At 56.5% G+C, this 111,431-nt stretch carries 118 protein-coding genes, 2 tRNA genes and 1 pseudogene (1 of these 121 running past the window's edge); 62 read left to right on the top strand and 59 right to left on the bottom strand.

Annotated features, from left to right (window positions below; genetic code table 11):
* Together ubiB and ACILP4_RS03435 are read right to left on the bottom strand one after the other, a co-directional pair.
* Positions 1–122, bottom strand: partial view of a 2-polyprenylphenol 6-hydroxylase gene (gene ubiB / locus ACILP4_RS03440; protein ID WP_395619348.1) — the start only. Its footprint begins 1,429 nt before the window's first position; the window shows 122 of its 1,551 coding nt (coding positions 1–122); the start codon lies at positions 120–122; the stop codon falls past the left edge of the window.
* An 11-nt stretch (positions 123–133) separates the two neighbouring features.
* Positions 134–865 carry a class I SAM-dependent methyltransferase gene (locus ACILP4_RS03435; RefSeq protein WP_395619347.1) on the bottom strand — a complete coding sequence of 244 codons (732 nt, stop codon included), beginning with the start codon at positions 863–865 and terminating at the stop codon, positions 134–136.
* Positions 866–940: 75 nt separating this feature from the next.
* Here ACILP4_RS03435 and mutM point away from each other — a divergent pair, with 75 nt between their 5' ends.
* The 3 genes from mutM to dnaA all read left to right on the top strand — a co-directional run bounded on the left by mutM (position 941) and on the right by dnaA (position 4,000).
* Complete coding sequence (mutM, locus tag ACILP4_RS03430) at positions 941–1,753, top strand: bifunctional DNA-formamidopyrimidine glycosylase/DNA-(apurinic or apyrimidinic site) lyase (RefSeq protein WP_395619346.1); 813 nt, start codon at positions 941–943, stop codon at positions 1,751–1,753.
* A gap of 108 nt (positions 1,754–1,861) precedes the next feature.
* The gene (gene rpsT / locus ACILP4_RS03425) at positions 1,862–2,125 is read left to right on the top strand and encodes a 30S ribosomal protein S20 (protein ID WP_395619345.1); all 264 of its coding nucleotides are present in this window, start codon (positions 1,862–1,864) and stop codon (positions 2,123–2,125) included.
* A gap of 429 nt (positions 2,126–2,554) precedes the next feature.
* Positions 2,555–4,000 carry a chromosomal replication initiator protein DnaA gene (gene dnaA, locus ACILP4_RS03420; protein ID WP_395619344.1) on the top strand — a complete coding sequence of 482 codons (1,446 nt, stop codon included), beginning with the start codon at positions 2,555–2,557 and terminating at the stop codon, positions 3,998–4,000.
* Between the two features lie 70 nt (positions 4,001–4,070).
* On the opposite strand, the gene ACILP4_RS03415 is transcribed toward dnaA, so the two are convergent.
* Positions 4,071–4,289 (bottom strand): hypothetical protein, encoded by a 219-nt coding sequence (locus tag ACILP4_RS03415; RefSeq protein WP_395619343.1) that lies wholly within the window; start codon positions 4,287–4,289, stop codon positions 4,071–4,073.
* Between ACILP4_RS03415 and ACILP4_RS03410 the strand changes: the two genes are divergently transcribed.
* A complete protein-coding gene (locus ACILP4_RS03410; RefSeq protein ID WP_395619342.1) occupies positions 4,288–5,169 on the top strand; it encodes a hypothetical protein in 882 nt (293 codons plus the stop codon). The genes ACILP4_RS03415 and ACILP4_RS03410 overlap by 2 nt on opposite strands.
* Before the next feature lie 21 nt (positions 5,170–5,190).
* Here ACILP4_RS03410 and ACILP4_RS03405 read toward each other — a convergent pair whose 3' ends face one another.
* The 4 genes from ACILP4_RS03405 to secB all read right to left on the bottom strand — a co-directional run bounded on the left by ACILP4_RS03405 (position 5,191) and on the right by secB (position 9,088).
* Positions 5,191–5,844: a DUF4136 domain-containing protein gene (locus ACILP4_RS03405; RefSeq protein WP_395619341.1), complete on the bottom strand. Its 654-nt coding sequence runs from the start codon at positions 5,842–5,844 to the stop codon at positions 5,191–5,193.
* 102 nt (positions 5,845–5,946) lie between these two features.
* Positions 5,947–6,945 (bottom strand): tryptophan--tRNA ligase, encoded by a 999-nt coding sequence (gene trpS / locus ACILP4_RS03400; RefSeq protein WP_395619340.1) that lies wholly within the window; start codon positions 6,943–6,945, stop codon positions 5,947–5,949.
* A 5-nt stretch (positions 6,946–6,950) separates the two neighbouring features.
* Positions 6,951–8,555: a murein biosynthesis integral membrane protein MurJ gene (gene murJ, locus ACILP4_RS03395; RefSeq protein ID WP_395619339.1), complete on the bottom strand. Its 1,605-nt coding sequence runs from the start codon at positions 8,553–8,555 to the stop codon at positions 6,951–6,953.
* A 23-nt stretch (positions 8,556–8,578) separates the two neighbouring features.
* Positions 8,579–9,088 (bottom strand): protein-export chaperone SecB, encoded by a 510-nt coding sequence (gene secB, locus ACILP4_RS03390; protein WP_395619338.1) that lies wholly within the window; start codon positions 9,086–9,088, stop codon positions 8,579–8,581.
* Between the two features lie 238 nt (positions 9,089–9,326).
* Here secB and ACILP4_RS03385 point away from each other — a divergent pair, with 238 nt between their 5' ends.
* From ACILP4_RS03385 to ACILP4_RS03375, 3 genes are read left to right on the top strand one after another with little or no spacing between them, the layout of a single operon-like run.
* Positions 9,327–9,986 carry a Tim44/TimA family putative adaptor protein gene (locus ACILP4_RS03385; RefSeq protein WP_395619337.1) on the top strand — a complete coding sequence of 220 codons (660 nt, stop codon included), beginning with the start codon at positions 9,327–9,329 and terminating at the stop codon, positions 9,984–9,986.
* Positions 9,987–9,998: 12 nt separating this feature from the next.
* Entirely contained in the window at positions 9,999–11,207 is a 1,209-nt protein-coding gene (locus tag ACILP4_RS03380) for a murein transglycosylase A (protein ID WP_395619336.1), read from the top strand.
* Between the two features lie 7 nt (positions 11,208–11,214).
* Positions 11,215–11,769: a Smr/MutS family protein gene (locus tag ACILP4_RS03375; protein ID WP_395619335.1), complete on the top strand. Its 555-nt coding sequence runs from the start codon at positions 11,215–11,217 to the stop codon at positions 11,767–11,769.
* Between the two features lie 2 nt (positions 11,770–11,771).
* On the opposite strand, the gene dapE is transcribed toward ACILP4_RS03375, so the two are convergent.
* Positions 11,772–12,914 carry a succinyl-diaminopimelate desuccinylase gene (dapE, locus tag ACILP4_RS03370; protein ID WP_395619334.1) on the bottom strand — a complete coding sequence of 381 codons (1,143 nt, stop codon included), beginning with the start codon at positions 12,912–12,914 and terminating at the stop codon, positions 11,772–11,774.
* A gap of 79 nt (positions 12,915–12,993) precedes the next feature.
* Positions 12,994–14,460 carry a glycerol kinase gene (locus ACILP4_RS03365; RefSeq protein WP_395619333.1) on the bottom strand — a complete coding sequence of 489 codons (1,467 nt, stop codon included), beginning with the start codon at positions 14,458–14,460 and terminating at the stop codon, positions 12,994–12,996.
* A gap of 309 nt (positions 14,461–14,769) precedes the next feature.
* Between ACILP4_RS03365 and ACILP4_RS03360 the strand changes: the two genes are divergently transcribed.
* Positions 14,770–15,780: a ligase-associated DNA damage response exonuclease gene (locus tag ACILP4_RS03360; RefSeq protein WP_395619362.1), complete on the top strand. Its 1,011-nt coding sequence runs from the start codon at positions 14,770–14,772 to the stop codon at positions 15,778–15,780.
* Positions 15,780–17,348 (top strand): cisplatin damage response ATP-dependent DNA ligase, encoded by a 1,569-nt coding sequence (locus ACILP4_RS03355; protein ID WP_395619332.1) that lies wholly within the window; start codon positions 15,780–15,782, stop codon positions 17,346–17,348. Before ACILP4_RS03360 ends, ACILP4_RS03355 begins: the two co-directional genes overlap by 1 nt.
* On the opposite strand, the gene ACILP4_RS03350 is transcribed toward ACILP4_RS03355, so the two are convergent.
* From ACILP4_RS03350 to ACILP4_RS03330, 5 genes are read right to left on the bottom strand one after another with little or no spacing between them, the layout of a single operon-like run.
* On the bottom strand, positions 17,345–18,214 hold the full coding sequence (locus tag ACILP4_RS03350; protein WP_395619331.1) for an alpha/beta fold hydrolase: 870 nt from the start codon (positions 18,212–18,214) through the stop codon (positions 17,345–17,347). The genes ACILP4_RS03355 and ACILP4_RS03350 overlap by 4 nt on opposite strands.
* Positions 18,211–21,624 (bottom strand): AAA family ATPase, encoded by a 3,414-nt coding sequence (locus ACILP4_RS03345; RefSeq protein ID WP_395619330.1) that lies wholly within the window; start codon positions 21,622–21,624, stop codon positions 18,211–18,213. The genes ACILP4_RS03350 and ACILP4_RS03345 overlap by 4 nt, the downstream gene beginning before the upstream one ends.
* 52 nt (positions 21,625–21,676) lie before the next feature.
* Positions 21,677–22,414, bottom strand: a complete 738-nt coding sequence (locus ACILP4_RS03340; RefSeq protein WP_395619329.1) for a DsbA family protein — start codon at positions 22,412–22,414, stop codon at positions 21,677–21,679.
* A gap of 40 nt (positions 22,415–22,454) precedes the next feature.
* Positions 22,455–23,138, bottom strand: a complete 684-nt coding sequence (locus ACILP4_RS03335; RefSeq protein WP_395619328.1) for a thioredoxin domain-containing protein — start codon at positions 23,136–23,138, stop codon at positions 22,455–22,457.
* Between the two features lie 44 nt (positions 23,139–23,182).
* Complete coding sequence (locus tag ACILP4_RS03330) at positions 23,183–23,746, bottom strand: DUF721 domain-containing protein (protein WP_395619327.1); 564 nt, start codon at positions 23,744–23,746, stop codon at positions 23,183–23,185.
* Here ACILP4_RS03330 and ACILP4_RS03325 point away from each other — a divergent pair.
* The 4 genes from ACILP4_RS03325 to ACILP4_RS03310 are packed head-to-tail and all read left to right on the top strand — an operon-like array spanning position 23,745 to position 27,663.
* Positions 23,745–24,833 carry an A/G-specific adenine glycosylase gene (locus ACILP4_RS03325; protein WP_395619326.1) on the top strand — a complete coding sequence of 363 codons (1,089 nt, stop codon included), beginning with the start codon at positions 23,745–23,747 and terminating at the stop codon, positions 24,831–24,833. The genes ACILP4_RS03330 and ACILP4_RS03325 overlap by 2 nt on opposite strands.
* A complete protein-coding gene (locus tag ACILP4_RS03320) occupies positions 24,817–26,118 on the top strand; it encodes a serine hydrolase domain-containing protein (protein ID WP_395619325.1) in 1,302 nt (433 codons plus the stop codon). Before ACILP4_RS03325 ends, ACILP4_RS03320 begins: the two co-directional genes overlap by 17 nt.
* A gap of 4 nt (positions 26,119–26,122) precedes the next feature.
* A complete protein-coding gene (gene nudC / locus ACILP4_RS03315; protein ID WP_395619324.1) occupies positions 26,123–26,992 on the top strand; it encodes an NAD(+) diphosphatase in 870 nt (289 codons plus the stop codon).
* The gene (locus ACILP4_RS03310) at positions 26,989–27,663 is read left to right on the top strand and encodes a DsbA family oxidoreductase (RefSeq protein ID WP_395619323.1); all 675 of its coding nucleotides are present in this window, start codon (positions 26,989–26,991) and stop codon (positions 27,661–27,663) included. The genes nudC and ACILP4_RS03310 overlap by 4 nt, the downstream gene beginning before the upstream one ends.
* Here ACILP4_RS03310 and ACILP4_RS03305 read toward each other — a convergent pair.
* The gene (locus ACILP4_RS03305) at positions 27,660–28,064 is read right to left on the bottom strand and encodes a DUF1489 family protein (RefSeq protein WP_395619322.1); all 405 of its coding nucleotides are present in this window, start codon (positions 28,062–28,064) and stop codon (positions 27,660–27,662) included. The genes ACILP4_RS03310 and ACILP4_RS03305 overlap by 4 nt on opposite strands.
* 24 nt (positions 28,065–28,088) lie before the next feature.
* A complete protein-coding gene (gene mgtE, locus ACILP4_RS03300) occupies positions 28,089–29,498 on the bottom strand; it encodes a magnesium transporter (RefSeq protein ID WP_395619321.1) in 1,410 nt (469 codons plus the stop codon).
* A gap of 156 nt (positions 29,499–29,654) precedes the next feature.
* Here mgtE and ACILP4_RS03295 point away from each other — a divergent pair, with 156 nt between their 5' ends.
* Positions 29,655–30,104 carry a peptidylprolyl isomerase gene (locus tag ACILP4_RS03295; RefSeq protein WP_395619320.1) on the top strand — a complete coding sequence of 150 codons (450 nt, stop codon included), beginning with the start codon at positions 29,655–29,657 and terminating at the stop codon, positions 30,102–30,104.
* A 78-nt stretch (positions 30,105–30,182) separates the two neighbouring features.
* Here ACILP4_RS03295 and ACILP4_RS03290 read toward each other — a convergent pair whose 3' ends face one another.
* The 4 genes from ACILP4_RS03290 to pdxH are packed head-to-tail and all read right to left on the bottom strand — an operon-like array spanning position 30,183 to position 32,859.
* Positions 30,183–30,473, bottom strand: a complete 291-nt coding sequence (locus ACILP4_RS03290) for a hypothetical protein (protein ID WP_395619319.1) — start codon at positions 30,471–30,473, stop codon at positions 30,183–30,185.
* Between the two features lie 35 nt (positions 30,474–30,508).
* The gene (locus ACILP4_RS03285; RefSeq protein ID WP_395619318.1) at positions 30,509–31,306 is read right to left on the bottom strand and encodes a PhzF family phenazine biosynthesis protein; all 798 of its coding nucleotides are present in this window, start codon (positions 31,304–31,306) and stop codon (positions 30,509–30,511) included.
* Entirely contained in the window at positions 31,299–32,252 is a 954-nt protein-coding gene (locus tag ACILP4_RS03280) for a cation diffusion facilitator family transporter (protein ID WP_395619317.1), read from the bottom strand. Before ACILP4_RS03280 ends, ACILP4_RS03285 begins: the two co-directional genes overlap by 8 nt.
* A 10-nt stretch (positions 32,253–32,262) precedes the next feature.
* On the bottom strand, positions 32,263–32,859 hold the full coding sequence (pdxH, locus tag ACILP4_RS03275; protein WP_395619316.1) for a pyridoxamine 5'-phosphate oxidase: 597 nt from the start codon (positions 32,857–32,859) through the stop codon (positions 32,263–32,265).
* Positions 32,860–33,084: 225 nt separating this feature from the next.
* Here pdxH and ACILP4_RS03270 point away from each other — a divergent pair, with 225 nt between their 5' ends.
* The 5 genes from ACILP4_RS03270 to aroC are packed head-to-tail and all read left to right on the top strand — an operon-like array spanning position 33,085 to position 37,187.
* Complete coding sequence (locus tag ACILP4_RS03270; protein WP_395619315.1) at positions 33,085–33,996, top strand: DnaJ C-terminal domain-containing protein; 912 nt, start codon at positions 33,085–33,087, stop codon at positions 33,994–33,996.
* Positions 33,989–34,951 (top strand): YihY/virulence factor BrkB family protein, encoded by a 963-nt coding sequence (locus ACILP4_RS03265; protein ID WP_395619314.1) that lies wholly within the window; start codon positions 33,989–33,991, stop codon positions 34,949–34,951. Before ACILP4_RS03270 ends, ACILP4_RS03265 begins: the two co-directional genes overlap by 8 nt.
* Positions 34,952–34,958: 7 nt before the next feature.
* Complete coding sequence (fabI, locus tag ACILP4_RS03260; RefSeq protein WP_395619313.1) at positions 34,959–35,786, top strand: enoyl-ACP reductase FabI; 828 nt, start codon at positions 34,959–34,961, stop codon at positions 35,784–35,786.
* Complete coding sequence (locus ACILP4_RS03255; protein WP_395619312.1) at positions 35,786–36,121, top strand: hypothetical protein; 336 nt, start codon at positions 35,786–35,788, stop codon at positions 36,119–36,121. The genes fabI and ACILP4_RS03255 overlap by 1 nt, the downstream gene beginning before the upstream one ends.
* Complete coding sequence (gene aroC, locus ACILP4_RS03250) at positions 36,111–37,187, top strand: chorismate synthase (protein ID WP_395619311.1); 1,077 nt, start codon at positions 36,111–36,113, stop codon at positions 37,185–37,187. Before ACILP4_RS03255 ends, aroC begins: the two co-directional genes overlap by 11 nt.
* A gap of 183 nt (positions 37,188–37,370) precedes the next feature.
* On the opposite strand, the gene ACILP4_RS03245 is transcribed toward aroC, so the two are convergent.
* The 7 genes from ACILP4_RS03245 to ACILP4_RS03215 form a co-directional block, all read right to left on the bottom strand.
* Positions 37,371–38,033: a glutathione S-transferase family protein gene (locus ACILP4_RS03245; RefSeq protein WP_395619310.1), complete on the bottom strand. Its 663-nt coding sequence runs from the start codon at positions 38,031–38,033 to the stop codon at positions 37,371–37,373.
* 72 nt (positions 38,034–38,105) lie between these two features.
* Positions 38,106–38,726 (bottom strand): ribosome biogenesis GTP-binding protein YihA/YsxC, encoded by a 621-nt coding sequence (yihA, locus tag ACILP4_RS03240; protein ID WP_395619309.1) that lies wholly within the window; start codon positions 38,724–38,726, stop codon positions 38,106–38,108.
* Entirely contained in the window at positions 38,723–40,492 is a 1,770-nt protein-coding gene (yidC, locus tag ACILP4_RS03235; RefSeq protein WP_395619308.1) for a membrane protein insertase YidC, read from the bottom strand. The genes yihA and yidC overlap by 4 nt, the downstream gene beginning before the upstream one ends.
* 34 nt (positions 40,493–40,526) lie before the next feature.
* On the bottom strand, positions 40,527–40,739 hold the full coding sequence (gene yidD / locus ACILP4_RS03230; protein WP_395619307.1) for a membrane protein insertion efficiency factor YidD: 213 nt from the start codon (positions 40,737–40,739) through the stop codon (positions 40,527–40,529).
* Positions 40,740–40,788: 49 nt separating this feature from the next.
* Positions 40,789–41,124, bottom strand: coding sequence for a ribonuclease P protein component (gene rnpA, locus ACILP4_RS03225; protein ID WP_395619306.1), 336 nt, complete (start codon positions 41,122–41,124; stop codon positions 40,789–40,791).
* Positions 41,125–41,147: 23 nt separating this feature from the next.
* The gene (gene rpmH, locus ACILP4_RS03220) at positions 41,148–41,282 is read right to left on the bottom strand and encodes a 50S ribosomal protein L34 (RefSeq protein ID WP_125230634.1); all 135 of its coding nucleotides are present in this window, start codon (positions 41,280–41,282) and stop codon (positions 41,148–41,150) included.
* Positions 41,283–41,397: 115 nt separating this feature from the next.
* Positions 41,398–41,739 (bottom strand): PGPGW domain-containing protein, encoded by a 342-nt coding sequence (locus ACILP4_RS03215; RefSeq protein ID WP_395619305.1) that lies wholly within the window; start codon positions 41,737–41,739, stop codon positions 41,398–41,400.
* A gap of 168 nt (positions 41,740–41,907) precedes the next feature.
* Here ACILP4_RS03215 and ACILP4_RS03210 point away from each other — a divergent pair, with 168 nt between their 5' ends.
* Positions 41,908–42,309, top strand: coding sequence for an acyl-CoA thioesterase (locus ACILP4_RS03210; protein WP_395619361.1), 402 nt, complete (start codon positions 41,908–41,910; stop codon positions 42,307–42,309).
* Between the two features lie 52 nt (positions 42,310–42,361).
* Here ACILP4_RS03210 and ACILP4_RS03205 read toward each other — a convergent pair whose 3' ends face one another.
* The 6 genes from ACILP4_RS03205 to ACILP4_RS03180 all read right to left on the bottom strand — a co-directional run bounded on the left by ACILP4_RS03205 (position 42,362) and on the right by ACILP4_RS03180 (position 47,709).
* A complete protein-coding gene (locus ACILP4_RS03205) occupies positions 42,362–43,132 on the bottom strand; it encodes a phosphoadenylyl-sulfate reductase (RefSeq protein WP_395619304.1) in 771 nt (256 codons plus the stop codon).
* Positions 43,125–43,547: a DUF934 domain-containing protein gene (locus ACILP4_RS03200; protein WP_395619303.1), complete on the bottom strand. Its 423-nt coding sequence runs from the start codon at positions 43,545–43,547 to the stop codon at positions 43,125–43,127. Before ACILP4_RS03200 ends, ACILP4_RS03205 begins: the two co-directional genes overlap by 8 nt.
* Positions 43,540–45,168, bottom strand: coding sequence for a nitrite/sulfite reductase (locus tag ACILP4_RS03195; RefSeq protein ID WP_395619302.1), 1,629 nt, complete (start codon positions 45,166–45,168; stop codon positions 43,540–43,542). The genes ACILP4_RS03200 and ACILP4_RS03195 overlap by 8 nt, the downstream gene beginning before the upstream one ends.
* Position 45,169: 1 nt before the next feature.
* On the bottom strand, positions 45,170–45,466 hold the full coding sequence (locus ACILP4_RS03190) for a DUF2849 domain-containing protein (protein ID WP_395619301.1): 297 nt from the start codon (positions 45,464–45,466) through the stop codon (positions 45,170–45,172).
* Positions 45,463–46,230, bottom strand: coding sequence for a uroporphyrinogen-III C-methyltransferase (gene cobA, locus ACILP4_RS03185; RefSeq protein ID WP_395619300.1), 768 nt, complete (start codon positions 46,228–46,230; stop codon positions 45,463–45,465). The genes ACILP4_RS03190 and cobA overlap by 4 nt, the downstream gene beginning before the upstream one ends.
* Positions 46,231–46,320: 90 nt before the next feature.
* Positions 46,321–47,709: a protein adenylyltransferase SelO family protein gene (locus tag ACILP4_RS03180; protein WP_395619299.1), complete on the bottom strand. Its 1,389-nt coding sequence runs from the start codon at positions 47,707–47,709 to the stop codon at positions 46,321–46,323.
* A 302-nt stretch (positions 47,710–48,011) separates the two neighbouring features.
* Between ACILP4_RS03180 and ACILP4_RS03175 the strand changes: the two genes are divergently transcribed.
* Together ACILP4_RS03175 and ACILP4_RS03170 are read left to right on the top strand one after the other, a co-directional pair.
* On the top strand, positions 48,012–49,160 hold the full coding sequence (locus ACILP4_RS03175; RefSeq protein ID WP_395619298.1) for a glycosyltransferase: 1,149 nt from the start codon (positions 48,012–48,014) through the stop codon (positions 49,158–49,160).
* Positions 49,161–49,233: 73 nt separating this feature from the next.
* The gene (locus ACILP4_RS03170; RefSeq protein ID WP_395619360.1) at positions 49,234–50,637 is read left to right on the top strand and encodes an NAD(P)H-dependent flavin oxidoreductase; all 1,404 of its coding nucleotides are present in this window, start codon (positions 49,234–49,236) and stop codon (positions 50,635–50,637) included.
* 84 nt (positions 50,638–50,721) lie between these two features.
* On the opposite strand, the gene ACILP4_RS03165 is transcribed toward ACILP4_RS03170, so the two are convergent.
* The gene (locus ACILP4_RS03165; protein ID WP_395619297.1) at positions 50,722–51,720 is read right to left on the bottom strand and encodes a 2-hydroxyacid dehydrogenase; all 999 of its coding nucleotides are present in this window, start codon (positions 51,718–51,720) and stop codon (positions 50,722–50,724) included.
* A 95-nt stretch (positions 51,721–51,815) separates the two neighbouring features.
* Between ACILP4_RS03165 and ACILP4_RS03160 the strand changes: the two genes are divergently transcribed.
* Positions 51,816–52,301, top strand: a complete 486-nt coding sequence (locus ACILP4_RS03160; RefSeq protein ID WP_395619296.1) for an SH3 domain-containing protein — start codon at positions 51,816–51,818, stop codon at positions 52,299–52,301.
* 24 nt (positions 52,302–52,325) lie between these two features.
* On the opposite strand, the gene ACILP4_RS03155 is transcribed toward ACILP4_RS03160, so the two are convergent.
* The 5 genes from ACILP4_RS03155 to ACILP4_RS03135 form a co-directional block, all read right to left on the bottom strand.
* On the bottom strand, positions 52,326–52,586 hold the full coding sequence (locus ACILP4_RS03155) for an ATP synthase F1 subunit epsilon (RefSeq protein WP_395619295.1): 261 nt from the start codon (positions 52,584–52,586) through the stop codon (positions 52,326–52,328).
* A gap of 6 nt (positions 52,587–52,592) precedes the next feature.
* Positions 52,593–54,149, bottom strand: coding sequence for a F0F1 ATP synthase subunit beta (gene atpD / locus ACILP4_RS03150; RefSeq protein WP_395619294.1), 1,557 nt, complete (start codon positions 54,147–54,149; stop codon positions 52,593–52,595).
* 27 nt (positions 54,150–54,176) lie between these two features.
* The gene (locus ACILP4_RS03145; RefSeq protein ID WP_395619293.1) at positions 54,177–55,058 is read right to left on the bottom strand and encodes a F0F1 ATP synthase subunit gamma; all 882 of its coding nucleotides are present in this window, start codon (positions 55,056–55,058) and stop codon (positions 54,177–54,179) included.
* 104 nt (positions 55,059–55,162) lie between these two features.
* Positions 55,163–56,692, bottom strand: coding sequence for a F0F1 ATP synthase subunit alpha (gene atpA, locus ACILP4_RS03140; protein WP_395619292.1), 1,530 nt, complete (start codon positions 56,690–56,692; stop codon positions 55,163–55,165).
* Between the two features lie 8 nt (positions 56,693–56,700).
* Positions 56,701–57,267 (bottom strand): F0F1 ATP synthase subunit delta, encoded by a 567-nt coding sequence (locus tag ACILP4_RS03135; protein WP_395619291.1) that lies wholly within the window; start codon positions 57,265–57,267, stop codon positions 56,701–56,703.
* 221 nt (positions 57,268–57,488) lie between these two features.
* On the opposite strand from ACILP4_RS03135, the gene ACILP4_RS03130 reads away from it, so the two are divergent.
* Together ACILP4_RS03130 and ACILP4_RS03125 are read left to right on the top strand one after the other, a co-directional pair.
* Positions 57,489–58,166 (top strand): dienelactone hydrolase family protein, encoded by a 678-nt coding sequence (locus ACILP4_RS03130; protein WP_395619290.1) that lies wholly within the window; start codon positions 57,489–57,491, stop codon positions 58,164–58,166.
* A gap of 8 nt (positions 58,167–58,174) precedes the next feature.
* A pseudogene (locus tag ACILP4_RS03125) lies at positions 58,175–58,714 on the top strand (methylated-DNA--[protein]-cysteine S-methyltransferase); the annotation flags it as partial.
* Between the two features lie 15 nt (positions 58,715–58,729).
* On the opposite strand, the gene truA reads toward ACILP4_RS03125, so the two are convergent.
* Complete coding sequence (gene truA, locus ACILP4_RS03120) at positions 58,730–59,470, bottom strand: tRNA pseudouridine(38-40) synthase TruA (protein ID WP_395619289.1); 741 nt, start codon at positions 59,468–59,470, stop codon at positions 58,730–58,732.
* A complete protein-coding gene (gene fmt, locus ACILP4_RS03115) occupies positions 59,467–60,372 on the bottom strand; it encodes a methionyl-tRNA formyltransferase (protein WP_395619288.1) in 906 nt (301 codons plus the stop codon). Before fmt ends, truA begins: the two co-directional genes overlap by 4 nt.
* A 42-nt stretch (positions 60,373–60,414) precedes the next feature.
* On the opposite strand from fmt, the gene recR reads away from it, so the two are divergent.
* Positions 60,415–61,011, top strand: a complete 597-nt coding sequence (gene recR / locus ACILP4_RS03110; RefSeq protein ID WP_395619287.1) for a recombination mediator RecR — start codon at positions 60,415–60,417, stop codon at positions 61,009–61,011.
* A gap of 31 nt (positions 61,012–61,042) precedes the next feature.
* The gene (def, locus tag ACILP4_RS03105; RefSeq protein ID WP_395619286.1) at positions 61,043–61,600 is read left to right on the top strand and encodes a peptide deformylase; all 558 of its coding nucleotides are present in this window, start codon (positions 61,043–61,045) and stop codon (positions 61,598–61,600) included.
* Positions 61,601–61,648: 48 nt separating this feature from the next.
* Here the strand turns inward: def and ACILP4_RS03100 are convergent, their stop codons facing one another.
* Positions 61,649–62,806 (bottom strand): penicillin-binding protein activator, encoded by a 1,158-nt coding sequence (locus ACILP4_RS03100; RefSeq protein ID WP_395619285.1) that lies wholly within the window; start codon positions 62,804–62,806, stop codon positions 61,649–61,651.
* A gap of 33 nt (positions 62,807–62,839) precedes the next feature.
* Here ACILP4_RS03100 and rsmI point away from each other — a divergent pair, with 33 nt between their 5' ends.
* From rsmI to ACILP4_RS03080, 4 genes are read left to right on the top strand one after another with little or no spacing between them, the layout of a single operon-like run.
* Positions 62,840–63,670 (top strand): 16S rRNA (cytidine(1402)-2'-O)-methyltransferase, encoded by an 831-nt coding sequence (gene rsmI, locus ACILP4_RS03095; protein WP_395619284.1) that lies wholly within the window; start codon positions 62,840–62,842, stop codon positions 63,668–63,670.
* On the top strand, positions 63,667–64,017 hold the full coding sequence (locus tag ACILP4_RS03090) for a YraN family protein (RefSeq protein ID WP_395619283.1): 351 nt from the start codon (positions 63,667–63,669) through the stop codon (positions 64,015–64,017). Before rsmI ends, ACILP4_RS03090 begins: the two co-directional genes overlap by 4 nt.
* Before the next feature lie 11 nt (positions 64,018–64,028).
* Complete coding sequence (gene gshB, locus ACILP4_RS03085) at positions 64,029–64,991, top strand: glutathione synthase (protein WP_395619282.1); 963 nt, start codon at positions 64,029–64,031, stop codon at positions 64,989–64,991.
* Positions 64,991–65,590: a DedA family protein gene (locus ACILP4_RS03080; RefSeq protein ID WP_395619281.1), complete on the top strand. Its 600-nt coding sequence runs from the start codon at positions 64,991–64,993 to the stop codon at positions 65,588–65,590. The genes gshB and ACILP4_RS03080 overlap by 1 nt, the downstream gene beginning before the upstream one ends.
* Here ACILP4_RS03080 and ACILP4_RS03075 read toward each other — a convergent pair.
* The 4 genes from ACILP4_RS03075 to rph form a co-directional block, all read right to left on the bottom strand.
* Complete coding sequence (locus ACILP4_RS03075) at positions 65,587–66,474, bottom strand: tyrosine recombinase XerC (protein ID WP_395619280.1); 888 nt, start codon at positions 66,472–66,474, stop codon at positions 65,587–65,589. The genes ACILP4_RS03080 and ACILP4_RS03075 overlap by 4 nt on opposite strands.
* Before the next feature lie 13 nt (positions 66,475–66,487).
* Complete coding sequence (gene hemW, locus ACILP4_RS03070; protein WP_395619279.1) at positions 66,488–67,648, bottom strand: radical SAM family heme chaperone HemW; 1,161 nt, start codon at positions 67,646–67,648, stop codon at positions 66,488–66,490.
* A 14-nt stretch (positions 67,649–67,662) separates the two neighbouring features.
* Positions 67,663–68,292 carry an RdgB/HAM1 family non-canonical purine NTP pyrophosphatase gene (gene rdgB / locus ACILP4_RS03065; RefSeq protein ID WP_395619278.1) on the bottom strand — a complete coding sequence of 210 codons (630 nt, stop codon included), beginning with the start codon at positions 68,290–68,292 and terminating at the stop codon, positions 67,663–67,665.
* A 236-nt stretch (positions 68,293–68,528) separates the two neighbouring features.
* Positions 68,529–69,242, bottom strand: coding sequence for a ribonuclease PH (rph, locus tag ACILP4_RS03060; RefSeq protein WP_395619277.1), 714 nt, complete (start codon positions 69,240–69,242; stop codon positions 68,529–68,531).
* Positions 69,243–69,324: 82 nt separating this feature from the next.
* Between rph and hrcA the strand changes: the two genes are divergently transcribed.
* The 3 genes from hrcA (at position 69,325) to ACILP4_RS03045 (ending at position 72,511) form a co-directional block, all read left to right on the top strand.
* Positions 69,325–70,374 (top strand): heat-inducible transcriptional repressor HrcA, encoded by a 1,050-nt coding sequence (gene hrcA / locus ACILP4_RS03055; protein ID WP_395619359.1) that lies wholly within the window; start codon positions 69,325–69,327, stop codon positions 70,372–70,374.
* Between the two features lie 93 nt (positions 70,375–70,467).
* The gene (gene grpE / locus ACILP4_RS03050; protein ID WP_395619276.1) at positions 70,468–71,043 is read left to right on the top strand and encodes a nucleotide exchange factor GrpE; all 576 of its coding nucleotides are present in this window, start codon (positions 70,468–70,470) and stop codon (positions 71,041–71,043) included.
* A gap of 70 nt (positions 71,044–71,113) precedes the next feature.
* Complete coding sequence (locus tag ACILP4_RS03045) at positions 71,114–72,511, top strand: MATE family efflux transporter (protein ID WP_395619275.1); 1,398 nt, start codon at positions 71,114–71,116, stop codon at positions 72,509–72,511.
* Positions 72,512–72,695: 184 nt separating this feature from the next.
* On the opposite strand, the gene ACILP4_RS03040 is transcribed toward ACILP4_RS03045, so the two are convergent.
* The gene (locus tag ACILP4_RS03040; RefSeq protein ID WP_395619274.1) at positions 72,696–73,169 is read right to left on the bottom strand and encodes a copper chaperone PCu(A)C; all 474 of its coding nucleotides are present in this window, start codon (positions 73,167–73,169) and stop codon (positions 72,696–72,698) included.
* 225 nt (positions 73,170–73,394) lie between these two features.
* On the opposite strand from ACILP4_RS03040, the gene dnaK reads away from it, so the two are divergent.
* Positions 73,395–75,302, top strand: coding sequence for a molecular chaperone DnaK (gene dnaK, locus ACILP4_RS03035; protein ID WP_395619273.1), 1,908 nt, complete (start codon positions 73,395–73,397; stop codon positions 75,300–75,302).
* Positions 75,303–75,521: 219 nt separating this feature from the next.
* Positions 75,522–76,649 (top strand): molecular chaperone DnaJ, encoded by a 1,128-nt coding sequence (dnaJ, locus tag ACILP4_RS03030; protein ID WP_395619272.1) that lies wholly within the window; start codon positions 75,522–75,524, stop codon positions 76,647–76,649.
* A 19-nt stretch (positions 76,650–76,668) separates the two neighbouring features.
* On the opposite strand, the gene ACILP4_RS03025 is transcribed toward dnaJ, so the two are convergent.
* Complete coding sequence (locus tag ACILP4_RS03025) at positions 76,669–79,005, bottom strand: patatin-like protein (RefSeq protein ID WP_395619271.1); 2,337 nt, start codon at positions 79,003–79,005, stop codon at positions 76,669–76,671.
* 93 nt (positions 79,006–79,098) lie between these two features.
* Between ACILP4_RS03025 and radA the strand changes: the two genes are divergently transcribed.
* The 4 genes from radA to ACILP4_RS03005 all read left to right on the top strand — a co-directional run bounded on the left by radA (position 79,099) and on the right by ACILP4_RS03005 (position 83,297).
* Positions 79,099–80,463 carry a DNA repair protein RadA gene (gene radA, locus ACILP4_RS03020; protein ID WP_395619270.1) on the top strand — a complete coding sequence of 455 codons (1,365 nt, stop codon included), beginning with the start codon at positions 79,099–79,101 and terminating at the stop codon, positions 80,461–80,463.
* Positions 80,464–80,554: 91 nt separating this feature from the next.
* On the top strand, positions 80,555–81,079 hold the full coding sequence (locus ACILP4_RS03015) for a CvpA family protein (protein WP_395619269.1): 525 nt from the start codon (positions 80,555–80,557) through the stop codon (positions 81,077–81,079).
* On the top strand, positions 81,079–81,510 hold the full coding sequence (locus tag ACILP4_RS03010; protein WP_395619268.1) for an iron-sulfur cluster assembly scaffold protein: 432 nt from the start codon (positions 81,079–81,081) through the stop codon (positions 81,508–81,510). The genes ACILP4_RS03015 and ACILP4_RS03010 overlap by 1 nt, the downstream gene beginning before the upstream one ends.
* Positions 81,510–83,297 (top strand): monovalent cation:proton antiporter-2 (CPA2) family protein, encoded by a 1,788-nt coding sequence (locus ACILP4_RS03005; RefSeq protein ID WP_395619267.1) that lies wholly within the window; start codon positions 81,510–81,512, stop codon positions 83,295–83,297. Before ACILP4_RS03010 ends, ACILP4_RS03005 begins: the two co-directional genes overlap by 1 nt.
* Before the next feature lie 9 nt (positions 83,298–83,306).
* Here ACILP4_RS03005 and aroB read toward each other — a convergent pair whose 3' ends face one another.
* Both aroB and ACILP4_RS02995 read right to left on the bottom strand, forming a co-directional pair.
* Positions 83,307–84,407 (bottom strand): 3-dehydroquinate synthase, encoded by a 1,101-nt coding sequence (aroB, locus tag ACILP4_RS03000; RefSeq protein WP_395619266.1) that lies wholly within the window; start codon positions 84,405–84,407, stop codon positions 83,307–83,309.
* Positions 84,404–84,928 (bottom strand): shikimate kinase, encoded by a 525-nt coding sequence (locus tag ACILP4_RS02995; protein ID WP_395619358.1) that lies wholly within the window; start codon positions 84,926–84,928, stop codon positions 84,404–84,406. Before ACILP4_RS02995 ends, aroB begins: the two co-directional genes overlap by 4 nt.
* A gap of 291 nt (positions 84,929–85,219) precedes the next feature.
* Between ACILP4_RS02995 and ACILP4_RS02990 the strand changes: the two genes are divergently transcribed.
* The 5 genes from ACILP4_RS02990 to ACILP4_RS02970 all read left to right on the top strand — a co-directional run bounded on the left by ACILP4_RS02990 (position 85,220) and on the right by ACILP4_RS02970 (position 90,992).
* Positions 85,220–87,001 carry a hypothetical protein gene (locus ACILP4_RS02990; RefSeq protein ID WP_395619265.1) on the top strand — a complete coding sequence of 594 codons (1,782 nt, stop codon included), beginning with the start codon at positions 85,220–85,222 and terminating at the stop codon, positions 86,999–87,001.
* A gap of 30 nt (positions 87,002–87,031) precedes the next feature.
* The gene (locus ACILP4_RS02985; protein WP_395619264.1) at positions 87,032–87,937 is read left to right on the top strand and encodes a tyrosine recombinase; all 906 of its coding nucleotides are present in this window, start codon (positions 87,032–87,034) and stop codon (positions 87,935–87,937) included.
* A 17-nt stretch (positions 87,938–87,954) separates the two neighbouring features.
* On the top strand, positions 87,955–88,899 hold the full coding sequence (locus tag ACILP4_RS02980; RefSeq protein ID WP_395619263.1) for an acetyl-CoA carboxylase carboxyltransferase subunit alpha: 945 nt from the start codon (positions 87,955–87,957) through the stop codon (positions 88,897–88,899).
* Between the two features lie 95 nt (positions 88,900–88,994).
* A complete protein-coding gene (locus ACILP4_RS02975; protein ID WP_395619262.1) occupies positions 88,995–90,494 on the top strand; it encodes a M48 family metalloprotease in 1,500 nt (499 codons plus the stop codon).
* A 90-nt stretch (positions 90,495–90,584) separates the two neighbouring features.
* The gene (locus ACILP4_RS02970) at positions 90,585–90,992 is read left to right on the top strand and encodes a (deoxy)nucleoside triphosphate pyrophosphohydrolase (RefSeq protein ID WP_395619261.1); all 408 of its coding nucleotides are present in this window, start codon (positions 90,585–90,587) and stop codon (positions 90,990–90,992) included.
* On the opposite strand, the gene ACILP4_RS02965 is transcribed toward ACILP4_RS02970, so the two are convergent.
* Positions 90,989–91,861 carry a class I SAM-dependent methyltransferase gene (locus ACILP4_RS02965; RefSeq protein WP_395619260.1) on the bottom strand — a complete coding sequence of 291 codons (873 nt, stop codon included), beginning with the start codon at positions 91,859–91,861 and terminating at the stop codon, positions 90,989–90,991. The two genes, ACILP4_RS02970 and ACILP4_RS02965, sit on opposite strands and share 4 nt — an antisense overlap.
* A gap of 43 nt (positions 91,862–91,904) precedes the next feature.
* On the opposite strand from ACILP4_RS02965, the gene ACILP4_RS02960 reads away from it, so the two are divergent.
* The 5 genes from ACILP4_RS02960 to ACILP4_RS02940 all read left to right on the top strand — a co-directional run bounded on the left by ACILP4_RS02960 (position 91,905) and on the right by ACILP4_RS02940 (position 94,867).
* Positions 91,905–92,672, top strand: a complete 768-nt coding sequence (locus ACILP4_RS02960) for a ComF family protein (protein WP_395619259.1) — start codon at positions 91,905–91,907, stop codon at positions 92,670–92,672.
* Positions 92,673–92,703: 31 nt separating this feature from the next.
* Entirely contained in the window at positions 92,704–92,976 is a 273-nt protein-coding gene (gene grxC / locus ACILP4_RS02955; protein WP_395619258.1) for a glutaredoxin 3, read from the top strand.
* Positions 92,973–93,461 carry a DUF1178 family protein gene (locus ACILP4_RS02950; protein WP_395619257.1) on the top strand — a complete coding sequence of 163 codons (489 nt, stop codon included), beginning with the start codon at positions 92,973–92,975 and terminating at the stop codon, positions 93,459–93,461. The genes grxC and ACILP4_RS02950 overlap by 4 nt, the downstream gene beginning before the upstream one ends.
* A gap of 35 nt (positions 93,462–93,496) precedes the next feature.
* Positions 93,497–93,573: transfer RNA gene (locus ACILP4_RS02945), tRNA-Arg, on the top strand.
* Between the two features lie 301 nt (positions 93,574–93,874).
* Complete coding sequence (locus ACILP4_RS02940) at positions 93,875–94,867, top strand: LysM peptidoglycan-binding domain-containing protein (RefSeq protein ID WP_395619357.1); 993 nt, start codon at positions 93,875–93,877, stop codon at positions 94,865–94,867.
* Between the two features lie 204 nt (positions 94,868–95,071).
* On the opposite strand, the gene ACILP4_RS02935 is transcribed toward ACILP4_RS02940, so the two are convergent.
* The 4 genes from ACILP4_RS02935 to ACILP4_RS02920 form a co-directional block, all read right to left on the bottom strand.
* Complete coding sequence (locus ACILP4_RS02935) at positions 95,072–95,335, bottom strand: hypothetical protein (protein ID WP_395619256.1); 264 nt, start codon at positions 95,333–95,335, stop codon at positions 95,072–95,074.
* 71 nt (positions 95,336–95,406) lie between these two features.
* On the bottom strand, positions 95,407–95,820 hold the full coding sequence (locus ACILP4_RS02930) for a holin family protein (protein WP_395619255.1): 414 nt from the start codon (positions 95,818–95,820) through the stop codon (positions 95,407–95,409).
* Positions 95,821–95,839: 19 nt separating this feature from the next.
* On the bottom strand, positions 95,840–96,385 hold the full coding sequence (locus ACILP4_RS02925) for a glycoside hydrolase family 108 protein (protein ID WP_395619254.1): 546 nt from the start codon (positions 96,383–96,385) through the stop codon (positions 95,840–95,842).
* A gap of 125 nt (positions 96,386–96,510) precedes the next feature.
* Positions 96,511–96,587, bottom strand: a tRNA-Pro gene (locus ACILP4_RS02920).
* A 180-nt stretch (positions 96,588–96,767) separates the two neighbouring features.
* On the opposite strand from ACILP4_RS02920, the gene yajC reads away from it, so the two are divergent.
* From yajC to secF, 3 genes are all read left to right on the top strand, one after another.
* Positions 96,768–97,094 carry a preprotein translocase subunit YajC gene (gene yajC, locus ACILP4_RS02915; RefSeq protein WP_395619253.1) on the top strand — a complete coding sequence of 109 codons (327 nt, stop codon included), beginning with the start codon at positions 96,768–96,770 and terminating at the stop codon, positions 97,092–97,094.
* A 68-nt stretch (positions 97,095–97,162) separates the two neighbouring features.
* Positions 97,163–98,761 (top strand): protein translocase subunit SecD, encoded by a 1,599-nt coding sequence (gene secD / locus ACILP4_RS02910; protein ID WP_395619252.1) that lies wholly within the window; start codon positions 97,163–97,165, stop codon positions 98,759–98,761.
* Positions 98,762–98,771: 10 nt separating this feature from the next.
* Positions 98,772–99,761 carry a protein translocase subunit SecF gene (secF, locus tag ACILP4_RS02905; RefSeq protein ID WP_395619251.1) on the top strand — a complete coding sequence of 330 codons (990 nt, stop codon included), beginning with the start codon at positions 98,772–98,774 and terminating at the stop codon, positions 99,759–99,761.
* 3 nt (positions 99,762–99,764) lie between these two features.
* On the opposite strand, the gene ACILP4_RS02900 is transcribed toward secF, so the two are convergent.
* Entirely contained in the window at positions 99,765–100,328 is a 564-nt protein-coding gene (locus tag ACILP4_RS02900) for a helix-turn-helix domain-containing protein (protein WP_395619250.1), read from the bottom strand.
* 88 nt (positions 100,329–100,416) lie between these two features.
* Between ACILP4_RS02900 and ACILP4_RS02895 the strand changes: the two genes are divergently transcribed.
* Positions 100,417–100,914 (top strand): DUF6456 domain-containing protein, encoded by a 498-nt coding sequence (locus ACILP4_RS02895; RefSeq protein ID WP_395619249.1) that lies wholly within the window; start codon positions 100,417–100,419, stop codon positions 100,912–100,914.
* Here the strand turns inward: ACILP4_RS02895 and ACILP4_RS02890 are convergent.
* Positions 100,911–102,713: an ABC-F family ATP-binding cassette domain-containing protein gene (locus ACILP4_RS02890; RefSeq protein WP_395619356.1), complete on the bottom strand. Its 1,803-nt coding sequence runs from the start codon at positions 102,711–102,713 to the stop codon at positions 100,911–100,913. The genes ACILP4_RS02895 and ACILP4_RS02890 overlap by 4 nt on opposite strands.
* Positions 102,714–102,848: 135 nt before the next feature.
* Here ACILP4_RS02890 and ACILP4_RS02885 point away from each other — a divergent pair, with 135 nt between their 5' ends.
* The 5 genes from ACILP4_RS02885 to ACILP4_RS02865 all read left to right on the top strand — a co-directional run bounded on the left by ACILP4_RS02885 (position 102,849) and on the right by ACILP4_RS02865 (position 106,950).
* The gene (locus ACILP4_RS02885) at positions 102,849–103,697 is read left to right on the top strand and encodes a D-amino-acid transaminase (protein WP_395619248.1); all 849 of its coding nucleotides are present in this window, start codon (positions 102,849–102,851) and stop codon (positions 103,695–103,697) included.
* 27 nt (positions 103,698–103,724) lie between these two features.
* Positions 103,725–104,441 carry an SIMPL domain-containing protein gene (locus ACILP4_RS02880; RefSeq protein ID WP_395619247.1) on the top strand — a complete coding sequence of 239 codons (717 nt, stop codon included), beginning with the start codon at positions 103,725–103,727 and terminating at the stop codon, positions 104,439–104,441.
* A gap of 80 nt (positions 104,442–104,521) precedes the next feature.
* Positions 104,522–104,818, top strand: coding sequence for a hypothetical protein (locus ACILP4_RS02875; RefSeq protein WP_395619246.1), 297 nt, complete (start codon positions 104,522–104,524; stop codon positions 104,816–104,818).
* 72 nt (positions 104,819–104,890) lie between these two features.
* On the top strand, positions 104,891–105,556 hold the full coding sequence (locus ACILP4_RS02870) for a response regulator transcription factor (RefSeq protein ID WP_395619245.1): 666 nt from the start codon (positions 104,891–104,893) through the stop codon (positions 105,554–105,556).
* An 83-nt stretch (positions 105,557–105,639) separates the two neighbouring features.
* A complete protein-coding gene (locus ACILP4_RS02865) occupies positions 105,640–106,950 on the top strand; it encodes a sensor histidine kinase (RefSeq protein WP_395619355.1) in 1,311 nt (436 codons plus the stop codon).
* Here the strand turns inward: ACILP4_RS02865 and ACILP4_RS02860 are convergent, their stop codons facing one another.
* On the bottom strand, positions 106,951–107,238 hold the full coding sequence (locus ACILP4_RS02860) for a chorismate mutase (protein WP_395619244.1): 288 nt from the start codon (positions 107,236–107,238) through the stop codon (positions 106,951–106,953).
* Positions 107,239–107,334: 96 nt separating this feature from the next.
* On the opposite strand from ACILP4_RS02860, the gene ACILP4_RS02855 reads away from it, so the two are divergent.
* The 3 genes from ACILP4_RS02855 to ACILP4_RS02845 are packed head-to-tail and all read left to right on the top strand — an operon-like array spanning position 107,335 to position 111,163.
* Positions 107,335–108,348 carry a polyprenyl synthetase family protein gene (locus ACILP4_RS02855; RefSeq protein ID WP_395619243.1) on the top strand — a complete coding sequence of 338 codons (1,014 nt, stop codon included), beginning with the start codon at positions 107,335–107,337 and terminating at the stop codon, positions 108,346–108,348.
* Positions 108,348–110,831: an ATP-dependent helicase HrpB gene (gene hrpB / locus ACILP4_RS02850; protein WP_395619242.1), complete on the top strand. Its 2,484-nt coding sequence runs from the start codon at positions 108,348–108,350 to the stop codon at positions 110,829–110,831. The genes ACILP4_RS02855 and hrpB overlap by 1 nt, the downstream gene beginning before the upstream one ends.
* Positions 110,832–110,887: 56 nt before the next feature.
* Entirely contained in the window at positions 110,888–111,163 is a 276-nt protein-coding gene (locus ACILP4_RS02845) for an ETC complex I subunit (RefSeq protein WP_395619241.1), read from the top strand.
* On the opposite strand, the gene ACILP4_RS02840 is transcribed toward ACILP4_RS02845, so the two are convergent.
* A partial coding sequence (locus ACILP4_RS02840; protein ID WP_395619240.1) for an NUDIX hydrolase occupies positions 111,160–111,431 on the bottom strand: 272 nt, incomplete at its 5' end. The two genes, ACILP4_RS02845 and ACILP4_RS02840, sit on opposite strands and share 4 nt — an antisense overlap.

The following is a 111,431-nucleotide window of genomic DNA, read 5'->3' as shown; positions in this document are numbered from 1 at the left end:
CATAGGCGCTTGACTTGCGCCGGGGTATTACGATCTGCCTCAATAGCGCGAAGGGCCCCATGGCGCGCTAATATGCGGCCCCATTTGAGCAAACGAATGATGTGGGTAACAGGACGAGTCATGAGGTGGGGGGTTAAACCTTCCAGCCGCTGTGGATTGCGACCAGACCGCCCAATATGGGTTCGACCTTTGTTTGCACAAAGCCAGCCTCACCAATCATGCGTTTGAAATTTTGCATATCGGGGAACCGACGGATGGATTCGACCAGATAACGGTAGCTGTCTTCGTCGCCTGCAATAGCTTTACCCAGCTTTGGCACCAATTTGTCCGAGTAAATGTCATATATTTGCGCAAGACCAGGCCATTCGACTGTGGAAAATTCCAGGCAGAAAAAACGCCCACCATAACGCAGCACACGATGCGCCTCACGCAAGGCCTTAGGAATGTCTGTGACGTTGCGGATGCCAAAGGCGATTGTGTAGGCATCAAAATGCGCATCGGGAAAGGTCAGTGTCTCGGCATTTTGTGGAGACCAGATGAGGCTGTCGATACCGCGCTCCATGGCGCGCTCCATCCCGACATCCAACATGTCTTCGTTAATGTCGGAGACCGTGACCTGCGCGCCTGATTTTTCCATGCGGAACGCAATGTCGCCCGTGCCACCAGCCATGTCGAGAATATCTTCGCCCGCGCGCGGCTTTACGCGGCGCACAAAGCTGTCTTTCCATAAACGGTGCAGGCCGCCCGACATCGCATCGTTCATGATGTCATATTTGCGCGCGACGTTGGAAAAGACGTCGCCAACGCGCTGCGTCTTTTCTGCGGGGCTAACTTCCTCATAGCCAAAAGATACGGTGTCCTTCATCCTGCTGCCTCTAGCCGATTGTTGCGCCAGCCGCAAAGACTGTTAGGTGGGCCTGTCCCTTAGGTGCAAAATCATATGCCCGAATTACCCGAAGTCGAAACCACTGTCTCCGGCCTGCGGTCGGTTCTTGAAGGCGAGCTTATTGTGCGCGCTGAACCGCGCCGTGCGGACCTGCGCTGGCCGATTCCGCCGGATTTGCGCCAGCGGCTGACGGGTGCACTCATCGAAACGCTTGGGCGGCGGGCGAAATATGGATTGATCTACACCGACCGGCAAGACGTCATGATATTTCATTTAGGGATGTCCGGCCGCTGGCGCGTTGACCCTTTGGAGATTGAAAAGCACGACCATTTCATTCTGGAAACCGCAAGTGGACGCGTTGTTGCACTGAACGATCACCGTCGTTTCGGGTCGCTGGATATTATCGATTCGCAACAGATTGACGATTATCGATTCTTTGCCAAAATGGGTCCAGAGCCGCTGTCGGATGCGTTTGATGCGTCTGTTCTGCAAAAGGCACTGCACGGCCGTAAAGCGCCGATCAAGGCTATGCTGCTCAATCAGAATGTCGTGGCGGGCTTGGGGAATATCTATGTATGCGAGGCGCTGCACATGGCAGGCATTGATCCAGTGGCTGCCGCCGCAAGCATCAGCAAAGCGCGGCTGACCCGATTGGTCATCGCAATCAAAGAGGTGCTCACTGCCGCGATAGCCGCGGGCGGATCTACTTTGCGTGATTTTGCCGCACCCGATGGGGAACTTGGCTATTTTGCCAAAGACTGGCGTGTCTATGGCCGCGAGGGCGAAGCTTGCGTCTGCGGCATCGATATATTGCGGCGTGTTGATTCGGGACGTTCAACCTTCTACTGCCCGAAATGCCAGCGATGAGGCGGCATTATGCGGTTGACGAATCTGTTAGGCAGGGTTAAGGGCCGCTCCTTCAACAGGCGTACCGCATGGGCACGCCTCTTCAGATATTGAAATTCGAGGACAAAAATGGCCAATACGCCGCAAGCAAAAAAGCGTATCCGTCGCAACGCGCGTCGCACTGAAGTGAATGGCGCACGCGTCAGCCGCATCCGTACTTTCATCAAGAAGGTCGAATCGGCGATTGAACTTGGCGACAAGTCGGCGGCTTCCGCTGCACTAGCCGCAGCGCAGCCTGAACTGGCGCGTGGCGTATCCAAGGGCGTCCTTCACAAGAACACAGCTTCGCGCAAATTTGGTCGCCTCACAAAGGCGGTCGGCGGTCTCGCTTAAGCGATATTGATAACGCCGGACCTTCCGGTTTTAAACATTCAAAACCCGCCGCAAACACGGCGGGTTTTTCTTTTTCAATTGTCACAAATGTGAAGTGCAAGGATTTCCCGCGATTCGGGGTGCCTTCAATCCAATTCTTGATAAAAAACACATAATATCATATACTTATTAAATAGATAACGCATTTGCTTGGGTCCCGGCGAGTCAATGCCATTTATTTCATTTTTTTTGCAGCGCTGCTCTTGATAGACTCGTTTTTTGCTGTCTAAGAAATGCATTCCAGCAACGCATGACGACAGTCGGGCAATGCCTCACATGGAGAATGAATAGGTATCGTGGCTGCATTTGGTAACAAATGCATGGCCAGCCTCCGTTCGTCCCGTGTTCGGTAGATAGCGCGCGGTTTTGTAGTACTGGTTGGGGTGGAAAATGGGGGCAGGCACGTTGGCCGAAGTCAATTCAGTATCGCACAGCAAAATCGGTCTATCAGGCAGTGGACATGATGCGTCTACATCGCATGCCCGATTTGACGCTGATTGGCATAATATCTCCTCCGGCTTGCGTCGCGATTTGGGTGCGCAGGTTTATGGCCAATGGATTCGTTCCATCAGCCTTGGTGACTATTGCGACCTGACTGGCACGCTTGAGCTTTTGTTGCCCTCTGACTTTTCGGCAAGCTGGGTCTCCGATCATTACGCCGACCGCTTGCGCTTGGCATGGTCAAGCACCAATAGCAGCGTCAAGCAGTTAAAAATTCGCACACGCCCCGGTGCCCCACGTGTGGAATTGCTCCGCGCGTCCACCAATGCAGAACGCGCGGTTGCGCAAGAAGCCAGCGAGGCACAAGCCACGCGGTCGGCGCTTGACCCGCGGATGACATTCGCAAATTTCGTGAAGGGCCAAACCAACGTGTTGGCGCTGAGCGCTGCAGAGCGCGTTGCGTCTAAAGACAAGCCTTTGTTCAACCCGCTCTATCTGCAAGCCGCCACGGGCCAAGGCAAAACGCACCTGATGCATGCCATCGGCCATGCTTATGCCGAGGTAAATCCCGACGCCCAGATTTTGTACATGTCCGCCGAAAAATTCATGATGGAATTTGTAACCGCGATGCGGCGCAAGGAAGTCATGGAGTTCAAGGCACGGTTGCGTGCCGTTGACGTGCTGCTGATCGACGATATCCAGTTCATCATTGGCAAGGTGTCGACGCAGGAAGAGTTTCTGCACACCATCGATGCCATCATTGGCGCAGGCAAACGCTTAGTGGTTTCCGCTGACCGCGCACCGCAAGCGCTGGACGGTGTGGACCAGCGCATATTGTCGCGTCTGTCGATGGGTCTTGTTGCCGACATTCAGCCCGCCGATCTGGAATTGCGCCGTTTGATTCTAGAACAGCGCCTCGCCAACATGCCAGAGGCGCAAGTGGGTGAAGATGTGGTCGAGTTTTTGGCCCGCACGATCAGCCGCAATGTCCGCGAACTGGAAGGTGGCTTGAACAAGCTACTCGCTTATGCCCAATTAACAGGCAAGCCTGTGACGCGGACATTGGCTGAAGAGCAGCTCAAGGATATACTGAGTGCGTGCCGTCGCCGCATCACCATCGATGAAATTCAGCGCGCCGTGTGCGAATATTATCGCATCGACCGTAGCGAAATGTCCTCGAAGCGCCGCGCGCGTGCCGTTGTGCGCCCACGCCAAGTGGCCATGTACCTTGCCAAGGTGATGACGCCGCGCAGCTACCCTGAAATTGGACGCAAGTTCGGTGGACGTGATCACAGCACCGTGATCCACGCCGTACGCTTGGTTGAGGGACTGCGGCAGCAGGACAGCGACATGGACAATGATGTCCGCGCGTTGCTCCGTCAGCTCGAAGCCTAAATTTCCACCCCTTTTCAACAGGCTTTCCAGAGCTTATCTCCATGACGTGAGTCGGAGGGATGATTATGCGTCAGGTTTGCGCTTCGTGCGGAGCGACTTCGGCCAATGGAGCGGCCTTCTGCGCCAGTTGTGGGTGCGCGCTTAAGCCGAAAATTGCCCCAAAATCGCCAAAGGCGACTGCGAGTCGCCAATGGTCGATGCCATTTTCTGCGGTTGCCATCTTGCTGGCGGTTGCCGCATTATATTTCTGGCTCTTCATTGCCGACGATTTGAAGCGTGGTTCAGACATGCCCGCAACCGAAGCGGGAGAGGCTTCCAACCCCGAAGCACAGATATTTTTCGCCATGACTGACGCGAACTTGCGCGATAAGCCGACGATAAGTGGCAGTGCCATATTGGGCAAATTGCCCCATGGCTCGCAAGTGACTGGAATAATTCAGCCGGGTTCAGGTGTCGATGGCGGGTGGCTTGAGCTAAGTGATGGCAATGGCTTCGTCGCCTTGGTCAATTTGTCGCAAATTCAGCCGCCGGTGCTGGTAAAGTCGCTCAATGATCAACCGTGGGTTGCAGATGGATTTATCGATGTCTGGGCTACGACCTTGTCAGATAGCACTTTGCTTGATCGCCTGCGTGAGGGCGCACAGGTTACGCTGGTAGGAACCACGGCAGATAATTTCATTGAGGTGAAGCTTGCGGATGGTCGCTATGGATATCTTGCTGACGCGCCGTCTATCTTGGCGCGCATCGGGGGCAAGGCAATTGCCATTGGTTTCAATCCTCAGACCTGTGCATTTTCCGGCGAAATAGGTGCCGAATTTGCCAAGATCGGCGGGCAGCTACGGGCGCAATGGCAGGCATTGGAGGCAAAGGAATTTGCCAGTGAATCTGCCCGTCAAAAGGCCTATGCGGCGGTGGAAGGCAAAAGCAAATATCTCCGGCTACGCCGATCGTTCGAAGGATTGTCGGTGACTGGCCTTGCCCAACATTATGAATCGCAATCTTTATATTTCGATGATGCGCCAGCGAAGGTGATTGAAGTATTCCGCGCGCAAGGCTTTGCCATCGGACGTGATGGATTGTTCAAGGGGACGGATCTTTACGCAGGTATCGCCGCCACACGGGGTGAAGGCGCGGCTTATGGAAAAACCGAACTCGGCTGCGGCGTATAAACGCCACAGCCTGAGTTGGGTTTAGCGCTTTTCCTCGGGCGCGACGGAAATCCGTACTGTCTCACCGCCATTGCCGGGGAAGCCTGTGAACATGGCTTCAACCAGATTCGGCACCAGATGGGGAAGTTTGTTCGAACGCGACTTGGCTTCTGCCTTGCCTTCGAACAGGCGTTTTCCGTCGCCATTGCGGTCAATTTTTAGATCCAGATTGGCAGTATACACCGTGAAGCTATCAACATCATATGGCCGGTTGAAGCCGCTGTAGAGGAACGGGTCATAATAACCGACGACATAGCGTGCGCCGGACCGTGTGCGGACGACATAGGGACGATAGACGCTACCAAAACCCCAATAAGGATCATAAAATGGGTCACGCCTAACGATGTTACGTTCCTTGCCTGCATCGACAGCATAATCGAGCGATACGGTCATGTCGGCAGTTCCGCCCGATACCGGCACATAACCGATTTCCTGAAGCTCATTGGCGACCAATGCGGCATATTGGCCAAATTCGATGCCACCTGCATTGGCGGGATTAGCCGCGCGGATCGCAAAGGTCTGACCCTGCGGCGCAGGCAGTTCCTGAAAGCGCGAAACGTCGGCGTTAAAGGGTGTTGCGCATGCACCCAAAGCTAGCAGCGCCAACGGAGCGAGAAAAGTTGCGACCTTTTTCATCCATGCATTCCCTTCAAAAGCGGCCAGGCGCCGACTTGTAACTAACCCGCAAAAATTAGAATAGTTTCGCTGAACTGCGGTTGAACAACGAAATAACTTTAATCAACGCAGCAAGCCAAGTGCAGCATAAGCTGCCTTTAATGTAGGTGCGCTCAATTCGCGCGCTTTCGCTGCGCCCTTGGCCAAGGCCGCGTCAATCTGTTCATGGTCGTCTTTGAGCGCACTAAAGCGTGCCGAAATGGGGCGCAGATGTTCGACCACAATCTCTGCCAGCGCAGGCTTGAATGATCCAAAGCCCTGACCGCCAAAACGTGTCAGCGTATCTTCCACTGTCTCGTTTGCAAAGGCTGCGTAGATGCCAACCAGATTCTTGGCTTCTGGACGACCTTCAAGACCATCTGCCTCCGAGGGTAGGGGCTCTGGGTCGGTTTTCGCCTTCTTAATTTTGCTCAGAATCGTGTCGGCATCATCGATCAAGTTGATGCGGCTCATATCGCTTGGCTCTGATTTGGACATTTTGGCGCTACCGTCGCGCAAGCTCATGATGCGCGCGGTGGCCTTGGGAATGATAGGGTCGGGCAAGGTAAAAATCTCCGTGCCCTTGCCAAAATCGGTGTTGAATTTTTGCGCGATGTCGCGGGCTAGTTCCAAATGCTGCTTCTGGTCTTCGCCCACAGGAACATGCGTCGCCTGATACAGTAGAACGTCGGCGGCTTGCAAAACGGGGTAGGTAAACAACGCAATGCTCGCGCCTTCACGATTCTTGCCCGACTTATCCTTGAACTGGGTCATCCGGTTCAACCACCCCATGCGGGCCGTGCCCGTCAGCAGCCATTGCAGCTCCGCATGGGCAGGGACCTGCGCCTGATTGAACAGGATTGCCTTATTGGTATCCAGCCCGCAGGCGAGCAACGCGGCCGCCATCTCGCGGGTGTTTGCGGTCAACTCCTCGGGCACATGCGGCATCGAAATGGCGTGCAAATCTGCAAGGAAATACAGGCATTCCATTTCATCCTGCATCTTTACCCAGTTGCGGATCGCGCCCAGATAATTACCGAGGTGAAGGTTGCCAGTTGGCTGAATACCGGAAACGACGCGCATAGATATTACTCGCTTACAGGAGCCGCGGGCGTCGTTGCACGCCTGCGGAAAAGGGATTTAAGTTCGCTGATCCGGTAGGCCCCAAACAGCAATATGGCCAGCGCATAGACCGCGCCGCCAGCGGTTACCAAACTAACCAGAACGGCAACGCGCCGCCACAGACCGGTGCCAAGTTGGCCTTCGATAAGTGCATTTCCGAAATAGAGCGCGACACCCATAATGACCGCCGCCATAATGATGCGCCATGCCTTTTGCTTCAAGCGCGCATCAACGGCGATATGGCCCCGTTTGCGTAAAGTGAACCACAGCAACGCGACATTGACCCAGGCGGCAATGGCCGTCGCCACGCCGACGCCAATATGCGCTAAGGGCCAGATGAGGATAAGGTTGCCGACAAGGTTGACCAGCATGGACCATAAGGCCAAGCGCAAAGGCGTTTTGGTGTCGCTACGCGCGTAAAAGCCGGGTGTCAGCACCTTGATGAGCACATAAGCCGGAACGCCTGCCGAAAATGCCATTAGCACCGCCGCCGTTCCTTGCGTGTCGGCCGCGGTAAAGGCGCCATGTTCGAATATGCCATGGACAATCGGGATTGCCGACACAATCAACGCGACCGTCGCGGGCATCGCAAAGAATAAGGCCAGTTCGACGGCTCGGTTTTGTGTATCGGATGCCGCTTTGCTATCGGCGCCTGCAATCTGCCTAGATAGGGCCGGCAAAATAGCGGTGCCGATGGCGATACCAATCAGCCCCAATGGCAATTGGTTCAGGCGGTCCGCATAATAGAGCCACGACACCGAGCCTTCGGGCAGGAACCGTGCCGCAAGCGAGGTGGAAATCAAGAGATTGAACTGGATCGCGCCTTGGCCAATTGCGGCGGGTGCAATCAGGGCGAGCATCAGCTTCACGTCCGGCGTGAGGCGCGGCAGACTAAGCTTCAGGTTAACTCCAGCGCGGTGACAGGCCCATATGAGCCAAAGCAATTGCAGTGCGCCCGATACCGTTACCGCGACCGCTTGCGTGACCGCCGTTTCAACTTCAGTATCGCCGCGGAAGAATATCAGCGCGATAATCATGGAGATGTTCAGCAAAATCGGCGCGGCGGCATTGACCCAGAATCGGTTCAGCGAATTCAATATCCCGCCAAGCAATGATACGAGCGAGATCAGCGCCAGATACGGGAAAGTGATAATCGTTAAATGCCGTGCCAGCGCGAACTTCTCTGGCCCGCCATCGGGAAAGCCGCCCGTCATGGCCCAGACAATAGGGCCAGCGGCCAGCATCATGAGGGCCGTGAAGAGCACCAGAAACGGGAACAGCACCGATAGCACTTGGCTTGCAAAATTGCGCGCGGCAATCAGGCCCTGGTCCGCCTTCGCGCGTTCGGCCTCGGTCATTTTCTTGTTAAATAACGGCACGAATACCGCGGCAAATGCACCTTCGGCAAAAAGTGCCCGGAACAGATTGGGTAAGCGCCACGCGATCAGAAAGGCATCAGACGCGAGACCCGCGCCGACAAAGCGTGCCATCAACATGTCGCGCACGAGGCCCAAGACGCGGCTGACCAAAGTCAGCCCGCCGATGGTGATGCTGTTTCGAACCAGGCTCATCTGTTCACCTGGTGCCGTCGGCTTCAGGCTTCGCCGGCAGGCTGCGTCTCTGCCATTTGCTGTGCTTGGGCAAGCTGCTGGATGTAGAGCGCGTTGAAATCAATGGGTTCAAGCACCAGCGGCGGATAGCCGGCATCGCGCACTGCATCTGCAACGACTCGGCGCGCGAACGGGAACATCAAGCGTGGGGCTTCACCGAATAAGAACGGATGGGCTTGCTCTTCGCTGACATTACGCAGGCCAAACAAGGTACCATAATCCAGCTCAACGGAGAACTGCACGCCATTGTCTGTCTCTGCCTTAACGGCAAGCCGTAAGGCGACTTCATGCACTTCATCGGTAATGGCGTTGGCTTGGATATTTACCTGCACATCAATTTGCGGCGCGCCATCCCAGTTGAAGCTGTGCGGGGCGTTGGGATTTTCAACCGACAAATCCTTGATATACTGGTTCAGCATGCCGACCGCGGGCGCAGTGTCTTCGCCATTAGCTTTTACTTTGTCGGAAACGATGGTGCCTGTTTCGTCGGCCATGATGTGTCGTGCTTTCTTGTTGGTTGTCGCAGCCGTAATAAACGACCGTTGATGGCCGTCGCGCCTAGCAGGCGTGGCATCAAAGGGCAATGATACTTGCGTTTGCGGCAAAGCGCAATTTTCTTTGGGCAAAGCCCTTTGAAACCCGTATCATTCATTCCTATATGCTTTTATGAGGGAGCTTCGCGATAAGATTTCGCTTAGAAACCACATTGAGCTTTTGCCGGATGGAGGCGTTGTGACGTTTACTATTGTATTGCTTGCGCTAGTCGCCGCTTTCTTGGGCCTTCGCCTTTACGCAGTGCTCGGCAAACGTACCGGCCATGAACAAGAGCCCGTTGCGCGCCGCCCTGTTGAAGCGAATACATCGCCATTGTTGCGGCAGCCATCTGCCAGCGGTGACGCGGCCTCTGCGGCGCCTGGAGCTGAGCTTTCAAACGTCGAAACGGCCGCGCAAAGTGGCATTAAGGCGATTTCTAACGCCGACCGCAATTTTGACCCAGCTTCATTTGTAGAAGGTTCAAAAACCGCTTATAAAATGGTTCTTGAGGCGTATTGGAAGGGCGATAAGGAAGCGCTTCGTTTCCTGTGCGATGATGACGTCTTCGCAAGCTTCGCCGAGGCCATTGATGGCCGGGCAGAGCGTGGTGAGACCCTCGAGAACCGTTTGGTTCGCATTGATGAAATTCGTATTGTCGACGCAAGCTACGATCACCCCATGGCCCGCATCTCGGTGCGTTTTGACGCCGACATCGCCGCAATGGTCAAGGATGCCGATGGAAATATCATTGGCGGGTCGATGACTGATGCGGTTGAAACGCATGATATCTGGACCTTCATGCGCGATGTGAAATCGGACAGCCGTAACTGGAAGCTTGACGAAACCGACTCGGTCTGATTCACCTGGGCGATGAAACGCGCCCTTTTCGCTCTCGGTATATCCGCCCTCACTTTGTCCGCTTGTGCAAGCGGAGTAGCACCACCAGCTGGCCCCGCAAGTTTGTCGGGGGCAACGGTCCCTGCATCGTCCGTCGCGGACAATGCGGCGGCGCCTGTGCCGACGCGCGATGTTACAACAGCGGCGGGGCTCGGCGTAACACGCGGCCCGCAAATAGCTACTTTGCAAGTTGATGCGGGCAAGACAGCACGTGCGATGGAGAGTTTCCGGACAAGTTGCCCCGGCCTTGTCCGCCGCACCGACAATAGCGGCCTCACCCAAGGCAGCGACTGGGTCGCAGCCTGCGACGCCGTCAAAACATGGAGCGGTGATGCCCGCACGTTTTTCGCCACACATATGGATGCGGTGCAGGTAGGCACAGGCAAGGCTTTTGCCACGGGCTATTTTGAACCCGAAATCGACGGTTGCCGCACGCCGCAAGCGGGATGCGATGTGCCTGTATATAAACGCCCGCCAGACCTGATTGATGTCGATCTTGGCCAGTTTTCCGATGAATTGAAGGGTCGAACCATAAGGGGCAAGGTCAGTGGCGCAAAGTTTGTGCAATATGATGACCGGGCCGCGATTGAAAACGGGTCATTATCGAGGCGCGGCCTTGAAATCGCTTATGCCGCCGATGCTGTGGAATTTTTCTTCCTGCAGATTCAGGGGTCGGGTCGGTTGAAACTGCCCGACGGCACTGTGATGCGCATTGGTTATGACAGCCAGAATGGCCGTGGATATACCGGCATCGGCCGGTTGATGCGGGATCGCGGGCTGATTACCGATGCGTCGATGCAGGGTATCGTTGCCTTTTTGCGTGCCAACCCAGAAGAAGGCCGCAAGATCATGCAGGAAAATAAAAGCTATATTTTCTTCCGCGAACTGACCGGCGCTGGTCCCTTGGGCGCGATGGGTTACCCTGTTGTCGGAGAGGCAAGCATTGCCGTGGACGTGAAATTCATACCGCTGGGCGCGCCTGTATGGCTGTCGATGGACCGCGTAGAACCCAATGGCATTTGGATTGCGCAGGATACGGGCGGCGCCATCAAGGGGCCAAACCGCATCGATACCTTCTGGGGCGCTGGCGAACGCGCACGTGCAATTGCGGGCGGCATGGCGGCGCGTGGCGCGGCGCTCATTTTCTTGCCCAAGGCTGCGGTTGCGCGGTTAGGTTTGTAATACGGCCATGGCGCGGCCTCTCGACAGCACGGAAAAGTCGCTTTGGGGCAGGGTCATTGCGACCGTAAAACCAATGCATGGCAGCAAGTCAAAGCCAGTGCCAGTTACGACTCCAGAGGCGGATAAGGCAGTGCTAGCGAAGTTTCTCAGCGCCAAGCCGAAACCTGTGCCCGCCGATGTAAAACCAAAAAATACGTCCGTGCAAAGCAAGGTTGCGCCGTTACCGCACAATCTGGATGGGCATTGGGACAAAAGGATCATGCGGGGCAGCATCATTCCGGATGTCAGCATCGATTTACACGACGCATCCTTGTCACTGGCATATAACCGGCTCGACGGCGCGCTGGAGCAGGCGATTGCGCAGCGGATGAAAGTGTTATTGCTCGTGACCGGCAAGCCCCGCGCGCATGATCGGGCCAGTGGTGAGGGTAGGGGCGCTATTGCCGCCGTTGTCCGCGATTGGTTGGCGGCATCGCGGCATGCGCGGCATATCTCGGCCGTGCGTAACGCCCATCCACGCCACGGCGGTGCAGGCGCGCTTTACATTATGTTGAAAAGCTAGACCTAAGCCGCCAGCATTTTAAGCGCAACCCGCCGGTAAATCTCCGTGAGCGCCGACAGGTCAGCAATTGCGACAGCCTCATCCAGTTTATGCATTGTTGCATTGCACAGGCCAAATTCGACCACAGGGCATATTTTGGTCAGGAATCGCGCATCAGAAGTGCCACCTGTTGTCGATGCTTCGGGTGCGATGCCAACGACTTGCTCTACCGCCTCTGATATAGCCGCTGAGAACGCGCCAGGAGGCGTCAGGAAAGCCTCTCCGGAGATCATGGCGGTCAGAGTACCCCCATGGCGCTCTATAAGCTCACGGAGCCTTAAAACAAGCGCATCGCCATTTTGCAAATCATTGAACCGGATCGACAATCGCGCTTCGGCTTTGGCGGGAATGACATTGGTTGCCGTATTGCCGACATGCAGGTCGGTAACCTCGATATTACTCGCTTGGAACCAATCGTTGCCTGCATCGAGCGTGATCGATTCGATCTCGGCCAGAATCGCGATGAGCTTTGGAATCGGATTGTCCGCCAGATGCGGGTAAGCGACATGGCCTTGGGTTCCCGCGACCGAAATCCACATGTTAACCGATCCGCGACGCCCGATTTTCATCATGTCGCCCAAGCGGTTCACGCTGGTGGGTTCACCGACGAGGCAATAATCAGGGATGCTACCGCGTGCCTTGATATGCGTGATCAACGCCCGTGTGCCGTGGATGGCTGGCCCTTCTTCGTCGCCAGTGATGATGAGGCTGATTGTGCCCGCATCCTTGGGGATTTCATGCAGCGCTGCGACAAAGGCGGCGATGCTGCCCTTCATATCAACCGCGCCGCGTCCATGCAGCAAATCGCCCTTAATCTCTGGCACAAACGGGTCGCTAGCCCAGCCATTTCCGGGCGGCACAACATCGACATGACCGGCAAAGGCGAAGTGCCCACCGCTTGTGCCTTGCCGGATTGCGAACAGATTTTCGACAGGCGCGCCATGGGCGAGGTTGTCGTCGTCTTCGCCCGAAATGAAGCGTTCGACGGTAAAGCCAAGCGGCACGAGCATATCTTCAAGCGCGTCAAATACCGCACCGCTGGCGGGGGTAACGCTTTCGCAAGCGATCAATCGTTGGGCATAAGCCAGTGCAAGGGCGTCCGTCATTAAGTGGCAGCGTTACGGATTAATGCCCGCCAAAACAAGTCAGACATCGGCGTTAGAGCAAGCCCTTCGCGTTACGGCCTTACTGCAGAACGCGGGCGAGCGCATCTGACCAGCCAGCCAAGCGCGCCGTGCGGGCGTTGTCGTCGAGCATCGGCGCAAAACGCGTGACCCCGCCCCGCATAGTGGCCGCATCCTCCAAGCTGGGGAATAGCCCGCAACCCACCGCCGCAAGCATCGCTGCGCCAAGCGCGGTTGTTTCGACAAAGGCCGGACGTTCGACATCAATTGCCAACATGTCCGCAAGATCCTGCGCCATCCAGTCATTCGCGACCATGCCGCCATCGATACGCAATTCGGCCCAATCTGCGCCATCGGCGGCAAAGGCAGTTTTGAGGTCATAGGTTTGATGCGCCATCGCCTCCAGCGCGGCGCGGGCGACATGCGCCTTTGTCGCGGCGAAGCTCAACCCGCTAATGGTGGCACGGGCATCGGGTCGCCAATGCGGCGCGCCAAGGCCCGAAAGCGCAGGCACCAGATAGACGCCGCCATTGTCTGGTACGCTGCGCGCGAGCGGCTCAGTCTCGGCGGCATGGGATATCAGACCCAAATCATCACGCAGCCATTGGACGAGGCTACCGGCGACAAATACCGAACCTTCAAGTGCATAATGGCGCTCACCATTCAACTGGTACAATATCGTCGAAAGCAAGCGGTGACGCGACTGGCGCAATGTCGTGCCGGTTTGCGTGAGCACAAACGCGCCGGTGCCAAAAGTCGCCTTGGTCTGCCCAACGGCAAAGCAACCTTGCCCGATGGTTGCGGCTTGTTGGTCGCCCGCCATGCCTGAAATGCGGATCGCACCGCCGAAATGTTCGGGCAAGGTCGTGCCAAGATCGCCTGCGCAATCGGTAATTTCTGGTAATATGTCGCGTGGGACGCCAAACAGGTCCATCAACCCGTCATCCCATCCGCCGCTGCCAATCGCCATGAGCGCGGTGCGCGCAGCATTGCTGGCGTCGCTGATATGGCTTCCGCCCGTCAGCCGATAGACAAGGTAGCTTTCGACCGTGCCCACCGCCAGATGTGTGCCCGCGTCCTTCAACTGCGGCCAATTCTCCAACGCCCAACCGATTTTCGATCCCGAGAAATACGGATCAAGCAACAACCCGGTTTTCGCCTGCAGTACGGGCTCTTCGCCTTTGGCCTTCATCGCCGCGCAAATGTCTGCCGTCCGGCGGTCTTGCCATACAATAGCAGGGGCAAGCGGTTTGCCCGTTCTTTTGTCCCAGAATACCACGGTCTCGCGCTGATTAGTGATGCCAATGCTCGCGATCCGGTCAGCGCCGCCTGCCTTGGTTACCATCGCCTGCGCACAAGCGAGCGTGAGGTTCCAGATTTCTTCGGCATCATGTTCGACAAGGCCGGGTTGCGGATAATGCTGGGTAAGCGGGCGCTGGCAACTGTCCACCGCGGTGCCGTCTGCCGCAAATAGAACGGCGCGCGTTGATGTCGTGCCTTCGTCAATGACCAATATATATTCGCTCATGCCACTGCCGCGCGTAATGCGCGCTCCTCCCTTGAAAATACAAACATCGCGCGGTTGCCGAAAACCAGACGGATGACCGCCAGCGCCATCAGCACCGAACTAACCAGCAGAAATACCATCACGTCAATATACTGCAGCTATGGCAGGTCAAAATGCTGAAAAAATGTTTCGCGCGCATATAGCGTGTTCGGACGGTACAATAGAAAATTATGCACGCCGCCCGCGCATCAACATTATAAATCAGCAGCCCTGCGATTGGTTTACATCGTCCTTGCTGCACCCCATATCGGTTCTCAGAAAAGGACCGTTATAATCTCCCAAACTGCCGCCCAACATTGGATAGAACCACATGCGCATGGCATTTATGTCAAGCCAGCGGATATGTGGATTGATCCGTCGCGTCCCGCCGAACGCGCGTTGGTGACGCATGGCCATGCCGACCATGCGCGCAGTGGCCATAAAGCCGTCTGGGCAACGCCAGAGACGTTGGCGATTATGGCGCTGCGTTATGGCACCGAAAACGGCACGCCCATGCCCTATGGCGATGGCTTTGAGGCAAATGGCGTGAAAATCAGCTTTCATCCTGCCGGACATGTTTTGGGATCCGCGCAAATTTTGCTGGAGCATGCGGGCGAGCGCGTGATTGTGACGGGAGATTATAAACGGCAGTTCGACCCGACCTGTGCGCCGTTTGAACCCGTGCCTTGCGATGTATTGATTACCGAAGCGACCTTTGGCTTGCCCGTATTCACCCATCCACCGATTGAGGATGAGATTGCCAAATTACTCGCCGCACGCGAAGCCAATGTCGATGGGTGCATCTTGATAGGGGCCTATGCGCTGGGCAAGGCACAGCGTGTCATCGCGGAACTGCGGCGCGCCGGCTATGACGCGCCGATTTACATCCACGGCGCGATGCAGAAAATGTGTGATCTCTATTTGGCGCATGATGTCCCTTTGGGTGAACTCATATTGGCGACGGGGCTTGCCAAGGCCGAGATGAAAGGCGCGATTGTCATTGCCCCGCCATCGGCGATGAATGACCGCTGGGCGCAGCGTTTGCCAGACCCGATAACTGCAATGGCATCAGGATGGATGCGGGTGCGGCAACGTGCGCGACAGCGTAATGTTGAACTGCCTTTGGTGATTTCCGATCATGCCGATTGGAACGAGCTGACTGACACGTTATTGGAACTTCGGCCAAGCGAAACATGGATCACCCATGGCCGCACTGATGCGCTTGGCCGCTGGTGCGAGCTGCACCAATTAAAAGCGCGCGCGCTTGATTTGGTTGGCCGCGAAGAGGAGGATGAGAGCTGATGCAGGCTTTCGTCGCGCTCATCGACGGGCTGATCTACACTCGATCACGCGACCATAAGGTCCGGCTAATCGCAGAATATCTGCGCGATACGCCTGACCCCGATCGCGGATGGGCGTTGGCGGCGCTGGCGGGCACACTCAGCATTGCCACAGTTAAATCGGCGGCTATCCGCGCTATGGCTGAGGAACGCTTTGACCCGATGCTGTTCCGCATGAGCCGCGATTATGTTGGCGATACGGCAGAGACCGTTGCCCTGATGTGGCCTGATATTGCCGCGGGAGGGGTGGCGCCGACGGTGGCTGAAGTCATTGACCTGCTCAACAACACAAGCCGTGCGCGTGCGCCGAACCTGCTGGCGGAACTGATGGACAGGTTGGATGCCAATGGCCGTTATGCGCTGCTGAAGCTCGCAACAGGCGGCATGCGCGTGGGCATATCGGCGCGGCTGGCCAAAACCGCCTTTGGGCAAGCTTTTGGCGTTTCGGTGGATGATGTCGAGGAGGTCTGGCACGCGCTTCGCCCGCCTTATGCCGAATTATTTGCCTGGGGCGAGGGCAAGTCCGAACGTCCCGACCCTGCCGACAGCGCGTTTTTCCGGCCCTTCATGCTGGCCCACCCTTTGGAAGATGGAAGTGTGGATCTGGAAGATTTCGCCGCCGAATGGAAATGGGACGGCATCCGCATTCAGATTGCCTCAACCGGCGGGGAAACGCGGTTGTTCAGCCGGGGTGGTGATGAGGTAACGGCAGCGTTTCCGGAAATCGCCGCAGCCTTCAACGGCATTGGCGTGGTCGATGGCGAATTATTGGTACGCGGCGATGTGCAAGGCGGGGAGGCGGCGAGCTTCAACGCGCTGCAACAACGCTTGGGCCGTAAGAATGTAACGGCAGCGATGCAGGCGGAATATCCCGTGTTTGTGCGCTTGTATGACATTTTATTCGACGGGGCAGAAGATATGCGCAGCCAGCCCTGGACCGCACGGCGGCAAAGGCTGGAGTTGTACGCCGCCAGGCTCGATACGGCTCGCTTCGACCTGTCCACGATCATCGACGCGCGGGATTTTGACCATCTGGCAGAAATCCGCGCTGCGGCGCGTGCTGCGGCGATTGAGGGCGTCATGTTGAAGCGACGAGATGCACCCTATCTGGCGGGCCGCAAGGTCGGCCTTTGGTACAAATGGAAACGCGAACCGCTCGTTGCCGATTGCGTCATGATGTATGCGCAGCGTGGTAGCGGGAAACGCTCGTCTTTTTATTCGGATTATACTTTTGGTTGCTGGACGCCCGATGGCGTTTTGTTGCCCGTCGGCAAGGCCTATTCAGGGTTCAGCGATGCAGAATTGAAATGGCTGGACCGTTTTGTACGCAACAACACGGTGGCGCGCTTTGGCCCCGTGCGTGAGGTCGAAAAATCTTTGGTGCTTGAGGTTGCGTTTGACGCGGTGCACGAATCCAAGCGGCATAAATCGGGCATAGCGATGCGTTTTCCGCGCATCTCCCGCCTGCGCCGTGACAAGCCAGCGGATGAGGCGGACAGCATTGCCGCCTTACGCGCGATGATTGGTTAGAGAAACGCCCTTATATCGGCCATGAAGCGGTCGAATTGGTCATGGTGCAACCAATGGCCGGCATTTTCATATTCAATGACCTGAGCCGTTGGGAAATGCGCGATGCGGCCATCCTTTTTAGGATTGGAGGCCCAGCTATTGGCGCCATACATCAACAACATCGGGCAGGTGATGGATTGCCAAATCGCTAACAAATCCTCACGCGGCATATCGAAGATCGCCCAAATGTTGAGGTAGTTATCGAACTTCCAGCTCCAGCTGCCGTCTTCGTTTCGGCTGATACCATGCACGGTCAAATGCCGCGCTTGTTCGTCCGTCAAATAGCTATTTTCGGTTTTCATCCGTTCATAGGCGGCTTCGATATTGGGATACCGCTTTGGCGTGCGACCAGCAGCGTTGCGCTTGTCCTCAATCCACTGGCGGAAACGGGTTTGTATACCGATGGCGTCGCGTTCGGCCTGCATTTTTGGGGACAGGCCCAGTCCTTCGATATTCACCATCTTACGGACATTTTCGGGGAACAGGCCGGCATAGCGGGTCGCGATATTACCGCCCATCGAATGGGCAATGATGCTGACGGGAGCAAGGTTGAGTTGATGGATCAACTGCGCAAGGTCGTAAACAAAAGTCGACATTTCATAGCTGCCATCCGGCGACCAGGCGCTGTCGCCATGACCCCGCAAATCGGGCGCGATGATATGCCAATCGTGGCGCAATTCTTCGGCTACCCAATCCCAGCTGCGCGCATGATCGCGGCCGCCATGGACCAAGAGCAAGGGTGGCGCGTCGGGGTTACCCCAGTCGACATAGTTCAGCCGAAGGCGTTGCGAGATAAAGCTATTGGTGATGGGGCCGTGCAAAGTCATTCTGCGGCCAGTAATTGCTCTGCGCCCCCAAGGTCAACCGATACCAGTCGGCTGATGCCCTGTTCAACCATTGTCACGCCGAACAATCGGTGCATCCGGCTCATCGTCACGGCATTGTGGGTGACGATGAGGTAGCGCGTTTCGGTCTCCTGCGTCATCGCGTCGAGCAAGTCGCAGAAGCGTTCGATATTGGCATCATCCAAAGGCGCATCGACTTCGTCGAGCACGCAAATCGGGGCGGGGTTGGTGAGGAACAATCCGAAGATAAGCGCAACAGCCGTCAGCGCCTGCTCGCCGCCCGACAGCAAGGTGAGCGACTGCAGTTTCTTCCCCGGTGGCTGCGCGAATATTTCGAGGCCAGCTTCCAACGGATCGTCGCTGTCGATCAACGCCAGATGCGCTTGCCCGCCATTGAACAAGGTCGAGAACAGGCGGCGGAAGTGGCCGTCTACCGCCTCAAAAGCCGTTAGCAATCGTGCGCGGCCTTCGCGGTTCAGACTGCCGATGGAGCCACGCAAGCGGTTGATAGCAAGCGTCAGCTCTTCGCTTTCGGCAAGGCCTGTGCCTTGCTGCATTTCCAGTTCGGCCAGCTCGTCGGCAGCGATCAAGTTCACAGGGCCGATACGCTCACGTTCGTTTTGCAGGCGATCGAGCCGGCTTGATTCCATGCCTGCTTCATCCATCGCATCTTCATCAAAGTTCAGTTTTTCGGGCAGGACGGGTGGCGGACATTCGAACCGTTCCCCTGAAATCCGGCCCATTTCGACGCGGCGCAGTTCCTGATTTTCGGCGCGCGCTTCGGCACCGGCGCGGGCTTCGCGGGCAACCGAGAGCTGCTCGGCTGCGGCCGACAATTCGCTTTCAAGGGCGCGCAACGTCATTTCATGCGCCGTTTCTGCGGTTTGTAGGCCAGTAAGCTTCTCGGCCAACTGCGCTTTATCAGCCTGTAGAGTAGCGATATCGCGGGCCAGCATTTCCGGCCTTCCCGACATCTCTGCTTGTTCAGTAGCGACGTCGGCGCTGCGTTTGTTCATTTCAGCGATCCGGCGTTCGGCTTCGCCTGCGCGGTCCTGCCAACTGCGAATTTCGGCCATCGCCACGGCGCGGCGCTCGCGGCTTTGCGCTATGCGTTGTTCCAGCGCAGACAGGTCCGCCTGATTGCGCGCCAATAGGTCGCGCGTTGCCTCATGCGCGGCAGAGAGGTTTTGGACGAGGTCTGCATGATGTGACCCGTCGGGCAGGGCATGACGTATCGCCTCGGTCGCTTTGCGCTCGGCTTGCGCCTCGGCTAAATCTTGCTCTGCTGCGGCCATGCGGTCGCCAAGTGCGGCCTTTGCAGATTTTAGTCGCGTCAAAGCGTCTTCGGCTTGATCGACCGCGCGCAGGGCTTGCCGCAACTGGCTTTCTTTAGCTACACGCCCGGCTGCTGCGGTGCGGACCATATCCTGTGCAGCTTCAATGTTATCATTCATCTGCAACAGGCTTTGTGCTTGTGCATCGAGCGCAGCTTGCGCCGGCGCAATGAGCATGTCTAATTCGGCCAAACGATTGGCGCGGACGAGTTGTTCTGCAATCGTGGCGCCATCACCATCGGTGGCAAAGCCGTCCCAGCGGCGCAACCTGCCTGCCAGTGTCACCAGACGTTCGCCAGGTGCGAGGGCTTGACCATCATCCGTTTCGACCACACGCACCATCGACAATCGCGCGGCAAGCTCTGGCGGGGCATCGACAAAATGGATCAGGGCCGTGTCGGCGACCTGGCCCAGCGCAGCGGTACCGCCAAGCCAGCGACGTCCCGTTTCGCCGCCTATGCGCGCATCTGCGTCGTCGCCCAACGCAGCGGCCAGTGCGCGTTCATAGCCTGGCTTGACCGATATACGGTCGATCGCTTTGTCGCCTTCGCCCTTGCTCAAGGAACGTTGCAGTGCGCTTTGTTCGGTCAGTAAAGCGGCGAGTTCGGCCTTGGCACTGGCGATGGCGACTTGGGCAACATCGCGGGCGGAGATGAGCGCAGCGCGCTGCGCTTCGGCGGCTTCATGCGCTTGGCTGTCGGCTTGCAATTGTGTCTGCAGCTTTTGGACGTCGGCATCGGCTTGGCTTTTGGATACAGCATATTTCGCCTCATCCCCCAAAGCGTCCCGTTCGGCATTAATCCGCGCGCAGACCTGCTCGGCGCGTTGCACCCGCGTTGCGGCCGCCGCCAGCGCCGCGTCGGCCACGCGCAATTCGGCGTCTGCGCGCGCTTGCTCTGCAGACGCATTGGCCAAGGCAATTTCGCTTTCCCGCGCTTGCCGTTCGGCATTTTCCGCCGTGCGCAGCAAAGCAGGGCGCTCTTCCTCTTGCGCTTTAATCTGGTCGGCCAGCTTGCCGCTTTCCGTCTGCAAACGGGCGAGTGCATCTGCCGCATCATGCGTCAGCTTACCTTCGCGCGCGCCATCATCGGCCATACGGGCGGCTTGCGCTGCGAGGTCGGATTGGCGTTGGATGATCCGTTCATGCTCACCCGTCAGCTGGACAAGCTTGTTGGACAGGTCGCTGGCGGCATCGCGCGCCGCCATCGCCAGTGCCCGTGCGTCAGCAAGCTGTCGCACAGCCTCTTGCTGCTTTTCGGTGAGGACGCGCTGGGCAACGGCGGCGTCCTCAACCGCTTTAGCCGCTATATTGGCGTCGGCCCGCGCGACATCTGCTGCTAGCTTGGCCTCACGCCAGCGGACGAAAATCAAACGCGCTTCTGCTTGCAATATGTCTTTGGTCAGGGTGCGATAGCGTTCGGCTTGCTTGGCTTGGCGGCGTAACTGGCGCGCGCGCGCGTCCATGTCGGCAAGAATGGTTGCCAGCCGCGCCAGATTGCTTTCCGCCGCGCGCAGCTTTTGTTCGGCATCCTTGCGCCGGACGTGCAGCCCCGAGATACCAGCCGCTTCCTCCAGCATTTGGCGGCGTTCCTGTGGCTTGGCCGAGATGATAGCGCCAATGCGGCCTTGGCTGACCAAAGCAGGGGAATGCGCGCCTGTTGCCGCGTCAGCGAAGATAAGCGCGACATCCTTCGCCCGCACATCGCGGCCATTGGACCGATAGGCAGAGCCTGCCCCCCGTTCGATCCGGCGGGTGACTTCCAATTCTTCGTCTGTGTCGCCGTCGGCATTATCATCGCTGCGTTCGGCCAATATGGTAACTTCCGCGAAATCGCGGGGCGGGCGCGACGCGGTTCCGGCGAAAATCACATCTTCCATGCCCGCGCCGCGCATAGACTTGGCGCTGCTTTCCCCCATCACCCAGCGTATGGCTTCCAATAGGTTGGATTTGCCGCAGCCATTTGGCCCGACAATGCCGGTCAGCCCGCTTTCGATCCGGAGTTCAGCGGGCTCGACAAAGCTTTTGAAGCCGACAAGTTTCAGCTTCTTTATCCGCAAGGGGCGCACCCCGTTGCGGCAATAGCGATGTCATGGCCCGCCAGAGCCATATTTAGCGTGCGCCGGCCTCGACCAGCTTGCTTTTCACCTGCACCCAGGAACTGGCGTCCAGCTTAGCGCCGTTGAGCAAGAAGAATGGCGTACCAGAGACTTCATCTTCCTTCGTCCCGCGTTCCGTAGTTTTGATCAGGGCATCAATCGCGGCCTTGTCCGACAAGCACGCTTTGGCTTGGTCTTCGCTAATGCCACGTGATTTTACAAATTCGATCAAGCCCATTTTGGTGCCGAGCAAGGTTGCAATCTGTTCCGGCGACATTTTCTGCATCGCTTGCTGGTCAGCCTCGGTCACGGTGCTGATTTTACCGAGCCATGAAGGCTGCTCGGCATAGAGTTGATCGGTAAGGGGGAAGAATGCCTCCGGACCGCTACATTGCGCCAAAAGGAAGCCCGGGACGTCTTGAATGCCATGGACGAGGAACGGACGGAATTCCATGGACACGGTGCCGTCATTAACCAGCTTGTGCAATTCCTCTGTCGATTGTGCCGCAAATTGCGCACAGCCGGGGCAGGTGATTGCACCATATTCGACCAGCTTCAATTTTGCATCGGGGTTGCCCATTTGATAGCCACCAAATTCGGTTTTGGTGACAACATCGACCCAAGCTTTATCCGCAGGGGCAGCAACCTTTGCCAGCGGTTCACCTTTTGGTGCGCCAGCCGTGTCGGCACCGCCACATGCGGCAAGTGCAAACGCCGCGGCAGTTGTCAAAATGAATGTCTTGATACGCATGTGATATCCTTCTGTCTGGCCTTATCTCTGTTATCTTAGTTTACTTCATTGCCGCCTTTAATTCGGCAACATTATGGATGTGATCCTGCAAAACGCCGTTGACCAAAAATGACGGAGTGCCGCGCACACCAAGCGCTGATCCTGCTTCCGTCATGCCAATAATAGCATTAAATGCAGCCTTGTCAGCTAAGCAGCTTTTCGCCTGCGCTGGCGTAATCCCGCGTTGTTGCATGATGGGGCCTAAGCCGATTTCGTCAAAGGTACCGACCATGAACCCAGTATAATCTTGCGTCTTCAACTTGTCGCGCGTGGCGGCGCTGATATTCTTGGTTTTCCCTGACCAGGTGGCTTGCGTTGAGAGCAGATGCCGCTGATTGCCGAAGAACTTTGCCTTACCGCCGCAACGGGCCAACATGGCAGCAGTCAAATCAACCGGGTTGAGCACCATGTTACGAATTTCGAGGCTGGCCTTGCCGGTGGCGACAAATTGCGTTTTGAATGCCGGCGCCTCCTTCATTTCAAAATCCGCGCAATGCCCGCATGTGTAGCTGAGATATTCGACCACTTTGTTTGGTGCGGCCGGATTGCCGAGGACATGCGCGCCCTTGTCCGTGACCGTCACGGTCGAAAGCCATTTGCTTGGTGCGGGTGCGGCAACAAGCGTGGTCGAGAGCGCCAGTGCGCCCACCAAAACGGCGCCCAGATATTTTTTCATATGCGACATATGGATGGCCCTTTTACTTCGAACTTTATCTTGCGCATCTGGTATCACTCGCCGTCTTTGGCAAGGCTTTTTGCGAGGCTTTCGAGGACGGCGAAAAGCTCTGGATCACCGATTTCGCGCAAGGATTCGCCTAATTCCATCGGCACTGGCTTCAACATGGGCGCAGCGGTTGGTGGACGCAGTTTTGGCTTGGCAACAGGCCCTTGGCGGACTTTAACCCGTGCCACGGCTCCATATCCAAAAAAGCGGTTCACTCGGTCGATGATTTCGGGAAGCACATGCTGAATCATCGTGGCATGTGCACCTTCGACCGTCAGTTCCAGCGTGCCGTCGGATTTCTTGCCAATCGGAAAGCGGATGGCCTCCGGCGCAGACACGGCGGCATAGCGCGCGCCAACGATTTCGTCCCAGCGGCTCACGACAGAGCTTTGCACGAAACCGAATTTCCGAAAGGCGGCACGGCCGATATCGGGCATGAGCGCGGATACAGACTTCGCCTCGCCGCCGCGTGGGCGCTGAAATGTTTTGGGCGTCAGTGCCTTTTTGGTGCCTTTTGGCGGTGGTGGTGACTTGCCTTTGTCCATCCCCTGTTCCATGCCATTTTTCATGTCAGGCGTCCAACAAGCCATCCATAAATCTGGGGATATCGCGCAGGCCTTGCTCGCGCATTATGACGTGCATGCGCGGACGCTGCCTTGGCGCGCGCCGCCGGGTCAGAACTTTGCTAATCCTTATCATGTCTGGCTTTCGGAAATCATGCTGCAGCAGACGACGGTTGCGGCGGTGGGGGCCTATTTTCAGAAGTTTACGCAGATTTGGCCCGACTTTGCGGCACTGGCGGCGGCCAATGATGCCGATGTCATGGCGGCATGGGCCGGCCTTGGCTATTATGCCCGCGCACGCAATTTATTGAAATGCGCGCGGGTGGTCGTGGCGGAACATGCAGGCCGTTTGCCGGAGACCGAGGCGGCGTTGCTGAAACTGCCGGGCATTGGGCCCTATACCGCCGCTGCCATCGCCGCGATTGCATTCGGGCAAAGGGCGGTCGTCGTTGATGCGAATGTCGAACGTGTCGTGTCGCGGCTGTTTGCTATTTCCACGCCTTTGCCGCAATCAAAGCCTCTTATTCGCGCGGCGACTGACCGTATTACACCCGATGGCCGCGCGGGCGATTTTGCGCAGGCTATGATGGATTTAGGGGCCGGCATATGTTCGGTACGCGCACCCTCTTGTCTCATTTGTCCTCTTGCTTTTGCCTGCGATGCTGCGCGTTTGGGTAATCCGGAAATCTATCCCGCCAAAATGCCCAAGGCCGCCAAACCACAGCGCACAGGCCATGTGTACTGGATCGCGCGGGACGAACATGTCTGGCTGGTGCGCCGCGATGAGAAAGGCCTTTTGGCGGGCATGCGCGCGTTGCCGGACGATCAATGGACCGCGCGATTGGATGGCCATGCCACGCCCCCTGCGCCTGCCAATTGGCAAAATTTGCCGGTGCATGTGGCGCATGTTTTCACCCATTTTTCGCTTCGGCTCGATATTGCCGTTACGTCATGGCCAGCAGACGCAGATGGACCCGGTGATGGCGAATGGTGGCCGCTAAAATCGCTCGACAAGGCCGGTCTGCCGACCCTATTCAGAAAAGCAGCAGAGGCGGTGTTAGACGCAGGGGGAAAGTATGAATATGCAAGGTAATAGGCAGGCCATGATCGGTCGGCGCGGGTTTTTGACATGGGGCGGCCAATTGGCAGCGGCGGGTGCCGTTGGTGCATTTGTCCCTGCGCGCGCTTGGGCGCAGGCGGCCGATTTATATCCGACGATCCGGACGCAGTTTGAAAGCTATGTCTCTTCGGGCAAACTCCCCGGTGTTCTCGCCACCATTGGTCGTGCAGCCGGAATGCCCGATGTGGTTGCCGTTGGCACGCAAGGGCTGGGCGAAACCACGCCTGTGAATATCGACACATTGTGGCGCATTTATTCAATGACAAAGCCTGTCACCGGCATCGCCGCGATGATCCTTGTGGACGAAGGCAAGATGAAGCTCGATCAGCCGATTGCGGATTTCCTGCCAGAATTTGCCAATATGACCGTGCTGACCGATCCGGACAATAATCTGAACGCGGTGCCCGCCAAGACGCAGATTACACTTCGCCATTTGCTGACCCATACCGCTGGACTTGGATATTCCATCATTACCAAAGGCCCATTGCTGCAGGCCTATCTCGACAATGGTATCACGCCGGGCATCGTCAGCCGCTTTCCTATTCCTGGTCAGACAGCAAGTGCGCCGACCCCAGATCTCAAGACATTTTCCGAACGGCTGGCCAAGCTGCCATTGATTGCCGAGCCGGGCACAAAATGGAGCTATTCTATCTCTCTCGATTTGCTTGGCCGCGTGATTGAAGTTGCCAGCGGCATGGATTTTGAAGCCTTTTTGAAGACACGCATTTTTGAGCCGTTGAAAATGACCAGCAGCTATTTCCAAGTGCCGAAGTCGGAAACCAAGCGTTTCGTGTCCAATTACGCGCCGGTTAACGGCGTGTTGTTCCCGATCGATCCCGCGTCGACCAGCATTTACCTCGATAAACCAGCCTTTGCCTTTGGCGGCGCTGGCATGGTGTCGTCCGCGCGCGATTATGACCGATTCCTCAACATGTTGGCTAATTATGGCGAATTGGATGGCGTCCGCATCATGTCAACGGCAGCTGCCAAACTCGCCATGTCCGATTTGCTACCGTCCGCTGTTACAACAGATGGCACGTTCGCCGAAGGCGCTGGCTTTGGTGCGGGTGGCCGGGTCGGCAAGGGCGTGAATGCGGGCGTGTTCGGCTGGGGTGGTGCCGCGGGCACAGTGGCTTTCGTCGATCCAAGAAGCAAATTGCGCGCCGTCTGTATGGCGCAATATATGCCGAGCAATGTTTATCCGTTCCACGCAGACTTCGCCAAATGGGTCCAGAAGGACCTAGGTTTGCCCGCTTAAAACCATGATGGCTCCAGGTTTTACGGGCTCACCGCTCGACCGCGCTGACCGCGTCCGCAATGATGCAGAGGCTTATGGCTTGCTGCTGGGGGACTGGCGCGCGCGGGTGTTAGGACTTGATGGGCTTGACCCGCGGGTCAGCGACGCAGGCGGCTTGCACTGGCATTCTTTGGCCGAGCTAGAGGGTTCAGAAGAACTCATCCTGCTTGGTCTGTCCGATGGTAAGCCGCATTTTGTGGCGTTGGTCGATGCCGCGGGGGACGCGTTTCGTTCGCCTGCTATCTGGCGTGCTTTGTCGATGCTGCCTGCCGAGGATGCCGCTATTTACGGCACCGCGCGCAGCCTGATCGAATGGCATAATGGCCATCGTTTCTGCGGACGTTGCGGCGCGGCGACTGTGCTGTTTCGCGCAGGCTGGGGCCGCAAATGCGGTAATTGCCAGAAAGAACATTTCCCGCGCACCGACCCTGTGGTCATAATGCTCGCCGAATTTGAAGGCAAGGCACTGGTCGGACGGCAATCCCGCTTTCCGCCGGGCAATTATTCGGCGCTGGCGGGCTTTTTGGAACCCGGCGAATGCATTGAAGAGGCCGTTCGCCGCGAAATTCATGAAGAAGCGGGCGTAACTTGTTGCGCGGTGCGGTATGTAACCAGCCAGCCTTGGCCCTTTGGCGGTTCGCAATTGATGATTGCCTGTACCGCCGATGCGTTGGACGATGCACTCACGCTCGACACCGACGAGATTGAAGATGCGATGTGGGTGACGAAGGAGGAAGCGATCGCCGCGCTGAAGGGCGAGACCGACCGTCGTTTCAATGCGCCGCCACCCTTTGCGATTGCGCATAGCTTGCTACGCCATTGGGTGTCGCAATGACGGCTGGCGCGGTGCCGTTGCGCATCGACATCGTCTCGGATGTGGTATGCCCTTGGTGCATCATTGGTCTGAAACAGGTGGAGAAAGCGCTGACACTTGTTGGCCAAGACATTGCCGCCGAAACCTATTGGCATCCGTTCGAACTCAACCCGAACATGGCGCCCGAAGGCGAAGATACCGCAGAGCATATCGCGCGCAAATATGGCAGCACGCCCGAACAGAGCCGCATTAATCGGAGCAGGCTGGCCGACATCGGCAACAGCGTCGGCTTCGCGTTTAATTATGGCGAGGGCATGCGTATTTATAACACGTTCAACGCGCATAAATTGCTGACCATATTTGGCAGCGAGCGGGGTTGGCGCGCGCAGACGGCGTTGAAAATGGCTTTGTTTACCTCTTATTTTCAGGACCGCCGCGATGTGAGCAATTTCGACGTTCTGTGCGATATTGCGGAGGCGCAAGGCATGGACCGCGCCGTGGCTTTGGCATGGATTAACGATGCCGCGCTCACGACCAGCGTACGGGCCGAAATGGCGCATTGGACCGACCAGAATATTACGGGCGTGCCTGCGATCATCTTTGATCAAAAATATATGGTCCCTGGCGCGCAAAGCGCCGAAACATTCGCCGATGTGATTAACAAGGTGCTGACTAAGCGCGCGGCTGCCTAAACCAACCCCATCTTCATCAGTTCATTCAGCATCTTCGGAGACATTTCGTCGCGGCCATCGGTTTCGACCGAATCCAGATCAGGCGGGGCGTTGGCGTCTTCGAGATAGCGCCAGCCCTGATGCGCGCGCTTGGGTGTGGAGCGGACGGCGATGAGCTGGGGTACAATGCGGATCCAATGCCTGCCCGCGCCATTTTCCATGAAGCCAATGATGGGGCTTCTGCCGATGATCGTATGTGCATGAATCCAATAAAGTGAACCACCCGCCATTTCGTCGACGCGCTTGGGCAAATAGCGTGTGGTTAAGCGGACTTCACCGTCTTGGGCATAAGCCGTAAGGCGCTCGCGCAAATGCTGCGGGCTTTCCGCGCCAAAGGCGATTTTGGTCATGTTTAAGGGCATGGGAGCGATTTGGGAATTATGCGGTTAACCGGCAAGGCCGCTGAAGACCGCAAGGCCCAGAAAGATGAGGAAGCCCATCGAATCGGTAATCATTGTTACAAAGATGGAGCTTGAAACCGCAGGGTCTTGATCCAGTCGGTCCAGCAACACGGGAATTGCAACGCCGGACAATCCGGCCAGTGAGATGTTGCACAATATCGCCACCGCAATCACGGATGCGAGCCGCCAATTCTCAAAAATCAGGCCCGCGCCGAGACCTGCAATCACCGCAATGGTTGCACCGATAAGCAGGGCAACCCGTATCTCGCGCCAAATCGAGCGCATCGTGTTGGATTGGGTCAGCTGATTGGTAGCCAATGCGCGCACCGTCACCGCAAGCGTCTGCGTCCCTGCATTGCCGCCAATGGAGGCGACTATGGGCATCAGGACGGCGAGCGCCACCATCGTTTCAATCGCTGCGCCAAATTGCGCAATGATGAAACTTGCGACCATAGCCGTGCCCAAATTGGCAATCAGCCAGCGCACGCGCGCTTTGTAGCTGTCCGAAATAGGCTCGTTAATGTCGCCTTCGCCGGCACCCGACAGGCGCAAAATATCCTCGTCCGCTTCTTCCTGAATGATATGGACGATGTCATCGGCGGTGATGACACCCACCAACCGGCCAGAACCATCGACAACTGCCGCGGAAATCAAAGCATATTTCTGGAAACGTAACGCGACCTCTTCCTGATCCATATCGACCGGGATGAGCGTCTGTTCATGCATCATGATTTCGCTAACCGGAACCTTGCGCTGACTGCGCATGATCCAGCTCAATTTGCATGTGCCCACGGGCTTATGCTGCGGATCGACGACGAAAATTTCCCAAAACTCGGTGGTCAAATCTTGGTGATCGCGCAGATAATCGATAAGCTGTCCGACAGTCATATGTTCCGGCACCGCGACCAATTCGCGTTGCATGATACGGCCAGCAGACTCGTCGGGATAAGAGAGCGCATTTTCAATAACGGCGCGGTCTTCGGGATCCAGCTCGGCCAAAACGGCTTGCTGATCCTCCGCCTCCATATCCTCGATAATCGCAACAGCGTCATCGGTATCCAATTGTCCGGCAAGCCCCGCCACTTGGGACGCAGGCAGGACATCGATAATGTCTTCACGGACATAATCATTGACCTCAGCCAACACCTCGGCGCTCATGAGGTCGCCAAGGCTGATGGCCAGCAGACCACGTCGTTCGGATGGGGTTAGTTCGAGAAGGTCAGCAATGTCGGCTTCGTGCAGGGGTTCCACAAGCCGGTAAACTTCGTCCAGATCGCCTTCGTCGGCAGCGTCGAGAACACGGTCTACATAATCGCGCGTCAGGCGATTGTCTTCGTCCAGCGTTTCCACGATTTCGGGGTCAAGGACGTTCGGGTTGGCGATGTCGCTGGTCAATTGCGTGCCTCCCGTTTTTCCATCTGAGACGTTTTAGTATGAATTCGCCCCTCCTAAGCAGGCGGCGTGAAAATGCAATGATTTTGGCTTTGCACCTCTGCGATGCTTCCCCTAGGGCAGCCGACATCGAATTTACACGCCTAAAGGAATCTCAATATGGCCGATCAAACACTTACCTTTTCGCTCGACAGCGGCGACGTTGTAATCAAGCTGCGTCCTGATCTGGCGCCCAATCACGTCGCTCGCATCACCGAACTTGCCAGCGAAGGCTTTTACGATGGCGTAAAGTTTCACCGCGTAATTCCTGGCTTCATGGCGCAGGGCGGCTGCCCCAATGGCACAGGCATGGGCGGTTCTTCCAAGCCAAATCTGAAGCAGGAATTTAACGCAGAGCCACATGTGCGCGGCGTTTGCTCTATGGCGCGGACTAATGATCCGAACACCGCCAACAGCCAGTTTTTCATCTGCTTTGACGATGCCAGCTTCTTGGACCGTCAGTACACTGTCTGGGGCCAAGTAATCAGCGGCATGGAGCATATCGACGCTTTGCCAAAGGGTGAGCCACCTGCGAATCCTGGCGTTATCCGCAAGGCAACCGTCGCTTAATAATCAAAACAGTATCAAAAACGCGCGGGAGGCACATTGGCTTCCCGCGCGTTTTGTTTTTTACAAATCAGGCAGTGATTAGTCGTTGCCGCCTTGTGCAGCCTCTGGCGGACGCATCGCCGCCATCGCGGCTTTCAACTCGGCCATTGAAATCTTATCGTCCTTATCCGTATCAATATTCGCGAAATACTGAACCAATGGGCCTTGGGCCTCATCCTTGGCAATGAAGCCGTCCTTATTGGCATCGAGAAAGGCGAAAATCTGCTCTGGCTGTGGCGCGCCACCACTTGGCGGAGCCGGCGGGGCATCTTGCGCCATGACGGCGGGTGAAAGCAGGAGTGCCGACAAGACGGCGAATGACTTCAGCATGAATGATCCTTTGAACAATGGAATGTCGTTGATGGTCAGCGCAAGCTGAACATTCCCTTTACTACCGTAAAACAATGGCCTGACAACCAAACTTTGTCGTCCTCTAATTGGCAGCCCAAATATCCGCCGCGGGCAGATGCTTGGTACGCGGTGAAGCTGTCGCGACCGAGGACGGATGCCCAATATGGTGCAATCACCGCATGAGCGCTGCCGGTGACGCTGTCTTCATCAACGCCTGCACCGGGTACGAATACGCGGCTGACGATGTCAGTGTCATCACCGCGCGCGGTAGCGGTGAAGCTGTCATCGCCCAATGTTGCCAACGCCTTCATATCGGGCTTGAGCGCCAAAATTTCGGCAGCGGTCGCATAGACGAACATATTATAACTGTCGGGGTTGCTGCGCATCGACAAAGGCTTGCCACCCATCGCGGCCATCATGTCCGGATTGTCGACTTCCTCTGTAGGAATGGCGGGCAAGGCGACAGCATACGCATCACCTTCGCGGCGCACTTCCAATATTCCCGCTTTGCGCGTGCGCAATGTCACGCGGTCCAGCTCGGGATTTTGGCTCAAAATGATGTGCCCGCTTGCCAATGTCGCATGGCCACAGAGGCGAATTTCTACAGTTGGTGTAAACCAGCGCAGTTCATAATCCGCCGCACCTGTTGCATCGGGCACATAAAAGGCGGTTTCCGCAAAGTTATTTTCTTCCGCAATCGCCTGAAGTACGGCGTCATCCAAATATTCTGTCAGCGGCATCACGGCCGCCTGATTGCCGGTGAAGGGGCGATTCGCAAAGGCGTCTACATGAAAATAAGGCAGATCAGTCATGGGAATCCTTGTCGTGCTCAATTGTTTTTGACGGGATATATCCCATCTCATCCTTATGGCCTTCGGGGTCAGGGTGGATGAGGATTTCGACGCCGGGAAATGCGTCCATCAACGCTTGCTCCACCTCATCCATGATATCATGTGCCGCCGCGACCGTCATATTCGGGTCAACCCAGGCATGGAACTGGCAGAAATCATGTGCGCCGCTGGAACGGGTGCGCATGTCATGGATGCCGCGCAATTCAGGATGGCGCAGCGCAACTTCGATAAACCGTTGCCGTTTTTCCTCCGGCCATTCACGGTCCAGCAACTGGTCCAGCGCCAAGCGCGCGGCGCGATATGCACCCCATAACAACCATGCGGCAATCGCCATTCCGAATAACGGGTCGGCACCGCCCACATTCAACATGGTGTCGAGCAGTATTGCAACGATCACCGCGATGTTGAGCAAAAGGTCGCTTTGATAATGCACATGGTCAGCTTGGATCGCGACCGATCCGGTTTTGCGGACCACATGCCGTTGATAGGCCAGCAAACCTAAGGTGGCGACGATGGCAATGACCGAAACGCCAATGCCATATTCGGGGTGCGCGGTCTGTTCCTGCGCGCCTAAGCGTATGATGGCCCGCCATGCGATCAATATGGCCGATACGGTGATCAACACGACCTGAAAAAGCGCAGACAGCGCCTCTGCCTTGCCATGGCCGAAACGGTGGTCATCATCGGCGGGCATTGCGGCGTATCGGACGCTGAATAAAGTGAGCACCGATGCCAGAACGTCAAAGCCCGTATCCGCCAAAGACGCCAATAAAGCGACGGAGCCGGTTTCAGCTGCAGCAAAAATCTTCAGCGCGAGCAGGAATAAGGCCATTGTCACGCTGGCGATAGCCGCGCGGTTGGTTAGGTCGCTATGCGCATGATGATGGTGATTATGGGCAAGGCTCATGGTCTATACGTCACGGGAAAAGCATGCCGCTTGTCCAGCCGTTCCCATGGCGTTCATACAGCCAGCGTTCGTGCAGGCGGAATTCGCGGTCTTGCCAGAATTCGATGCGGTTCGGGGTCACCATCCAGCCGGACCAATGTGGTGGACGTGGCACGTCTTGGCCTTCAAAACGGGCCTCCACCTCGGCAAAGCGCGCTTCAAAGGTTGCGCGATCGGCGAGCGGGCGGGACTGATCGGATGCCCATGCACCGAGCTGCGAATTGCGGGAGCGGGTTGCGAAATAGGCGTCAGCGGTCGCATCGTCGACGGGGCCTGCCGCGCCCTCAATCCGAATTTGCCGGCGCAAGGATTTCCAGTGAAATAGCAAGGCGACATGCTTATTGGCCGACAATTGCGTGGCTTTGCGGCTTTCGAAATTGGTGTAGAATATGAATCCGCCATGCGTACCCAGATCCCGGCCATGGCCTTTCAACAAGACCATCCGCACTGAAGGTTGGCCATCCACGCCCGTGGTCGCCAATGCCATCGCGTTGGAGTCATTGATTTCGCTCGCCCGTGCTTCGGCAAACCATGTGTCGAACAAGCTAAAGGGATTGGGTCTTTCCATAATTCACCGATAGGCTAGACTGCTACGGGTTAAAAGGGGCAAGACGATAAAATGAGATGGGACATGATATTTGGGCTAGCCAATATATGGGCTTTGCTTGGCTTGCTGCTGTATCTTCTGCTACGCATGTTCATGGGTGAAAAACCCAATCACGCCGTGCTCCCAAGTTGAATCCCGGCGCTGTAATACCAATCTAAGACCCACGAGACAGTAACAGGGACAAGAATGGCAGATCCTTATTCCATATTAGGTGTGTCCAAAGGGGCGGACGATAAAGCGATCAAGGTCGCCTATCGTAAGCTGGCGAAGGAGTTGCACCCCGACAAGAACAAGGACAATCCGAAGGCATCGGAACGGTTTAGCGAAGTGACGCAAGCCTATGATCTATTGTCGGACCCGAAAAAGCGCGGTCAATATGATCGCGGCGAGATTGACGAAAACGGGCAGCCGCGCTTTTCGGGCAATCCTTTTGGCGGCGGCTATTCCCAAGGCGGCCCGGCGGGCGGCAATTTCGGCGGTGGCGGGATTGACTTGGGTGACATATTTGACGGTCTGTTTGGTGGCGGGGGCGGTGGGCGCCCAGGTGGCGGGCCCGGCCCACGGCCGCAGCAAGCCCCGCCAAAAGGTGCGAATATTGCCTATGCGCATTTGGTGTCGTTCACCGACGCCGCCACGCTTGCGCCGCAACGCATCATGTTGGGTGATGGCAAGACGGTAGAATTCAAATTGCCCGCGGGCATAGTTGCGGGGCAGCAAATCCGTATTCCCGGCAAGGGGCAGCCTGGCCCCGGCGGCCATGGTGACGCGATGGTGACGCTAAAGATTGGCAAGCATCCGCATTTGGTGCGCGATGGCGACAATATCCGCATCGATCTGCCGATTTCGTTGCAAGAGGCGGTGGCAGGCGGCAAGGTCAAGGTACCGACGGTCGATGGCGCAGTCCTGCTGACCGTCCCGCCACGCACCAATTCTGGCGCAGTGCTGCGGATCAAGGGACGCGGCTTTACCGCCAAAGCCGGCATCCGCGGGGATCAGCTGGTGACATTGATGATCCATCTACCGACGGACCCAGCGGAACTTGCACGGATAAGTGACGTTCTCTCGGACAGTTCAGTCCGGGAGAATATGGGTGTCTGAAATTTCGCCTTTGTCACCGGAGGCACGGGCGCACCTTCCGGCGACAACGCATGCGGATGAAAGCGAGGCCACATGGTTTGCACGGCTTAGCCTTCCGGGGCAGGTCGTAGAAGTGGTCAAGCGCGTTGGCATGGGCGTGTATAGTGACGGCTTCATTCATGCGGGCAATTTTGCTTATCTGTCGTTGGTATCGCTCTTTGCCTTTTGCGTCGTGGCGGCGGCAATTGCAGGGGCATTTGGCCAAACCGAGTCTGGCCTCGCGTTAATCGAAGCTTTTTTTAAAACGGTACCGCCAAGCGTCGCCAGCGCGCTGCAAGGACCCATCCAGTCCGCCATGACCGCGCGCTCCGGCCCTTTATTGTGGTTGAGTGCGGGTGTCAGCCTGTGGACGGCCGCCAGCCTTATCGAAACCTTTCGCGACGTTTTGCATCGCGCATATGGCGCAACACCCAGCCGCGCATTTTGGCATTACCGGCTGAGTTCGCTGGGTGCGATTATCGCTTCGGTGGTTCTGGCGATGGTCGCGTTCTCCGCGCAAGTGTTGGTCACCGCGGCGGAGGATTTTGTCTACCGCTTCATTCCCACAGCGCAGACAGTGGCGAGCTATTTTGCTTGGGGCCGCATCATACCCTTTGTCACCCTGTTTGCTGCGATTTACGTCATTTTCGCAGGGCTGACGCCAGCCAAATATCGATCTTCGGATTTTCCAAAATGGCCGGGGGCCGCCTTTGTTAGCCTTTGGTGGCTTGGGTTAACCGCGTTACTCCCCATCTTCCTATCCAGTGTGAGCAATTATGATCTGGCTTATGGCAGTCTGGCAGGGGTGATGTTGGCGCTGATTTTCTTTTACCTGATAGGCCTTGGCTTGGTAACAGGGGCGCAGTTGAACGCGGCGCTGGCCAACGCCCATGAAAATGGACTAAGGTACATCAAAGCAAATATAGCGGACGAATGAGGATATTATGACCGGATTGATGGCTGGTAAACGCGGACTGATTATGGGGCTTGCCAATGACAAGTCGCTCGCATGGGGTATCGCAAAGCGCTTGCATGCCGAAGGTGCCGAATTGGCCTTTAGCTATCAGGGCGAAGTTATGGAAAAGCGCGTGCGGCCCTTGGCGGCGCAGTTGGGTTGTGATTTTCTGATCGACTGCGATGTCGCGGATATGGCCAATCTCGACCGCGCGTTTGAAACGCTGGCGGAAAAATGGCCAACCATCGACTTCGTCGTGCACGCCATTGGTTTCACCAATAAAGAGGCGTTGCGCGGCAAATATTATGATGTCGGCTTAGAAGACTTTTTGTTGACCATGAATGTCAGCGTCTACAGCTTTACCGCCGTTGCCAAGCGTGCCGCAGCGATGATGAAGCCGCTTGATCCCGAAACCGGCGAAGGTGGCGGGTCCATGCTGACATTGAGCTATTATGGCGCGGAAAAGGTTATGCCGCATTATAACGTCATGGGCGTGGCAAAGGCTGCGTTGGAAACTTCGGTCAAATATCTGGCCAATGACGTTGGGCCGCAGGGCATTCGCGTGAACGCCATTTCGGCGGGCCCGATCAAGACGCTGGCGGCATCAGGCATTGGCGATTTCCGCTATATATTGAAATGGAATGAGCTGAACACACCGCTGCGCCGCAATGTGACGATTGATGATGTCGGCTCCTCGGCGCTCTACTTCCTGTCCGATCTCGCGGCAGGGGTAACGGGCGAAACCCACCATGTTGACGCAGGCTATCACACCGTCGGCATGAAACAGGAGGATGCTCCTGATATTAGCACACTCTGATGTTCGCGGGGCATAGCGACGCGCTAGTTCTTCTTCTGGCAGGATGTGCTGTGCTCGTTGGCGCGCATGGCTATTGGCACGCGCGTCGCTATTGGGAGGGGCTGCCGCCGTTGTTGGACGCCTTTGTTTCAATGGCAGGCTTTATAGGCATCATTGGCGCATTTGTATGGGCAGGACGTATCGGCACGACCTACGGCCATCCCCACGCCGCCCGTGTGATAGGTGTCGCCATCGCGCTGATCATTTTTCGTGCAATCCGGACATGGATCGGCAAGGAGCAAGTTCGCTATCGGTCGGGACAATTGAAGAAAACGGAAACAGCAAATGAGCTTTAATACCTTTGGCCGCGTGTTCCGTTTTTCGACATGGGGCGAATCCCATGGTCCGGCGCTTGGCGCTTTGGTGGATGGGTGCCCTCCAGGCCTTGCTTTGTCTGAGGCGGATATTCAGCCATTTTTGGACCAAAGGCGTCCCGGCACCTCGCGCTTTACAACGCAGCGGCAGGAACCCGATGCCGTGCGGATATTGTCGGGCGTATTTGAAGGCCGCACGACAGGTACGCCGATTTCGCTGATGATCGAAAATGTCGACCAAAGGTCCAAAGATTATTCCGACGTTGCTAAGGCCTATCGACCCGGCCATGCCGATTACAGCTATGACGCCAAATATGGCTTTCGCGACTATCGCGGCGGTGGCCGGTCCAGTGCCCGCGAAACCGCCGCGCGCGTGGCGGCAGGCGCAGTTGCCCGCGCCGTCATTCCGGATGTCGAAATCATGGCCTATGTCGCCGAAATCGGTGGTGATGCGATTAATCGCGATAATTTCGAAGCATCACAAATTGATAAAAACCCGTTTTTCTGCCCTGATGAAGCGGCGGCGGGGCGCTGGGAAAAATTGGTCGATGAAGCGCGCAAGGCGGGATCCTCGCTTGGCGCAGTCATTGAATGTGTTGCCACGGGCGTCCCTCCCGGTTGGGGCGCACCGCTTTATGCCAAGCTCGACAGCGAGCTGGCGTCGGCGATGATGAGTATAAATGCCGTCAAAGGTGTGGAGATTGGCGCAGGCTTTGGCGCAGCGCGTTTGCGCGGCGAAGAAAATGCCGACCGGATGCGACCCGCCAGCGAGGGATCAAACCATCCCGAATTTCTAGCGAATAATGCAGGCGGTATCGCGGGTGGCATTTCCACAGGGCAGCCGGTGATGGTGCGTGTTGCATTTAAGCCGACATCTTCCATCCTTACGCCAGTTGAAACCGTCACAAGCGACGGGACCGCCACGGACATAGTCACCAAGGGCCGCCACGACCCGTGCGTAGGCATAAGGGGCGCACCCGTGGTCGCGGCGATGATGGCGCTGGTGCTGGCGGATCAGAAGCTGCTGCACCGCGCACAATGCGGCTAGGCGGTTGCAAACAGGCATGTCCCGATAAATGAAACCATCGTCGCCGATCCAACCATCGTCACCATTTAACGCATCGTCTCCATTTAACCCATCGTCATCCTGAACTTGTTTCAGGATAACGCGCAACGTGGTTTGTCATCCCGAAACAAGTTCGGGATGACGATTCTGTCTTGAGTGCCTTCCTTAAGTAAAAGCGCGTTCGATCCGTTCTATCGTCCATGGCTCTTGCGCAGCGGCGGCATACCATTGTTCCATCCACGGATGTGCCATGATGGCGTCTGCATAGGCTTGGGCAAAGCCGGGCAGGGTGAAGCCATAGGTCACAAAGCGCGTGACCACTGGCGCGAACATGATGTCGGCCGCGCTGAAAGTACCAAACAGATAGGGTCCATATTGGCCAAAGCGCGAACGCGCCTCTGCCCAGTTTTGCAAAATGCGGAGCGCGTCAGCGTTTGTTTCGTCGGACAGCTTCACGTTGGTAACAGTCCTGCGTGTGTTCATGGGGCATTCGCGGCGCAAGGACAGATAGCCGGAATGCATTTCCGCCACCATCGAACGCGCCAGTCCGCGCGCGACATGATCCTTCGGCCAATAACGGTCGCGCCCGACCTTGTCGGCGAGATAATCTATGATCGCGAGGCTGTCCCAGACCACCGCCTCTCCATCCCACAAGGTCGGCACCTTGCCCGACGATGGCGCAAGATCTGCCTGACGCTTGCGCTGTTCCCAGTCCTGGTCAAACAACGGAACAAGGATCTCTTCAAAATGCAGGCCGGATTGTTTCGCCGCCAGCCAGCCGCGCAGCGACCAGCTTGAATAGGCTTTGTTTCCAATGATCAGTTTCAAGGACATGCGACCTTACATGGCCGTTGTTTGCTTTTCTGTCGAGAGGGCAGAGGCGGATAGCCTAAGCACTTTTTACGACGCCACAGCTTCCAATACGGCAGCCCGCAGATCTTCAATCCCGCCGCGCTTTTCAGCGGAGGTCACCGACAGGTCAGGATACGCCGCAACATGCTTGCGCAGTTTTGCCATCGTGTCGGTTTCGACCGCGGCTAAGTCGCTCGCCTTGGTCTTGTCGGTCTTGGTCAGCACAATACGGTAGCTGATGGCTGCGCTATCGAGCATCGACATGATGTCATGGTCGACCTCTTTAATGCCGTGGCGGCTGTCGATAAGGACAAACACACGTTTTAACACCACGCGGCCGCGCAAATAATCGTTAATCAGGTAACGCCATTGCTGCACTGTCTTGATGGGGGCCTTAGCGTACCCATAGCCCGGCATATCGACGATACGAAATGCCGCAGGGTCGCCCACATCAAAGAAGTTCAATTCCTGTGTGCGACCCGGCGTATTCGATGCACGCGCCAGATTGTTACGGTTAACGAGCGCGTTGATCAGGCTCGACTTGCCGACATTCGACCGACCCGCAAACGCGATTTCCGGCACCGTTGGTTCGGGCAGAAATTCGAGCTTTGGCGCGGATTTCAGGAAGCTGATGGGACCTGAAAAGATTTTAGTCGTCGTCTCGGTCACGCCTTGGCATTCGCTTTCGCCTGCGCCTTTTCTTGGGCTTCACGGGCCATTTGCTCGCGCAAAATGGGGTGGCGCGAATACAGCCATTTTTGTTGGGCAATCGACACGAGGTTGGACATCACCCAATACAACTGAAGACCAGCGGCAAATGGTGCCATGATGAACATCAGGAACCAAGGCATGACGGCAAAGACCTGCTTTTGCACTTCGTCCATGGGTTGCGGATTCAGGCGCTGCATCAGCCACATCGTCACGCCCAGCAAGATCGGCAATATGCCAATGGCGATGAAAGATGGCGGATCGAACGGCAGTAATCCAAACAGGTTTATGGGCGTCAACGGGTCCGGTGCAGACAAATCCTTCAACCACAAGACAAAGGGCTGATGACGCATTTCAATCGACAGCAGCAAAATCTTGTAAAGCGCGAAGAAGATCGGAATTTGTAGCAAGATCGGAAGGCAGCCCGCGAGCGGGTTTACTTTTTCTTCCTTATAGAGCTGCATCATTTCTTGCTGCAGGCGCGGCTTGTCGTCTTTCCAGCGGTCTTGAAGCGCCTTGAGCTTGGGTTGCACCGCACGCATCTGCGCCATAGACGCAAATTGCTTTTGTGCGACCGGATACATGAACAAACGGACAATGATGGTCAGGCCAATGATGGCGACACCAAAATTGCCGAATACGCCAAACAGCCAGTGGAGGATCCAGAAGAACGGAATAGCGATGAACCAGAACCAGCCCCAGTCAATGGCATAGTCCAAATAAGGAATGCCCAAATCTTGGGAATAAGCGTTGAGGACAGCCATTTCCTTGGCGCCAGCAAATAGGCGTGAGCTGCTGTCATATGTGGCTCCAGCGGCGACATTATTGTAACGCGTTGGGATGACTTGCGCTTGATAGACGTCGCCGCTTGCGCGGAACTTCGCCGATACCGGTGTTTTCTGATCTGGAATCAGCGCGCCCAGCCAATATTTGTCGGTAAAACCAAGCCAGCCGCCGGTGCTGGTGAAGGCTGCTTCACCCTTATTTTCTGCGACATCGACATAGCCCCAATCATAATTGGGTTGGTCATCAAAAACGCCCATAGGGCCGATATGGATATGCGTGAATATCGAGCCACCTGAGGTCGCGTCGGCGGGCTTGCCGGTGCGGCTGAGCAACGCGAAGTTAGCTATTTCGGCAGGCGCCGTGCTACCATTGGTGAAACGCTGCTTTGCCGTGATCATGAAATTCTCATCAATCGACAGCGCAATTTCAAACTTCTGACTTTGCGCATTGGTCCAGCTTAAGGTCACGGGCGTGGACGGCGTCAGCTTGTTGCCGCTGGGTGTCCACACGGTCTTGTCGTCTGGCGCTATGATGCCACTGCCGGCCCAACCGAAGCGGGCGAAATAAGCATTTTGGGTACCAGACGGCGCAAAAAGGCGAACGGGCGCCGAATCCTTGGCTAACTCGGTACGGTGGGTCAACAACACGAGGTCGTCGATTTTCGCGCCCTCAAGATTGATCGAACCTTTCAGCTTTGGCGTTTCGACCATGATGCGCGCGGACGACTGAAGCGCGTTAGCGAGCGGAACAGCCTGAACCTTGGCAGGAGCGGCTTCGACTTGAATATCGGACGTTGCGCTGCCTGCTGGCGTCGCGGAAGATGCCGCTGTGCTGGCGACTGGCGCTGGTGTCGGGAAGAAATAGCTGGCGACATAGGGCCAACCGAACAGGATGAGACCCGTCAGCAATACTGCAAATATCAGGTTGCGTTTATCGTCCACGTCTAAAATTCCCCGTTAATCCGTAAATGGAGCATCATGGCACGGGATCATATCCGTGCCCACCCCAAGGTTGGCAGCGCAATAGCCGTTTGATGGCCAGCCAGCCACCCTTAATTGCGCCATATTTTTGCAGCGCACTAATCGCATATGCCGAACAGCTTGGGCTATATCTGCAGGTCGGCGGCAAAATACGCGATGGGCCGATCTGCCAGGCCCGTGCGACCAGAATGAAGAGCTTTGCGATCATGGGCTATCTCCCCATCGCAAGTCGTTGAGGAGAATTGGGTTATTGTTCGTCAGCCGCATAATTTGCCCAACGCCTTGATCATATCGCTGCGCAATGCGCCAAAGTCCCGTTCGATCCCAGTGTCACGGCCAATCAGGATATGGTCAGCGCCGGGTTGGCCATTTTGCCCGAGCATTTCCTGCGCGAGCGCGCGAAAGCGTCGGCGCATGCGGTTGCGGACCACCGCGTTGCCGACCTTCTTGGTAATGGTAATGCCCAAGCGAATGTCGGTGCTTTCATCCTGCCTGTCTTTCACAAGCAAAACAAAACCGGGAGTTGCATATCGCTTCCCCCGGTTGGCAGCCAGAAAATCTGACCTTTTTTTGATGATGCTGTAACCGCGCATGTCGCGGTCCGCCTGCTCGGTAATTAAGCCGACAGCTTCTTGCGGCCGCGTGCGCGACGTGCGTTCAGGATATTGCGGCCAGCGGCGGTTGACATACGAAGACGAAAACCGTGGCGACGGGCACGCACGAGATTGCTCGGCTGAAAAGTGCGCTTCATGACTGTAATCCTTAAATTTTTTGCGTCTTGAAATGAAAATGGTCGCCGAATCTGCGCAGCGACCTTTTCTGTTGCAGTGGCCGATACGGTCAGCATGGCGAAAAGTCAACACGGGTCAGGGCATTTTCATGTCAAAGTCGTCGCGCCGGAACAGGTGCATGATGTCGCGTTTGACATCGGGAAAGGGCGGGCGCCCTGTGACCTTGTTGCGCCGCAGTGCCCAATTTGCCCAACGGGCATATTCGGGATGTTGCTTTGAAAGCCTGGAATATCGCTTCTTTGCCCAACGCGAATGTTTTAGGATCACGCCGAGCCCGATGATAAACAGCATTAGTCCGCCTGGACCCGGAAGCCAGCTGACAAGTGGTGCCGCAACGATCAGCGCCCAACCCAAAATGACCATCGACAAGCGATAGGCAGGCGTTTCGATCCAGTTTTTTCGCTTCGAGGGGTGCATATTGGTCATGTGGGATTAAGGATCGAGCGTTGCAAGTTCATGTCAGCACCAAACAGTTTTCGCAGATGTATAAAATCTTTACCATTATCCATTATCGTCAGCATTTATTCATGGTTTTGCCGCAATACAGCAGTATCGCCGTTTCTTACCGTTTATGATGAAAGTCTCATGACAACTGCTCTCCTTCATCTTCACCGCATTGGCGTGCTGCCTTCGGACATTGATTTCATGGGGCATGTGAACAACGCGCGCTACTTGAATTGGGTGCAAGATGCCGTCCTAGCGCATTGGAACAAGCTTGCCCCGCCGGAGACAGCGGCGAAATATCTTTGGGTCGCGCTCAAGCATGAGATTACATATCGCAGGCCGGCATTCCTCAATGATGAAGTGATCGCATCAGTTGTGCTTGAAAAAGTGCAAGGGGCCCGGTCATTTTACGATACGGTGATCAAGCGTGGCGAGGACGTTCTTGCAGAGGTAAAGTCCAGCTGGTGCTGCATTGATGCAAAAACGCAGCGGCCTGCGCGCATTGCAGCCGATGTTCAGGCGTATTTTTTTAGTCGGGATTGATACAAGATTGGCGTGCCGCGTTTAGAGAAACGCAAGCCAATGGGGTCGCTCGTCAAAAAATAGGGTCGTCGGAACCATCGCCAATTGGCGTCACAGCATTGTGTATCCCACATTCCATCTTGTCCCAGCCCTTCCATCGGCCCGAGCGCGGGTCTTCGCCTGGCGCAACTTTGGTGGTGCAGGGCGAACAACCGATGGATGGATAGCCAAGCTCTACCAAGGGATGCGCTGGCAAGGCATGCGCGGCCATATAGGCGTCGATTTTGGCTTGGTCCCAATCGGCGAGCGGATTGACTTTCAAACGGCCATTTTCGATTTCAAACTGGGGCAGTGCGCGGCGGGTAGATGACTGGAACGCTTTGCGCCCCGTAAATTGGGCATCAAAGCTCGCCAAAGCGGCATTGAGCGGCAGCACTTTGCGGATTTCGCAGCAGCCATCGGGGTCATAGGACCAACGCAGCCCTGTTTCGTCTTTTTGCTGGAGCAATTTGGGGTCAGGTGTCAGGATGCGTAAATCCAACAGGCCGAGCTTGGACCGGAGCTCTTCCCGATAGGTTATAGTCTCAGGGAAATGCTTGCCCGTTTCCAAGAACAAGACGGGTATCGTCGGATCGATGCTTGCAATGAGGTGCAGCAAGACCGCGCTCTCGGCGCCGAAGCTAGAGACCACGGCCGCATCGCCCAACATATTTTCGCGCAACAAGATGGTCAGCATCTCAATCGTATCGCGGCCCCGGAACATATTATTCAGGCGGACAGCATCGCCGTCTGTATAACGCGGGGCGGTGTGGATACGATCTGCGATGCGGACCTTATTAGCCATGCCGTAGCTTCCAAATAGGCACGGCGCTATCGGCGGCCCCTTGATATGCATGGTCATAATAAGCGAGCGCACGTGCCACAGCATCGGGGTTTAACGAGGCTTCGGGCGCGAAACTGTCAAAGCCGCAACGGCGCATATACGCAATCTGGTCGACCAGCACATCGCCTTGCGCGCGCAATTCCCCCTGATACCCGGCCTCCCGCAATATGCGTGCGGCGCTATAGCCCCTGCCATCGCGAAATTTGGGAAAGGCCACTTCGATCAGGGTCAGCCGGTCAAGGAAAGGGATTAATGCGCGTGCATCATCATCCGGTTCCAGACGGACGGCGGTTGCGTTGGACTGATCCAGAAACGCATCCAGCGTCACTGACGGCTGTTCCGTGACTTCATCGGTGCGATAACGAAACTCAACCATAAATCGCCTCCTTAAAAGGTTCGAGGCCGACACGGCGATAGGTGTCGACGAAACGTTCATCGCCCTTCCGCAATGCCTTATAGACCTCGGTCGCCTTTTCCACCGCATCGACCACGCCATCTTCGTCAAAGCCGGGGCCAATAATCTTGCCGATGCTGACGTCTTCGGCGCCAGATCCACCAAAGGTTAGCTGGTAATTTTCCACGCCTTTTTTATCGACGCCCAATATGCCGATATGCCCGGCATGATGATGTCCGCAGGCGTTGATGCAGCCTGAAATTTTAAGCTTCAGCTCGCCTAAATCGCGTTGCCGGTCCATGTCGGCAAAACGCGTCGCAATTTTCTGCGCGACAGGGATTGAACGGGCGTTGGCAAGGCTGCAATAATCAAGGCCGGGGCAGGCGATGATATCGCTGATCAGGTCAAGATTGGCGTCGGCCAATTCGGCATCACGCAAAGCCTGCCATACGGCATAGAGATCGCGCTTTGCCACATATGGCAGGACGATATTCTGTGCATGGGTGACGCGTAATTCGTCAAAGCTGTATTTTTCGGCAAGGTCCGCCATGACGTCAATCTGCTTTGATGTCGCGTCACCCGGAATGCCGCCAATAGGCTTCAAGCTAATATTGACGATGGCATAGCCCGCTTGCTTATGTGGCTTTACATTCTGATCGAGCCACACGGCAAAATCAGGATCATTGCGGTCCGGTTCGACATTTGCGGCATTATAAGCAGGCGGCGCAAAAAAGGCGCTGATGCGTTCCAACTCTGCCAAAGGCGGGTCGATACCCAAGGTTTTGACATGCGCAAATTCTTCTGCGACCTGACGACGATATTCATCCGCGCCGATTTCATGGATCAGGATCTTAATCCGCGCTTTGTACATATTGTCGCGCCGTCCGTAGCGGTTGTAGACGCGTAGACAGGCCTCCAAATAGCTCAACAGGTCGTCCGCTTTGACGAATGGGTTGATTTCAGGCGCGATCATCGGTGTGCGGCCCATGCCGCCGCCAACAAAAACCCGCGCGCCCAGTTCGCCATCTTTACGAACAAGTTCCAGCCCGATGTCGTGCAGGCGCATGGCTGCGCGGTCCTCAGACGACGCAATTACAGCGATCTTGAACTTGCGGGGCAGATAGCTGAATTCCGGATGGAAGGTTGACCATTGGCGCAGCAATTCGGCCCAAGGACGCGGGTCGGTGACCTCATCAGCTGCAGCGCCCGCATATTGGTCGGACGAAATGTTACGGATGCAATTGCCGCTCGTCTGAATGGCATGCATTTCGACGGTGGCCAGCTCTTCTAGAATATCGGCACAGTCCTCCAGCTTGATCCAGTTATACTGGATATTCTGGCGCGTGGTGAAATGGCCGTAATCGCGGTCATATTTGCGTGCGATATGCGCCAGCATACGCATTTGCCGTGAATCGAGCGTGCCATAAGGAATGGCAACGCGCAGCATATAGGCGTGCAATTGAAGATAGAGGCCGTTCATCAACCGCAGGGGTTTGAACTGATCCTCGGTAATTTCGCCTGCAATACGGCGATTAATTTGGTCACGGAACTCGGCGACCCGTGCGTCAACCATGGCTTGGTCATAATTGTCATATTTATACATGTCAGATTATCCAGTCGCCAGCCGTAGGATCGGCAGGCTTGAGTGTGAGATCAGTGCGGACGGTTGGCCCAAGCGCGCGAATACGGTCCTTAATATGTGCGGGGCGTGGGCCATCTTCAGTTGGCAGCGCGTCAATGATGTAGGGCGCGTTGACGCGGCGCGCGCCTTCTTCGGCGTGAAGTATCGCCTCGCCATGTTCGCCAACATCGGCGGCATCTTCGACATGGATGGACCAGCCATTGCCCGTCCACCATGTTACGGCGCCAGACGCCAAATCATTTCCCGTTAGTAATTTCACGCAATTTTCTCCGCCTGCTTGGCAAAATGGAACAGCCGGTCTTCGGCATCGGATTTCAGGACGACATCGCCGACGATTATGATTGCTGGCGAAACAACGCCTTCGCGTGCGATCATATCGCCAAGATCTGTTAAAATCGTGCGCATGGCGCGGGCATCGGGCCGTGTGGCGCGCTCCAATACTGCGACAGGCGTGTCGGGTGATAGGCCATCGCTAATAAGCTTTTCGGTAATGTCCGCCGCAGTTGCGATGCCCATGTAAATAACCAATGTGCGGTCTTTACCTGCTAGGCCCGCCCAATTCTGGTCGGTCAGACCCTTGCACTGACCCGCGACGAAGGTCACGGCGCTGGCGGCATCACGATGGGTTAGCGGCAACATTGTCGCTGCTGCCCCGCCCATCGCGGCAGAGATACCTGGGACAACCTCCACATCGATGCCTGCATCACGGACGGCCTCGGCCTCTTCGCCGCCGCGCCCAAAGATGAACGGATCGCCGCCTTTTAACCGCACGACCATATGGCCAGCAAGCGCCTCGCGGATGAGTATGTCGTTGATACCGTCTTGCGGCACCGAATGGCGTGAGCGGCTTTTAGCAACGGAAATTAGGCGTGCGGCGGGGTTGATGAGCGCCATAATCGCGTCATCCACAAGGCCGTCATGCACCACAACGTCCGCGCTCGAAATCAACCGGACAGCCTTGACCGTCAGTAGTTCTGGGTCACCCGGACCTGCGCCCACCAAATACACACATGCTTTATTCATCCTGCCATGATGGGCATTGGCGCCGCCAGCATCAAATCAGGATAAGTTGGCCATGGGCTAGAAGAACTTTAGCCCATTACCCTGCGGCCATCAGCTTTGTGTAAGATGGGCTTGCCCCATCTCGCGAATTGCATAGATTTTGCGCTGTAGCGGTTCCCAGTCGTCGCTTTCGGATATGGCCTGCCAGATATCTTCTACCTCGTGGATCAACATCGAACAAATCGCGCCATTGGTCCAATAATCGTGGCGGTCTCCTTCGATTGCCGCATAATCACGCAGCAAAGTGGCAAAGGCCAACTGATATTCGCCGGAAGTTTCGCCCGCGTCCGCGTTGCCATGGCGATAAAGATAGAAGAATTGATCGATTGCAATTTTCTCCCGCGACATGGTGCGTTCTGCGGCTTCGACCAATTGCCTGTCCAGTTCCTCTCCGCGCGATGCAACGCCCAAGCGCCAGAGAAAACGCCGGATGACCGCCTGCTGATACAGGTCCGGGAAACGCTCGAGCGCCGCGATCAACGGCGGCGCGTCCGATAATAGGCGCAGCGCCACCGCCAACTGCCCCAAATTCCAATGCAGTGCTTCGGCCTGTCTGCCGAACGCGTAAAGGCCGGATTCATCGAAATAAGCCGCCGTGAATTGCGGGTCCCAATATTCGGTGAAGCGCCAAGGCCCATAATCAAAGCTTTCGCCGGTGATATTGATATTGTCCGTATTCAGCACGCCATGGACAAAGCCCGCGACCATATAAGATGCGGCAAGGTCAGCGACCCGTTCCACCGCCAGCCCAAGCAACTGGGCCGCAGGATTTTCCGTCGGGGCAACATCATAAAGCTGGGTTAGGCAATAAGCGATGAGTTGCTGCATGAATTCGGCGTCGCCTTCAGCGGCGACACGCTGGAAACTGCCAATACGGATATGGCTATGGCTTAACCGGACCATCACCGCCGACCTTGTGGGGGACGGTTCATCGCCGCGGATCAATTCTTCGCCGGTTTCAATGATCGAAAATGTCTTCGAAGTGTTGACGCCCAAAGCCTCCAGCATCTCCGTGGCTAATATCTCGCGCACGCCTCCTTTTAGCGTCAAGCGGCCGTCGCCACGGCGGCTATGAGGCGTGGTGCCCGACCCCTTGGTTGCTAGATCCAGCAGGCGACCATCGCCATCCCGCATCTGGGCAAACAAGAAGCCACGACCATCGCCAATGTTGGGATTATACGCGCGAAACTGGTGCCCATGATAGCGCAAAGCCAGCGGCTCCGGCATGTTGTCAGGCAGCGGTTCAAAGCGGCCAAAGTGGCGGACCCATGCGGCGTTGTCATAGTCCGCGAGGCCGACTGTCGCCGCCCAACGATCATTACGAAAGCGCAAAATTGTCTTCGGAAAGTTTGCAGGCCGGACGGCGTCACCAATTTTCACACCAAGACTGGCGATTTGTGGATCTGCGCGGTAGGGGGAAGGGAAGGGTTTCATATTCATCTAGGGTCAGGAGCTATTAAATCCATCTTCGCGGTTTGAGGCCATTTTGTTCAGTGCAAGGCGGTAAGCGCCGGGCTTAGTGGTTCTAAGTCCAAGCTTGCCAACGTGGCAATGGACAAAATGGGTCAAATCCGAAGGACGCCAAAATGGCTTCGATCTCAAAGCAAAATGCCTTTGCAGGCAGAATGACTGCCTGCGGCGGACATTTCACTTCGATATCTTTGCCATTTTGACGCCGCGAAGGTGGATTTAATAGCTCCTGACCCTAAAGCATCTGGGCGGTGCAAAAGAGAAAGGCAAGTATGGCGGCGGTTCGCATCCTGCATTTGCATAGCAGCTTTGATTTAGGTGATCAGCAATCGCGCACTGTTCGCTTAATGAACCATTTTGGCGGGCAAGCCGAACATACGGTTTTGTCTGCTGCTCGCAATGCCTTTGGTGCGGCGGACGCCTTAGACCGTCGGGTGAAGGTCAGCTTTCCCAAAGACGCAGCGCCTGCGCTCACCGGAATGCCAGGCATGGGCCGCTATCGCCGTTTGGCGACCTATATGCAGAAATTTCATCTCGTGCTGAGTTATAATTTTGGCGCGATGGACGGGGTCATGGCGCATACCTTGTTTACGCGCAGCATGAAATTGCCGCCGTTGATCCATCATGAGGACGGATTTGAGCAGGATGAAGTTGATAAGCTCAAGTGGCACCGCAATTGGTTCCGCACCATTGCGTTGCAACGGTCGGACACGCTTGTCGTGCCATCCAAATCGCTCGAGCAGATTGCGCGTAGCGTTTGGCATCAGCCGCTGGAGAAAATCGCGCGTTTTCCTAACGGAATTGATACCGTACATTATAACCGCCGTCCGCAGCGTGGGTCTTTCCCGGGTTTCCAGAAACGGGATGGAGAAATTGTCGTTGGTACGATTGCCGACTTGCGCAGCGTCAAGAATTTACCCCGGCTATTGCGCGCGGTTGCGGCGGTGGATGCGAATATCCGGCTTGCAATTGTCGGTGACGGGCCAGACCGCGACGTCATCATATCAGAGGCTGCACGGCTCGGTATCGCTGACCGCGTCATGATGCCTGGATATTTGCGTGACCCAGCCCGCTACATTCGGCTGTTCGACATTTTTGCTTTGTCGTCGGATAGCGAACAATATCCCATTTCATTGGTTGAAGCGATGACCAGCGCGCTGCCCATTGTGTCTACGGATGTGGGCGATGTGCGTACTATCGTGTCGCGGGAGAACCGGCCATTTATCGTTGCACGCGATGATGAGGACGCGCTGGCTTCGGCTATCGCTAGCTTGGCAAAAGATGCGGCGCTTCGTGCAACATTGGCTGCTGCAAACCGTATTTTGGCCTGTTCTCAATATGATGAGGACACGATGTTTGCACGCTATCGACAGCTTTATGGCTCTGCCATGAAACGTGCCGATTTTGCGCGACAAAGCTGAACATTTGCGATAGCGCCGACCGTTAGAAGCGCGCTACACGGTGCTTTAAGCAAGATTTTTGGGGGTAGTATTTGTGTTCAAGGGTCTAAAACCCATTATCTATGGTGGCCGTGAAGTATGGCCATTGGTCGAAGGCGGTAAGGGCGTTGCGGCCACCAATCATGCAAGTTCTGGCGCGTGGGCTGCGGCCGGCGGCATCGGCACAGTCTCGGCGGTAAATGCCGACAGCTATGATGAAAATGGTGACATGATCCCGCAAGTATTCTTGGGTAAAACGCGTGCCGAGCGGCATGAGGAACTCGTCGAATATGGCATTCGTGGCGGCATTGCGCAGGTGAAGCTTGCGCATGAAATGTCGAATGGGCGCGGCGCGATTAACATCAACGTGCTTTGGGAAATGGGCGGTGCCCAGCGCATCTTGCATGGCATCCTTGAAGCGACCAAAGGTATGGTCACGGGCGTCACCTGCGGCGCGGGCATGCCGTACAAGCTTTCCGAAATCGCTGCCCAATATGGCGTCTATTATCTGCCCATCGTCAGCTCCGCCCGTGCTTTCCGCGCTTTGTGGAAACGTGCCTATCACAAAGTGCCTGAATGGCTCGGTGCGGTTGTCTATGAAGATCCATGGCTTGCAGGTGGACACAATGGTTTGTCCAATGCCGAAGACCCGCGCAGCCCTGAAGACCCTTATCCCCGCGTAAAAGCCTTGCGCGATGTCATGCGCGTTGAAGGCATTTCGGATGACGTGCCGATCGTTATGGCAGGCGGCGTCTGGTTCTTGCGCGACTGGAACGACTGGATTGATAATCCCGAATTGGGTCAGATTGCGTTCCAATTGGGTACACGCCCACTGCTGACACAAGAAAGCCCAATTCCAGCGGGTTGGAAAGACGCGCTTACGAAAATTCCGGAAGACGGCGTTTTGCTGCATCAATTTTCGCCCACGGGCTTTTACTCCAGCGCGGTGATCAATCCGTTTCTTTTGGAGCTTCAAGCCCGTTCGGAACGTCAGATTCCCTTTGTGCAGGCCGCCGACGCGGAACACACAGCGCAATTGGATGTCGGGGTGAAGGGTAAGAATTTCTGGGTTACCCAAGCCGACCTGATGAAAGCACGTGAATGGGATGCGCGCGGGTTTACCGTTGCGCTGAAAACGCCCGACAACTCGCTTGTGTTTGTAACACCGTCATCGGGGGAAGTTATCCGGAAGGATCAAAAGGACTGCATGGGATGCTTGTCGCATTGCGGCTTTTCCTCATGGAAGGACCATGACAATAACTCCACTGGCCGCCTTGCCGACCCGCGCAGCTTTTGTATTCAAAAGGCGCTGCAGAACATCGCGCATGGCGCACCCATTGATGAAAATCTGATGTTTGCCGGACACAGCGCTTATTTGTTCGGGAAAGACCCGTTTTATTCGAACGGCTTTGTCCCAACAGTGCAGCAGTTGATGGATCGACTTTTAACGGGTGACTGACGCCATTTTGCGGTTACTGAATGTGGAGGTTGCGCGCATAGCCTTGCGGCAAAGGGGGCAAGAATGCTTGGCATCTACCCCCGTTTATTGCCAGCCTTCAAGGACTTGATCGGGCGGTCTATGTCCGTCTGCCCACATGCGGATATTGGTAATGACGCGTTCGCCCGAGGCTTCTCTGCCCTCAAAGGTTGCGCTGCCCAAATGGGGAAGCAACACAACATTGGGAATGTTAAACAGTCGCGAATCTACCGCTGGCTCATGCGTATAGACGTCCAACCCGGCACCGGCGATACGACCCGTTTCCAACGCGTCAATCAACGCGTCCTCGTCGATCAACTCCCCACGCGAGCTATTGATGATATAGGCATCCGCTTTCATCTGCGCGATGCGGTCGGCGTTGATGATCTTGTCGGTTTCTGCCGTTAACGGGCAATGCAGGCTGATAATGTCCGACCGCGCCACGAGCCGGTCAATGTCAGGCTCGAAAATGATGCCCAGCTCATCCTCGACGCTCGCGGGCAAGCGGTGGCGTTTATTGTAGATGATGTTCAGGCCAAAAGCCTTAGCCCGCATTGCCACGGCTTCACCAATCCGGCCAAGTCCTATGATACCCAAAGTCTTGCCGCCAATCCGGTGGCCGAGCATCCCAGTGGGGCTCCAGCCGCGCCATTCGCCGTTGCGCATAGAACGATGTCCTTCGCCAAGGCGGCGAGGGACGTTGAGGATGAGAGCCATCGTCAGGTCGGCAGTATCGTTCGTGAACACGCCGGGTGTGTTCGTGACCATGATGCCTTTCGCCTTCGCAGCGGCCAAATTGATATGGTTCACACCCGCGCCATAGCTGGCGATGAGTTTGAGCCGCAGCGGGGCGGCGGCGATGATATCTGCATCGATACTGTCGGTGACCGTTGGCACAAGCACGTCGCAATCGGCCATGGCAGCCACCAATGCGTCACGGCTTAATGGGGTGTCGTCGGCATTGAATTTTGCGTCGAACAACTCCGCCATGCGTTTTTCAACCGCAGGCAGCAAGCTGCGTGTGACGCGGATGGACGGACGTTCGATGCGGCTAAGTTCTGGCATAGGCTGACTAAAGCGGAATTCGCGGCTAGGTCAAGACAGGATGGTTGCGCTCGTCGCAACGCTTGCCGTATAAGATGAAAACGATGGTAAAGAATATGGCTCATCAGAACAAATCGATAGTGTGGTTCGGTGCCTTGGTGCTCGCGCTTTTGGGTGCGGCATCTGCCACAGCACAGACGCAGCGCACGCCGCCTTATTGGGCGTCTATTGAGAAGCCTGAAGCCCGCATGCGCACAGGGCCCAGCACTGAGTTTCCAGTTACATGGGTTTACAAAAGGCAGAATTTGCCGGTGAAGGTAGTCGCGGTCCACAGCGTCTGGCGCAAGGTCCAAGACCCTGATGGTGACCAAGGCTGGCTGCACGTTCGGCTGTTAAGCCCCACGCAGACAGCCATTGTTATTGGTAAAGGCATCGGCACATTGCGGGACTCGCCGCAAGCCAATGCGCATATTTCATGGCGCGTTGAACCCGGCGTTGTCGGAGTCATTGACGAATGCGAAAAGGGATATTGCCGTTTTGAAACCAATGGTCGGTACGGCTATATCGAAAGGTCTCGTATCTGGGGCGATGAGGCGCTTTAAAAAAGCGCCGCAAACGCGCGAAGGTTAAGCTTCGACGCGTTCTGCTAATACAGTGAGGCCGGCTGCGTTTACTTCGGCAAAACCACCTGCGATCATCAGACGCTCCGGCGTTGCACCTTGCGACTTATAAATCTCCAGCGCCGCGTCGTTGCGCAACGTGCTCATCATCGGGCTATGGCCCTCCAACACGCCGAAATCGCCCTCAGTACCCGGAACGACGACCATATAGACGTCGTCCGAGCGATAGAGCTTCTCAGGGGTTACGAGTTCGAAGTGCAGCGGCATAATGGCTTACGCCGCTTCCGCAGCCATTTTGGCTGCCTTTGCAACCGCTTCTTCGATCCCGCCGACCATGTAGAAAGCGGCTTCTGGAAGATGGTCATATTCGCCATCGACGACCGCCTTAAACGACTTCACGGTGTCTTCGACCTGGACGAACTTGCCGGAGATGCCGGTGAAGACTTCCGCAACATGGAAAGGCTGTGACAAGAAACGCTGGATCTTACGTGCGCGGGTCACGGTCAATTTGTCGTCTTCCGACAATTCGTCCATGCCCAAAATCGCGATGATGTCTTGCAGCGACTTATACTTTTGCAGCGTTTCTTGAACGCGGCGGGCGGTGTCATAATGCTCTTGGCCGACAACCGCTGGCGTCAAAACGCGGCTGACCGAGTCCAGCGGGTCAACGGCTGGATAAATGCCAAGCTCCGAAATGGCGCGGTTCAACGTGGTCGTTGCATCCAAGTGGGCAAATGACGTGGCTGGCGCAGGGTCGGTCAAGTCATCTGCGGGAACGTAAATGGCCTGAACCGAGGTAATCGAACCCTTTGTGGTCGAGGTAATACGCTCTTGCAACTGACCCATGTCAGTTGCCAATGTTGGCTGATAACCCACAGCCGAAGGAATACGGCCCAAAAGTGCGGACACTTCGGAACCGGCCTGTGTGAAGCGGAAGATGTTGTCGACGAAGAACAGAACGTCCTGGCCTTCTTCATCGCGGAAATATTCCGCCATGGTCAGACCCGACAAAGCCACACGGGCACGGGCACCGGGAGGCTCGTTCATTTGACCGAAGACCAACGCAACCTTTGAACCGTCTGGGGTTGGGTTGCCGTCGGCGTCCTTGGCGATAACGCCAGCGTCGAGGAATTCGTGATAGAGATCGTTACCTTCGCGGGTACGCTCACCCACGCCAGCAAACACCGAAACGCCGCCATGGCCCTTTGCGATGTTGTTGATCAGTTCTTGAATAAGAACGGTTTTGCCAACGCCCGCGCCGCCGAACAGACCGATTTTGCCGCCCTTTGCATATGGTGCGAGAAGATCGATAACCTTAATACCGGTGACGAGAATTTCTGCCTCTGTCGACTGGTCGGTGAACAAAGGCGCTTCTGCGTGGATCGGGTTGGACTTTGCAGCGCCAACGGGGCCGCGCTCGTCGATGGGCTCGCCGATAACGTTCATGATGCGGCCAAGGGTCATTGGGCCAACTGGAACCGAAATCTGCGCGCCGGTGTCGCGAACAGGCTGACCACGGGTCAAGCCTTCGGTCGCGTCCATGGCGATGGTGCGGACGGTGTTCTCGCCGAGATGCTGCGCGACTTCGAGGACCAAGCGGTTGCCGTTATTGTCGGTTTCAAGCGCCGACAAAATCGATGGCAGTTGGCCTGTGAAAGTTACGTCGACAACAGCGCCGATGATCTGGCTGATGCGGCCAGTTGCGCCAACGACATTGGTTGCGGTCTGGCCGGAACCCGCCTTAGGGGCAGGGGCCTTGCGTGCGGGCGCTTTAGCCTTAGGGGCAGCAGCAGCCTTTGGAGCGGCGGTCTTTTTAGGGGCGGTAGCCATGTGTTTCTTCCTTGCCTTTGGATGTCGTTAGAGCGCTTCGGCGCCCGCAATAATTTCGATAAGTTCGGTGGTAATCGCCGCCTGACGCGTGCGGTTATATTGAATGGTCAGCTTGTTGATCATGTCACCCGCGTTGCGCGTCGCATTATCCATAGCTGTCATTTTTGAACCTTGCTCCGACGCCGCATTTTCGCGGTTCGCGCGCAGCAACTGAACGGCCACATTACGCGGCAACAATTCGGCGATAATTTCTTCTTCGTCGGGTTCATATTCGACCGTTGCCGACAGGCCAACAGCGTCGCCTTCGCCAGCGGTCACCGCGACGGGCATCAATTGGATCTGCGTTGGTTCTTGCGTCAGCACGGTAACAAATTTGCTGAAAAACAGATGCGCGACGTCAAATTCGCCAGCTTCAAAGCGCGCGGTCAGATCTTCGCCCCATGTTTGCACATCGGCAAAGCTCAGCTTGCCCAGGTCACCTGGTTCAATGCTGTGGATGATATCGCCACGGAAAGTCCGGCTCAGCTGATCGCGGCCCTTCTTTCCTATGGTATAAAATTTGACGGTCTTGCCCTCAGCCTTCAACGCTTCTGCCTGACGGCGGGCGAGACGGACGATGTTGGTGTTGAACGCGCCGGCAAGGCCCTTGTCGCTGGTTGCGACAACGAACAAATGCACGTCGCTCTTGCCAGAGCCTGCAAGCAATTTTGGCGATTGCGGGCCAACAGAGACCTTGGACGCGATGCTTGACACCACTGCCTCAAGCCGCTCGGCATAAGGACGCGATGCTTCTGCCGCTTCGGTCGCCCGACGCAGCTTCGCAGCGGCGACCATTTTCATCGCCTTGGTGATCTTCTGGGTCGACTTGACCGAGTTGATCCGCATTTTGAGGGCCTTAAGAGACGCCATCTATTCTTCCCTTTGCCGTCACCCTGAACTTGTTTGACCGTCGGTCATTTCATTTCAGGGTCTTAAATAAAATGCTGAAACAAATTCAGCATGACGGGTGATTGTTAAGCGAAATTCTTCGTGAACTTGTCGAGAGCTGCCATCAGAGCCTTTTTGCTGTCGTCGCTGAAGTCGCGGCTGTCGCGAATGGTCTTCAAGATACCAGCATGGTTGGCGCGCAAGTCGGCAAGCATCGATTCTTCGTAGCGGGTCACATCGGTAACTGGAATGCCATCGAGATAACCGTTGGTGCCCGCAAAGATCGACGCAGTTTGCTCTTCAAACGGCAGCGGCGAGAATTGCTTCTGCTTCAACAATTCGGTCAAACGTGCGCCACGGTTCAAAAGCTTTTGCGTTGAGGCATCAAGGTCGGAACCGAACTGCGCGAACGCAGCCATTTCGCGATATTGGGCAAGCTCAAGCTTAATCGAGCCCGACACCTTCTTCATTGCCTTTGTCTGTGCTGCCGAACCCACGCGGCTAACCGACAGACCCACGTTAATCGCAGGGCGGATACCTTGGAAGAACAGGTCGGTTTCTAAGAAGATCTGACCGTCGGTGATCGAAATCACGTTGGTTGGAATGTAAGCCGAAACGTCACCAGCCTGTGTTTCGATGATCGGCAATGCGGTCAATGAACCACCGCCATTGGCGTCGGACATCTTCGCGGCGCGCTCCAACAAGCGGCTGTGCAGATAGAAAACGTCACCAGGATAGGCTTCACGACCTGGAGGACGACGCAGCAGCAAGGACATCTGGCGATAGGCCACAGCTTGCTTCGACAAATCGTCATATACGATGACGGCGTGCATGCCGTTGTCGCGGAAATATTCACCCATCGCAACACCCGTGTAAGGCGCGAGATATTGCAGCGGTGCAGGCTCGGAAGCGGTTGCGGCGACAACGATGGAATATTCCATTGCGCCTTGCTCTTCGAGCGCACGAACGATCTGCGCAACGGTCGAACGCTTCTGACCGACGGCGACATAGATGCAGTAAAGCTTCTTCGATTCGTCGGTGCCCTTGTTGACTTCCTTCTGGTTGATGAAGGTGTCGATGGCGACTGCGGTCTTACCTGTCTGACGGTCGCCGATGATCAATTCGCGCTGGCCACGGCCAACGGGCACGAGGGCGTCAAGCGCCTTAAGGCCAGTTTGCACAGGCTCCGAAACTGATTGGCGCGGGATGATGCCCGGCGCTTTTACTTCAACGCGGCTGCGTTGCGTGGTTTTCAATGGGCCCTTGCCATCGATAGGGTTACCAAGACCGTCCACAACGCGGCCCAGCAATTCCTTGCCGACAGGAACGTCCACAATCGTGCCAGTACGCTTTACAACGTCGCCTTCACGGATTTCACTGTCGGAACCGAAGATAACAACGCCGACATTGTCCGCTTCCAGGTTCAGCGCCATGCCCTGAATACCATTGGCGAATTCGACCATTTCACCAGCCTGCACATTGTCGAGGCCGTGAATACGGGCGATACCGTCACCAACCGACAATACGCTGCCGACTTCCGAAACCTGAGCTTCGGTGCCGAAATTGGCGATCTGGTCCTTGATGACCTTGGAAATTTCTGCGGCGCGGATATCCATGTTGCTACTTAGCCTTTCATCGCGTTAGCGAGGGTGTTCAAACGAGTTTTGATGGAATTGTCGATCATCTGGCTACCGATTTTAACAGTAAGCCCGCCAAGAAGTGACGGATCGACTTTGGTCTGGATGGCGACGGTGCTGCCGACGCGCGTTTTAAGGGATGCCAATAATGCCTTAGTCTGCGCTGCGCTGAGTGCGTGGGCGGAGGTTACTTCGGCGGTGACTTCGCCGCGATGGGCCGCGGCAAGCGTTGAAAACGCACGGGCAACAGCAGCCGTTTCGTTCAAGCGGCGGTTGTCGGCGAGCACGCCCAATGTCTTTGCCGTCAGTGCGTCAAGCTTCATAGCTTTTGCAACAGCGGCAATGGCTTTCTTCGCATCGCTACGGCTGAGCACTGGGTTGCTGGTGAGTGCTTTCAGGTCAGCCGATTCGCTCACGGCTTGGGCAATCGCCCGCATGCTCTTTTCAACGGCATCGATCGCCTTCGCGTCGCGGGCCAGTTCGAACAATGCCGTCGCGTAACGGCCAGCAAGACTGGCTTGAATATTAGCGCTTGTGCCGCCGGAATGATCCACGCGTCGAATTCCTAAATTGTGAGACTGAATTACTTGCCGACTGCACCGGAGGGTTGCCCCTTGGTGGCGTCGCGCCGCGCCTAGCAGGGGTTTTGCTGCGATGCAAGATGGCGATTGTTGCTTGTTTCAACCTAATCGTCATCCTGAACTTGTTTCAGGATAACAAACTGCCGTAGGACGTTTTTTGAAGACAGGTTCAGGATGTCATAAGGGAGAGTGCAATGGGCAAAATGATTCGCATGACGATGTCGGATGGCGCGGAAATCGCGGTTTACCACGCCCAAGCCGTGGGTGAACGTCGCGGTGGGCTTGTGCTCGTGCAGGAGATATTTGGCGTAACTGACCATATCCGCGAATTGTGCGATGAATATGCCGCCGATGGATTTGAGGTGCTGTCTCCCGCCATTTTCGACCGCGAGCATCCGGGGTTTGAGGCCGATTATACCGGGCCTGATTATAATCGAGCCGTCCAGTTGGCGCGCGAACTGCACCCGTTCGTGCAGTCGCTCGATGATGCGCAGGTCTGTATCGATGCGCTGAAAGACGCAGGGCCGGTGTTCATCACGGGCTATTGCTATGGCGGCTCAGTCGCGTGGGCTGTTGCTGGGATCAGCGAAGACCTCGCAGCCGCCAGTTGCTATTATGGCAGCCTCATTCCGACGGTCTATGCTGATCAAACCCCGAAATGCGCGACTATTGCGCATTTCGGACGCTATGACGCGGGCATACCGATGGAGGGTGTTGAAGCGCTCATCGACAAAGCCCATCCGACCGCGCAGATATTTGTTTATGACGCCAATCACGGGTTCAATTCCGACCGGCGTAAAGATTATCATGAACCAAGTGCCGATTTGGCACGAGAACGGACGCTTGCGCTGTTTCAAGCGTGTGGTGGATAACGGCGGCTATGGCACCAAGTGCTTGGATTAACGGCGGAGCTGGCGTGTCCATATATTGGGCGGTGGCGGAAACCGCGCTTGGCCCGATGTTGCTGGCCGCAACAGACAAGGGTATTTGCCGCCTGTCGTTTGACGAAAATGAAAGCACGCTAAAGCGCCGCTTTCCGAATGCGACCCTGTTGGGTAAGGGCGGTTCACTCTCGGCGCTGATCGACGGCGCGGTCTTCGCCGTTCAAAACCCAAGGCAGATGCCCCAATTGCCCTTGGATGTCGGCGGCACTGATTTCCAAATGGCGGTGTGGCAGGCATTGCTTGAAATACCCGCTGGCGAAACCCGCAATTATGCCGAAATCGCTGCGGCGGTTGGAAAGCCCGATGCGGTGCGCGCGACAGGTTCGGCCAATGGCGCGAACCATGTGTCGGTGCTTATTCCCTGCCATCGCGTCATCCGGTCAGATGGCGGCCTTGGCGGCTATGCTTATGGGTTGGAACGCAAGCGCCGTTTGCTTGCGTGGGAAAGCGGGCAAGGCGGTCTGTTTTCCGCTTAGGCCGGGAACCCATATTTAAGGATATAGAGCGCGCACAAAATAAAGCCCTTCGGGGGGCGCATTTTCCGCCAGAGCCGAGCGGTCGGCTGCCTCCAGCGCCGCCTTTAGATCTGCAGCTGTCCAGCGCCCAAGCCCGACGGCGACAAGACATCCGACCATGGAGCGGACTTGATGATGCAGGAAGGACAAAGCCGCTGCCTCGATAATCACATGCTGACCCTCTCGCCTGACGTTTAGGCGATCGAGCGTTTTGACGGGGCTGGCGGATTGGCACGCGGTGGAGCGGAAGGTGGTGAAATCATGCAGGCCAACAAGAATCTGCGCCGCGTCATGCATCGCATCGGCATCCAGTTCCGGCCCGACGCGCCAAACGCGACCCTTTTCCAAAGTTAGGGAGGCACGGCGGTTGAGGATGCGATATTCATAAGACCGGCCAATGCAGCTATAACGCGCATGCCAATCATCCGCGACCTCTTCGCATGCCAGTATCGCGATGGGGTGCGGACGCAAATGGGCGTTGACGGCCTCCATCAAGCGGAAGGCCGAAAGGCCTTTTTCAACATCGACATGCGCGCGCATGCCAAGCGCATGGACACCTGCGTCGGTGCGGCCAGCGCTGTAGACCAAAGTTTTTTCGCCAGTGGTTTTGAATATTGCCTCTTCGATCGCGCCTTGGACTGAGGGGCCATGGTCTTGCCATTGCCAGCCCATATAAGGGCCGCCGTCAAATTCGATGGTGAGCGCAAAGCGAGTCATGACAAAATACTACCAGCGGGAATGGCCTTGCCGCGCAAGAGGTCGGCGGTGGGCATGGCCGGTTTGCCGGCGCGTTGGATGCGCGTTGGGCGGATTGCGTTGGTGTTGCAGGCGATGGTGAGTTGGTCGTCCATAATCGTACCTGTCGCGCCATGGGCTGTGACGATGTCGGCCGCCAATATCCGATACCGCTCGCCTTCAAATTCGAACCATGCGCCGGGTGCGGGGCTGAACGCACGGATCTGGCGTTCGACGGCTTCGGCGGACACAGAAAAATTCAACTTCGTTTCGGCTTTGTCGATTTTAGCGGCGTAGGTAACGCCGTCTTCCGGTTGCGCCACGCACGGGAACGCCTCCAAATCGGCTAAAGTCCGGACCATCAGCTCCGCGCCAAGCTCCGCCAGCTCTTGGGTAAGTTGACCCGTCGTCTTGTCGCGGATTTCGATTTCCGTCGTGGCGCGGACGGGGCCCGTATCCAAACCAGCCTCCATCTGCATGACCATGACGCCGGTGGTGGAATCGCCCGCCAATATCGCACGCTGCACAGGCGCGGCACCTCGCCAGCGGGGCAGCAATGATCCATGGACATTTAAGCAACCATGCATGGGCGCGTTTAAGACCGCTGGAGGCAGTATGAGGCCATAGGCAGCGACGATGGCTACATCGAGACCCAGCGCAGCGAAATCAGCCTGTGCGTCCTCCTGACGCAGCGACAGGGGTGATCGTACCAGTAGTCCCAGTTCCTCCGCGCGTTGATGGACCGCAGACGGGGTCAGCTTCTTGCCGCGATTGGCGGGGCGCGGCGGCTGCGTGTAGACAGCGGCCACGTCATGCCCAGCCGCCACCAACGCATCGAGCGTCGGCACTGCAAATTCGGGTGTTCCCATGAAGGCAAGACGCATCGTCACTTTTCCTTTGTTCAAAAGCCCCCTAAGACCCGGCGCATGGCATCGCAAGAAATAGACGCACTCGCACAAGCATTGTCGAAGCTACCGGGGCTTGGCCCACGGTCGGCACGGCGCGTCGTGCTGCATCTCATGAAAAAGCGGGAGAGCGTTTTGCAGCCGCTTTTGCGCGCCTTGCAGAATGTGGAACAAAGGCTTGTGGTGTGCAGCACCTGTGGGAATATCGACACTGGCAACCCATGTGGCATTTGCGTTGATCCGCGCCGCGACATCCGGTCCATCTGTGTGGTCGAGGATGTATCCGACCTTTGGGCGCTGGACCGCTCGCGGCTTTTTCCGGGCAAATATCATGTTCTGGGCGGCCGCTTGTCGGCATTGGATGGTGTTCGGCCCGAAGATTTGAACATCGACGGATTGGTCAGTCGCATTGCGATGGGCGGGGTTGACGAGGTGGTGCTGGCGATGAACGCCACGCTTGAGGGGCAGACAACCGCGCATTATCTGGCCGAGCGGTTGGAACAATTTCCTATCCGCCTCACGCAATTGGCGCATGGCGTGCCGGTGGGCGGGGAGCTGGATTATCTCGACGACGGCACTTTGGCGCAGGCCTTGCGCGCCAGACGCCCTGTCGGTTGATTTATCCAAAGACCGTCCCTATTTGCGACCCATGGCCATATTACCTATTCTTGAAGTGCCCGATCCGCGGCTGAAAACCATTTCGAAACCTGTTGAGAACTTCGACGGGGATTTGAAAATGCTCGTCAATGACATGATCGAAACAATGTATGCTGCGCCCGGCATTGGCCTGGCGGCGATACAAGTGGGTGTGCCTCAGCGCTTGTTGGTCATCGATTTGCAAGAAGAGGAAGCGGAAGGCGAGGAGCCCTTGCGCAATCCGCGCGTTTTTGTGAACCCCGAAATTCTGGACCCGTCCAACGAGCATAGCCTGTATAATGAAGGTTGCTTGTCCGTCCCCGACCAATATGCCGAGGTGGAGCGCCCTGCCCAAATCCGTGCCCGTTGGCAGGACTTAGATGGCAAGGTGCATGAAGAGGTCATGACTGGCCTGATGGCGACATGTTTGCAGCATGAAATGGACCATCTGGAAGGCATATTGTTCATCGACCATCTGTCGCGGCTAAAGCGTCAGATGGTGTTGAAGAAGATCGAAAAGGCCCGCAAAATGGGCGGCGGCCATGTGCATGGCCCGAATTGCAGCCACTGATCCGCTATTTTGAACCCCCGCACGAGGCGGGGTTCCTAACGCTTTCGTTTATTTCGCAAATTGTGACGGCGCCGGGCTGACGGTGACGAATTTGCCAGCCTGAACTTCCTGCACCTCCAGCATACGGTCGGTCAGGCCATTGGGGTTGAAACGAAACGCCCCGTCAACACCGATGAAGCCCTGCGGATCGGTCAACTGCGCCACGGGAAAGCGCGTCCCCGGACGCCAATCACGCGCGACGCGCGCCACCAACAGCACCGAGTCATAACCAAGGCTCGAAAGGCGCAAAGGTGCCTTGCCGAAACGGGCACGATATTTGGTCGCATATTGCGTATAGAGCGTGTCCGATACACTTGCGAACCACGCGCCATATATAGGCGAGCTGCTCGCTAGCGTGCCTTCGATATTCCACAAATCTGTACCCAAGATTTTGGCTGTACGAAGTCCGCCGCGGCGCAGGGCAGGCACGGTTGTGATGGCCGCACGACCGCTGTCGGCAACCAAGATGGCGTCAATAGCGCCCATTTGTGTCAGGCGTCGGGCGGCGGCTTCAGCGGACGCAGCCGTTCCGTTTGTTTCCTGAATACCCACCAACACGCCGCCGGCTGCGCGCACGGCTGTCGTTAAATTCGATTGCGCACGCTGTCCGTAGACATTGGATGCAACGACGCCTGCAAAGCGGTTCATGCCCTTTGACTTGGCATGAAGCACCACGCGTTCAATGGCTTGGTTCGGTAAATGGCCAAGCAAGAACACATTTTGTCCGGCCACGCCGACATCGTTGGAGAAGCTGATGATGGGAACGCCTGCTGGACGTGCGATTTGTGCGACCTCAATCACATTGTCACCGCGTAACGGGCCCAAGATAAGCTTATTTCCATCCGCAATCGCGCGCTGTGTCGCGGCTGCTACACCAAGGCCGGTGTCATAGGTGACCATGCGGATGTTGGTGACTTTGGTATCGGCCAGCGCCAGCGCTGTCGCATTGGCAATCGATTGCCCCACATCGGCGTCAGGGCCAGTTACCGGCAACAAGAGCGCGACACGGTGCATGCCGTCGGACGGTTCCACTGCCAAAGGCGCTTTGCTGCGCGGGACCGTGCTACATGCAGCCAGCAGGACAACCGACGCCAAGACCAGCAGCTTTTTGATTTGGCCTGCTAAAGCTTGCGGCTGCGCGCGCGTTGCGGCAATGGATGCACTCATTTTAGGTTCCTTGGGAAAAAGCTGCATATTCCGATGACTTTCGAATCAGGCTTATATGTCGTTGCGACCCCCATCGGCAACCTTGCAGATATGTCACAAAGGGCGATCGACCTTTTGAAGGCCGCAGACATAGTCGCGGTTGAAGACAGCCGTGTGACGGGCAAATTGCTGCATCATTTGGGCATTAAAAAGAAAATGCGCCGCTACAACGACCATAGTGGGGACGTTGAGCGGGAGTCCTTGGTCGCCGCGGCGCGTGGGGGCGTGATTGCCTTAGTGTCGGACGCTGGCACGCCATTAATCTCCGACCCTGGATATAAGCTTGTCCGATCCGCACGGGCGGCGGGCGTGCCGGTATTTACCATTCCGGGTGCAAGCGCCGTGACAGCGGCTTTATCGATCTGCGGCCTGCCGACAGACCGGTTTTTATTTGCAGGCTTTTTACCCAATAAGGCCAAAGCGCGGGTCGAGACATTGACCGAACTGGGGCAAGTCAAAGCGACATTGGTATTCTATGAAGCTGGCCCGCGTTTGGCCGCAAGCTTGGCTGCTATCGCCGACACTTATGGCGATCGCGAAGTTGCCGTGGCGCGCGAGCTGACCAAGAAGTTTGAAGAGGTCGTCACTGGAACGGCGTCAGAATTGGCGGCGCGTTATGCTGCGCAGGAACCGAAAGGCGAAATCGTCCTCATCATCGGCCCGCCCGCCGACGCGTTGGCGGCGGAAACGGGGGATGTCGATACGGCGCTGAAACAGGCGCTGGAAACGATGTCCGCCGCTAAGGCCGCAGGCGCGATTGCCAAACGCTTCGGGCTGGAGCGCAATGCCGTCTATGCCCGCGCTACGGAATTGAAGGCAAAGTGAACCGCCGTGCCGCCGAACAACGTGGACGGCGCGGGGAGGCGCTTGCCGCTTGGTTCCTGCGCCTGAAAGGATGGCGGATTGTGGGCATGCGCGTGAAAACCCCGCGTGGTGAGGTGGATATCATCGCACGGCGCGGAAAGAGCATTGCCTTTGTTGAGGTGAAGGCGCGGACGAAAGCCGTTGACCTTGCCACGGCGATTGATGCCAGTCGGTTGCGCCGTGTGGCCGCGGCGGCGGAAATCCTCTTGCCCAAATATGGCAAAGAGTGTGAAAATATGCAGATTGATGTGATTATGGTTGCGCCTTGGCGTTTCCCTAAGCATTTGCCAAATGTCTGGCACGGATAGGAACGCACGAAATGACAATCAAAATGGCGGTCCAGATGGACCCTATGGACGGTATCAATATCACTGGCGATTCCAGCTTTGCACTGATGTTGGCAGGCCAAGCGCGCGGTTATGATATTTGGCATTATGATGTCGGTACGCTGACGCTTGATGCCAATGATCGGCTTACGGCGTGGGCGCATCCGGTGCATGACCTGCAACGCGTTGAAGGCGCGCATTACCGTTTTGGCGCGCCGAAGAAGATAGATTTAGGCGCGGATATCGACGTGGTGCTGATGCGGCAGGACCCGCCCTTTCATGTCGGTTATATCACCGCCACCCATTTGCTTGAGCGGATCGATCATGAAACATTAGTGGTCAACAACCCCGCCAGCGTCCGCAACGCGCCGGAAAAAGTGATGGTGCTCGATTATCGGCAATTTATGCCGCCGACGATCATCACCCGTTCGGCAGACGAAGTGCGCGACTTCCAAAAAATACATGGCGCCGTTGTTGTAAAGCCGCTGCACGGCAATGGCGGCAAAGCCATTTTCCGCATTGATGCAGACGGAAGCAATCTGGGCGCTTTGTTTGAGGTGTTCAACAATACTTGGCCCGAACCGCATATGGTGCAGCCATTCCTGCCCGATGTGGCATTGGGTGACAAACGTATCGTTATGATCGACGGCGAAGTGACCGGCGCGATCAACCGGCGTCCGGGCGAAGGCGAGTTCCGGTCCAACTTGGCCGTTGGCGGCAGCGCGGAGTCGACCGAGCTGACGGCGCGTGAAAGCGAAATTTGCGCCGCGATGGGGCCACGTTTGAAAGAGCTTGGCCTGATCTTCGTCGGCATCGACGTCATTGGCGGACAATGGCTGACCGAAATCAATGTGACATCGCCCACGGGTATTGTCGCGATTGATCGTTTCAACGGCACGGATACACCCGCGCGCATTCTTGACGCGATTGAACGCAGATTGTCGGAGAAGAACTAATGGAAGATTGGATCATTCGGCTGGTCGAATGGGGCCATTATTGGGGCGTGGCGCTTCTGATGCTGCTCGAAACGATATTCCCGCCGATACCGTCCGAAGTCATCATGACGGTGGCGGGCGTTTCTTCTGCGCGCGGCACGATGAACCTTGCCGGCACCATTGCGGCGGGCACGGCTGGCGCGATGCTGGGCAATTGGATCTGGTATCGGGTGGCGGTCAAATTTGGCGAAAAACGGATGCAAGTCTTCATCGACCGCTACAGCCGCTGGTTGACGCTCGATTGGGATGAGGTGGAGCGCGGCCAAAGGCTGTTCCGTACGCATGGATCAATCATCGTCCTGATTGCGCGCATGTTGCCGACATTACGGTCGTTGATCTCAATACCGGCTGGCTTATTCGGCATGACGTTTCGCCGCTTCATGATCTTCTCGACGATTGGCACCGCCGGATGGACCGGGGCCTTGGCCTGTGCGGGCTATTTCTTAGGGTCGCAGTTCAAAGACGTTGAAAAATGGCTTGGGCCCGTTTCGACCTTAGTGATCGCAGCTATCGTCCTGACTTATGTTTGGCGATTATTGCGCTGGAAGCCTAAGCCCTAAGCCCGTGGATGGGCGTTCTGATACTCATCCAAAAGCATAGCGGTATCGACAGCCGTATAGACCTGCGTCGACGACAGGCTGGCATGGCCCAATAATTCCTGCAGACTGCGCAAGTCCGCGCCGCCCGCCAGCAAATGCGTGGCAAAGCTGTGGCGCAGGGCGTGCGGCGTTGTCCGGTCGGATAGGCCCAATCGCGTGCGTGCGCCCTGCACCGCGCGGCGCACCAAAGCGGGCGATAAGGGCCCGCCTTGCGCGCCGCGAAACAATGGCTGGTCGGCACTGGCCGCATAAGGGCACAAAACGAGATATGCCTGCATGGCGGTCCGGACTTGCTCCAGCAAGGGCACGATGCGCGTCTTGTTGCGCTTGCCCGTGACGCGCAACGTAGTGCCAAGCGGCAATATGTCGCCCATCAGGCCGGTTGCCTCACTGACGCGCAAGCCGCTGCCATATAGCAGCAAAAGCAACGCCCAATCGCGCGCGCCGATCCAGCCATCCTTGGCATTTTCGGCGACGTCATCGGCAAGGGCCAGCACATCATCAGGGTTTACCGGACGCGGCAGGCTGCGCGGTACACGCGGCCCTTTCATCACCGGCAAAGTCACATCATCGCCCAAGGCAAAGCGCAAAAAATGCCGTACAGCGGACAATTCGCGCGCTGTTGAGCGATTAGTGAGCCCGTCGCCACGCCGGTCGGCCAAAAATGCGCGCATGTCCGCCGATGAAATCTTGTGCAGCGTCGCGCGGGTAACATCATTACCCCAATGGAGTTGCAGGAACCCGGTCAGCCGGTCTGCCGTCGCGTGATAGGCGCGCACGCTATGCGGCGACATCCTGCGGTTGTCGGTCAGGAACGCGAGATATTCGTTGAGCAAAGACGCCATATGCACCACGCTATCAGGCGGAGGCATTTGCCTCAATGTTTACTATTTGCGGCAATATGGCGTCGAGCAATGGCATGCCTTGGGGCGTGACCGTCACATGGTCTCCGTCGCGCGCGATCAGGCCAAGCTGCGCAATTTTGCCCACGGCATCCATATCCAACAAGTCGGCAGCGGCGATGCCCGTCCGTTGCGACAGACGGCTGAGGTCAATTCCTTCCGCTAGCCGTAAACCCATAAGCAAGCTTTCGGTCGCGCGCGTCGCCGCATCAAGATATTCTTCGCTGCTGATGCCATGCATATTGCGTTCAACGGCGGACAGGAAGTTCTCCGGCTTTTTATGGCGCTGCGTTGCGGCGTTCAGCCGCCGCCCATGGGCGCCAGGGCCAATGCCGATATAATCATCATAGCGCCAATAGCTTAAATTATGGCGGCTTTCGTTACCGGGACGGGCATGGTTGCTGATTTCATAGGCCGGGATACCGGCGGCCGATGTCATCTGTCCGGTCAATTCATATAATGTCGCGGCATCATCATCATCGGCGGGCATGAAATGGCCCGTGCGCACCAAAGTTTCAAAGCGCGTGCCCGGTTCAATGGTAAGCTGGTAGAGCGACATATGGTCGGTGCCGAAGGAAAGGGCACGCTGCAGTTCCGCTTCCCATTGGACAGCGGTCTGGTCAGGCCGCGCATAAATCAGGTCGATATTCACGCGGGTGAAATGACGTTGCGCAATGGTCAGCGCGTCCAGGCTTTCTGCAACCGAATGTGCACGCCCCAGAAAGGTCAGCGCGGCATCATCCAACGACTGAAGCCCAAGCGATACGCGGTTGACGCCTGTGGCCGCGAGGTCTGCGAAGCGCGCCGCCTCCACCGAAGATGGGTTCGCTTCCAAAGTGATCTCAATATTGTCCGCAAAACCCCAATGCCGTTCCGCGGCGTCAATCAGCGCGGCGATGGTGGATGGCGGCATCAACGATGGCGTGCCCCCGCCGAAGAATATGGAGGTAAGCTTACGCCCCGGCGTCAGCGCCGCCTCATACGCCATATCCGCCAGCAACGCCGCACACCACGCCGCGTCGTCCACCGTGTCGCGGACATGGCTATTGAAATCACAATAAGGACATTTGGAAACGCAAAATGGCCAATGGATGTAAAGGGCGAGGGGGGCGGCCACCAAATCTCCTCGCGTTAGGAGAATACAGCCGCGACCAGTTGACGGAACGCGTCCGCCCTGTGGCTCATCGCATGTTTCTCTTGCGGGTCGAGTTCGGCAAAGGTCTCGCTGCGGCCTTCGGGTACAAACACAGGGTCATAGCCAAAGCCCAGCAACCCGCGTGGCGGCCAAGTCAGGCTGCCCTGCACACGGCCTTCGAAAATCTCTTGATGCCCGTCGGGCCATGCGAGCGCCAAGGTGCAGATGAAATAGGCGCTTCGGTTGGCATCGGGGCCAAGTTCGCACAGCTTGCCCTCAACCTTGCCCATCGCCATATACCAGTCGCGCCCCGGCCCGCCTTCGAAAGCCTGCTTTTCCGCCCAGTCGGCAGTGTAAACCCCCGGTGCACCGCCCAAGGCAGCAACACACAGGCCGCTGTCATCAGCAAGGGCAGGAAGGCCGGAACCTTGCGCCGACGCATGGGCCTTCAGCAAAGCATTTTCGGCAAAGCTCGTGCCGGTCTCTTCGGGTTCAGGTAGGCCAAGTTCGCCAGCGGAAACGGGTTCGATACCAAAAGGCGCAAGCAAGGCCCGGATTTCGCGGACTTTGCCAGAGTTATGGCTGGCGATGACTAGCCTACCAGGTTCGAGTTTGCGGTGGTTCATAAACGCTTGCCTCAATTAAAAACCCGTCGCCCCAACTGAGGCTGGGGTTCATTACGTCTGTCGGGGTAGAACGACAAGCGCGATAGGCTCCAGCCTTCGCTGGAGCGACGGTTAGGATTTACATCCATATCCACTTCACATCCCACGTCACCCCAGCGAAGGCTGGGGTCCATCACGTCTGTCAGTCTCCCGCGAGTTGCGCGATAGGCTCCAGCCTAAGCTGGAGCGACGATCCCTTACTTAACCGCGTCGGCCTGCGCGGCGAAAATCCGGTCGGTTCCCATGCGCGCAAGGCGGAGCAAACGGAGCAGGCCTTCTTCGTCATAGGTCGCGCCTTCGGCGGTGGCTTGCACTTCGGCAATCTGGCCACCTTCGATCAGAACGAAATTCGCATCAGCATCAGCGTCGGAATCCTCGATATAATCCAAGTCCAACACAGGCGTGCCTTTAAAAATGCCGCAGCTTACCGCTGCAACACGGCCGTTAATGGGGTCTTCCTTGATCGCACCCGACGCCAGCAAGCCATTGACGGCAAGCCGCAAGGCAACCCATGCGCCGGAAATCGCGGCGGTGCGTGTGCCGCCATCGGCTTGCAACACGTCGCAATCGACGGTGATTTGGTTTTCGCCCAATTTCTTTAAATCAACGACGGAGCGCAAAGAACGACCGATAAGACGCTGAATTTCCTGTGTCCGTCCGGATTGCTTGCCCTTGGCGGCTTCACGCTGGCTGCGCGTATGCGTGGCGCGGGGGAGCATGGAATATTCCGCCGTGACCCAGCCTTCACCCTTGCCGCGCAACCATGGCGGAATGCGATCTTCGACACTGGCGGTGACCAGCACGCGGGTGTCGCCAAAACCGATAAGGCAGCTGCCTTCGGCATGTTTGGTGAAATGGGTTTCAATCGAAATGGCCCGCATTTCGTCTGGCGCACGGCCGGATGGACGCATGATAGTCTCCTGATAATGGGTAAGTGGCTGCCATAGCCTGCCCCGCTTGCTTTGCAAGTGCGCGGTGCGCTACACGGTCGCGGTGAGCCAAACACCTATCCATGAATTAAATGACCGGACACGCATCATTTTCCGGATGGTGGTGGAAAGCTATCTCGACAATGGCGCGCCGGTCGGGTCGCGGACCGTCTCCAAATTTGCCGGGTTAAACCTGTCGCCCGCGTCGATCCGCAATGTCATGCAGGATTTGGAGGAAGCGGGTTATCTCGCCTCTCCGCATACCAGCGCCGGGCGGGTGCCAACCGAAAGCGGCCTGCGTCTGTTCGTGGACGGCATGATGCAGTCGGCGGCGCCATCGGTTGAGGAACAACGCGCGATTGAATCGCAAATTCGGGGCGACGGGCCGATTGAAGAGGCGCTGGCGGCGGCAACGTCGGTTTTGTCGGGTCTATCTGCCTGCGCCGGTATCGTGTTGGTGCCAAAGCGGGACGCAGTCCTAAAGGCATTTAGCTTTGCGCGCCTGTCCCCATCCCAAGTGCTCGCAATCATGGTGGGTTCGGACAACAGCGTTGAAAACCGATTGGTGTCGATTGACCCGGCGATTAGCGAATTCATGTTATTGGAGGCCGCGAATTATATTTCGGCGCGCCTGTCGGGATTGACGCTTTCCGAAGCTTTGGAAAGGCTCGACAGCGAAATTCGCGCCGAGAAAGCGGAGCTTGACGTCGCCAGCCAAAAACTGGTGCGCGATGGGCTGGCGATCTGGTCGCTCGATGCGAATGACCGGCCAGTGCTTATCGTGCGTGGGCAATCGAACCTGATCGACGAAGCTGCCGCAGCCGACCTCGACCGTGTCCGGCAATTGCTGGATGAGCTTGAGAGCAAAGAGGAAATCGCTCGACTGGTTGACAGCGCGCGTGAGGCGCAATCAACGCGGATATTCATTGGTTCGGAAAATAATCTATTCTCGCTTTCGGGATCGTCGGTCATCGCCGCGCCCTATCGGGAGGCTGGGGGTAAGGTCGTTGGCGTGATCGGTGTGATTGGCCCAACGCGCCTTAATTATGCGCGCATTGTGCCGATGGTGGACTTTACCGCGCAAGCGCTGAGCCGTTTAATTCGACCGGCTTAAATGATGCGCGGGTTGATGAAATAAAATTGCTTTCTATATGCAAGCAGCAACAACCGACCACGCAGTCGCAACGTAATTGGGTTAATCAGGTTTATGACAGAGAAGAAATCAGCCGCAGCCGATCCTGCTGTAGAAAAAGAACTTGAAGGCGTGCCAGAGCATATGAAGAACGATACGCCAGAAGCGACCGATACTGCCAATGCGCAGATTGCGGCGCTGGAAGACGCGCTCGCCGCTGCGCAGAAAGACGTTTTATACGCGCAGGCCGAAACGCAGAATGTGCGCCGCCGTATGGAGAAAGAGGCGCTGGACGCGCGCGCTTATGCCGCGACAGGTTTTGCCCGCGATGTGCTGTCGGTGTCCGACAATTTGTCGCGCGCATTGGAAGCAATTCCCGCCGAAATGCGTGAGAGTGAGGCAATGAAGCCGCTCGTCATCGGCCTTGAAGCGACTGGCCGCGAGTTGGACAGTGTCTTTGCCAAAAATGGCATCACCCGCATTGCCGCAATGGGCATGCCGTTAGATCCCAATCAGCATCAGGCGATGGTTGAAATTCCCAGCGCGGATGCCGAACCCGGCACCATCGTCGCCGAAATGCAGGCAGGGTATATGATCAAGGACCGATTGCTGCGCCCTGCTTTAGTTGGGGTGGCAAAGGCCGCCGAGTAAGTTCGCCGGCATCATGACCATCACGCCGGGGGTGGTCTAACGCAACGCGCTCGGCTATCGATCGCGTTATATGACCTCAGCGGCAGTTTCCAAGGGCCATCAGTCCCCTTGGCGCGATGAACTTCGTGCGACCTTGTCGCTTGCCTGGCCGTTGATCCTAACCAATCTGTCGATGTCCTTGATTGGCGCGACTGATGTGGTGATGGTGGGTTGGCTCGGGCCAACCGAGTTGGCGGCTGCATCGCTTGGGTTCAATCTATGCATGACGGCGGCGATTTTCTGCATGGGCCTCGTCACCGCGACGGCGCCGATGATGGCGAGCGAGCGCGGGGCAAAGGCACATTCTGTGCGCGATATCCGCCGCACATTCCGGCAAGGGCTTTGGGTCGCGGTGGCGATCATGATACCGATCTGGCTGACCTTGTGGCAGACGGAGGCCATATTGCTGACGCTTGGTCAGCAAGCCGAACTTGCGGTCAAGGCGCAAAGCTATGTCCGCGCCTATATGTGGTCGATTCTGCCATTTTTGTGGCTGATTATCGCGCGTAATTTCTTGTCGGCGCTGGAGCAGCCCTTATGGTCGCTGGTCATCGGTATATTGGGCGTTTTTGCCAATGCGGCATTCAACTATGTCCTGATTTTCGGGAAGCTCGGCGTGCCTGCCTTAGGCATAGTCGGCGCTGGTATTGGCAGTATCTTGGCGAATGTGTTCATGTTTTTGGGCATGGTCGCGGTCATCACTTACCATCCCAAATTTAGGCGCTATCATCTGTTCGGGCGTTGGTGGCGCAGCGATTGGCTGCGGTTTCGGGCGCTGTGGAAATTGGGGCTGCCGATTGGTGTGACCATGGGCTTGGAAGGCGGCGTTTTTGGCGTTGCGGTCATGCTCATGGGGTTGATCGACACCGCTTCGGTCGCGGCACATGCCATTGCGCTGCAGGTCGCAAGCATCACTTTCATGGTGCCGATGGGCCTTGCGCAGGCCGCAACGGTGCGCGTGGGTATTGGCTATGGCCGGCGCGATCTTGCGCTTATCCGCCGCGCCGGTTGGACCAGCTTTGTCATGGGAACGGGTTTCATGGCGGCGATGGCCATGCTGATATGGCTGTCACCAGATTTGTTGATTGCGCTGTTCATTGACCGTGATGCCGCAATCAATGCGGAGGTCGTACGACTGGCCGTCAGCTTCCTTGCCATTGCGGCCTTGTTCCAGATTGTCGATGGCGCGCAGGTCGTCGGCGCGGGCATGCTGCGTGGATTACATGATACCACCGTGCCCATGCTATTCGCGGCCTTCGGTTATTGGGTAGTGGGCATTGGTGTTGGCGCGTGGCTGGCATTTTACCAAGGGTGGAACGGCGTTGGCATCTGGGTTGGCTTGGCGACCGGGCTAGGCATTGTCGCCGTGCTGATGCTCGTGCGTTGGTCAATGCGCGCGCGTCTTGGGTTGCTGCCTTCAGAAGTTTAATATACCGTCATACTGCTATAACGGCGGCGCCCCTGCGACCTTTGCACCGTTACGCCAACGCCCGTTCGCAGATCGTTTCAAACTCCGTTTCGTTATCCTGAACTTGTTTCAGGATAACGGGCCACCGTTGTTTGTTATCCCGAAACAAGTTCGGGATGACGACAATAATGGGAAAAGACATCCCCTAGCCGTCGATTGCTTTTTTCTCGTCCGGGTCGCTGCCATCGATTTCCTGTACGCGCGCCTTTACCAATATGCGGACATTGTTCGAAAACAGAAATTCGGTTTCAATCACACCCAAGCGGCGGGGGATGAGGTTGATGCCCCACATCATCACATGCTTGCCACCTTTTTTGAAGGCGATTTTCTCCCCAGCTGGGATGAGGACGCGGTCCATAGGCGCCATGGTCACAGCGCCGGTTTTTGCATCTACTGTGACATCGTGCATTTCAACGCGAACCGCCGATGGTGAACTGACGCGCAGCAAATGCACATCCTCCGGCCCGCCATAGACATTGAAATGCATGACCGACGGGTTATTGTCGACGGGTGATAAGGTCAGCACCGCTTCCTTCACCTTTAACTGCGGAGTAGGGCCGCATCCGCTGAGCAAAAGGGCCGCCGCAGCGGCGCTGAATGTGAATATACGTCGGTTCATAACATGCTCCTTTTGCTGATAGCTGTGCGCTCTGGTGCGCTCATCCTATACAGAGTTTTCACTTAACTTTTTCCCTATCTAGGAACGCCGAAGTCTTGTGCCAAGAGAATTGGCACCTATATCGCCGCTACAACGTCACGTTATGCGGAACCCCAGTGCCTGATAGGGCTGGTGCGAAACGGGACAGGGTAAAGTTCAATTTTTAAAATTTCGGGGTAAGTTTTTATGGCTAAAGTTATTGGTATCGACTTGGGCACGACAAACAGCTGCGTTGCGGTAATGGACGGCGGCAAGCCCAAGGTCATCGAAAATGCAGAAGGCGCACGGACAACGCCATCGATCGTGGCCTTTGCTAAGGACGGCGAGCGCCTTATCGGCCAGCCAGCCAAGCGTCAGGCTGTCACCAATCCGGAAAGCACCATTTATGCGGTGAAGCGCCTTATCGGCCGCCGCTTCGATGATCCATTGACCAAGAAAGATATGGGCCTCGTTCCTTATAGCATCGTCAAGGGCAAGACCGGCGATGCATGGGTTAAGGCAGGCGGTGAAGAATATTCGCCATCGCAAATTTCGGCCTTCACCTTGCAAAAGATGAAGGAAACGGCGGAAGCTTATTTGGGCGAAACCGTTACGCAAGCGGTCATCACCGTTCCCGCTTATTTCAATGATGCCCAGCGTCAGGCCACGAAAGATGCTGGCCAGATTGCGGGCCTTGAAGTGCTGCGTATCATTAACGAGCCAACCGCTGCGGCGCTTGCTTATGGCATGGACAAGGATGAGAATAAAACCATCGCGGTTTATGACCTTGGCGGCGGCACGTTCGATATTTCGATCCTCGAAGTCGGCGACGGCGTGTTCGAAGTGAAGTCCACCAATGGTGATACATTCTTGGGCGGTGAAGATTTCGACAGCGTGCTCGTCGAGCATCTGGCAGCCGATTTCAACAAGGCCGAAGGCATTGACTTGACTAAGGACAAGCTTGCGCTGCAGCGTTTGAAGGAAGCGGCGGAAAAGGCGAAGATCGAATTGTCGTCCACACAGACAACCGAAGTCAACTTGCCGTTCATTACTGCGGACCAAAATGGTCCAAAGCACCTTGTGAAAACCATCACCCGTGCAGACCTTGAGAAGCTGGTCGATGACCTGATCAAGCGCACGTTGGAGCCTTGCAAAAAGGCTTTGGCCGATGCGGGTATCAAGGCCGATGGCATTGATGAAGTCGTGATGGTCGGCGGCATGACCCGCATGCCCAAGGTACGCGACGTCGTGAAGAATTTCTTTGGCAAGGAACCACATACCGGCGTGAACCCGGATGAAGTTGTTGCCATGGGCGCGGCCATTCAGGCCGGCGTTTTGCAGGGCGACGTGAAGGACGTGTTGTTGCTCGACGTAACGCCATTGTCCTTGGGCATCGAAACGCTCGGCGGCGTATTTACGCGCATGATTGACCGTAACACGACGATCCCGACGAAAAAGAGCCAGGTATATTCGACGGCTGAAGACAATCAGAATGCCGTGACCATCCGCGTGTTCCAAGGTGAGCGTGAAATGGCGGCGGATAACAAGCTGCTTGGCAATTTCGACCTCGTCGGCATTCCGCCTGCACCGCGCGGCGTGCCGCAGGTTGAAGTGACGTTTGACATTGACGCCAACGGCCTTGTCAGCGTGACCGCCAAGGACAAGGGCACAGGCAAGGAACAGCAGATCAAAATTCAGGCATCTGGCGGCTTGTCCGATGCGGATATTGAACAGATGGTCCGCGACGCCGAAGCCTTTGCCGAAGAAGACAAGAAGCGTCGTGAATCGGCTGAAGCCAAGAATAACGCAGAAAGCCTTGTCCACTCCACCGAGAAGCAGTTGGAAGAGCATGGCGACAAGATTGACGCCGCGTTGAAGGGCGAAATCGAAGCGGCTGTAGCGGAAACTAAGACTGCTATCGAAGGCGGCGACGCAGAAGCGATGAAGGAAAAGGCAGGTGCCTTGGCCCAAATCGCGATGAAGCTTGGCGAAGCGATCTACAAGGAAGAGCAAGCCGCCGGTGCATCGGCGGATGCCGCCTCGGACGAAGCGCCAGCCGACGATAATGTCGTGGATGCCGAATTCTCCGAAGTCGAAGACGACAAGAAAGACTGATGTTGAATATTTCCGACCGTCGCAGCAGAAACGCCGCGACGGTCGGAAAGACCGGGGGGTTTCAATGTTAACAAGCAATATGTTCGTCATGGCGACACGCAACAACGTCGTCATCCTGAACTTGTTTCAGGATAACGCACGGCCGTCGTTTGCTATCCCGAACCAAGTTCGGGATGACGAGAATATGTGCGATCAAAAATCATTACGTCTGGGCACGTCATGAATCTCGACATTGATTATTATGAATTGTTAGAAGTCGAGCGGACAGCGGATGAGAAGACGCTGAAAACCGCGTATCGCCGGATCGCGATGGAATGCCATCCCGACCGCAACCCTGGTTGCGACAAATCCGAAGCTAAGTTTAAGGCGATTAGTCAGGCTTATGACGTCCTGAAAGACCCGCAAAAACGCGCAGCTTATGACCGGTTCGGCAAAGAAGCGTTTGAAAATGGCGGCATGGGCGGCGGCGGGGGCCAAGGTGGCGCTGGCTTTGGTGATTTCTCAGATATTTTCGAAAGCTTTTTTGGCGACGCCTTTGGTGGGCGCCAGCGTGGCCCCGCGCGGGGTGCAGATTTACGCTATGACCTTGAAATCTCGCTCGATGAGGCTTTCCACGGCAAGGATGCGGAAATCACCATCGATGTCGCGACGGCTTGCGGCACCTGTGAAGGCACGGGCGCGACGCCGGGGTCAGGCAAACGTCGCTGCAACCTGTGCGCTGGTCATGGCAAGGTGCGCGCACAGCAAGGTTTCTTTGTGGTCGAGCGCACCTGCCCGACTTGTCACGGTCGCGGCGAAGTAATTGAGTCTCCATGCCGTGCTTGCGGTGGTGAAGGGCGGGCGGACGAACGCAAGACCATCGCCGTTAATGTTCCGCCTGGCGTGGACGAAGGCACGCGTATTCGCGTTGCTGGCCGGGGCGAGGCTGGGCCGAATGGCGCAGCGGCAGGTGATCTATACATCTTCATCCATTTGTCGCGCCACAAGGTGTTCGAACGCGACGGCACGACATTATTCTGCCGTGTGCCCGTAAGCTTCACCACAGCCGCGCTGGGTGGCGAAATCCGTATCCCGGGTCTGGATGGTGCTGAACATATTATCGTCGTTCCAGAGGGCATACAGTCGGGCAAACAGCTTCGCCAGCGCGGGGCAGGGATGCCCGTGCTGCAAGGGCGGGGCCGCGGTGATATGGTTATTCAAATCGATGTCGAAACGCCGTCAAAGCTGTCTTCGCGGCAGAAGGAAATTTTGCGCGAGTTCCGCGAAACCGAAACCGGGGCAGAATGTCCGCAATCCACCGGCTTTTTTGACAAGCTGAAAAGCATTTGGGACGACATCACCGATTAAGTTCGGGTGCGGGAGGGGATTAGCTCTGAATCTGGTCGATCTCGGCCCGTAAGGACATGATGAGGGGCTGGATATGCGTCAGCCGATCCTGTTCCTCATCCAATATCGCGTGGAACGCCCGCTTTTTGTAACTTTGCGCGCGCGCCGCCGAAAATGCATGGCCGGGTGGCAGGGACGATATCAGAATATCGATCATCCGTTCCGCGCCATGCAAACGGCCCCATAGATAGTCGTTTTCCCGATAGGCGCGGCTAAAAAACGCCCCGAAATTGTTGAACTCTATGCCCTTTAATGTCGCGGCCGTACCGCCAGTGCGGATGGATACGCAGTCGTCGGGGGATATGCGGTCGACCTTAACAGGGTCAAATTCGTCAAAGCCCTCATCCTGCAACAAGGGCAAGGTGGCGATGTCATAAAGCGGATAGCCCAAATAGCCGAGCAGCATGGTCCGGCGTGCCGCAACGGGCAGCGTCAGCATGGCATCGCACAATATTTTATCAACCTTGGCATCGGTGCGCACCAGATCGCGCTGTACCGCGAGATGGTCGATCAAGCCTGCGGGATCGTCAATGCCAGCTTTGACGGCCAGCGCGAAATCTGCGCCTAAAAACTCCGCCGTTTCCAGATCGAGAAACAAAGCGAGGCAATTGTAAATGGCATCGCGCATCTTGGCGAAATCATCATCCGGCATGTCGATGGCATTTTCGACCTGTTCGGTCAGATGCCGAGCCAGAAAGCGCAAGCGTCGGATGCGGAAACGCAGGTCATGTGCGCGGAAAAAGACAATTTGGCGCGCAGTGGCTTTGCCTTTATGCGGTGACATATGGTCGATGTCACGGGCGCCGATTTCGGTCCAAAGCGCGGCGCGAATGTCACGGAAAAACGCGTTAGATGCGTCGGGCAAGCTGCGGCGCGCGGTGGCGACAATATCATCAACAACGCCAGCGATTTTGAGATGATTATAGGCACGATAGCCGAACCCGGCGGCAACAATTGCCTTTTCTTGCGCCGAATTCCGCCATTTTTGCATACGGCTGGCGGTTGGCTGGGTTAGGAACCACGTCTTGCCCAGCAGCGCCTCGACGGTATCTTCCACCTCATTCCGCAAGCTGTCGATGACGCGTTGCATTCGTTCAATACGTTCCGAACGGCCGGTGATTTTCTCAAGGCTGTCGCGAATGGGCTGCGCCCGCGGAATGTTGGAGGTCGCCCCCAATATCGTCAAGAAAAACCCCGGTGGCTTGCGGGATACATCAGCAGTGCCGTCCGCATTGAGTTTACCAAATCGGAAACTGGGGTGCCCCGGTTTTGGGTCGATATAGACAAAGCGGCGGTCTACTTCACGCCGCGCTGGCCGGTTGCGCAAGGCGGAAATTGCTTGGTTAAACGGCGCATTGGCCAGAACCGATCCATCAATTAGCATCGTATCTTCGGCGGCATTGGCGGCAAATTGCTGCGGCAATATGCATTTCAAAAATGCATTTCGGCCAAGCCATGGGACATTTTCCCGCGCCAGCAAGCGATCCAGTTCACGCACCGAAAATGGCGGGAAGGCGCCCGGAAAACTGGCCGTCGCGCGCGCCGCAAATATCAGCTCGGGAATGTCGGCAAGCCCCGTTCGTCCGCGCGTTGAAAAATCGACGGTGATGCGATGTTCGGACTCGGTGACTTCTTCCGGGCTGTTGAGCCGCAGCACCCGATCATGGCCATAATAATCGGTGACCGTTACAAACAGGTCCAGCGGCTGGTTTTCGGGTAAAAGCGGCGGCTCTATTACGCTCTTGGCCATAATGTTCAACGCGTCGAGCAGCAATTTCGAAAACACATTCCCGCCAAATGGTGGCGCAAACCAGCGGGCGCGGATAAAGCGCGACAGCTTGGCGGCAACCTCCGCTTGCGCTTCCTTCGCAACGGTTCGTTCAACTGCGCCACCGCGCCGACGCAAGATCATCCACGCAATGGGCGTCGCCCAAAATTTGGTGAAGCGCGACAGCGGGCGGGCGTCCGGATCCAGCAACACATCGACGTCTGCCATGTCCAGCCACATGTCGGTCAACGGCTCCAAAGATTGGCCGGTGACGATAGCTTGCGACAGGAAAATGCCGTTGATGCCGCCTGCGCTTGACCCCGCAATGATGTCCGTCAAAACCCGCAGCTTCACGCCACTAACCTGCGACATTTCCGTGAGCAGGTCGTGATAGACAATTTCGCTACGCCGGGTGGGCGGTGTGCCGTCATGAAAAGCGCGGCTCGCGCGGACCATGTGCCAAATCTCACGCGTGACGCCATGCATGTAAATGGCAAGGCTCACCCCGCCATAACAAATGAGCGCCAGCCTGAGTTCTTTTTCGCGCATGTCCATGATGTGGCATTAGGCTGCGCCTTACGCAAGCGCTCATCCGGCGCACTTATGTCTTGAGTTCTTGATTTGTTCTGTTATTTATAGGGCATGGCAAAAGCAAAGCGCAAATATGTGTGTCAGGCATGCGGGTCTGAATCCAACCGCTGGCAGGGGCAGTGCGACGATTGCGGTGAATGGAACAGCTTGGCGGAAGAAGCCAAAGCAACGGTTTTTGAGCTGAAGCATCATTTGCATTCTGGCGGCCGTGCGGTCGAATTGTCTGGATTGAACACCGACATCAAACTGCCGGAACGTGCCTCAACAGGCATAGCCGAATTTGACCGCGCCTTGGGTGGCGGCCTTGTGCCCGGTTCGGCGACCTTACTGGGCGGGGATCCGGGCATTGGTAAGTCGACATTATTGCTGCAAGCCGCCGCAAACCTCGCGCGGCGCGGCCTATCGGTTGCTTATATTTCCGGCGAAGAAGCGGTCGACCAAGTGCGTCTGCGGGCCCGTCGGCTTGGCCTTGGCGATGCGCCGGTGCAGCTTGCTGCTGCGACATCTGTGCGCGACATATTGACGACGATGGCCCAAAGCGCGCCGCCCGCTTTATTGGTTATCGATTCCATTCAGACGATGCACAGCGACCTTATCGAAGGTGCGCCGGGTACGGTCAGCCAAGTCCGCGCATCCGCCCAAGAGTTGATCCGCTTTGCCAAGGAACGCGGCACGGCGTTGATGCTCGTCGGCCATGTTACCAAGGATGGGACGATCGCCGGACCCCGCGTGCTGGAACATATGGTCGACACCGTCTTGTCGTTCGAAGGCGAGCGCAGCCACCAATATCGCATCTTGCGCGCGTCCAAAAATCGCTTTGGCGGGACGGACGAAATCGGCGTTTTTGCGATGGTGGAAGAAGGCCTGACCGAGGTTGGCAACCCCAGCGCATTATTCCTGACCGATCGGGCCGAACAGGTTACCGGCGCAACAGTGTTTCCGGCGTTGGAGGGGACTCGGCCGGTGCTGGTGGAAATTCAGGCGCTGACCGTGCGGCTATCTAGTGGCGCCACACCGCGCCGCGCCGTTGTCGGCTGGGACAGCGGTCGGCTCGCGATGATATTGGCGGTGCTAGAGGCGCGATGTGGCCTCAGTTTTTCAACTGCTGAGGTCTATCTCAATATTGCGGGTGGCTATCGCATTTCCGATCCCGCTGCTGATCTTGCAGTGGCGGCGGCGTTGGTTTCGGCGCTTTCCGAACGGCCATTGCCATCCGATGCGGTGCTGTTTGGTGAAGTCGCTTTGTCCGGCGAAATCCGTCCCGTCGCGCATGGCGCGTTGCGACTGAAGGAATCGGCGAAGCTTGGCTTTAGCCGCGCATTGGTCCCGCCGTCAGTGAAGGGGCAGGCGGGCATTTCAACGCAAGAGTTCCGCACGCTTGCCAATCTCGTTGACCATATGCTGGGACGCTCCTAAATCTTTCTTTAACGCTTATAGGGGCATGATCATAAGACGCGTGCCGCATTTTGATTGCGACGCGTTTGAGTAATGAGGGCAACAGGATTAGATGACAGCACTTGATATCATTGTCCTGTTCTTGCTGGGTAGCGGGGCCGTATTCGGTTTCCTACGCGGCTTTGTGCAAGAGGCTTTGTCGATGATCGCATGGGTGCTGATCATCTTGGCCGTTTACATGTTTCATACCCCAGCGACGGCAGCTTTGGCCGAGGCTGTGGGTTCGGATTCCGGCGCGGCCGTGCTCGCCTTTTTGGCGCTTGTCATCGTGATCTTTGCCGTGGGTAAATGGATTGCTAAATCGATTGGCGCCAAATCGCGCAAGTCGTTGCTTGGCCCGATTGATCGCGTCCTTGGGTTCGGCTTCGGTATGCTCAAAGGCCTGATTATCGCGACCCTTATTTTCCTATTGTTCGTGATGGGATATGATTTGGTCTATGGCGCGGACGCAGGGCGGCCCGAGTGGATGACCAGTTCGCGCACTTATCCTTTGCTCAATGCGAGCGGTGACGCCATGTCCGAATTTGTCCGGGAACAACGCCTCGCTGCCGATAGCGATGCGGAAGCCGCGCGCTGATGGACTCGGCGCTCTACAATCGGGACATATTGAGATTGGCAACGTCTTTGGTCGCGGGCGATCGCCTTGCAGACCCCGACGGCAGCGCCGAAGTGCGTTCGCCCTTATGCGGTAGCCGCATTCAAGCAGATGTTGTGATGGACGCGGCGGGCATATTGCGTGACCTTGCCCTGCGCGCCAATGCCTGCGCGCTTGGGCAGGCTTCTGCGGCTATTTTGGCGCAAAACGCGCTTGGAACTGCCATGGCTGAGGTCGCCACATTGCGCGATGGCGTGGCGCAGGCGTTACAGCGGGCGGGTGAAATGCCAAGCTGCTGGCCGGAGCTCGCCTTACTGGCTGCGGCCTGTGATTATCCGTCACGCCATGCCGCGATCTTATTGCCTTATGACGCGATCCTCGCCGCCGCCGCGCAGGCTAAAGAGAAAGTCTGATGGAAGAAACATCCCACCATCTCGTCGCTGATGTGATGCTAGGCGGGGTGGTGCTGCTCGGCGCGGCGCTTTTGGCGGTGCTGATTTTTAGGCGTCTGGGCCTTGGTGCCGTTCTTGGGTATCTAGTGGCCGGTATTGCCATTGGTCCCGATGGCCTTGCGTTGATTGACTCACCAGAGACGATTTTGGCCTATTCCGAAATCGGCATCATCTTGTTGTTGTTCCTCGTCGGGCTCGAGCTATCGCCCAGCAGGCTGTGGCTGTTGCGGCGCGACATTCTGCTTTTCGGGCCGTTGCAGGTCATTTTGTGCGGCCTCGGCATGTTTGCGATAATTCATTTCGCGATGCCAAGCTTTAGCTGGCAAGCGGCATTGGTCCTCGGGCTTCCACTGGCCTTGTCTTCCACCGCGCAGGTTTTGCCATTGCTGCAATCTCGCGGTCGCATGAAGACCGATTATGGCGAGAAAAGCTTCTCCATTTTATTGTTTCAGGACATCTCCATTGTTCCCTTGTTGACTATCGTCGCCGCCTTGTCGCGCGCACCGGCGGAGGATGGCGCGATTGAGGGCTGGTCTCTCGTGCTTTACGCGGTGCTGGCGATTGCAGGGTTGGTGCTGGCCGGACGCTATCTGCTGTCGCCGCTTTTGCGCTTGGTTGGCAAGATATCAGAGCGTGAATTGTTCATCGTCACGGGCCTTTTCACCGTCTGCGTCAGCGCCGCGGTGATGCAGGCGATTGGCGTGTCACCCGCCTTGGGTGCATTTGTCGCTGGCGTTATGTTGGCGGAATCCCCCTATCGGCATGAGTTGGAGGCCGACATTGATCCATTTCGATCGATCTTGCTGGGGTTGTTTTTCTTGGCGGTCGGCATGTTGCTGGACGTCGATGTCATCTTGTCGCAGCCCTTTTTTGTGGCAGGTCTTGCGCTGGCATTGGTTGCGGTCAAGATTGCGATTATCTTCGCGCTTGGTCGGTTTTTTGGTCTCCAAAACAAGCCGTCGTTCATCATGGCGATGCTGTTGAGCCAAGGTGGTGAGTTTGCCTTTGTGCTATTTGCCGCGGCGCAAGGTGCCCTGTTGATTGAACCCGAAGCCGCGAGCCTTTTTGGCGCAGTCGTAACCCTGTCCATGGCCACCACGCCGTTCCTTATGATTTTTGCGGGCAAGCTTGCGGCGCGAAAGGTCAAGGGCGATGTCCAGTTGGATGACCCGGCATTGGCGTCGCAAGCCAATGTCATAATTGTCGGACATGGGCGTTTCGGGCAACAAGTATCGCAGATCATGCAGGCTGCAGGGCGCTCAGTAACGTTAATTGATATCAACCCGCAGACCATCGACCGCAGCGGTGACTTTGGCTTCAAGGTTTTTTATGGCGATGGCACCCGCGTTGACTTGCTCCAGCGGGCAGGGGGCGAAGAGGCGCAGGCAATATTCTTCTGCATTGACGACCGGTATCTGACCGCAGAATCATTAATGCCTGTGCGCGAAACATTCCCGCGCACAAAATTGTTTGTGCGGGCTTACGACCGGCAGCAAGCTTTGTTGTTGATGCAGGATGAGGGCATCAGCATCATGCGTGAAGTGTTTGAATCTTCCATCCGGATGTCTGCGGACGCGCTGAAATATTTTGGTACCGATCGCGCAAAAATTCATGACATTATTTTGGAGTTCCGGCGGCGTGATCGCAGCCGGATGAAAGCGCAGTTCACCAGCGGGGACATGCATGCCGGAAGGCGCCATAGCTTCGGTGGCGATGGCTCCGACGATTTCCCGATTGCGGACGATTAAGCCCTGACCCTAAACTTCGCTGTCGAGGAATGCGGCGACGTCGTCCAGTGCGACATCTTTGGACAAAAATGTCTGCCCGATACCGCGCGCGAGCAAGAAGGGCAGTGTACCCGCGCTCATTTTCTTATCATGCCGCATATAGTCGACCAAAGCCGCGCCATTGGCGGTGACACCCGCTTCGGATAAAGTCGTAGGCAGTCCAGCACGTTGCAGAAGTTGTGTGACATGTTGCGCATCTTCTGCGGGGCAAAGGCCCAGCCGCACCGAGTATCGAAACGCCAAGGCCATGCCAGCGGCGACTGCTTCGCCATGAAATAGTCGGTCGGAAAAACCTGTGTCGGCCTCTAGCGCATGGCCAAAAGTGTGGCCCAAGTTCAACAATGCCCGGGTGCCGGTGCGTTCGGTTTCGTCGGCGGCGACAATCCGCGCTTTGGATTGTACAGACCGGATGATGGCCTGCGCGCGGATATCAGGGTCACCGTCAAAAAAGCTGTCGAGATTATCCGCGCAAAAGTCAAAAAATGCCCTGTCATCGATCAGGCCATATTTAACCACCTCGGCAAAACCCGCCGCAAGTTGGCGGGTGGGCAGGGTTGAAAGCAACTCCGGGTCGATGAGCACCAAAGCCGGCTGATGAAATGCCCCGACCAGATTTTTGCCTGCTGCGCTATTAATGGCGGTCTTGCCGCCAACGCTGCTGTCGACTTGGGCAAGTAGGGTCGTAGGTATCTGCACAAAGGCGCAGCCGCGTTTGATGATATGCGCGGCAAAGCCCGTAATATCCCCAACCACGCCGCCGCCCAGCGCGATGATATGGTCGCTGCGTTCGACATGCTGTTCCAACAACCAATCGGTGAGCTGCTCCAGCTGCGTCCAGCTTTTTCCTGCTTCGCCTGCTGGTAACGTGAAGGTCGCGCATGAAATTCCCGCGCTGTGCAATGTGGCTTCAAATTGCGGCAATACGGCTTGCGCAACATTTTCGTCGGTTACCACAAGCACGCGGCTGTCGCGGGCATAAGGCTTTAAGATGGCGCCGACATCGCCCAGTAACCCGGCGCGGACATGAATGTCATAAGGGCGGTTGGACAGATCGACGGATATCACGGTCATGCGGCGAGGGCCTTTAATATGTTTTCAACGGTCCGCACATGCGGCGACGTGTCGCTGCGAATATGGAGATTGGCAGCGGCATATAAGGGGTTACGCACCTTGCCAAGCTCGGTCAGTACAGCCACTGGATCCTTACCCTTCAATAAAGGGCGGTGGCTACGCCGCGACACACGGTCGGCAAGTACCTGCACATCGGCATTAAGCCATATCGACGTTGCGCGTTCCAAGATCAGTGCGCGGGTATCGTCGTTAACGAAAGCGCCGCCGCCTGTCGCAATGACCTTCGGCTCGCCTTCGATGAGCCGGGCAATGACGCGGCGCTCACCATCCCGAAAATAGTCTTCGCCAAATTTCGCGAATATTTCTGTAATTGAAAGGCCCGCTGCCTTTTCAATTTCGTCATCGGCATCGACAAAGGGTGTGCCCAGACGGGCAGCAAGCCGCTTTCCGATGCTAGTTTTGCCGACACCCATCATGCCGACAAGCACCACCGGACGGTTAATGACCAATGCCGCTTGCATGTCATTTTTTCGATTTTTGGGTGGGTGAAGTTCAGCCATAACAAAATGGCCTATATCTCGCCTTGGCGTCAGCCGAAAGCAGTTTGCCACTTTAGGATTTTTCGTGGTAAATACAGGATAATAAGTTGAACAAAGCCGCATAGTTGCGTGAAATTCCGTTTTTGCGGTTTCTATCGGTTGCCGCACGGGGCATAGGCTTGCTATTCTCTGGTGAGGGTTGCGGCAATGGCAACGGATGATAATGGGGCATACCGCATTGTTGCTCGCAGATATGGGAACAGGTTCGCATCATTGACTGACAAGATTTCAAAAAGCGGCCTTTTGGTTGCCAGTGCTCTGGTCTTGGTATTTTCTTTGCCTGCGCTCGGGCAGCAGGGACCTGAATCCTTGCTTCCTGAAGGCTTTGGCGATCCTGCCCCTCCGCCGACACCCGTAACGGGCCGACCAGCCCCGAATGGCACCGGATCGCCCCTTGGCGCAACCTCCGCGACATCTGTGACGGAGGACGAAAGCGCGACGGACGAAGAGGATGCAGAAGAGCCAGAATTGGCCATCCGTTTTGATGTGCCACCTTCGGCGCGCCAGTCGTTGAACGATATCGGGATTTTATCGGAAGCCTCCGGCGGATTTCCTGCGAACTCTTTTGGTAGGTTGGACGGTGCTTTCCTGAACCAAATTTTAAAGCGGACGACAGGACCGATTGCCTCGCGCTGGGGGACCATTATGGCGCGGCGCTTGCTTGCCAGCCGCACCAACACGCCAGCCGGTGTTAACGGCGCGGATTGGACAGCGGAACGTGCGTGGTTGTTGCTGCGCATGGGCGATTCGGTTGTGGCGCGTAATCTTGTGCAGCAGGTTGATGGCGCAGATTACACAAAGCGCCTGCACGAGGTCGCGATGCAGGCCTATTTGGCCAATGGTGATTTAGCGGGCATGTGCCCCATTAGCGAGAGCGGTGCGCGCCTTGTGAACAATGGCCGCTGGAAAATGACCCGCGCTATCTGTGCGTCCTTAGCAGGTGAGCAAGGCAATGCGACGGCGCTGATAAATCAGGGTCGCTATCAAGGCTGGGTCCGTGGCGTCGATTATCTTCTGGCCGAAAAAGCGGTTGGGGCCGGCATGAACGGGCGGCGCTCGGTCACAATTGAGTGGGAAAATGTGGAGGGTATGAACCCTTGGCGCTTCGGTCTTTCGGCTGCTGTCGGCCTTGAACCTCCCGAAAGCCTATTTGCCAGCACGGGGCGTCAGATCGACGGTTGGCGGGTCCAGTTGCCGATGTTTACGCCGACGATCCGGGTCAAATATGCATCCAATGCCGCGGCGCTCGGCATATTGTCGAACCGTAACATCGTGGATCTCTATGCGCAGGTCCTGGCGGATCCCGATGCGCCCGACGCCGCGCGGGCACAGGCAGAAAGCCTTGGAAATGCGTACAGCGCTTCTGATGCAGATGCCAAGGTTGCGGCTATGACATCCTTATGGACGACGGCGGCTGCAGGTGCTGACTATCAGGCGTCATTGGTGATGACCGCGCGGGCAGCAGCGCTGATTGCGCCCGACCGCGATCATCAGGCAGAGGCCGACCAGCTGATTGCGTCGATGCTGACGGCTGGCCTTGACCGATCCGCGGCGCGATGGATTGATGTTGTGGCGGATGGATCGCTGGGTTGGGCGCTTCTGACATTGGCGGCGCCAGGGCGGGTAACGGCCGCAGATTATGGCAGCCTGGATGATTTTTTCGGCAATGATGACAGCACCGACGGACATAAATCGCGGCTTTTGCTTGCTGGTCTGTACGGGCTTGGCCGAATTGAAAGCGACGCGCGCGCGGATTTTGCAAGTGATCTCAAAATCAATATTGCCCGGCAGACGGCATGGTCAAAGGCGATTAGCGCCGCCGCCGAACGTGGCGAGCAGGGCACGGTCGCGTTGATGGCGATGGCGGCACTTCAGGCCCCTTCATGGTCGGCTGTGCCTGCCAATCATCTTTATTATATCGTTCGTTCCTTGCGTCAGGTCGGTTTGGAGGCGGAAGCCCGGATGATCGCTGCGGAAGCCGTTACTTTTGCCTGACAATATGGCAATGACGATCGTCAGCCGACAATGAGTTTGCCTGACCGTGATCTGATTGCCCGTTTTCTGGAAATGCTGGCGGCAGAGCAAGGTGTCGCTAAGAACACGCTTTTGGCGTATCAAAGCGACTTGATGTCGGCGTCCAGCCTTTTGCATGGTAAACTGACGATGGCGGGGCCTGACGCACTTGTCGAGCTCGCCCGCCAATGGCGCGACCTTGCCAACAGCTCCGTAGCGCGCAAGGCGTCGGCATTGCGGCGTTTTTTTGCCTTTCTGCATGAGGAGGGCTTTCGCGCCGACAACCCATCTGCAGCGCTGCCAAAGCCAGCGCAGATGCGCCCCTTGCCCAAAATATTGGATAAAGACGAAGTGGACACATTGTTCGCGGTCATTGAAGCAAAGCTCTTACAGGCACATCCCATAGCCAATGATTACCGGCTGTCGGCGCTTATCGAGCTGCTATACGGCTCCGGACTGCGTGCGACCGAGTTGGTTGCCCTGCCTCGCAATGCGGTCGTTTCTGATCGGCCATTCATCATCATAAAGGGCAAAGGCGATAAGGAACGATTAATCCCCATTTCCAACCGTGCACGCCAAGCGGTTAGTGCTTGGTTGGACTTTGTACCTGAAAAATCGCGGTTTCTTTTTCCGTCGCGCGAGGGACATATTAGCCGCATTCGCTTGTTCCAGATCATTAAGGATCTTGCCGCGCATGCGGGGCTGGATCCCGCAAAGGTCAGCCCCCATGTCTTGCGGCATGCCTTTGCCACGCATCTGTTGGCGGGCGGCGCGAACCTGCGGGCGCTGCAGTCCATGTTGGGGCATGCGGACATCGCGACGACGCAGATTTACACGCATGTCGACAGCAGCAAGCTCGTCGAACTGGTCAATCGACGTCACCCATTGGCAACGCGCACATTGACCCGTCGCACATGAGGCTCTAACCCGCAGGCATGATGGTATATCTCGATTTTGAAAAGCCGGTTGCCGCGCTCGAGGCGCGCATCCTTGAACTGCAAGATGCCGCGCGTGATAGCGACGTTGATGCGGGCGCCGAAATCACCAAATTGCGCGCCAAGGCGGACAAGCAGTTGAAGGATACCTATGCCAATCTGACGGCATGGCAGAAAACGCAGGTCGCACGGCACCCGGAACGTCCACATTTCAAACATTATATCGAAGCGATGTTTGAAGATTTCATGCCTTTGGCAGGGGACCGCGCCTTTGGCGACGATCAAGCGATTATTGGTGGCCTTGGCCGCCTCAATGGCCGCCGCGTGATGGTCATTGGGCATGAAAAAGGCGACGATACGCAAAGCCGCCTGCGCCATAATTTTGGCATGGGCAAACCCGAGGGCTATCGCAAAGCCATTCGCCTGATGGAACTTGCGGATCGGTTCGGTATCCCGGTCGTAAGCTTGGTCGATACGTCGGGCGCTTTTCCAGGCATTCAGGCCGAAGAGCGCGGACAGGCAGAGGCGATTGCCCGTTCCACCGAGAAATGCCTGGCGTTGGGCGTGCCGATGATTGCCTGCATCGTGGGTGAGGGCGGTTCGGGCGGTGCTGTTGCACTGGCCGCTGCTGACCGGATATTGATGTTTCAATATGCCGTCTATTCGGTGATATCGCCCGAAGGTTGCGCCTCGATTTTGTGGCGCACGGGCGACAAAGCGGCGGATGCCGCGCAAGCTATGAAGATGACGGCAGACGATCTGAAAGCGCTGCGCATCATTGACCGGATTGTTGCCGAACCGATTGGTGGCGCGCATCGCGACCATGGCATGGCTGCTGCCGCGCTTGCGACCGCCATCGACGAGGAGTTGGCTGCATTGTCAGGGTTCTCGTCTAAGGAATTGCTGCAACAGCGCCGCGCGAAATTCTTGTCCATGGGGGCCTAAACTGTACCGGATGTAAACACCCCATGGCCGTTCTTATGTGCGGCAGTGAAACGGCAGATTCCAAGTAGCGTTGCCCGGTTTTGGGGAGGATGTTGATGCATTTTTCGAAGCTGTATCTTTTTACCAGTGCCGCAATTTTCGGACTAGCGTTGATTGGCGGTCCTATTCCCGCCGACGCACAGTCCCGAACCGCAGGCCCAGTGGCGCCCAAGCCCTTCACCGCCCAAGAAAAAAATGAGGGCGCCAAATATCACACAGAAATTTTGAAAGAATTTGGCGGACCGATGCAAAGTCCGCAGACGGCCTATGTCGTGCGTATCGGCAAAAATATTGCCATGCAGTCCGGGCTTGGAAACGCGCAAAGTGACTTTAACGTGACGTTGCTCAATTCATCGGTGAACAACGCATTCGCGCTGCCCGGCGGTTATATCTATATCACGCGGCAATTGGTTGCCCTGACCAACAGCGAAGCCGAAATGGCAGGCGTGCTTGGGCATGAGGTCGGGCACACCGCAGCCCGGCATAGCGAAAAGCGCAAGAATAACGCGACGCTTGCCGATCTTTTGGGGATGGGCGGCAGCATCTTGGGGGCCGTGCTCGGTAATTCTGGCGGCTTATTGGGCGCGCTGGGCGGCGGATTGCAGCAATATGCAGGTCCATTGGCGCAGGTCTTCACGCTAAAATATTCGCGCACGCAAGAAGAGGAAGCCGATGATTACGGCATCCGCTATTTGAGCAAAGCCGGATATGACCCAAGCGCCTTGGCATCGATGCTGTATTCATTGGCGTTGCAGACCAGCGTGGATACGCAAGTTGCTGGCTTGGCTGATAACCGGGTTCCGGAGTGGGCAAGTACCCACCCTGATCCTGCCCGCCGCGTTTCGCGGGCGGCATCGCGCTCCAAAAGCTATCCCGCCAACACATTGCGCAATGCGGACGCGCATTTGGCGGCCATTGACGGCATGCTATATGGCGATGACCCTGCGCAAGGTGTGGTCGAAGGGCAAAATTTCCTGCATCCGATACTGAAGTTGCAGTTCGCCGCGCCTTATGGCTTTGGCATGCAAAACAGCAGCGATTCCGTCGCGATTAACGGCAATAGTGGGAAGGCGATATTCACGGGCGGCGCATTTGATGGCAATCGCAGCAGCTACATCGCCAAAGCGTTGAAGGCGGTGTCGGGCGACAATGCAACCATTCCGGCGGGAGAAATCCGGCGAACAACGGTGAACGATATCCCCGCTTTTTACAGCAATTCTGTTGTTAACACGCAGCAGGGGCAACGCGTTGTTACGGTGTTCGCGTATGAATGGGCACCGGACATCGCCTATCATTTTGTGACGATTACGGCCAGCAATGCCAACACCTTTGATCGCATGTTTGCCAGCATGTCGCGCCTGACCGCCACGCAAGCATCGGCAGTAAAGCCACGCAAGCTGCGCGTTGTCACCGCAGGACCGCAAGATAATGTCGCATCGCTTGCGGCGCGCATGGCATATCCGGCCTTGCGGACTGAACGATTTAGGGCGCTGAACGGGCTGTCATCCAACGCGACCGTTCGCGCGGGGCAGAAGCTGAAGATCGTCACCTACTGAACGAAAAAGGGATGTGCGGCCGCATTCCCGTGTTGCGAGGCGCATCAAAATCCCACACAGCCTGTCAAAACCTTGCGATGTGATGAGAATATGGAAAACAGTCCGACGATATTGTTCGTGGTTGCCGCCGCATTGACCAATGATAAGGGGGAAATCCTCCTGCAACAGCGGCCTAAAGGCGCTCAAATGGGCGGCCTGTGGGAGTTCCCCGGGGGCAAGGTCGACCTCGGCGAATCTCCTGAAGCGGCGCTGGTGCGAGAGCTTGAGGAGGAACTAGGCATTATCGTCGCGGCGCAGGATTTGGTGCCCGAAACCTTTGCCAGCGAACCATTGGGTGACCGCAATCTGGTATTGCTACTCTATCGCTGTACAAAATGGTCGGGTATGCCGACGGCGATTTACGCCTCCGATATCCGTTGGGCATTGCCACAAGATATGGCGGATTTGCCGATGCCCCCCGCCGATTATCCCTTGGTTCGTAAGCTTCAGGGTATTTAACCCGATTGATCCTTGGACAATATGTCCGCGAGAGACACCTGCCCACTTCCCCTCTTGGCGGGTCGGGGTTGGTTTTCGGACGGTGCCCATCCGCTTAAGTAAATATGCGCAAAGCCTTCGGTCACCTTGCCCTGCGCATCGGCACGCGCAGCGAACGCATGGTCCAGCCGGGCGGCGATGTCTTTGCCCAGATAGCTGCGCGGTCCGGCAAGCGCATTGCCTAGTCCAGCGTCCCGTATGTCTGACACGATGGAGCGCCAGTTACCATAACGCACCGCCGACATGTCCTGATCCGCGACAGGCAAAGTGAAACCAGCACGCACAATGAGGTCTGCCGCGCTGCGCAGGTCAATTTGCGGGTGAATATGCGGGGTAACGCGATCTGCATCCGCCTCCACCAACATCGCCTTAAGTGTACCCAGTGTTCCCGCGCCAAACATATGGCCAAGGAATAAGCCGTCGGGCCGCAAGAGCCGGCGGATTTGAATCAGCGCACCGGGCAAGTCATTTACGCTATCCAGCGTTCCCGCCGAAATCACGAGATCAAAGCTGCCGGGCGTGAAGGGCAGGCGGTCTTCTTCCAAGGCCACGGACGTATCACTCGCCGTCCCTGTCCCAGCTCCTGTGTCGCGGAGAGGGGCAAGGGTGCAGGGGACATTTGGCGGCAGAATCTCCGTCTGCCATCGTCCGATAGGCCCGATGATAAGGGCATGTTCGAACGTGCGTGTAACAGCAGACAGCCGTTCCGTCATATCCTGCGCGATGTGGTGCCATAGGAAATCATCACCCGAACGCCCAGCGGCCCGCGCGCGCAGGGCATGACGGCGGCGGCGGTCAAAAATTTCCGGTGGATTCAATTCATTATGCATTTGTGCCCTTGTGCCGCCCCATGCTTTGTTCGACAAGTGCGATATGGCAAAAGGCCGCCACATTTTCCATAGTATGTTGAATTGGGTATTGCCCGAACGCTGCCCCTGTTGCGGTGCAATTACCGCTGCGGGCGGACCGTTCTGTGTGTCCTGCTGGCAAAAGTTGGAATTTCTGGGACCACCTTGGTGTCGGGGATGCGCAGCCCCCTTTGAATTTGACCGTGGCGCGGACGCATATTGTGCATCCTGCATCGCACATCCGCCCCGACATGACGGCATCCGTGCGGCGGTAAAATATGATGATGTATCGGCGCAAGTTGCGCTTCGGTTAAAATATGGCGGTAAAATCGGCCTGGCCCGGGTGATTGCGCAACAAATGCTGCGCCATTTGCCCGAAGGGCAAGAGCAATTGCTCATCACGCCAGTGCCATTGCATTGGACGCGGATTTGGTCGCGCAGCTTCAACCAGTCGGCGTTGATCGGCAAGCAGCTTGCAGCCATGAGCGGCATCTCCTTTGTGCCTGATATATTGGTCCGGCATAAACGCACGCCGAGCATGCGGGGGTTGGATCACAAACGCCGCAGACAGGCCGTAGGAAACGCCTTTGCCCTGCATCCAAAATATAAGGGCAAGTTGAAAGGGCGACGCATCATCCTGATCGACGATGTCCTGACCACGGGCGCAACCAGCGACGGCTGTGTCGCGATGCTGAAGCGCGGCGGCGCAGATTGGGTGCAGATATTCTGCTGGGCGCGAGCCTTGCGTGGCGGCGGGGCGCAAACGGACGCAACGATATCGTTCGACGCTTGACTTGCTGGACTGGGAATACCATTTCAGTTTTATGACCGCAAAAGTTGAAATCTACACCAAATTTGCCTGCCCTTATTGCGTGCGGGCCAAGCATCTTTTGGACAGCAAAGGCGTCAATTATACCGAATATGACGTGTCGATGGGCGGCGCAAAGCGTGCCGAAATGGTCGCGCGTGCGCCAGGCGCCCAAACGGTGCCGCAGATTTTCATCAATGATATCGCTATTGGCGGGTCGGACGACTTGCGCGCGCTCGATGTCCAAGGAAAGCTGGATAGCATGCTGGGAGCCAGCGGCGCAGCATGATCACATTTGACCTGAATTGCAGCAACGGACACCAGTTCGAAGGGTGGTTCGCGTCCTCTGCCGATTTTGAGACACAGAAATCTAGCGGCCTGCTCACTTGCCCAACCTGCCAAGACGACGTGATTCAAAAGGCGCTGTCCGTGCCCAATGTTCCGCGCAAGGGCAACCAACGGGCCGTCAGCCTGCCTTCGGTTGTTCCCGAAGCGGCCGAAACGAGCACAGATGCACCGGCAACCGAAATTCCTCCCGCTATTGTGGCGGAGTTGGTCCAAAAATTGGCCCGTGCGCAATCTGAAATGCTGGATAAGTCGCAATGGGTGGGTGGCAACTTCGCCGAAACCGCGCGCGCGATCCATTATGGCGAAGAACCCGACCGCCTGATTCACGGCGAAACCAGCCGTGATGAGGCAAAGGCTTTGGTCGAAGAAGGCATTGACGTTGCGCCTTTGTTGTTTCCGGTTGTCCCGCCCTCTGCAAAAAATTGACCGTCTTATTGCGCGCAGCTATGGCCATTTCCTATGCACCCATAGCTCAGCAGGATAGAGCATCAGATTCCTAATCTGGGGGCCACTGGTTCGAATCCAGTTGGGTGCACCAAATTTCAACGCGTCTTTTATTGATACGCAATACGAAGGCCATGTTTGAAGTGGCCGCTTGGCGACGCTGGCTGCCTTGTGCGCCCAACACAGAGGTTTTTTTCAAGCGCCGGAGGCGGTCTTTATGGCAGTAAGATTTTGTAACTACATGTAATAATTTCGTTTTTTCGCAGAATGCATTTGGTACCTGACAAACGCCTTGTTATGTAAATCTTTGCAAATGGGATGCGGAGAGAAATGTCGGCCTTGGTCTCGTCGGAACGTTTATCGGTCTGCTGCAAACGCTGGACGAATTGTCCGGCGTGTTTGCCGCGCTTGGCGGCGGTTCGGGCAGCGATTCCGGCGCGATGTTCTCGACGATGATTGTGAAGCTGCAAGGCCCGATGCAGGGCATGGGCACCGCATTCGTGGCGTCGCTTTATGGTTTGTTGGGTTCGCTCGTCATTGGTCTGACCGTCAGCAGCGTGAAATCGGCTGGGGAACGTCTGTTCCGCGACGTGCGGGAATTTGTGAATGAAGAACTCTACCCAGCAGGTGGTGCTTCGGTGGCGGGCTGGACCGCTGCGGCTGCTGATGCAGGGCCACGCGGTGCGTTCTCCCCTGAACAATCGGCGGCATTGCATACAATGATTAGCCAAGAACATAAGGCGATGCGCGATCTGTTCATTCATTGGGAGCAAAGCTTCTCCAAACGGTTTGATCAGCTGGCCAATGTGGCGACCCACATAAATCACCAGCTTGTGGACACCGTGAATACGGTAGGTGCGCAGGCCGAACGTAATACGCAGCAGTTGAAATTAGTGTCGGAAGCTGAAGGGCGTCTCGCCACTGCTATCGACGACAAGGGCGGCCGGTTTGTTGAGCAACTCGACTCGTTGCGTAAGGATCTGTCGATTGCCCAACACGGGGTGTTGCCGGTATTTGGACGGCTGGCGCTTGCCTTCGCCGTTATTGGGGCTCTCGCAGGACTATCGGCGGCCGTCATATCGCTTGCTTCGGGTAGTGCCGCCACGCCGCCAACGGTCGCTCCTGTTGCCGTTGTGGCACCTGCCGCTGCGCCAAAAACGCAATCGGCACCAACAGCGGCAGTCGCTACACAGGCACCTGCAGCCGCTGTCGTTGCGCCGCAGCAAATCATTGTGGCCGAAGGTGACAGCCTTTCCAGAATAGCGATCAGAAAGGGTATCGCCGTTGAATCGATGATTGCCGCAAATCCGCAATTGTCTGACCCAATGCGGTTATATCCGGGTGATACGGTCAATCTGCCAAAAGCGGCAGCGGCACCAGCGGAGTAAAGTGGAGCCGCGCATTATCGCGGTTTACTGAGAATATGAGAATAAAAGGCGGGGTGCGTTGCCCCGCCTTTTTTGTGGACTGTTCCGTCATCGTGCCGCTGGCCCTTAGACGGCATGACAGCAAAGGCTTGTATACGACGACGAAAAAGCCCGCCGCTGCGCGTGGGCAGGGCGGGCTGATATTCTATGCGGAAATCCGACCGATTATTCGGCGGCTTTTTGCATGTCCTTGCCAGCTTCTTCAACAGCTGCGCCAGCTTCGGCGGTTGCATCAGCAGTGGCCTCTGCGGTTGCGTCGGCTGCGCCTTCGGCGGCAGTCATGGCGTTCTCGGCACCGGCTTCCATAGCTTCGCCAGTTGCGTCGGCAGCTTCAGCGGTTTCTTCGGCAGCCTTTTCACCAGCTTCGCCACATGCGGTTAGCGATGCTGCAAATGCAAGAGCAGCAACAGTTGCGACTAATTTCTTCATCTTGGTTCTCCTAAGTCCCTAAAAACCCTCACGGGTGTATAGAGTTAACGGATGTTATTGGCTTTACGCAACTATTTTTCCAGCCCGCGTGAAATGCCCCATTGGCGGGCAACAGTGTAACCGAGATAGCCAGTGCCAAACAAGGCGTATAAAGGCTCTGGCAGGCCGTTCAGATAGGCGTTCATGCCGCGCGCTATATTGGCCGCTGCCTCCGGTTGAATGGCGGCAATTAACCCCATAGGGATCGCCCACAGCAGCATCGCATACATGACATAGAGGAAACTTGGCCGTGCGCGGCTTGTCCATGGGTCGGCGGATTGCGCTTCCGCCAACACGGCGGACAATTGGGTGCGCAATGCGTCCATCTCCTGACTGCCCTGCAGCTTGATCAGTTCGAGCTTTGCCGCATCTCTGGCTTTCGGGTCGGGAATGATTTTGTCGATCAGCTTCGCAATCGGGCCGATGATACCTTCGATGAGTGACATGGCATGCTCCTTGTAATGATTAACCAATACGGTTTTTAATCCAGCCATAAAGAAACGCCTCTTGCGCAGGGCGTGCTTCGGCCAATTGGACATAATGCGCGCCTTGCAATGCATCGATTGCTTTGGTTAGAACGCCCTCTGCTGCTGGCCCGCGCTTGGCCAAAAATGCCTCCAGCGCGCGCAAGGTATCGGGGCCGATTCCACGGTCTACGGCGATGTCTGGATAATCCGCGCCATTGCGGTTCAGCGCATTTAGCGCGCGTTGCAAAAATGCGATTGCTGTGCCGACGCCCATATTGACGCCAGTGTCAAATAGCTCTGCTGCTAATCTCGGTGCGATCTTTGCCACTTTATCCAAGGCAGGTGCATGCCAATATTGCTTTTTGTAAATCAACGCCGCAACGTTTTGCGGCAGATTTACCATCTGCCCCATATAGCCATGCCGACGGGCGACGGCTTGGGTAATGCCCCAGCGCGTTGGTCCGCCCTTGTCGGCAGGATGATCGATAAAGCCGCCCTCACGTGCAATCAGCTCGTCAATCAGTCCGTCAATATTGTTACGCATCGGCACACCCTCACTTTCGAACAAATAATAACCAAATAGGTTATTTGCAGGAAAGTAAAATGTGCTAAACGCACGGCCAGCGCGCGCTTGCGCGTTGTTTGCGATGAAATTTTATGGTGAATTATTGGTCGGGACGACAGGATTCGAACCTGCGACCCCCACACCCCCAGTGTGATGCGCTACCAGGCTGCGCTACGTCCCGACCGCCAATGACCTCGCCGAGGCCAATGGAAGCGCGCCTATATGGCGGTGGTTTTGGAAAAGCAAGCGCGCTGTAGAAGCTTTGACGTTGCGTCGGCAGGGTGCAGGTGATAATCGCACCCGATTGTTTCCAGATGGTGCCGCAAGTGGGCGCTCGATTTCATTAGTGCGAGGTTTTTTCATGGAGTCTGTTATCTTAATTGCTGCCGCTGGCGGTGCTGGTGGTTCTGCATTTTTCGTGCAGTTGTTCCCGCTCCTGCTCATCTTCGTCGTTTTCTATCTCTTCCTCATCCGTCCGCAGCAAAAGCGCGCAAAGGCACATGAAGCTAAAATCGCTGCTGTGCAGAAGAATGACGAAGTCGTAACTGCTGGCGGCCTGATGGGTAAAGTGACCAAAGTAGCCGACGAATATGTTGAAGTTGAAATTGCGCCAAATGTGCGGGTGAAGGCGGTTAAATCGACCATTGCCAACGTGCAGCCGCGCAATGCGAAAGCCGCGAATGATTAACCGTCGGGCTTGAACGGCTCTGCCGCTTATCCCAGATATTGCCTTCATAGTTCGTTCGGAACCAATCTATGCTTGATTTTCCCCGTTGGCGCGTATGGATGCTCAACACCTTGATTATCGTCGGAGTGGCCTTTGCCATTCCTAGCCTGCTGCCGACAGCAATGCGCGCGCAGCTTGCACAATTTGTGCCGACCCCGACGATCAACCTGGGTCTCGACCTTGCCGGCGGTAGTCACATCTTGCTTGAGGCAGACACGTCGCAACTTGCAGAGGCACGGCTTGAGGCTTTGGAGGACAGCGTTCGCACAGCGCTACGCCGCGCCAATCCGCAAATCGCGATTGCGGATGTCTCGCGCAGTGAAGGCGAATTGAGTTTTAATGTCACTGACATGTCCAAGGTGGACGCTGCGCGTGAAGTGATCTTGCCGCTCATCAGCAATGCTACGGGAACGCGAGATTGGAATATCGGCGTAAACAATGGCAATCGCATTATTCTGTCACCAGCAAGCTCTGGCGACGAAACAGCGCTTGATCAAGCCATGGATACGGCCAAGGACGTCATTGACCGCCGTATTAACGCGCTTGGCACGTTGGAGCCGACGATCATTCGTCAGGGTGAGAACCGCATCGTCGTTCAGGTTCCTGGGTTGGAGGATCCAGAAGCGTTGAAGGCTTTGATTGGTAAGACAGCTAAGCTTGAATTCAAGCTGGTCGATGAACAAGCTGACCCCGATCAAACCGCGCAAGGCAAAGCTCGCGTTGGTAGCCAAGTTCTGCCCTATCCAGACAATCCAACGGGATTGCCGTATATCGCGGTGCGCCGCTTGGGCGGGATATCGGGCGACAAATTGGTTAAGGCTGACCCAACATTTGATCCGCAGACCAATGAGCCTGCCGTGACCATCCAGTTTGATTCCGAGGGCGGACAGAAATTTGCCCGTATGACACAGCAAAATGTGAACAAATTGTTCGCGATTGTGCTCGACGGCCAAGTCATCTCCGCACCGCAAATTCGGGAACCGATTTTCGGCGGCGTTTCTCAGATTTCGGGCAGCTTCACGACCGAAAGCGCTAACGCCTTATCGATCTCGCTGCGCTCGGGTGCATTGCCGGTGGATTTGACCATCGTCGAGGAACGTTCGGTCGGTCCAGACCTTGGCGCTGACTCCATCCGCCGCGGGGTGCTAGCCGCGGTCATCGGTACAACCGCTATTCTGGTGCTGATGTTCCTCGTTTACGGCCGTTTCGGCATGTATGCTAATATTGCGTTGGTCATCAACATTTTGATGATCTTGGGCGTTATGGGCGTTGCGAACGCCACGCTGACTTTGCCGGGGATTGCGGGCTTTGTTCTGACGATTGGTGCGGCGGTTGACGCGAACGTGCTGATTAACGAACGCATCCGCGAAGAACTGAAACGTGGCCGCCGTGTGGTGCAGGCGATCGAGTTTGGGTACAAAGAAGCGAGCCGTGCGATTTTCGACGCAAACAGCACTAACGTTATCGCTGCGGTTTTGCTTTTCATTTTCGGGTCGGGGCCTATTCGCGGATTTGCCGTGGTTTTGATGATCGGCATCGTTACATCCGTGTTTACCGCCGTTACGATCACCCGCATGTGGGTATCGCTCTGGGTGAAGCGCACGCGCCCCACTGAATTGACGATTTGAGGATATTGCCATGAAACTGCTCAAACTCGTTCGTGATGACACCAACATCGATTTTCTCAAATGGCGCGTATGGGCCTTTGCGATCAGCTTGGTTCTGATGGCGGCATCGGTAGGCTTGGTCGCAACGAAGGGCCTTAATTTTGGCGTCGATTTTATTGGTGGCCAGATGATCCGCGCAACGTTCACGCAAAGCGCCACGGCGCCTGTGACCGAGTTGCGCGAGTCAGTAGGTAGCCTTGGTTACGGCGATCCGACAATTCAGCGTTTCGGCGCTGAAAATCAGGTTTCAATCCGCATGAAATTGCCAGAAGGTGCGGATAAGAACCCGGAGCTAGCCAATGCGATGGCGGAGAAAATCACCAGCAAGTTGAAGGCCGATCACTCGGACGTTCGGATTGACGGCGTGGACTCGGTATCCGGCAAGGTTTCAGAGGAATTATTCGGCAAGGGTATATTGGCACTTTTGGCGGCAATGGCGGGGGTTTCGATCTATATCTGGTTCCGCTTCGAATGGCAGTTTGGTGTCGGCGCAATCTGGTCGCTGGTTCACGACGTAACGCTTACCTTCGGGCTATTTTCACTTACGGGGTGGGAGTTTGACCTGAACATCATTGCGGCGTTGCTGACCATCATCGGCTATTCCTTGAATGATACCGTCGTGATTTACGATCGAATCCGCGAAAACCTGATGAAGTTCCGCAAAATGGAAATGGCGTCGCTGCTCAATCTTTCAGTCAATGAAACCTTGTCCCGCACAGTGATGACCAGCGTATCCATTTCGCTGCCGCTGATCGTGCTGGTGCTGTTTGGACCTGACGTCATCTTTGGTTTCAGCATGGCAATGGCATTTGGCATTGTCGTTGGAACTTACTCGTCCATCTATCAGGCGGCACCGATCCTGATTTGGCTCAAAGTTGGATCACATAGCTTCGTCCCAACCGACGAAGGCACAGGGTCGAAGGCGGAGCGGATAGGCGCAGACTTCGGCGCGCAGCCTTAACGGTTATAATTTGCGGACGAGCCGGACGGCTTTGGCAATCCAGGCTGGGTCGGCCACGACCTGCTGACGTGCGCCTGCCTCTAAAGGCAGAAGATGTAGTTTGCCTGCATCCCGGCCAAGCAAGCGGCCAAATATGAACCGTCCACCGGGTCTTGGCACAAGGACGTCCAAATTCAGCGCAGAGGTAAAATCGTCGGGTTGAAGCTGTTCAAGCCATAATTCATCACCGCGCCGATATTCCCCTATTGCCGCCGCAATCCGAAGTCCGACCATGCTGCCGCCGATATTCGGAACCATGATGCGTTCCTCCTGTGTCGGCGCATAAGTTCCATCTTCATGCAGCACAGCCGCGACGGGCAGATATTGTTGGTCAGGCAGGGCAACAAGATCGCTCGAATCCACACCCAAAGCATCGGCAATGCGGTTAATCCAGATGAGCGACAACACCCGCATGCCTGTTTCGAGGCGGCCGATGGTTTGTGCCGTTGTCGGTGGATTGCAGCGTTCGGCCACATCGGCAAGTGTTAGGCCCTTGGCCCTTCGGACATCGCGAATTCGACTTTGCACGGAACACTCCATTACCAAATAGGTTTTTTCTATCCTACAATATTTACCACATGGCAAGGGTGATTCGAACAATCCAAGGAGATTGAAGATGCCCGCCAAATCCCATTCGAACCGAAAATTTCACGATCCACGCATGCTGGTTGAACATCCAGTGGCAGAAAGTCTTGCTACCCACCGCAGCGTGACGATTAACCTATCGGAATCACCTTTGTCCTGGCTGCACGCGCGGGGCCATTTGTCGAACCGACAAATGTTGGCAGGCGAGACATTGCGCGGGGATTATGAATCCGCCGCACTTGGACCGCATGTGACAATGTCGTGGGAGAATATCCCGCCTAGCCGTCAAAAACGCAGCGCGCCATCGGGGCTGAACCGCACGGAACGGATGATGCAGGCCAAGCACCGCTTTGACAGCGCGCTGATCGCGCTTGGGCCTGATTTGTCGGATATTGCTTGGCGCGTCATTTGTGTTGGGGAAAGCATTCCCGCTGCGGAGCGCGAGATGTCATGGCCTGTGCGGTCAGGCAAGATCGTGCTAAAAATTGCGCTGGATCGACTCGCGGCATTTTACCGCATCCCCGGCTAGGATACGGAATCTTCGACCATCATCGCCAATTCTAACCAGCGTTCCTCTGCGGCATCCTTTTCGGCGCGTAGACTTTCGGTCTTGGTGGTTAGTTCGGCAAAGCGTGCAGGTTTTTGTGTGTACAAAGCCGGGTCGCTCATTTCCTTCTCTGCCGCCGCAATTTCGGCGTCAATTTCTGTGATGCGCGATGGCAGAAGGTCATAGTCGCGCTGGTCTTTGTAGGTTAGCTTGACCTTCTTGGGCGCTGATGGGGCCGCAGAGACGGGCTCTGTTGAAACGGTTTTTTCCACCTTCTTGACGGCAGGCTTGTCTCGCTTGTCGCGTTTTTCTTCCCAGTCGGCATATCCGCCGGCGATGATATCGACATGGCCTGAACCGTCCAAACCTAGCGTCAAATTGACCGTTCGGTCGAGAAAATCACGGTCGTGGCTGACGATCAAAACCGTGCCGTCATAATCGGCGATAACCTCCTGCAGCAGATCAAGCGTTTCCAGATCAAGGTCGTTGGTCGGTTCGTCCAGCACCAGCAAATTGGCCTCGCGCGCAAATTCGCGCGCGAGCAAAATGCGCGATTGCTCGCCTCCAGATAAGGAACCAATCCGCGCCTCAATCAACGCGGGATCGAATAGGAATTCCTTGAGATAACCCTGCACATGTTTGCGCACGCCGCGCACATCAATCCAGTCGCTGCCATCGGCCAACACATCGCGCACGCGTTTTTCGGGCGTGAGCAATTTGCGTTGCTGGTCAATGACGATGCCCGTTAGCGTCGGTGACAAAGTGATGCTGCCAGTGTCGGGTTCAGTCTCGCCCGTCAGCATGCGGATAAGCGTTGTTTTGCCCGTGCCATTTGCGCCGACTATGCCAATACGGTCACCGCGTTGAATGCGGAGCGTGAAATCCTTAATGATCGTCCGGTCGCCAAAGCTTTTGCCGACATTTAGCGCGCTGATGACTGTTTTGGTTTTGCTGTCGTCGCTGGCGGCAGCGAGCTTGGCTGTCCCTTGCGGGCCAATCATCGCGGCACGGGCGGCGCGCATTTCCCAGAGCTTGGCCAATCGGCCCTGGTTACGCTTGCGGCGCGCAGTGACGCCGCGTTCCAGCCAATGCGCCTCAATCTTTAACTTGGCATCTAGGCGGTCGGCATTGCGCGCATCCTCGGCAAAGACGCGTTCGGTCCATGCGTCATAACCGCCAAAGCCGATTTCATTGCGGCGCAGCAGTCCGCGATCCAGCCAGAATGTCTGCCGCGTTAGCCGCGTCAAAAACGTCCGGTCATGGCTGATTACCATGAATGCCCCGCGATAGCGCGTCAACCATTCCTCCAGCCATTCAATCGCAGCAAGATCCAGATGATTGGTTGGTTCGTCGAGCAGCAACAGGTCAGGCTCACTTGCCAGCGCGCGGCAGATGGCGGCGCGGCGTTTCTCGCCACCGCTTGCGGTTTTGGCCTCACGGTCCAAATTTATACCCAATTGGTCAGCAATCGCCCGCACCGCATATTCGGGCGGACCTTTTGCACCATGAATGGCGAAATCGACCAGCCGGTCATAAGCGCTGACGTCAGGGTCTTGTTCGAGCATCACGATGTTGGTGCCAGGCACAACGACGCGGTTGCCCTTGTCCGCTTCGACGGTTCCCGCCACCAGCTTCATCAACGTCGTTTTGCCAGCTCCATTGCGACCAATCAGCGCCAACCGATCGCGCGCGCCGATGAACAAATCAATATCTTGAAACAGCCAGCCGCCACCTTGCTGGAGCGCGAGATTTTCGAAGGCGAAGATTGGAGGTTGCGACATATGGGCTGGCGGATAGGGGGTAGCAAGGGCAGGGGCAAGCCAGATTGTCGATCTGCCGTCTTTTGTCATTGCCACTTTCGCGGGCATGACAATGTGGATGTTGACGATGGGAGAAGCTTCAAGCAAAGCCCTCTTATGCGCATAATATACCTGAACGGAAAATATACCCCTGAAACTGAAGGCAAAGTGTCGGTATTCGACCGAGGCTTTCTGTTTTCGGATGCTGTTTACGAGGTTGTGTCCGTACTGGACGGCAAACTCGTTGATTTTGGCGGCCATGTGCAGCGCCTTGCCCGCTCACTTGGTGAAATTGGCATAAACGGCGCGCCTGATGCGGATGGCTGGCTTGCAATTTGCCGCGAACTTGTTGCGCGCAACAACCTCGAAGAAGGCATGATCTATTGGCAGGTTACACGCGGGGCACCCGAAGACCGCGACTTTATATTTCCTTCCGCCGAAACGCCGCCCACGGTCCTTGCCTTCACCCAATCCCGTGCACTCGCTGACAACCCATCGGCACAACGTGGCATTCGGGTGATCACGATGCCAGATTTGCGATGGGGCAGGGCGGACATCAAAACGACGCAGCTGCTGTATGCTTCCATGATGAAAAACGAGGCGATAGCGCGCGGCGCGGACGATGCTTGGATGGAGCGCAATGGCTGGATCACCGAAGGCAGCGCGCAAAACGCACATATCATCACGCATGATGGGATTCTGATCACGCACCCACTTAACCGTGAAATTTTACACGGCATTACCCGCGCTTCCGTGCTTCCGCTTGTCGCGCAACGCATAGAAGAGCGGCCCTTTTCCATAAGCGAGGCCGAGCAAGCTGCTGAAGCCTTTGTGTCGTCGGCCTCAGGCTTTGTGATGCCCGTGGTGCAGATTAATGGACAAATAATCGGCAACGGCCAACCCGGTTCGGCAACCGTTCAGCTTCGCCGTGCCTATATCGATTGGGCCCGCCGTACTGCAATCTAAGCAGTTGGCGTAGAACGGGAGTTTGACATGCGTAAATTGATTTTTGCAGCATTTTTAGCAACGAACGGGATGACGCCCAGCGGCGCGATGGCAACTGAGGTGCATGTTACCACCGCCAACCCGGTTATTGACCTGACAATTTCAGAAACGGTTGAAACCCCGCCGGACATTGCCACTTTTTCAACCGGCGTTCAAACAATGGCGCCAACGGCAAGCGCCGCGGTCCGCGCCAATAATATGCAAATGGCGTCGGTGGTTGCGCGGCTGAAGATGCTTGGCATTGCGAATCGTGACATCCAGACCACACAAATTAGTCTGAACCAGCAATTTGACTATCGCGACGGACAGCAGGTTTTTAAGGGCTATCAGGCGTCGAACATGGTCAATGCCAAGTTACGCGACTTAAAGAAGCTAGGCGCGTTCCTTGACGCGCTTGCGGTTGATGGCGCGACCAGTTTCAATGGGCCATTATTTGGTATCGATGACGACAGCAGTTTTCAGGAAGCAGCGCGAGATAAGGTATGGGCCACGGCCATGACCCGTGCGCGGAGCCTGGCGCGCAAGGCTGGCTACACAGACGTTCGCGTGTTGCGCGTCGAAGAAAATGATCAAGGGCGGGGCTTTATGCCAGTGCCCATGGCTGTGCGTTCAATGGACGTAGCGGCGGAAAAAACAACGCCGATTTCGCCGGGCGAACTTAGCGTTGCGGCAAGCATGTCGTTTACATTTGAAATGGTGAAATAATGGATTTTGCATGTCACCGGACGCGCAACCTCGGCGCGCCATTCACTGTGCGTTCAATGCTGCACGCTTAGGGGGCGATGATGATCAACCGTCCTGTCTTTATCTCTATGCTTGTAAGTATCGCTTTGCTTAGCCCCGTTGCGGCCGATCCGCGTCGGGGGGAGCAGAATGAGGCACGGCAGGATATGCGGGCTGGCAAGGTCAAATCCTTGCGGGAGATTGAGGCAAATATTGTGCCGCGTATGCGCGGGATGCAATATCTGGGTCCAGAATACGACCCGACGGCTCAAGTATATCGGCTGAAGTTTATTGACCGTGACCGCGTCATCTTCGTCGATGTCGATGGACGGACGGGAAGTGTGCTGCGGCAGCGGTGATAGGATTTTGTGGCGGCATACAAATCTGCTAGCCACATCGGGATACAATTATTGACATTATAAGGGAACGGCATGCGCATATTGATCGTGGAAGACGAGCCCAATTTGGGCAAGCAGCTCAAGTCAACGCTTGAAGGCGCTGGCTACGCCGTTGATCTCTCAGTTGACGGTGAGGATGGCCATTATATGGGCTCCAACGAAAATTATGACGCCGTCATTCTTGATTTGGGTTTACCTGAAATTGATGGGCTAACCGTTCTTGATCGCTGGCGCAAAGAAGGCAGGAAATTCCCCGTGTTGGTGCTGACGGCCCGAGATAGCTGGTCGGACAAGGTCGCTGGCCTTGATGCGGGCGCCGATGATTATCTCGCCAAGCCGTTCCAGACCGAAGAATTGATTGCACGGTTGCGCGCGCTGATCCGCCGCGCGTCGGGTAATGCGTCGAGCGAGTTGAATGTCGGCGATGTTCGGTTGGATACGCGTTCGGGCCGTGTGACGCTTGATGGTCAACCTGTGAAGCTGACGGCGCAAGAATATAAGCTGCTGTCCTACCTGATGCACCACAAGGGCAAGGTTGTCTCACGGACGGAACTGATCGAACATATTTATGATCAGGATTTCGACCGCGATTCTAACACCATTGAAGTTTTCGTGACCCGTATTCGCAAGAAACTGGGGCAGGGCGTTATTTCGACGATTAGAGGCCTTGGTTACAGCCTAGAGGAACCGGTGAGCTGAGGCTGCCAGTCGCGATTATGTCCTTACCAAAGCAGCCAACGTGGCGCAGCCAATTCCAAAGCACTGGATCGCTTACCCGCCGGATGATCCTGACGGCGGCTGCTTGGATTACGATTTTGCTGATCGGCGGGGGCGCGGCACTGGACCGCGTGTTGACCAATTCGGTTGAACAGAATTTTGATACCCAGCTCGAATATGTCCTGACCGCGATGATTGCCTCGGCGGAAATCGGCCCGGATGGTGAAATCCGGATGAACCGGCCTTTGGGCGACCAACGATTTTTGGAGCCGAACAGCGGACTTTACTGGCAGATTACCGGCAAAAACACGACGCCATTCCCCTCTCGCTCTTTGTGGGACCGCGCGCTTAATCCGCCCGCTCACCACAAGGATCAGGCGGTTCATTTTCGCAACAGTAATGAATTTCCCGACGAGCCGCTGCGCATCGCAGAGCGCTCGATAAAACTTCCGGACTCCGATGTCGCTTGGACATTCATGGTCGCGCAAAGCCGCAATAGCCTTGATGGGCAGATCCAAGAATTGCGGTCGGTATTGGTAACAAGCTTCCTTCTGTTGGCACTTGGCCTCATCATTTTGGCGGCGTTGCAGACATTTTATGGGCTATGGCCGCTGCGCGCGGTGCGCATGGCGATTGCGCAGATGCGCAGCGGTAAGGAAAGCCGGGTGACCGATGCCTTGCCCGATGAAGTGATGCCGATGGTCAATGAACTGAACGCCTTGCTCGACCATAATGAGAAACAGGCGGAGGAATCGCGCCGTCATGCGGGCAACCTCGCGCATGCGCTGAAGACGCCGTTAACGGTCATCATGAATAGCGCGACCGCGAAAGCCCCCGATATATCGGAAACTGTTATTCGCGAAGCCACAACGATGCGGCGTCAGGTGGATCACCATTTGGCCCGCGCCCGCGCCGTTGGCCGCCTAGGCCACAGCCAAAGCCGTGCGGCGGTCTGGGGCAGTTTGGAATCGGTCGAACGCGCGGTAGGCCGTCTCTATGCGCATGTCCGACTCGATATGGCCGGAGATAAGGCAATTGCAGCACGGGTGGAGCGGCAGGATCTTGATGAAATGCTTGGTAACCTGATCGAAAACGCCGCCAAATATGGCGGTGGCAGCGTGTTTGTAACGGTCGAGGATGCAGGTGATTTTGTGGAAATGGTCATTGAGGATGACGGACAAGGCATCCCAGAAGGTGAGCGTGAGCAATTGTTTGATCGCGGTGCGCGGTTGGATACCGGCAAGCCCGGCACAGGTCTTGGCCTTGCGATTGTCCGCGATGTTGTCGAAATTTATGGCGGGGTTATCACGCTGGAAAAAAGCGAGGATCTCGGCGGACTTTTGGTCAGACTACGCTTACCAAAAGCAATAAGCTGATTAGTTTTCGTCGCGGATTTGCTGGTGGTGGCGGATGACTTCATCAATGATGAAACGCAGAAATTTCTCGGTGAAATCAGGGTCAAGTTTCGCGTCGCGTGCCAATTGCCGAAGCCGCTGTATCTGCCGTTCTTCACGTGCTGGGTCTGCAGGTGGCAGTGATGACTTCGCTTTAAACTCGCCCACCGCCTGCGTTATTTTGAACCGTTCGGCGAGCATAAAAACCAGCGCAGCATCAATGTTATCGATGCTGTCGCGATAGCGGGCGAGAGTGTCTGCGTCGTTCATTGATGCCATCTGTGCCGATATTGACCGCAACGGACAAGGGAAAATACGCCATTTGCACTTGCCTATCCTCGCTGTGCGCGTCACAGCGATCAGATTATGACGGCAACTATCCACAAAATCGGCGGACATCAGGCGCCCTCGCTCGATCCAATCTTAAAATTGGTCGCGCCGGGCATGAATAAGGTCAACACGGTCATTCTGGACCGAATGCAGTCCGAAATTCCTCTTATTCCCGAACTGGCTGGTCATTTGATTGCTGGCGGCGGCAAACGTATGCGGCCTATGCTCACTTTGGCCTGTGCGCAGTTGCTAGATTATCCTGGCGAACGTCATCACAAATTGGCCGCCGCTGTAGAGTTTATTCACACCGCAACCTTGCTGCATGATGATGTTGTCGACGGCAGCGATATGCGACGTGGCAAGACTGCTGCGAACCTGATCTTTGGTAACCCAGCGGCTGTACTCGTCGGCGACTTTCTGTTCAGCCGTTCGTTTGAGCTGATGGTTGAGGATGGTTCGCTTAAGGTTCTTAAAATCCTATCGAACGCATCGGCAGTTATCGCAGAGGGCGAAGTCAACCAGTTGACCGCACAGCGGCAGATTTCGACGACAGAGGAAAAATATCTCGACATCATTGGTTCGAAAACGGCGGCATTGTTTGCTGCTGCGTGCCGGATATCCGCTGTTGTCGCCGAAAGCGGCGAAGCACAGGAAATGGCGCTGGATGCATATGGCCGCAATCTTGGCATTGCGTTTCAGTTGGTGGATGATACCATCGACTATGTCTCCGATGGCGCGACTATGGGCAAGGACAGTGGCGACGATTTCCGCGATGGCAAGGTTACACTGCCCGTCATCCTCGCGCATTGCCGTGGCAATGCCGAAGAGCAGAAATTCTGGCGCGATGCGATGCTTGGCAACCGGGTGAGCGACGCCGATTTGGCGCACGCCTGCACATTGTTGCGTGCGCATCGTGCCATTGACGATACCTTGGATCGGGCGCGGCATTATGGTCAGCGGGCGATTGATGCGATTGCGCATTTCCCGGCAGGCGAAGCCAAATCTGCGCTGACTGAGGCAGTAGAATTCGCAATAGCCCGCGCATATTGATGGGCGAAGCGGTGCCGTCCGCGCTGAACATGACCGAAGCATTGCCCGTCATGGCGGTTATGCCCGATTTGCTGTCATCTTTGCGCGCGGCGCCCAATGCTGTTCTTATTGCTCCGCCGGGTGCGGGTAAAACCAGTATGGTTGCGCCTGCCTTGTTGGATGAGCCTTATTGTAATGGCCAGATCCTGTTGCTGTCGCCGCGCCGCTTGGCCGCGCGCATGGCGGCGGAACGGATAGCAGAAAATTTGGGCGAAACAGTCGGCGGACGCGTCGGTTACGCGACACGGCTGGATAGCAAGCATGGCTCAAATACCCGTATATTGGTGATGACCGAGGGCATTTTTCGCAATCGGATTATCAGTGATCCTGAGCTGTCAGGCATATCGGCTGTGTTATTTGATGAAGTCCACGAACGCAGCATCGATAGCGATTTTGGTCTGGCACTCGCGCTAGAGGCGCAAGCGGCCTTTCGGCCTGATCTGCGCGTGGTGGCAATGTCGGCTACGCTCGATGGATCTCGTTTTTCCACGTTGATGGACAACGCGCCTGTACTGGAAAGTGAAGGCAAAAGATGGCCTTTGGAATATCTTTATGTTGGCCGCAGGACCGAACTGCCGATTGAGACCGATATGGTACGCATATTGCGTCAGGCGCTGTCGGAGCAGCAGGGCGACATATTGGCATTCCTGCCCGGCGTGCGTGAGATTGATCGTGCCTTTGACGCTTTGGGCGATTGCGGTGCTGATATCGTGGTGCACAAGCTGCATGGTCAGATTGACCCAGTGGCACAGCGGCTTGCGGTCCGCCGTGACGCGCAAGGACGCCGCAAGGTCATTTTTGCTACAAACATTGCGGAAACCAGCCTGACCATCGACGGAGTGCGTGTCGTGGTCGACAGCGGCCTTGCACGACGCGCGCGCTTTGACCAAGCGGCTGGCGTCACGCGGTTGGTAACCGAGCGCGCAAGCCTGTCCGCCGCAACACAGCGCGCTGGGCGTGCCGCGCGGCAAGAGGCGGGGATAGCCTATCGACTTTGGGAGGAAGCGGGAAATGGGGGACTGCCGCCGTTCGACCCGCCGGAGATTCTTGAGAGCGACCTTGCGCCTTTGTTGCTCGATTGCGCGCGTTGGGGCGAGAACGACCCGGCGAAACTCCGTTGGCTTGATCCGCCACCTGCTGCCGCGGTGCAGCAAGCGCGCAAGTTGCTTTTGTCGGTTGGTGCGCTCGATGCGCAAGGCCGGATCACGCCGCACGGAACCGCGCTTGCCAACCTGCCACTACCGCCGAACCTTGCGCATATGGTCGCGACCGCCGCCCATAGCGGGCAAGCGGAGGACGCAGCGATCTTGGCGGTTCTGCTGCAAGAGCGCGGCTTGGGCGGACAAAGTGAGGACATTGACGCACGCTTTGAACGCTTCACGCGCGAAAGCGGTCCTAAGGCAGAAGCTGCCCGCAAGTTAGCAAAACGCATTGCGCGGCTTTGTGACGATAAAGGCCGAGGCGCGCCTTTGAGTATCGGCGGTCTGATCGCCACAGCATTTCCAGAGCGTATTGCGAAACGGCGCGATTCCAAGGGCGAGAAATGGATCAGCGCAATGGGGCGCGGGCTGCAGCTTGACGCTGCTTCACCGCTCGCGCGGGAGGAGTGGCTTGCCGTGGCCGATGTGCAAGGCGCAGCATCCGGCGCGCGGATCTTGTCGGCGGCGGCATTGACCGAGCCGGAACTTATCGGTCGATTTGGGCATCGCATTATCGGTCAGGAAATATTGTCTTACGACAAAAATGCTGACCGCGTGGAGGCACGGGTGCAGCGGCGGCTTGGTGCGATTGTGCTGAGCGAGGGACGCATTGAAAAACCGGACCCTCAGGCCGTTGCCAATGCATTGTTAGCCGCCGTGCAAGACATGGGGATCGATGTTCTGCCTTGGTCGGTTTCGGCCCGCGCGCTTCGGGAACGTGCGCTCTTTGCCGGTATTGCCGTGCTCGGCGACGATGCTTTGGCGCAAAGCGCCGAACAATGGCTTTTGCCTTTGCTTGGGAAGGTGAACCGCTTGCGTGACGTTGCGCCATCGGGTTTGGCACAAGCTCTGGACAATTTGCTGGGATGGGATGTGCGGTCTCGTATCGATCAAATTGCACCCGCGTCCTTCAAAAGTCCCGCCGGAACCGAACATGATATCGATTATGCAGCCGAAGCCGGCCCAACGGTGGAACTGCGGGTCCAGGCTTTGTTTGGGCTTGATACGCACCCGGTGGTGGGCGTTGAGCGCATACCGCTCGTTCTCAGCCTAACCTCGCCGGCAGGTCGTCCTATCCAGACCACACGCAATCTGCCCGAATTTTGGCGCGGAAGCTGGCGGGATGTCGCCAAAGAAATGCGCGGCCGTTATCCAAAGCATAGCTGGCCCGACGCGCCATGGGAGGGCGTCGCCAGCCTTAAGACGAAAAAAGCACAAGCGCGCGATACGCCCCGCAACGCTTGACGACTCAGATGCTGTTCGGGCAAGGCGTTGCCGAATTAACCGTCAGGAAACGCAATATGTCCGCCCGTATTTTTCAACGCCCCAAAAATGCTATGCAGTCAGGCAGTGGACGCCGTGAATGGGTGCTGGAATATGTGCCGGCAGAGCCCCGAAAAGCGGACCCTTTGATGGGTTGGGCGGGCTCTGGCGATACGCAATCGCAAGTGCAATTGACCTTCCCAAGTCTTGATGCCGCGCGGGCTTTTGCGGAGAAGAAAGGAATAACGGCGACCTTTATTCCAACACCGCCTAAAACGCTGAAGCTTCAGACCTATGCGGATAACTTCCGTTAAGCGATCATTCCAGGCAGCATCAGCAGCTTGACGTCTATGACGCAACCTTCAGCGCGCTTTTCCTGAACAAAATGCGACAAATCTGCCAAAGCAATGCGGTGGACGATGATATTTTCGCCATCAACACCGCCGCCGTCACTTACTTTTGTCAGGCCATGCGCGCGGACGAGCGAGAAGCTCTCGCTAACCATGCCGGGTGACGAGAAATACTCGCCCATGATTTCCAAATGGTCGGCACGATAGCCAGTTTCTTCCTCAAGCTCTCGGG

It is taken from the genome of Sphingorhabdus sp. (genome assembly GCF_044239045.1).
Taxonomy (GTDB): Bacteria; Pseudomonadota; Alphaproteobacteria; order Sphingomonadales; family Sphingomonadaceae; genus Sphingorhabdus_B.
This window is presented reverse-complemented; position numbering and strand designations above follow the sequence as displayed.

Bases quoted from the DNA above. Each gene is read 5' to 3' on its own strand.
- ACILP4_RS03435 (WP_395619347.1), bottom strand. From the start codon at position 865: ATGAAGGACACCGTATCTTTTGGCTATGAGGAAGTTAGCCCCGCAGAA.
- mutM (WP_395619346.1), top strand. From the start codon at position 941: ATGCCCGAATTACCCGAAGTCGAAACCACTGTCTCCGGCCTGCGGTCG.
- rpsT (WP_395619345.1), top strand. From the start codon at position 1,862: ATGGCCAATACGCCGCAAGCAAAAAAGCGTATCCGTCGCAACGCGCGT.
- dnaA (WP_395619344.1), top strand. From the start codon at position 2,555: ATGGGGGCAGGCACGTTGGCCGAAGTCAATTCAGTATCGCACAGCAAA.
- ACILP4_RS03410 (WP_395619342.1), top strand. From the start codon at position 4,288: ATGCCCGCAACCGAAGCGGGAGAGGCTTCCAACCCCGAAGCACAGATA.
- ACILP4_RS03415 (WP_395619343.1), bottom strand. From the start codon at position 4,289: ATGTCTGAACCACGCTTCAAATCGTCGGCAATGAAGAGCCAGAAATAT.
- ACILP4_RS03405 (WP_395619341.1), bottom strand. From the start codon at position 5,844: ATGAAAAAGGTCGCAACTTTTCTCGCTCCGTTGGCGCTGCTAGCTTTG.
- trpS (WP_395619340.1), bottom strand. From the start codon at position 6,945: ATGCGCGTCGTTTCCGGTATTCAGCCAACTGGCAACCTTCACCTCGGT.
- murJ (WP_395619339.1), bottom strand. From the start codon at position 8,555: ATGAGCCTGGTTCGAAACAGCATCACCATCGGCGGGCTGACTTTGGTC.
- secB (WP_395619338.1), bottom strand. From the start codon at position 9,088: ATGGCCGACGAAACAGGCACCATCGTTTCCGACAAAGTAAAAGCTAAT.
- ACILP4_RS03380 (WP_395619336.1), top strand. From the start codon at position 9,999: ATGAAACGCGCCCTTTTCGCTCTCGGTATATCCGCCCTCACTTTGTCC.
- ACILP4_RS03375 (WP_395619335.1), top strand. From the start codon at position 11,215: ATGGCGCGGCCTCTCGACAGCACGGAAAAGTCGCTTTGGGGCAGGGTC.
- dapE (WP_395619334.1), bottom strand. From the start codon at position 12,914: ATGACGGACGCCCTTGCACTGGCTTATGCCCAACGATTGATCGCTTGC.
- ACILP4_RS03365 (WP_395619333.1), bottom strand. From the start codon at position 14,460: ATGAGCGAATATATATTGGTCATTGACGAAGGCACGACATCAACGCGC.
- ACILP4_RS03355 (WP_395619332.1), top strand. From the start codon at position 15,780: ATGCAGGCTTTCGTCGCGCTCATCGACGGGCTGATCTACACTCGATCA.
- ACILP4_RS03350 (WP_395619331.1), bottom strand. From the start codon at position 18,214: ATGACTTTGCACGGCCCCATCACCAATAGCTTTATCTCGCAACGCCTT.
- ACILP4_RS03340 (WP_395619329.1), bottom strand. From the start codon at position 22,414: ATGCGTATCAAGACATTCATTTTGACAACTGCCGCGGCGTTTGCACTT.
- ACILP4_RS03335 (WP_395619328.1), bottom strand. From the start codon at position 23,138: ATGTCGCATATGAAAAAATATCTGGGCGCCGTTTTGGTGGGCGCACTG.
- ACILP4_RS03325 (WP_395619326.1), top strand. From the start codon at position 23,745: ATGTCAGGCGTCCAACAAGCCATCCATAAATCTGGGGATATCGCGCAG.
- ACILP4_RS03330 (WP_395619327.1), bottom strand. From the start codon at position 23,746: ATGAAAAATGGCATGGAACAGGGGATGGACAAAGGCAAGTCACCACCA.
- ACILP4_RS03320 (WP_395619325.1), top strand. From the start codon at position 24,817: ATGAATATGCAAGGTAATAGGCAGGCCATGATCGGTCGGCGCGGGTTT.
- nudC (WP_395619324.1), top strand. From the start codon at position 26,123: ATGATGGCTCCAGGTTTTACGGGCTCACCGCTCGACCGCGCTGACCGC.
- ACILP4_RS03310 (WP_395619323.1), top strand. From the start codon at position 26,989: ATGACGGCTGGCGCGGTGCCGTTGCGCATCGACATCGTCTCGGATGTG.
- ACILP4_RS03305 (WP_395619322.1), bottom strand. From the start codon at position 28,064: ATGCCCTTAAACATGACCAAAATCGCCTTTGGCGCGGAAAGCCCGCAG.
- ACILP4_RS03295 (WP_395619320.1), top strand. From the start codon at position 29,655: ATGGCCGATCAAACACTTACCTTTTCGCTCGACAGCGGCGACGTTGTA.
- ACILP4_RS03290 (WP_395619319.1), bottom strand. From the start codon at position 30,473: ATGCTGAAGTCATTCGCCGTCTTGTCGGCACTCCTGCTTTCACCCGCC.
- ACILP4_RS03285 (WP_395619318.1), bottom strand. From the start codon at position 31,306: ATGACTGATCTGCCTTATTTTCATGTAGACGCCTTTGCGAATCGCCCC.
- ACILP4_RS03280 (WP_395619317.1), bottom strand. From the start codon at position 32,252: ATGAGCCTTGCCCATAATCACCATCATCATGCGCATAGCGACCTAACC.
- pdxH (WP_395619316.1), bottom strand. From the start codon at position 32,859: ATGGAAAGACCCAATCCCTTTAGCTTGTTCGACACATGGTTTGCCGAA.
- ACILP4_RS03270 (WP_395619315.1), top strand. From the start codon at position 33,085: ATGGCAGATCCTTATTCCATATTAGGTGTGTCCAAAGGGGCGGACGAT.
- fabI (WP_395619313.1), top strand. From the start codon at position 34,959: ATGACCGGATTGATGGCTGGTAAACGCGGACTGATTATGGGGCTTGCC.
- ACILP4_RS03255 (WP_395619312.1), top strand. From the start codon at position 35,786: ATGTTCGCGGGGCATAGCGACGCGCTAGTTCTTCTTCTGGCAGGATGT.
- aroC (WP_395619311.1), top strand. From the start codon at position 36,111: ATGAGCTTTAATACCTTTGGCCGCGTGTTCCGTTTTTCGACATGGGGC.
- yidD (WP_395619307.1), bottom strand. From the start codon at position 40,739: ATGATCGCAAAGCTCTTCATTCTGGTCGCACGGGCCTGGCAGATCGGC.
- rnpA (WP_395619306.1), bottom strand. From the start codon at position 41,124: ATGCGCGGTTACAGCATCATCAAAAAAAGGTCAGATTTTCTGGCTGCC.
- rpmH (WP_125230634.1), bottom strand. From the start codon at position 41,282: ATGAAGCGCACTTTTCAGCCGAGCAATCTCGTGCGTGCCCGTCGCCAC.
- ACILP4_RS03215 (WP_395619305.1), bottom strand. From the start codon at position 41,739: ATGCACCCCTCGAAGCGAAAAAACTGGATCGAAACGCCTGCCTATCGC.
- ACILP4_RS03210 (WP_395619361.1), top strand. From the start codon at position 41,908: ATGACAACTGCTCTCCTTCATCTTCACCGCATTGGCGTGCTGCCTTCG.
- ACILP4_RS03205 (WP_395619304.1), bottom strand. From the start codon at position 43,132: ATGGCTAATAAGGTCCGCATCGCAGATCGTATCCACACCGCCCCGCGT.
- ACILP4_RS03200 (WP_395619303.1), bottom strand. From the start codon at position 43,547: ATGGTTGAGTTTCGTTATCGCACCGATGAAGTCACGGAACAGCCGTCA.
- ACILP4_RS03195 (WP_395619302.1), bottom strand. From the start codon at position 45,168: ATGTATAAATATGACAATTATGACCAAGCCATGGTTGACGCACGGGTC.
- cobA (WP_395619300.1), bottom strand. From the start codon at position 46,230: ATGAATAAAGCATGTGTGTATTTGGTGGGCGCAGGTCCGGGTGACCCA.
- ACILP4_RS03180 (WP_395619299.1), bottom strand. From the start codon at position 47,709: ATGAATATGAAACCCTTCCCTTCCCCCTACCGCGCAGATCCACAAATC.
- ACILP4_RS03175 (WP_395619298.1), top strand. From the start codon at position 48,012: ATGGCGGCGGTTCGCATCCTGCATTTGCATAGCAGCTTTGATTTAGGT.
- ACILP4_RS03165 (WP_395619297.1), bottom strand. From the start codon at position 51,720: ATGCCAGAACTTAGCCGCATCGAACGTCCGTCCATCCGCGTCACACGC.
- ACILP4_RS03160 (WP_395619296.1), top strand. From the start codon at position 51,816: ATGGCTCATCAGAACAAATCGATAGTGTGGTTCGGTGCCTTGGTGCTC.
- ACILP4_RS03155 (WP_395619295.1), bottom strand. From the start codon at position 52,586: ATGCCGCTGCACTTCGAACTCGTAACCCCTGAGAAGCTCTATCGCTCG.
- atpD (WP_395619294.1), bottom strand. From the start codon at position 54,149: ATGGCTACCGCCCCTAAAAAGACCGCCGCTCCAAAGGCTGCTGCTGCC.
- ACILP4_RS03145 (WP_395619293.1), bottom strand. From the start codon at position 55,058: ATGGCGTCTCTTAAGGCCCTCAAAATGCGGATCAACTCGGTCAAGTCG.
- atpA (WP_395619292.1), bottom strand. From the start codon at position 56,692: ATGGATATCCGCGCCGCAGAAATTTCCAAGGTCATCAAGGACCAGATC.
- ACILP4_RS03130 (WP_395619290.1), top strand. From the start codon at position 57,489: ATGGGCAAAATGATTCGCATGACGATGTCGGATGGCGCGGAAATCGCG.
- truA (WP_395619289.1), bottom strand. From the start codon at position 59,470: ATGACTCGCTTTGCGCTCACCATCGAATTTGACGGCGGCCCTTATATG.
- fmt (WP_395619288.1), bottom strand. From the start codon at position 60,372: ATGCGTCTTGCCTTCATGGGAACACCCGAATTTGCAGTGCCGACGCTC.
- recR (WP_395619287.1), top strand. From the start codon at position 60,415: ATGGCATCGCAAGAAATAGACGCACTCGCACAAGCATTGTCGAAGCTA.
- def (WP_395619286.1), top strand. From the start codon at position 61,043: ATGGCCATATTACCTATTCTTGAAGTGCCCGATCCGCGGCTGAAAACC.
- ACILP4_RS03100 (WP_395619285.1), bottom strand. From the start codon at position 62,806: ATGAGTGCATCCATTGCCGCAACGCGCGCGCAGCCGCAAGCTTTAGCA.
- rsmI (WP_395619284.1), top strand. From the start codon at position 62,840: ATGACTTTCGAATCAGGCTTATATGTCGTTGCGACCCCCATCGGCAAC.
- gshB (WP_395619282.1), top strand. From the start codon at position 64,029: ATGACAATCAAAATGGCGGTCCAGATGGACCCTATGGACGGTATCAAT.
- ACILP4_RS03080 (WP_395619281.1), top strand. From the start codon at position 64,991: ATGGAAGATTGGATCATTCGGCTGGTCGAATGGGGCCATTATTGGGGC.
- ACILP4_RS03075 (WP_395619280.1), bottom strand. From the start codon at position 66,474: ATGGCGTCTTTGCTCAACGAATATCTCGCGTTCCTGACCGACAACCGC.
- rdgB (WP_395619278.1), bottom strand. From the start codon at position 68,292: ATGAACCACCGCAAACTCGAACCTGGTAGGCTAGTCATCGCCAGCCAT.
- rph (WP_395619277.1), bottom strand. From the start codon at position 69,242: ATGCGTCCATCCGGCCGTGCGCCAGACGAAATGCGGGCCATTTCGATT.
- grpE (WP_395619276.1), top strand. From the start codon at position 70,468: ATGACAGAGAAGAAATCAGCCGCAGCCGATCCTGCTGTAGAAAAAGAA.
- ACILP4_RS03045 (WP_395619275.1), top strand. From the start codon at position 71,114: ATGACCTCAGCGGCAGTTTCCAAGGGCCATCAGTCCCCTTGGCGCGAT.
- ACILP4_RS03040 (WP_395619274.1), bottom strand. From the start codon at position 73,169: ATGAACCGACGTATATTCACATTCAGCGCCGCTGCGGCGGCCCTTTTG.
- dnaK (WP_395619273.1), top strand. From the start codon at position 73,395: ATGGCTAAAGTTATTGGTATCGACTTGGGCACGACAAACAGCTGCGTT.
- dnaJ (WP_395619272.1), top strand. From the start codon at position 75,522: ATGAATCTCGACATTGATTATTATGAATTGTTAGAAGTCGAGCGGACA.
- ACILP4_RS03025 (WP_395619271.1), bottom strand. From the start codon at position 79,005: ATGCGCGAAAAAGAACTCAGGCTGGCGCTCATTTGTTATGGCGGGGTG.
- radA (WP_395619270.1), top strand. From the start codon at position 79,099: ATGGCAAAAGCAAAGCGCAAATATGTGTGTCAGGCATGCGGGTCTGAA.
- ACILP4_RS03015 (WP_395619269.1), top strand. From the start codon at position 80,555: ATGACAGCACTTGATATCATTGTCCTGTTCTTGCTGGGTAGCGGGGCC.
- ACILP4_RS03010 (WP_395619268.1), top strand. From the start codon at position 81,079: ATGGACTCGGCGCTCTACAATCGGGACATATTGAGATTGGCAACGTCT.
- ACILP4_RS03005 (WP_395619267.1), top strand. From the start codon at position 81,510: ATGGAAGAAACATCCCACCATCTCGTCGCTGATGTGATGCTAGGCGGG.
- aroB (WP_395619266.1), bottom strand. From the start codon at position 84,407: ATGACCGTGATATCCGTCGATCTGTCCAACCGCCCTTATGACATTCAT.
- ACILP4_RS02995 (WP_395619358.1), bottom strand. From the start codon at position 84,928: ATGCAAGCGGCATTGGTCATTAACCGTCCGGTGGTGCTTGTCGGCATG.
- ACILP4_RS02985 (WP_395619264.1), top strand. From the start codon at position 87,032: ATGAGTTTGCCTGACCGTGATCTGATTGCCCGTTTTCTGGAAATGCTG.
- ACILP4_RS02980 (WP_395619263.1), top strand. From the start codon at position 87,955: ATGATGGTATATCTCGATTTTGAAAAGCCGGTTGCCGCGCTCGAGGCG.
- ACILP4_RS02975 (WP_395619262.1), top strand. From the start codon at position 88,995: ATGCATTTTTCGAAGCTGTATCTTTTTACCAGTGCCGCAATTTTCGGA.
- ACILP4_RS02970 (WP_395619261.1), top strand. From the start codon at position 90,585: ATGGAAAACAGTCCGACGATATTGTTCGTGGTTGCCGCCGCATTGACC.
- ACILP4_RS02965 (WP_395619260.1), bottom strand. From the start codon at position 91,861: ATGCATAATGAATTGAATCCACCGGAAATTTTTGACCGCCGCCGCCGT.
- ACILP4_RS02960 (WP_395619259.1), top strand. From the start codon at position 91,905: ATGGCAAAAGGCCGCCACATTTTCCATAGTATGTTGAATTGGGTATTG.
- grxC (WP_395619258.1), top strand. From the start codon at position 92,704: ATGACCGCAAAAGTTGAAATCTACACCAAATTTGCCTGCCCTTATTGC.
- ACILP4_RS02950 (WP_395619257.1), top strand. From the start codon at position 92,973: ATGATCACATTTGACCTGAATTGCAGCAACGGACACCAGTTCGAAGGG.
- ACILP4_RS02935 (WP_395619256.1), bottom strand. From the start codon at position 95,335: ATGAAGAAATTAGTCGCAACTGTTGCTGCTCTTGCATTTGCAGCATCG.
- ACILP4_RS02930 (WP_395619255.1), bottom strand. From the start codon at position 95,820: ATGTCACTCATCGAAGGTATCATCGGCCCGATTGCGAAGCTGATCGAC.
- ACILP4_RS02925 (WP_395619254.1), bottom strand. From the start codon at position 96,385: ATGCGTAACAATATTGACGGACTGATTGACGAGCTGATTGCACGTGAG.
- yajC (WP_395619253.1), top strand. From the start codon at position 96,768: ATGGAGTCTGTTATCTTAATTGCTGCCGCTGGCGGTGCTGGTGGTTCT.
- secD (WP_395619252.1), top strand. From the start codon at position 97,163: ATGCTTGATTTTCCCCGTTGGCGCGTATGGATGCTCAACACCTTGATT.
- secF (WP_395619251.1), top strand. From the start codon at position 98,772: ATGAAACTGCTCAAACTCGTTCGTGATGACACCAACATCGATTTTCTC.
- ACILP4_RS02895 (WP_395619249.1), top strand. From the start codon at position 100,417: ATGCCCGCCAAATCCCATTCGAACCGAAAATTTCACGATCCACGCATG.
- ACILP4_RS02890 (WP_395619356.1), bottom strand. From the start codon at position 102,713: ATGTCGCAACCTCCAATCTTCGCCTTCGAAAATCTCGCGCTCCAGCAA.
- ACILP4_RS02885 (WP_395619248.1), top strand. From the start codon at position 102,849: ATGCGCATAATATACCTGAACGGAAAATATACCCCTGAAACTGAAGGC.
- ACILP4_RS02880 (WP_395619247.1), top strand. From the start codon at position 103,725: ATGCGTAAATTGATTTTTGCAGCATTTTTAGCAACGAACGGGATGACG.
- ACILP4_RS02875 (WP_395619246.1), top strand. From the start codon at position 104,522: ATGATCAACCGTCCTGTCTTTATCTCTATGCTTGTAAGTATCGCTTTG.
- ACILP4_RS02870 (WP_395619245.1), top strand. From the start codon at position 104,891: ATGCGCATATTGATCGTGGAAGACGAGCCCAATTTGGGCAAGCAGCTC.
- ACILP4_RS02865 (WP_395619355.1), top strand. From the start codon at position 105,640: ATGATCCTGACGGCGGCTGCTTGGATTACGATTTTGCTGATCGGCGGG.
- ACILP4_RS02860 (WP_395619244.1), bottom strand. From the start codon at position 107,238: ATGAACGACGCAGACACTCTCGCCCGCTATCGCGACAGCATCGATAAC.
- ACILP4_RS02855 (WP_395619243.1), top strand. From the start codon at position 107,335: ATGACGGCAACTATCCACAAAATCGGCGGACATCAGGCGCCCTCGCTC.
- hrpB (WP_395619242.1), top strand. From the start codon at position 108,348: ATGGGCGAAGCGGTGCCGTCCGCGCTGAACATGACCGAAGCATTGCCC.
- ACILP4_RS02845 (WP_395619241.1), top strand. From the start codon at position 110,888: ATGTCCGCCCGTATTTTTCAACGCCCCAAAAATGCTATGCAGTCAGGC.